Raw genomic sequence first — 107816 nt, forward strand, 5'->3', positions numbered from 1 at the left:
GCCATTAGCTCAGTTGGTAGAGCACCTGACTTTTAATCAGGGTGTCGAAGGTTCGAGTCCTTCATGGCTCACCATTTACACTATTCGTAATTTGCGCGTGTGGCGGAATTGGCAGACGCACTAGACTTAGGATCTAGCGTCTTACGACGTGGGGGTTCAAGTCCCTCCACGCGCATTATGAAGTAAGTTTTGCGGACGTGGCTCAGCGGTAGAGCATCGCCTTGCCAAGGCGAGGGTCGCGGGTTCGATTCCCGTCGTCCGCTCCATATTTTGCGCCCTTAGCTCAGCTGGATAGAGCGTTTGACTACGAATCAAAAGGCCGGGAGTTCGAATCTCTCAGGGCGCGCCATTTTTACAAATCAATAACGGGATGTAGCTCAGCTTGGTAGAGCACCTGGTTTGGGACCAGGGGGTCGCATGTTCAAATCGTGTCATCCCGATTGCTTTTGCGGGTGTAGTTCAATGGTAGAACTCCAGCCTTCCAAGCTGGTAGCGTGGGTTCGATTCCCATCACCCGCTCCATTTTCTAAAAATAGAGACCGGAAGCGGTCTTTTTTGTTATATTCCCGGCGTTCTATGTGGACGCCATTTTGTTGTATATATTCGCTTTGTCTCTGCGCAGTTTTAAAGCGGGAATTCTTTATATCATACATAAATCCCTTCCGCTTTCATTCATAAATAAGTTCCTTGATCAGCTGGTTGTCTCCCGAAATACCGAGTCGCTTTTTCGCTATAAAGTGAAGATTTATCAAATGAATTGTTGTATGATGTGATGAAGATGTCATATCAGCAGCAAGCATGCGATGCAGACAGATAGGAGGAGTAAAATGACTGAACTGACGGTAACCGCGGGCAAAGGCAGTTCCAACAACCTGCTCAGACGCGATGTGCGGTTCCTGGGAAATATTCTTGGTGAAGTGCTTGTTCATCACAGCGGACAGGAGCTCCTGGACAAGGTGGAAAAGATTCGCGAACTGAGCAAGTCTCTTCGTGCCATCTACCTGCCGGACCTGCACGAAGAGTTTAAACGGGAAATTTATTCGCTTGATCCGGATATCCGGCATCAGGTGATTCGAGCTTTCGCCATTTATTTTCAACTCGTCAATATTGCGGAACAGAATCACCGGATTCGCAGAAAAAGAGATTATGAGCGTTCTGCCGGTGAAGCCGCGCAGCCGGGCTCGATCGAAACCTCTGTTCAGCAGTTGAAAGAACAAAACTTCTCCCCGGAAGACGTAAAAGCTTTTTTGGAAACTTTATCGCTTGAACTTGTTATGACCGCGCACCCGACCGAAGCGGTACGCCGAGTCATTTTGGATATTCATAAACGTATCGCCGCCGACGTGATGCAGCTTGACGATCCGTCTCTGACTTTCCGCGAACGCGAACAGCTGCGCGAGAAACTTCTGAATGAAGTCATTACGCTGTGGCAGACCGACGAGCTGCGGGACCGCAAGCCGACCGTACTCGACGAAGTAAGAAACGGAATGTATTACTTCCACGAGACGCTGTTCCATGTACTCCCCGATGTGTACGGAGAACTGGAACGCTGCCTTGAGAAGTATTATCCGGGCCAGGACTGGCATGTTCCGAACTATCTGCGTTTCGGTTCCTGGATCGGCGGCGACCGGGATGGCAATCCTTCGGTTACCGCGAACGTAACCTGGCAGACCCTTCAAATGCAGCGCAAGCTGGCAATCCGCGAATACCATGCCATTTTGGTCGAACTTATCCATATGCTCAGCTTCAGCAGCAGTATCGTCCATGTGACGGACGAGCTCCTGGAGTCGATCGAACGCGACCGCGAGTCGGTTACGGTGGACGCGAAATCGAACTGGCACAACGACAACGAACCTTACCGTGTCAAGCTTACCTATATGATTCGCAAGCTGGACAATATCTTGGATGAAGACAAAAAAGGCAAGCCGGAACGCTATGCGCATCCTTCCGAGCTGATCGAAGATCTCAAGATGATCGATCGAAGCCTGCGTTATCACCATGCCGATTATGTGGCTGATAGCGCAATCAAAAAGCTCGTTCGGCAGGTCGAATTGTTCGGTTTCCATACGGCAACCCTGGATATCCGTCAGCACAGCCAGGAACATGAGAAAGCCATGAGCGAGATTCTAAGCAGCATGAACATTGTTTCGAACTACGGCGAGCTTTCGGAAGATGAGAAGATCGACCTGCTGGTCGGACTTCTTGAAGATCCAAGACCTCTGACTACGCCCTACCAGACTTACAGCGATGGAACGGAAGAGTGTCTGCAGGTTTACCGAACCGTTTTTGAAGCCCAAAACGAATTCGGTCCAAACTGTATCGGCAGCTATCTGATCAGTATGGCGGAAGCATCCAGCGATATTCTCGAAGTTATGGTATTCGCCAAAGAAGTCGGGCTGTTCCGCAAACATGCCGACGGTCAAGTCGTTTGTACCCTGCAGGCGGTACCGCTGTTCGAAACGATCGGAGATCTCCAGGCCGCGAGCGGCATCATGAAAAGATTGTTCGAAATTCCGGTATACCGCGAAGCGGTGGACGCGATGAACAATCAGCAGGAAATCATGCTTGGCTATTCCGACAGCAGCAAAGACGGAGGAACCGTTGCTGCCAACTGGGAACTGCGTGTCGCGTTGAACGAGATCACGGCCATGGCCAACGAGTACGGAGTCAAACTGAAATTCTTCCACGGACGCGGAGGAGCACTTGGGCGCGGAGGAATGCCGCTTAACCGCAGCATCCTTGCCCAACCGCCTCATACGGTCGGAGCGGGAATCAAGATTACCGAACAAGGCGAAGTGCTGTCTTCCCGCTACTCGCTCAAAGGTATTGCCTATCGAAGCCTCGAACAAGCGACTTCGGCGCTGCTGACTTCTGTCGTAGCCGCTACGGATACTTCTTATATGGAAGAAGAACGCCAGTGGGAAGATATTGCGAGAAGTATTTCCGAGGCTTCGCTGAATAAGTATCAGGATCTGATCTTCCGGGATCCGGATTTCCTGTCTTTCTTCAAGGAAGCGACGCCGCTGTCGGAAATCGGAGAATTGAATATCGGTTCCCGTCCTTCCAAGCGCAAAAACAGCGACCGTTTCGAAGATCTTCGTGCGATTCCCTGGGTATTTGCCTGGACGCAGGGTCGCTACCTTGTACCCGCCTGGTATGCAGCCGGCACGGGGATCCAGAGCTTCTATCAAGGAAAGCCGGAGAATCTGGAGACGTTGAAGCAGATGTACGAAAGTTTCCCGTTCTTCACTTCTCTGATCAACTCGCTGCAGATGGCGATTGCCAAAGCTGACCTTGTCATTGCCAAGGAATATGCGTCGATGTACGGAGACGAAGAAAGCCGCAATCGGATCTTTGGTTTGATCGAAGAAGAATTCCGACTGACCAAACAGCTGATTCTCGATATTACCGGGCAGCAGGAGATTCTGGATAATGTTCCGGTGATCCAGGAATCGATCCGGCTGCGCAATCCTTATGTCGATCCGCTGAGCTATCTGCAGGTTCAACTGCTGAAAGAACTGCGCGATCTGCGGGATTCGGAAGATCCGGATGACCAGGAGCTGCTTCGCGAAGTTCTGCTGACCATCAACGGCATTGCCGCAGGACTTCGCAACACCGGCTGATCTTTTGTTTTCCAAGTGCTAAGAGTTTTGCTTAAACGCGTCTTTTCCATGGAAAAGACGCGTTTTTGTTTTGCGGAAATTGAGGAAGGCTCGAGGGATTTTTTCGCCGAGGATGTAAAGGGTTGGAAGAAGTTACAACAGCAGTGTTGCTTTTTGACGCTCCATGAATTACGATTTGAACATACGCATAAAACGGCGGTTTTACGTTGTTTGCGCAGTTATTCGGCAGGTCCGACGATGCGGGGCATACGTTTGGAGACGCCGGAAGGAATGCTTGCCTTAAAGTTGTTAAGGGGACTCCGGAAAAGAAGCGGCAGGGCGCTTCAGGTTCCCGATTCAGCGGGCTTAGTCTGGGGGAGACACGGTGGACAATCTGGAAACGAGATTGGTGAAACTTGCGCTCAAAGGGGACCAGAGAGCTTTCGCCGAAATCGTTGATCTCTATAAAGATCGAATTTTTCATCTCGCCTATCGAATGTTAAGCAACCGTCACGAAGCGGAAGATGTGGTTCAGGAAACGTTTTTGCGCGTTTACCGCAATCTCGATCGCTATGATCCCGGCCAAAAGTTCTCGACATGGATCTACCGGATCGGAACCAACCTGAGTATCGACCGCCTTCGCAAAAGAAAACCTACATATTCGCTGGACGCTGAAATAGGCGATCAGGATGGAGCGGACGGTTACGCGCTCATTCCGGGCGATAACCGAACGCCGGAGAGCGAATATATGATCTCCGAGACAAGAACGACGATTCACGAAGCGATCGACGGACTGCCTCCAAAGTACAAAACCGTGATGATTCTGCGGTATCTGCAGGAACTTTCCCTACAGGAAATCAGCGAAGTTCTCGATATGCCGGTGACTACAATCAAGACGCGCGTACACCGGGGACGCGAATTTTTACGAAAAAAACTGGAATCGCCGCAGTACTGAGCGATTTCGGTTTTTTTATGCCGCAATGATAAAAAATTACGAATTCATGAACGTGTCTAAATAAATTTGAATTAAAGTGTAATTTTGTGCTTAACTGTTGAAACTATCGCCTGCACATGGCGTATTAAGTAGAGCATAATAAGGTCAACATGAGATTTTACCGAGTTTTCACGAAAGGATATGGCCCATATGGAATGCAAACAAGCCGTCTCGTTTATGCACGATTATCTGGATGGAGACCTGCCTACGGAGCAGGCGCGCGAATTAAAAAGTCACCTAGATGCCTGTCCGGAATGCCGAGCGGCCTTTCGAAGTCTCGAAGAGACGGAGATGATGCTGTTTGCTGCAAACCGCAAGATGGATACCGCAACCGTATCCGACGATGTAACCGATCGCATCATGAGCTTTCTTCCTCAGCCCAAAAAGCACAGTCCCGCATGGAATTGGGTGCGCAGGCACCCCGCTTTGACCGCCGCGGCTGCGTTTATCCTTATTATGCTGGGCACATCGATCGGATTCTGGAACGCGGATACACAGCTTGTCGTCAAAGGCAGCGATCTCAATCGCGTTCAGGTTGAAGGGAATACCGTAATTGTTCCGGAAGGAACGGTTGTGACCGGAGACCTCACCGTAGAACGCGGCGAATTGAAGATCTACGGCGAAGTGGAAGGAAATGTAACGGTGATCGACGGATCCGCTTATCAGGCTTCTACGGCTCATGTCGCAGGCCAGGTAAAAGATATCGATCAGGCTTTCGACTGGGTCTGGTACAAACTGGGCAATATTTTTTCGGAAGTCGCCTATCGATAATCCGATCAGGCGAGATCCGGGAGCCTGTTTGGTCGGCCTGTAACTCTTGCAAAGCCTACATGTCCTTTCTGATCGCAGTAGAAACGCGGCGTCATCGTCCTATGGGCGGCGGCGCCTTTTTTGTCGAACAGGCAGTCGGCGGCTTGCAACAAAAGCATGAACGTTATAACCTATAGATATCAATCCGAATTATAATCCGGGCCGGCAGTCGGTTCCGAAGCTTGGACGGCCGGCGGATATACATAAATGCCAGCAGCCTGAGAGAGACGGAGATAACGGGGGCTTGGGCCATGATGGATTACTTTACCAACCTGAGTTGGACAGATACGGTCAAGGACGTCGTCGACGTCTTGATCGTTACTTATATTGTGTATCAATTGATTCTGCTGGTGCGCGGAACCCGGGCCGTACAGCTGCTGAAAGGTATTCTGGTGCTCGTCATTATTTGGGCAATCAGCAGTTGGCTCGATCTGTATACGTTGAAGTGGCTGATGGATCGGATGTTTACTTTTGGCGTCGTCGCGATCTTTATTATTTTCCAGCCTGAACTGCGCCGCGGACTCGAACAGCTTGGACGGGGCAAATTTGTAGGCAGGAGCAGCGTCGATGAAGAAGAAGTGGGCCAGATGATCGGCGAGCTGATGAAATCCGTCGCTTATTTGTCCCGGCGGAAGATCGGCGCCCTGATTGTTTTTGAACGGAATACCGGACTGAACGAGTATACGGAGTCGGGGATTCCGATGAAGTCCGTGGTGACATCGGAACTGCTGATCAACATTTTCACACCCAATACGCCTCTGCACGATGGAGCGGTCATTATTCAGGAACGCACGCTTTCGGCGGCGGCCTGTTATTTGCCGCTTTCCGAAAATCCTTTTATCAGCAAAGAACTCGGAACAAGGCACCGTGCGGCGATCGGGATCAGCGAAGTTGCGGATTCCGTTTCCGTCATCGTCTCGGAAGAGACGGGGCAGGTCTCGCTTGCTCTCGACGGGAAGGTAGTGCGCGATATCAGCGAGGAAGCCTTGGTATCGAAACTGTACGAGCTGCTGAAACCGAACCCGTCCGTAAGAGATAAGAAGGGCTTGTTCTGGAGAAAGAAAGGGGACGAGCCGAATGGATAAGTGGCTGGGAAACAATACCGCCGCCAAGATCATCGCGTTGGCCGTAGCCTTGATTTTGTGGGCGATGGTTCATGTGGATACCGATACCCCAACCATTACGCGCAATACGCAGGGAAATCAGACGATCGCGAACCTGGCCATCGAACCTTACGGGCTCGACGATGAAAAATATGTGATGCAGTCCGTCGTACCCCAGCGGATCAGCGTCGAAGTGGCCGGCCAGCGATCACAGATCACTTCCCTGCTTCCAAGCACCGAATACCAGGTCAAAATGGATTTGAGCCGCGTAACGGAACCGGGTCAGTATACCGTGCCGCTTCAATTTGATCCTCCGGCGGGGGTGGAACTGCTGTCGATCGAACCTTCCCGGGTAACCGTAACGATCGAAGAGAAGGTCACCCAGGAATTTAATGCGGTGATTCTGACCACAGGTGTGCCTGCAGACGGGTTTACGGAGCTTGATCCCGTATTTGAAGAAGGAAATGCCGTAAAGGTCACCCTTCCCGAGAGCGAAATGAAACAAGTGCAAAAGATTCAGGGCGAGATGAGTGTGGATGGAGCGAACGAAAGCATCTCGGGACGGGTTAAGCTGGTCGCGTATGCGAATAACGGCGAGGTGCTGGACGATGCGGTAATCGCGCCTGCGGCTATCAAAGTCCAGATACCGATCTCTTCCAACGTTTCGTCCGTCTCGTCGAAAACACTGCCTCTTAATGTGAGCTACAGCGGAGATTTGCCGGACGGGTTGGTGCTGGCGGGCGTAGAGGCCGGTGCCAACCAGGTGACGCTGTACGGACCCAAGGGAGCCCTGGAAAGGATAGATAGCTATCCTCCCGTTACTCTCGACTTGAGCGAAGTCAAAGCGGAAGGGGCTACCCGTTATAAAGAAGCTTTGGCTGCGCCCGACGGCATAGAGCGTATCGAACCTTCTTCGGTTGGATTCACGGTCAATGTCGTACCGTTCGAAGAAAAAACGATTGAGGATGTACCGGTTGCCTTAACCGGACAAACCGCCGGTACCGATGCGAAAATCACCGATCCGGCGTCGGGGAAAATGAATGTAACGGTAAAAGGGGCTCCTGGCCGTCTTGCGGGGATCACGGCCGCCGATATCGGTTTGACAGCCGATCTTAGCGGTTTGAATGCCGGCGCGCACAATGTGCGCTTGAAAGTGGAGCTTCCCGACTATATTCGAATGGACGAGGCTTCGGCTCCTTCTGTCACCGTAGAGATTGCGGCAGCTGCCGAAGAACCCAAAAAACCGGACACGCCGGTAACGACCGAGCCGGATAACGAACCTGTGCCGCCTGCCCAAGGAACCGATGAACCGGTTATCGAACCCGAACCGGCTCAGCCCGAACCCGAAGGAACGACCGAGCCGAACGGGGAAGATCCCAACAAACCCGAGCAGCCGGGGCAGGTTGAAGAGACGCCTCCGGCAGAAGGAGACGAACCGACGGTGCCCGAACAAACGGAGCCGACGGAAGAAGATCCGCAGGGCGGAGGAACAACCGTACCGGAAACCGATCCGGAACCCGGCGGCGGAACAACCGCACCCTAAAGAAGAAATTTAAGCGGCATGAATGATTATCATATTCGAATACGTCATAGAAGGACCTTGAACGGATTGTCTTTGCGGAATCGGAAGACACGGCTGAGGCAGTCAGGGCGTTTTTGAAATAAAAGGAGAACGAGATCGATATGGGAAAGTATTTCGGAACAGATGGCGTACGCGGAGTAGCAAATAAGGAACTGACAGCCGAGTTGGCTTATAAGATCGGCCGTTGTGGAGGTTACGTGTTGGCGGGGGAAGTCGAAAAGCCGACTGTGCTGATCGGGATGGACACGCGGATTTCGGGCCTCATGCTGGAATCTGCCCTGATCGCGGGTCTGCTGTCGATCGGTGCGAACGTGGTCCGGCTTGGAGTCGTCTCGACGCCGGCGGTGGCTTACCTCACCCGTACGATGAAGGCGGACGCGGGCGTTATGATCTCGGCTTCGCACAACCCGGTTGAAGATAACGGCATCAAGTTCTTCGGCGGAGACGGTTTCAAGCTGTCGGACGAAACGGAACTGCGTATCGAAGCCCTGATGGATGCCGAGACCGACGAACTGCCGCGTCCGGTAGGATCCGGACTCGGAACCGTGACCAACGACGACGCTTCGAAGTTCGTCTACCTGGATTACCTGAAAACGACGGTACAGCAGTCGTTCAAGGGCCTTAAGGTGGTTTTGGACTGCGCGCACGGTTCCGCTTACGAACTGGCACCGCGTCTGTTCCGCGAACTGGGAGCGGAAGTTATTGCTATCGGCGCCGAACCGAACGGTCTGAATATCAATGATCATGTCGGTTCCACCCATCCGGAAACGCTGCGCGAAGAAGTGCTGAAACACGGAGCGCAGATCGGTCTGGCTTTTGACGGCGATGCCGATCGCCTGATTGCCATCGACGACAAAGGCGACGTTGTGGACGGCGACTTTATTCTGTGTATCTGCGGCGATGCGATGAACCGTGCGGGCAAACTGAACGGCAGTACAATCGTGACAACCGTCATGAGCAATATCGGCTTCTACAAAGCGACGGAAAAGCTGGGTCTTAACACGCTGAAAACGGCCGTAGGCGACCGTTACGTGATGGAAGAGATGCGCAAAGGCGGTTACAACCTGGGCGGAGAACAGTCGGGACATGTGATCTTCCTGGATCACAATACGACAGGCGACGGCATGCTGACCGCTATCCAGCTGGTCGATACGCTTGCGGCGTCCGGCAAGCCGCTGAGCGAAGTAAAAACAATGATGCGCCAGTATCCGCAGCTGCTCGTCAATGTGCGTGTACAGGACAAGCGCAATTACGAAGGCAATGAAGCGATTCTGGCGGCCGTTGAAGCTGTGGAACGCGAATTGGGCAGCGAAGGCCGCGTCTTGGTTCGTCCTTCCGGGACGGAAGCGCTGATCCGCGTGATGGCGGAAGGACCGGATGAGAACCAGCTGGACCGGGTAGTGGGCCAAATCGCCGATGTGGTGCGCAGCGAACTCGTTTAACCCTCTGCCGAAAAACCGGAAAACGCCCGAGTTGTAAACCGACTCGGTATGTCATATAATGTGGAGGTGCCCGCTTGCGTTCAGGCGGGCACCTTTTATTATTGCAAGATGGACTGCATAAGTCCGACTCCTGTACAGAAAGCGAGGATTGTGAGGTAGGGATTCAACAAGCGCCAGAGCTTGGGCGCCGGACCGGAACGCCGAAGGACGAAAGTCCGACGGGGATGAGCGGCTCAAGCTGACGAGGTGGAGGTGTTCGAAATATTCGGCGGGGACCTCCCGGTACTGCATCAAACCGTAAGCGAATCTCGAAAAACGGACAGGCGACTGGCCGCACAAACGAATTCGCGGGTGCTTAATCAACGGGCTTTTCGTGTGGCAGGTCCAAACGCGAAAGCTTACATGGCGGATAAAAGCGAGAAGCCGAGGCTTCGAAGCGTCCGTTTTTTGAAAAATCAAACGATCGGCGGGAGTAGTCTGCCTTCCAGAGAGCCGTCCGTCCAAATGGGACGGACGGCTCCCCAAGATGTTTTCTTTTCGAACCGTAAGCTTTTTTGCTTTGGCCTACCGCTCAAGCCCGAAGATTTCAACCCAAATCATGAGCGGAGGAAATATATATTATGTGTGGAATCGTAGGGTACATTGGAGCAAGAAATACGCAGGACGTCCTGATCGAAGGTCTCTCTAAGCTTGAATACCGCGGGTATGACTCGGCGGGAATCGCCGTATATACAAACGAAGGTCTGCGTGTTACAAAAGCGTTGGGCCGTCTGGTTAACCTGGAAAACAAGCTGGAAACGGCTCCTTTGGTCGGTTCGGTCGGTATCGGACATACCCGTTGGGCAACGCACGGCAAGCCTTCGGATGTGAACTCCCACCCGCATACGGATGTCACGCAGAAATTCTCGGTTGTACACAACGGCATTATCGAGAACTATCTGGAGCTCAAGGACGAGCTGATCGCAAGCGGCGTCGAATTCGTTTCCGAAACGGATACGGAAGTCATTTCCCACCTGGTGGCGCGCGAGTACAACGGCGACATCGTGGAAGCTGTCCAAAAAACGATCAAGCATCTGCGCGGCGCATTTGCGCTCGGCGTGCTGACCGAATATGAACCGGACCGCATCGTAGCGGTTCGCCATGCAAGCCCTCTGATCATTGGAATCGGCGAAAACGAAAACTTCATCGGTTCGGACATTCCGGCCATCTTGAAGTATACCCGCAACGTCTTCATCCTGAACGACGGCGAAATGGCACTTCTGACCCGCGACAGCGTCAAACTGATGACGATCGAAGGCAATACGATTACCCGGGAAATGACGTACATCGAATGGGATGCGGTAACTGCGGAAAAAGGCGGCTACGAGCATTTCATGCACAAGGAAATTCATGAGCAGCCTAGAGCTTATCAGGATACGATGCGCGGACGCGTAGACGAAACCGGCAAAAGAGTCGTGCTGCCGGACTTCCATATGACGGACGAGCAGATCAAAAACATCCGCAACGTGCAGATCATCGCCTGCGGTACGGCTTACCATGCAGGTCTCGTAGGACGTACGGTACTCGAGCGTCTGGTACGCATTCCGGTTGAAACGGATGTCGCTTCCGAATACCGTTACCGTTCGCCGATCATCACTCCGGAAACGCTGGTTATCGTGGTCAGCCAATCGGGCGAAACGGCGGATACGCTGGCAGCTCTGCGCGAAGCGCATGCCAACGGCGCACACGTTCTGGCGATTACGAATGTAGTCGGCAGTTCGATCGCACGCGACGCGGATGACGTAATTGCCACGCTGGCCGGACCGGAAATCGCCGTGGCTTCGACCAAGGCGTATACGTCCCAGCTGATCGCATTCTACCTGCTGGGTCTGTACTTCGCACAGGTACGCGGTACACAGACGGAAGCTCAGGTAGCCGAGACGCTGGCGGCCATGCAGGCTCTGCCGGAACAAGTCGAGTCGATTCTGGCCCGCGAAGGCGAAGCGAAAGAGCATGCGGAGAACTTCTCTTCCCAGAAGCACCTGTTCTTCATCGGACGCGGTCTGGACTATGCGGCTGCTCAAGAAGGTTCGCTGAAGCTCAAAGAGATCTCGTACATCCATTCCGAAGCTTATGCAGCCGGCGAACTGAAGCACGGTACGCTTGCCCTGATCGAAGAAGGCGTACCGGTTATCGCGCTGGCGACCGAACAGGCCCTGATCGAGAAAACGGTCAGCAACATCAAGGAAGTCAAAGCCCGCGGCGGCGTCGTTCTGACGATCTGCTACGAAGAAGATGCGAAGGAACTGATGAAGTCGGTCGATTCCGTATTCACGATTCCGAAGACACTGCCGCTTCTGACGGCTTCGCTGTCCGTGGTCGCTCTTCAACTGCTGTCGTACTATGCTTCCCTGGCTCTCGGCCTGGATGTCGACAAGCCGCGTAACCTGGCGAAAAGCGTAACGGTCGAGTAAGAAATCGGCTTTAGCGGACTTTCTCCAAGCCAATAAATCAATAGGCAAAAGGACGCTCCGGTGGATAACCGGGGCGTCCTTTTTTTGTTCCAAACTGTGCTTTATCGCGGTTGGGCGGCCCAATTATCTTTGTGCACGGCTTCCGTGCCGGCCTCCAACGCTTCCTCGTAATAGGCACATTTGTGTTCGATCACTTTCATCGTTTCGACCAGAGCGGCCATATGGGCTTCCACCACCGCTTTGCGTTCCTGGAACATGTTATGGCGCTGCTGCAGCGTCGAGTCGCCTTCGGAACACCAGTCGATGAATGTCTTGATTTCCTTGATCGGCATACCGGTCGATTTGAGGCAGTCCACAATTTTGAGAGAGGCGATATCGGATTCTTTGAAAAAGCGCGTGCCGCTGGCGTTGCGTTCCAGGAAAGGCATCAGGCCTTCTTTGTCATAATAGCGCAGGGCGTAGGGAGTCAGGTTCAGGACTTTTGCAGCCTGGCCGATCGAGTAGGTTTTCATGGGATTCTCCTGTCTGTACAAGCTCGACTTCGAGTTAACTCTAGCATGGGATCTGGTTGAAATCTTATCATCGGGTCGGAAAGATGTCAAAGCAAACGCTATTCGCGAAAATTGCCGCTTGACTTAGAGTTAACTGTAAGGTTTAGCATGGAGTCAGAACCAATTCCATTACCCACATCACAGGAGGTTTTTTATGATAACCGCGAATGCAAAAGCTGTCCATGGAGCGGACCAGCCGTTCACAAGCACCGAAATTGAACGTCGGGATCTGAAAGCCCAAGATGTACTGATCGAAATCAAATATGCAGGGATCTGTCATTCCGATATTCACAGCGCACGCGGCGAATGGGGACCTGTTCAATATCCGTTTGTACCGGGACACGAAATTGCCGGAATCGTATCGCAGGTCGGACCGGAAGTCACCAAATACGCGGTCGGCGATCGGGTCGGCGTTGGCTGTATGGTCGATTCCTGCGGCAAATGTGCGCATTGCCACGATGGCGAAGAGCAGTACTGCGAAGAAGGCATGACCGGTACGTACGGATCGGTCGATCGCTACGGCCAATACACACAGGGCGGCTACGCGACGCATATCGTAGTTACGCAGGACTTTGTCGTGCGGATTCCGGACGCGCTGGAACTTGACGCGGCAGCTCCGCTGCTGTGCGCCGGTATCACGACGTACTCGCCTCTGCGCCACTGGGGAGCGGCTCCCGGCAAAAAGATCGCCGTCGTGGGTCTTGGCGGTCTCGGACATATGGCGGTCAAATTGGCACATGCCATGGGCGCCGAAGTGACGGTTCTGTCCCAATCCCTCAAAAAGAAAGAAGACGGCTTGAAGCTTGGAGCCAGCCATTATTATGCGACAAGCGACGAAGAAACGTTCAAGACGCTGGCGAACTCGTTCGATCTGATCATCAATACGGTAAGCGCCAAGATCGATATCAACGCTTATCTGTCGCTGCTTGCGGTAGACGGTACGCTGGTGAATGTCGGCGCTCCTTCGGAGCCGCTGCCGGTTCAAGTGTTCTCGCTGATTCCGAAGCGCCGTTCGTTCGCGGGCTCCTCGATCGGCGGTATTCGCGAAACGCAGGAAATGCTGGACTTCTGCGCCGAGCACGGCATTAAGCCTGAGATCGAAGTCATTTCCGCCGACCGGATCGACGAAGCCTGGGAGCGCGTCATGGCTTCCGACGTCAAATACAGATTCGTGATCGATATTTCCACCCTGTAAAAAGTTCGAAAACCCCGACAACCTTAGGCGTTGTCGGGGTTTTTTGGTATTAAAAATTCTTTGTCCGAAAATTATCCATAGAGATGAAAAAGCTGAAACGCCAACAAAAAACAAGTATAATGGAAGCGGGATTAAACTTACAAAATAAACCAGCCAAGTGCTTTATACCGTTAAAAAAGGAGAGAAACGATTGAATATGTGCAAGTCCGATTCCGGCTATGGCGAACCCACAGCCCAATTCCGTTGGTTCAGGCGGTCCGGACGATTCTGGCTGGTGCTGCTCTGGATAACGGCGACGGTCCTGCTGGCTGCGCCTTCGCACGGGCTTATGGATGTCGGACGGGTGTCTGTCGGCCCGAATGATCCGAATATCCGTTATACGGGACGCTGGGAGGCCTCGGGAACGGACACGTACCGGGGATATTGGTCCGGAACGTCGCTGACGACGGCTTTTACGGGCACAAGCGTAAGACTCAAACTCGGTTATGCAGCTCCTCCCGCCGGATCCGATCTGTTCGTATCGATTGACGGAGGTCCTTACAATTTGTACAAAAACGCTTCGGGCACAGTCAATCTAACGCCTTCTCCATTGGGAAAAGGCGAGCATACGCTGACGTTGGTTACCCGAAATATCCGGGATGTGGCCGTTTTCAAAGGGCTGCTGCTCGATAAAGACGCCTACACGGTCGCTCCTCCGGAACGGGGACGCCTGATCGAATTCATTGGCGATTCGATTACCGTCGGGTACAAGACGCCGAACGTTTCGATCGAATCCTATGCCTGGCTCACCGGCGAGCGCCTGAACGCGGACCATACGCAGATTGCTTATACGGGGATGTGCCTCACGGACGGCGTTTCCTGCAACGGGCTGCCTCCTTCCGGAATGAGCGAGCAGTATTTCCGGCTTCAGCCGCTCGATTATGCGGACTCGCCGCCGTGGAAGGTTGACGCGGCTCGGCAGCCCGATGCGGTTGTGATCAATCTGGGAACGAACGATGAACGCGCCCGGGTTGCCGGTTCTACGTTCCAAAGCGCCTATACCGGTTTCCTAAAGCGGCTGCGCAGCATTTATCCGCAGACGGAGCTGATCGTCATCCGTCCTTTGAACGGCTATATGGACAAAGAGACACAGGAAGCGGCGCTTCTTCGCCAGAAAGCCGGCGACCAGCGGGTGCATCTCATTTCGACGGAAAGCTGGTTGGCTCCGGATACGGGCGATTATACGGATGCGCTGCATCCTTCCGTACAGGGAAACGTCAAAATGGCCGATAAGCTTGTGCCCGAACTGCAGCGAATACTCGGCTGGTGAACGTGGTATAATAGCGGATAACGGCATGGAGGGGAAGACATGATATTGGTCAGTTCCTGCCTGGCAGGGTTTGCGGTCCGCTACAATGGTACGGACAGTCTGAAAGAGAGTGTGCGGAAGCTGCTTGAGTCAGGCGAAGCGATGGCGGTCTGCCCGGAATTGATGGGCGGATTTGCGATACCTCGCGAACCGGCGGAGATTGTGGGCGGCAGCGGAGACGATGTGCTGGACGGACGCGCACGCGTCGTCGAACGTTCCGGAACGGATGTTACGGAGCTGTATCTGCGCGGAGCGCAGCTGACGCTCGACAAAGCGCGGGAAGTCGGGGCGCATACCGTGATTCTCAAAGAAAACAGCCCGTCGTGCGGCAGTGCCGCCATCTATAACGGGGAATTTGCAGGCGTCAGGATCGCCGGACACGGCGTGACGTCGGCGCTGCTGCGGCGGCATGGAGTACAAGTGCAGTCGGAACGCGATTACCGGCAGGCATCCTATTTTACATTCAAAGGAGAACAAGCATGATAGCCAAAACGGAACAGGAAATCGAAGGACTAAAAAAAATCGGACGGATCGTAGCGCTTATCCGGGACGAACTGAAAGAAATGACCAAACCCGGCGTACGCACGATCGATCTGGATCGCCGCGCCGCCGAATTGTTTGAAGAACACGGCGCTATCTCGGCCCCGAAATCGACTTATGATTTCCCGGGCTATACCTGCATCAGCGTCAATGAAGAAGTGGCTCACGGCATCCCGGGAGAACGCGTCATTCAGGAAGGCGATCTTGTAAACGTGGACGTGTCCGCTTCCTGCGACGGTTACTTTGCCGATACGGGAGTCTCGTTTGTTGTCGGACAGGGCGATCCGCGTCTGGTTACGCTGTGCGAAGCGTCCGTGCTGGCATTCGAAGCGGGAGCCGCGAAGATCAAAGCCGGTTCCAAGCGCAACAACGCAGGCAAAGCGGCTTACAATGTGGCACGCCAACACGGGTTCAATATTATCGAGACGCTGACGGGGCATGGGATCGGCACTTCGCTGCACGACGAGCCGGAATATATCCTGAGCTACTACGACCCGACCGATACCGATCTGTGGAAAGACGGTTCGGTAATCGCGTTCGAGCCGTTCGTGTCGACGAATGCGCGCGAAGTGTTCGAAGACGCGAACGACGGCTGGACGCTCCGCGCGGACGACGGCAGTTTCGTCGCCCAATACGAACACACGATGATCGTCACCAAGGGCGCGCCGATCATCCTGACGAAGTAGGGCGATATGGGAAAATGGACGGCAACCCGCCTGTTTAACGAAGCGCTTCGTCTGCGCGAAGCTTCCGGGGCGGAAGAAGCCTATCTGTTCGTGCGCGAATACACCGAAGCAGACAGGCTGTCGGGGCAGGCCGATGCCCGGCAGATGAATCTGCTGTATGCGCTGGCCGCCGCTGCCGGCCGCGAAGACGAAGCGTTTGCGCTGCTGCGCGAAGCCGTTCAGGAACGCGGTTTCTGGTATCCGGCGGACTATCTGCTGGAAGACGACGATCTGGACACGCTGCGCGGGCGCGAAGGATTTGCGGAACTCGCGGATCTGAGCGGGCGGGGCGAAGAAGCGGCGCTGGCAGGCGAAGCTCCGGCGCTGACGGTATTGTATCCGGAAGCTCCGGCTTCCTCGGTTGATCCGAAGCCGGAAGCCGATGCGATCGCGGCAGCGGACCGGCGCGAAGAGGCCTCCGGTCCGCTGCTGCTCGTGCTGCACGGCGATCAGGAGAACGAGAGCGACGCGGAGCCTTTTTGGAGAGCCGCTCTCGCGGCCGGCTGGACGGTCGGACTGGTGCGTTCTTCGCAGATCCGGTTTTCGGATACTTTCGGATGGGACGATATCGACCTGGGCGCGGCGGAGCTGCGCGAACATCTGCTGGATCTTCGGGGAGAGACTCCCGGAGAAGGGGCCGCTCCCGTGGTGCTGGGCGCTTTTTCGGCCGGAGCGGAAGTAGCGCTGAACGCGCTGCTGCACGACGAGTTTCCGGCGGACGGTCTGGTGCTGGTTTCTCCATGGCTGGATGAACCCGGCGAGTGGATCGGCGCGCTGGACCGGCTGGAAGAGCGGACGCCTCGCAGCGTGCTGATCGCGGGCGAAGCGGACGAAGAAGGCCGCGAATCCGCCGAAGCGATGTCACAGGCGATGCAGGAAGCCGGTCTGGAATGCCGGTTGGAGATCGTGCCCGGCATGGAGCACGATTACCCGGAAGACTTTGCCAAGCGGCTGCTTGACGCTCTGGCCTGGATCATCCGGGCGTAGGAGAGTCTTGACGCCGTCCGGAAAGTGGCTGCGATGCTTGCGAATGTCGGCCGAACAGGCGATACTGCCGATCGACAGGGCAGCGTCTATAAGCGGTTAGAAAGTTCGGATTATTCGAATTAACGGTTTACCGCAGTGAAGCAACAGAAATAATCGTTGACAGCGCTGTTCAAGCCCGGTATATTGGTTGGAAAATCGTTGGACCCGGCAGGAACAGAAAAAGTGTTTCCGAGGCGTCTTCCATGCGAAGACGCCTTTTTTGCATGCGGACCGAAATGGGGAGAATACGGATGGAACAAGAAAACGGAGGGAATTTTCAGCGGAAAATGGAGGTGCGGCACGTCGTCATGCTCTCGCTCGGCGGTGTTATCGGTACGGGACTGTTCTTGAGCTCCGGCTATACGATCCAGCAGGCCGGACCGATCGGAACCATTCTGTCTTATGCGGTTGGCGCGATTGCCGTTTATCTGGTCATGCTGTGTCTCGGCGAGCTGTCGGTGCAGATGCCGGAAACCGGAGCTTTCCACAGCTATGCCGCCAAATATATCGGACCCGCTACCGGCTACACGGTCGCCTGGCTGTACTGGCTGACCTGGACCGTGGCGCTCGGTTCGGAGTTTACGGCGGCAGGGCTGCTGATGCAGCGCTGGTTCCCCGATATCAACGTCTGGATCTGGAGCGCGTTGTTCGCGGCTCTGATCTTCTTCCTGAACGCCCTGACCGTGCGGCTGTTCGCGGAATCGGAATTCTGGTTCTCGCTGGTCAAAGTGCTGACGATCGTCGCCTTCATCCTGATCGGGGCGGCGGCCGTGTTCGGCATCGTGCCGATGGAAGGCCGCGAGACCGCGCCGCTGCTGTCGAATCTGACGGTTGACGGCTGGTTCCCGAACGGGGCGAGCGCGATTCTGCTGACCATGCTGGCTGTCAATTTCGCTTTTTCCGGCACGGAACTGATTGGGATTGCGGCGGGGGAGACGGTCGATCCGGCCCGCACCATTCCCAAAGCGATCAAGACGACGCTGGTACGATTGATTCTGTTCTTTATCGGTACGATCGTCATCTTGTCGGCGCTGCTGCCGATGCACGAAGCCGGAGTGCTGGAAAGCCCGTTTGTGGCCGTGCTCGACCGGGTCGGTATTCCTTACGCGGCGGATGTCATGAACTTCGTTATTTTGACGGCCATCCTGTCCGCGGCCAATTCCGGCCTGTACGCGTCTTCCCGTATGCTCTGGTCGCTGGCGGACAAAGGGACGATTCCGCGTTCGCTCTCGCGCCTCAACAAGCGCGGCGTACCGTTTAACGCACTGGTACTCAGTATGGCCGGCGGCGCATTGGCGCTGCTGTCGAGCATCATTGCGCCGGGAACGGTCTATATCGCGCTGGTCTCGATCTCGGGTCTTGCCGTCGTTGTGGTCTGGATGAGCATCAGCGCTTCGCAGCTGATGTTCCGCCGGGCCTATCTCAAAGCGGGGCATTCGGTCGAAGACCTGGGCTTCCGGACTCCGCTCTACCCGTTCGTGCCGATCGCTTCGTTCCTGCTGTGCCTGCTGTCGTGTATCGGCATCGCGTTCGATCCGACGCAGCGTATCGCGCTGTACTGCGGGATTCCGTTCATCCTGCTGTGCTACGCGGCTTATTATCTGACTGCCCGCACCGGGCAGCGCAAAGGAGGAAACCGGGCATGATCCGACATCAAAAAGAAAATCCGATCGCGGCAATCTTGAACCAATATCCGGTTCTGATCCTGGACGGCGCGATGGCGACCGAGCTGGAGCGGCACGGCTGCAATCTGGACGACCCGCTGTGGTCGGCCCGCGTGCTGCTGGAGCAGCCGGAACTTATTCGACGGGTTCACGAAGATTATTTCCGCGCCGGGGCGGACTGCGCGATTACGGCCAGCTACCAGGCGACGGTCGAAGGTTTCGCGGCAAAAGGAATCGATGAAACGAAAGCCCTGGCGCTGATTCGGCAGACGGTGGAACTCGCCGCGCAGGCGCGCGACGCCTTCTGGTCAGGCGGCGAACACGGGCAGCGTCCCAAGCCGATCGTGGCGGCTTCCGTCGGCCCGTACGGCGCTTACCTGGCGGACGGTTCGGAGTATGTCGGCCATTACGGGGTGAGCGACGAACGCTTGACCGAATTTCATCGGCCGCGCATCCGCGCATTGATCGAAGCGGGAGCGGACCTGCTTGCATTCGAGACGATTCCGTCGCTGCAGGAAGCGCTCGTACTTGCGAATCTGCTGGATGAATGTCCGGGGACGTTCGCCTGGATGTCGTTTTCGCTTCGAAACGGACAGGAGATCAGCGAAGGTACGCCGCTTGAAGAATGCGCCCGGGTGCTGGAAGACCGGCTTAACGTCGCGGCGATCGGCGTCAACTGCGCGCCGTCTTCGGCAGCGGCCGAAGCGGTGGCGGTGCTGGCCGCGCATACGTCCAAGCCGGTGCTTCTCTATCCGAACTCCGGCGAATCGTACGAGGCGTCCACCAAGACCTGGCACGGCGGCGGCTCCGCGGCATGCGGCGGTTTTGCCGACTCCGCCCGCGTCTGGTACGATGCGGGCGCCAGGCTGATCGGCGGCTGCTGCCGGACCACGCCGGAGCAGATCGCGCAAATAGCGGCCGTATGGCGGGGCTAAAAAGTTTTGAAAAAATTCAAAAAAAGTGATCCAACCTGAAATCTTTTGCGTTTTATCCCGTGAGAGCACCCCAGATCCACATCCGGTACGGCCTCATCGCCCGCTTGGTTATTGCACAGCAGCGGGTGCTCTCGCTTTATGCCGGTCGGCGCAAGCCGATAGGTTTCCGCGGCGCGCATCCGCAGTACTTCTACAACCATGAATCCCTTTACACCAGGAAACGACTCCGCTTGCGACTTTTTTGCCTATGGCGACCCGCAATGAACGCACGCTATCCGCAGCTTTTGATCCCGCGCGCCGGCCGCCGCGGAAACGGCGAAAAGCCCCGATTCGGATCGGGGCTTTTTTTGTGCCGAGACTTCGAGACGCCTCCGGGCACGGCCGGATTTATAAAAAAAGACGGAGCCTAGGCTCCGCCTCCCGTTGTGCTTGCCAGCAGGGTATCGACGTTCAGCACGAGCACCAACCGGTCGCCGTGTTCGAATACGGACGGCAGGAACCGGCGGCTTGCCGCTTCTTCGTTGTCGGCCAATGCCGAATCCGGAACGGACGCCGTATCGTCGAGCGAATCGACGAGCAGAGCGACCTTCTCGCGGCGAAGCAGGATAAATTTATCGGTGTCCTGCTGATCTTCATGCGATACGTTCAGTTTTTTGCGCAGGTTGAGAATGGTATAAATTTCTTCGCGGATCTTCACGACGCCCTCATGCCAGTTCGAGGAGAACGGAATCGAGGTGCCGGGTTTGGAGTTCTGGATCTCATCGATCTCATGGAACGGAATACCGTAGGTTTTGTCGGCCAATTTAAATAGGATAAAATCGCTCATGGTATGCGCCGGTCTCCTTCGTTTACGGATAGAATCCTTTTCGCCCGGTCGAGACTGCGGTACAAAAAGGATGGGCTTACCGTCATTATAGGCGATATCCCGGCGCCTTGCTACCGCTTTCCCGAAAACCGGCGCGCTTTTTCCAGGCATACGGCTGTTCAGGAACAAAAGCGCATGGTACACTAAACACGTGCCGGCTGCTTTCGCATGGATCGTATGCCGTTGTTCAAATTTAGGACCAGATACTAAAGTCATTAAGAAACGGAATGCGGAAGGAGCAGTCGACGTGTTGTATCAACCCCTCGCGAAATTGGCCAGACTTGTACTGCGTGGATTCGGGAAGTTCGAGGTTATCGGAGCGGACAGGCTGCCGAAGGAAGGCGGCTACGTAATCACCTGTACGCACCGGGGCTGGATCGACGTCATCGCGCTCGGAAGCTCGCTGCTGCCGACCGAAGTTCATTTCATGGCCAAGAAGGAATTGTTCCGAAAAAAGATTGCCGATAAATTTCTGCGCGATATCAATGCTTTTCCGGTCGACCGCGAAAATCCGGGACCGAGCAGTCTGAAAGTTCCGATCCAGCTGCTCAAGCAGGGCAAGACGATCGGGATCTTCCCGTCCGGCACCCGCTCTTCGGAAGACGTGCCGCTCAAGCGGGGCGCGGTTACGATCGCCAAAATGGCCAAAGTGCCGGTCGTGCCTGCGGCTTTCTCCGGTCCCACCACCTTTAAGGGGTTGCTGCGCGGCACGAAGACCCGGCTCGTGATCGGAGATCCGATCGCGACCGTATCCGACGAACCGGGCGAAGGCAAGAAAGATCTCGGCGAGTTGGTCGACCGTCTGGCGCTGGCGATGAATACGCTGGAAACCGGACTGGAACGGCTGGACAAAAGCAAGGAGAACGTATAATTTCATAGCACCGACAACGGGAAAAGCGAACGAAGCGCCTGAGCGGCGCAGTCGGCGCTTTTCCCGTTTTTGCCGGCAATCTTACACAACGAGGAGTTTTTCATCAATGAAAACATTAACCGGACCGCAGCGTTTCGGCATGACCGTCGCGCTGGTCCTGATCTGGGGCGTTTCCTGGTCCATCTATAAAGTCGCACTGGATTACACGCCGCCGCTGCTGTTTGCGGGCCTGCGCACGCTCATCGGAGGGCTTCTGCTCATGCTGTTCCTGCTGCCCAAGCGCAGCCGGATCCGCTGGAAACAAAATTGGAACGTCTACCTGGTCTCCGCGCTGCTCAATGTGGTGCTGTTCTACGGTCTGCAGACGATCGGCCTGCTCTATATGCCGTCGGGTCTGTTTACCGTGCTCGTCTATTTGCAGCCGGTGCTGGTGGGCCTGCTCGCGTGGGTCTGGCTGAACGAACGGATGAATCCGCTCAAAGCCATCGGTCTGCTGCTCGGATTCCTTGGCGTCATCTCGGTCAGTCTGGGCGGATTCTCCGGCCATGTCGCCGTGATCGGCGTGGTGCTGGCGATTGCGACGGCAGTCAGTTGGGCGCTCGGAACCGTCTTTATCAAAAAGTCGGGTTCGTCCGTCGATTCGCTGTGGCTGGTCGCGTTCCAGTGTACGCTCGGCGGCTTCGTGCTGACGTTCGCGGGCTCCCTGACCGAGAATTGGACCGATATTGTATGGAACGGCGCTTATTGGACCGGCCTGCTGTTCGGCATATTCTTCGGCATCGCGCTGTCCTGGATTCTCTATATCACCTTGACCCAGGCCGGAGAAGCCAGCCAGGTGGCTTCGTATACGTTTATCGTGCCGCTGCTGTCGGTGCTGATCGGAACGCTCGCTCTGCACGAACCGTTCAGCCGCTTCCTGCTGCTGGGCCTGGTGCTGATCGGAACCGGCATCTATCTGGTCAACCGCAGGGTCAAGCCCAAAGGGTCCGTTATGGCAGGCTAGGTTCGGACACCGCGCGGAGCCAGAACAAATAAAGCTTCAAGTAAAGCCGCAGAACAGCGACGCCGGAAGGTTCCCAACAGGAAACGCCGGCTGCCGCTTTCCGAGGCTTTTTTGCATTTTGGATCCATATCAGGTATAGGACATCATCCCCGCCGAATCAAAAGCCTGCGGATGAAGAGAGGACCGCGCGGCATGATAGGTAAAAAAGGGTATATAGATACCACAACGACGCGGTTCGCCAAGGACCGACGAATGCCGTGAAGGAAGTGTTCTCTGCGTGGAAATCCTAAACATCATCATCGTCATTTTGCTTATTGTACTGACGGCCTTTTTTGTCGCCTCCGAGTACTCGATCATCCGGGTGCGCGTCTCGCGTATCAATCAACTGGCCGAACAGGGAAACAGGAATGCGCAGGCCGTCAAACGCATCCTGTCGCGGCTCGACGAATTTCTGTCCGCCAGCCAGCTCGGCACGACGCTGACATCGCTTGCGCTCGGCTGGCTGGGCGAATCGACGGTGGAAGAACTGCTGGCGCCGGTATTCGTCTGGCTGCATGTGCCGGAAACGGCGACAGGGGTGCTGTCGTTTCTGCTGGCCTTCCTGATCCTGACGTATTTCGAAGTGCTGATCGGGGAACTGGTGCCGAAGACGATCGCGATTCAGGTCGCCGAGCCGCTCGCGCTTGCGCTGGCCCGTCCGCTGATCATTTTTTACCGCATCACTTATCCGTTCAACTGGATTCTCAGCCGTTCGTCGCGCGTGATCAGCGGATTGTTCGGACTGAAGCCGCTGACCGAAGGCGAAGCCGCCCAGAGCGAAGCCGAACTGCGCCTGGCGCTGTCGGAAGGCTTCAAGAGCGGAGAGATCACGCCGACCGAATACCGTTATCTCAACAACGTATTCGATTTCGACGAGCGCGACGCGCAGGAGATCATGGTACCGCGTACCGAGATTCGGCATATTCCGCAGCAGGCGGACGTCCGGGATCTGGTGAAGCTGATCGAACCGAAAGCGTACAGTCTGGTTCCGGTATCGCTGGACGGGGACAAAGACCATATCGTCGGGATGGTCAACGTCAAGCAGGTGCTGAGCGAGTATGTCCGAAGCAATGCCGGGCAGCCGCAGCCGATCGCTCCGTATATCCGTCCGGTTATCCAGGTGATCGAGACGGTGCGGGCGCGCGACCTGCTCGGGCGCATGCAAAAAGAAGGCATTCATATGGCGGTGCTGATAGACGAATACGGCGGGACCTCGGGTCTTGTGACCTTGGAAGATCTGCTGGAAGAGATTGTCGGCGATATTCCGTCCAGTTCTTCGCCGGACGGCGAAGCGGCTCCGACGCCGCTGATTCGCGAAGACGGCGAAGGACGCTTCCTGCTCGGTTCGAATGCGCTGCTGCATGACGTGAACCGCAGTCTCGGCACGGATATCGATTCGGAAGAAGTCTATACGATCGGCGGGTGGCTGCTCTCCGAGAAGTTCGATCTCAAGCAGGGCGACACGATCGGCGAATCGGGTTGGGACTGGACGGTCCGCGAGATGCAGGATGGACGGATCCGTCAGATCGAAGCGGTACGGGCGAACCGTCGGGAACGGGAAGAACGGCCGGACTGACTCGAACAAGGGAGAGGAATAAGATGGACAAACAATGGAAAAAGACGGTAACGGCTGGTGCGGCCGCGGTGATGCTGACCGGAGCATTCGGGTACGGCCTGCAGGAACAGAAGGTGTCTGCTGCCGAGCAGCTTACAGCCCAGAGCCCGGGAACTAAACCTGCATCCGCCGTATCCGTCCAAAAAGAAGTTCTGCGTCAAGCCAACAGGGCGCTGCGCGCTTTGGCAGACCGTGATTTTGACAAGCTGGCCGATCTGGCTTCTCCGTCGGGTGTCCGTTTTTCCCCATATGCGTATGTGCTTCCGAAAAGCGACCGGATACTGACTCCCCGACAGCTGCGGCAGGTCTGGACGGACAAGAAAACTTATGTCTGGGGCAGCTACGACGGAAGCGGAGAGCCGATCCGGCTTGATTTTCGCGGCTATTACGGACGTTTTCTGAACAATCTTCCCTACACGGCTCCGGACGGGATCGGCTACAACCGGATCGTGCGCAGCGGAAGTATGCCGAGCAACCTGCGCAAAGTCTATCCCGAAGCCGAATTCGTCGAATTTTATGTCAAAGGCGGCCGCGGCGGATCTCCAAATACCGGGGGCATGGACTGGGGCAGTCTGCGTTTTGTGTGGGAACAAATCGAGGGCGAATGGAAGCTGGTCGGGATCGTCGGGGACCGGTGGACGATATAGACTCGAATGGACGAATGTGGATAAATAAAGCGCTTTTTGTGAGAAAGAGTGAAGGATTTCAACAGATCGGGGATAAAAACCCTATTTTTGTGGATAAATCTGTGGATAGGGGTAGAACAATCTGTGTGTAACCATCTATTTATACACAGGGCTGCGAATTGTATATGGGTTCCTTTCCCGGAACAAGCGCCGTATAATAAAATAAAGAGGTTCCTGCAAGAGGAACCGCGACACAAGGGAGGAACACGCAATGGCCGCCAAGAAAAAACAGCCTGCCGCCCGCCCGTCCGCTTCGGACAAACCGGCGACGCTGAAAGATATGTTGAATCCCGAAGTTCTCGCCAAATTGCAGGCCCAGGCGAACGAACTCAAAGCAAGCGAAGAAGAACGCCGCCAGGAAGAGCAGCGCCTCGCGCTGGAAGCCAAACAGGTGGAACGCAAACGGTTGGAGAACGACTTTGAATATCTGCTGGGCCAAAGCGAGAGCAAGAAGATCGACAAGTACGATTGATGCCCGCAACTCGTACAACCGCAAATTCCCAAAGAATCGACAGCAGAACCCGGCCGATGCCGGGTTTTTTGCCGTGCCGCGGCTTGTTTTCGGGGAAATGGCGTTGACAGTTTTACCCGAAGAAGAGTATAGTACATTTTGTTAATCGTAATAATTACTATTTTGATAAGGAGCGGTAAAATGAACAACCCCAAGATTCCCGTTACCGTCCTGTGCGGATATTTGGGATCCGGCAAAACGACGCTGCTTAACCATATCCTTCACAATCGTCAGGGCTTGAAAGTAGCGGTAATCGTGAACGATATGAGCGAAATCAACGTGGATGCGGGCCGGGTGGCCGGCGAAGCAAGCTTGTCGCGCACCGAGGAAAAGCTGGTCGAGATGTCGAACGGCTGCATCTGCTGCACGCTGCGGGACGATCTGCTGCGCGAAGTGGAGAAGCTCGCGTCCGAAGGGCGTTTTGACTACATCCTGATCGAATCGACAGGCATCAGCGAGCCGGTGCCGATCGCGCAGACGTTTACGTATGCGGACGAAACGACCGGTGTCGATCTGACGAACTTGGCACGACTGGACTGTATGGTGACTGTGGTCGACGCTTACCGCTTCTGGCACGATTTCGAATCGGGCGAGAGTCTGCTGGCGCGGGGACAAGCGAACGATGAGCATGATCTGCGCGACGTCACGGATCTGCTGATCGATCAGGTCGAGATGTGCGACGTGCTGCTGCTGAACAAGTGCGACCTCGTCGCGGAAGAAGATCTGCAGCGTCTGGAAGGTGTCCTGCGGAAGCTTCAGCCGTCGGCTAAGATTATTCGCAGCGTACGCGGCGAAGTCGATCTGTCCGAAGTGCTGAATACGAACCGGTTCGATTTTGAAAAAGCCAGCCTGTCGCCGGGTTGGATCCGCGAGCTGCAGAAGGAAGAACATACGCCGGAGACCGAAGAGTACGGCATCGGTTCGTTCGTCTACCGCCGCCGTCGGCCTTTTCATCCGGAGAGACTGGCGAACGTTCTGGCCGAATGGCCGGCGGAAGTCGTCCGGGCCAAAGGATTGATGTGGATTGCGGTCGAGCAGGACTGGGCGGCCAATTTCAGCCAGGCGGGACCTTCCATTCAGTTCGGGCCGGCCGGAAGCTGGATCGCGGGACTGCCGGAAGAAGAACGGGCGGAACTGCTGGAGCAGCAGCCGGAACTTCGGGAAGGCTGGGACGAGGCGGCGGGCGACCGCATGACGGAATTCGTCCTGATCGGGATCGAGATGGACCGCGAACAATTGGAAGCGGAACTGGATACGTGTCTGTTGGACGAGAACGAGATGAACGCCGACTGGTCGGGATTCGTCAATCCGCTTCCGTGGGCGACGGCCGAAGCGCTGCCCGTTTGATTCGGCGGAGAAGCGGGTCCGGATTTTATTTTTGAACTAAAAGGAGAGATCGAGATGGCCAAAAAGTCCAAAGTGGTACGTCAGCAGCAGCGTCAGGCAATGGTGGAGAAATATGCGGAGCTGCGCCGCGAATTGAAGGAAAAAGGCGACTATGCCGCTCTGCAAAAACTTCCGCGGGATTCGTCGCCGACCCGGCTCAAGAACCGCTGCGAGATCACGGGACGTCCCCGCGCTTATCTGCGCAAATTCAAAGTATCCCGGATCATGTTCCGCGAGCTGGCTCACAAAGGACAGATTCCCGGCGTGAAGAAAGCCAGCTGGTAAACCGGACGATCTTGCAACGGCAGGAGACTCCTATCGAATCCGGCATCCGGATTGACAGGGATTCGCAACTTCGATATACTATGATTTATTCGTAATGTTTACGGAAATATTGAAACTGAGCGGCAGCTTCAGACCGGGCTGCGGCTTCAAACCATTACAGGAGGGTGCAATCATGAGAGTCATCATTACATTGGCCTGCACGGAATGCGGAGATCGCAATTACACGACTACGAAGAACAAAAGAAACCATCCCGAACGCCTGGAATTGAAAAAATATTCCCCGCGCCTGAAAAAATATACGATCCACCGGGAAACGCGATAAGAAGCCAGGAAGAAGAGGCAAATTTTTTTGCCTCTTTTTAAATCGTAATGATTACGTAAGGGGTGGCCGATATGATCTTATCTTCCATGCAAAACGTCGTATTCGGTTACGACGACAAGCCTGTCGTAAACGGAGTATCGCTGGATGTGCATAAAGGCGAGTTTTTGGGAATCGTCGGGCCCAATGGCACGGCCAAGACGACGGTGCTGAAAATTCTGCTGGGGCTGCTGAAGCCCTGGAGCGGAACCGTCGAATTGAATCACGAAGCGTTTGGCGGGGAAAAACCGGTGATCGGCTATGTCTCGCAAAACGCTTCGGCATTCAATTCCGGATTTCCCAGCCGCGTGATCGAGCTGGTACGCTCGGGATGCCATTCGAGGCTGGGTTTGTTTCGCCGACTGGGTGCCGAAGAAGAACGGCGGGTTCGCCACAGTCTGGAACAGGTGGGCATGTGGGAACTCAGACGCCGCCGGATCGGCGAGCTGTCGGGCGGACAGAAGCAGCGCGTATGCATTGCCAGAGCGCTTGTTCAATGTCCCAACATGATGATCCTGGACGAGCCGACGACAGGCATGGATGTGAAGAGTCGTACGGCCCTGTACCGCTTGATGCGGCATCAGGCGCAGCATCACGGCGTAACGGTAGTCATGGTCACGCACAGCCTGGAAGAAGCGGGCCGCTTTCTCGACCGCGTGGTCACGCTCGAACGCTTCGAGACCGAATCGGTCCAAACGTCGGAGCACAGAAGCGAAGCGGCGCACGGAGATCGCTGGGAAATGGGGTAACGGTTATGCTGGCTTACGAATTTATGCAGCGCGCGTTTCTGGCGGGGGCGCTGATCGGACTGATTGCACCAGTGCTGGGTGTCTACCTGATGCTTCGCCGACAGGTCCTGATGGCCGACACGCTGTCGCATGTGTCGCTGGCGGGGGTTGCGGCAGGATCGCTGCTGGGCGTAAACCCTTCGCTCGGAGGTTTCGCGGCAGCCGTCATTGCGGCGCTGCTGATCGAACGCCTCCGCAGCGTCTACCGTACCTATGCGGAAGTGCCGGTTGCCATTATGATGACGGGCGGTCTTGCGCTGGCCGTCGTGCTGATGAGCTTCGGCCGTACGCTTTCGCAAAGTTTCAATGCCTATTTGTTCGGTTCGATCGTAGCCGTAAGCGAGACACAGCTGTGGCTGATCGGCGGCGCAGCTGCGGCGGGACTGCTGTTCTTTATTGTATTCCGCCGGCCGCTGTACGATTTGACGTTCGATGGGGAAGCGGCCGGCATCAGCGGCGTTCCCGTGCGGGCGCTGTCGATTGCTTTTTCGGTACTGACCGGTATGACGGTAGCCGCGGCCATGCCGATCGTAGGCGTCCTGCTGGTATCGGCGCTGCTGGTACTTCCGGCGGCGCTGGCCCTGCGGATTGCGGGGGGGTTCTTCTCGGCGATCGTGATTGCGGTCCTTGTCGGCCTTACGGGCATATTCAGCGGTCTGGCCCTTTCTTATACGGAAAATACGCCGCCGGGAGGCACGATCGCGCTGATTCTGCTGGCGTTCCTGCTGCTCGGCATGGCCCTGCGCAAAGCGGGACTCTGGATAAGCAGGCGCCGGCATGGAAAATCCGGCACCCGCAGGAAGAAAGAGCGGCGCGGCGAAATCAAACAAGCGATATGAAGGAGAGACAAAGATGAAAAGAAAATACGGAACGATGACCTATACGACCGGAGCTTTCCTGCTCAGCCTCATGCTGATCCTGGGAGGCTGCGCATCGAACGCGGCCGATCCGGGAACGGCCGGAACGGCCGCCGGAGGTTCGTCCGCTGCCGGTACCGAGGCGGAACAAACGCCGGCTTCGGCGGACAAATTGAAAGTCGAAGCAAGTTTCTATCCGATGTACGAGTTCGCGCGCCAGGTAGGCGGCGATCTGGCGGATGTGAAACTGCTCGTGCCGTCGGGAACGGAGCCGCACGACTGGGAGCCTACCCCGCAGGATATCGCGAGAATCGAAGAATCCGACATGCTCGTCTATAACGGCGCAGGTATGGAAAGCTGGATCGAACAGGTGCTGGACGCTTCTTCGAATACCGAACTGCTGGCGGTCGAAGCAAGCGATAATATCGGCGTGATGAAAGCTTCGGAAGAAGAAGGACACGACCACGCCCATGAAGAAGCCGCGGCGGAAGAAGCGCACGACCACGCCCATGAGGGCGAATCGGAAGCCGCCCACGATCATGACCACGAAGAAGCTTCCGGGCACGACCACGGAGGGCTTGATCCCCATGTCTGGTTGTCTCCGCGCCTGGCCGTACAGGAAGTCCGCAATATTCAGGCGGCCTTTGCAAAAGCCGATCCGGATCATGCCGATCAATATAAGAGCAATGCGGACGCTTACGCGGCCAAGCTGGAAGCGCTGGACAGCGAATTCAAGGAAGGTCTGTCCGGCACCAAGCGGACGGATTTCATTACACAGCATGCCGCATTCGGCTATTTGGCACGGGATTACGGGCTGACGCAGGTTCCGATTGCGGGCTTGTCGCCCGATCAGGAACCGGCGGCCAAAGAAATGTCGGAAGTGGTCGAATTCGCCAAAAAGCATGACGTCAAGACGATCTTCTTCGAGACTTTGGTTTCGTCGAAAGTTGCCGAGACGATCGCTTCGGAAGTCGGCGCGGAAACTTCCGTACTGAATCCGCTCGAAGGATTGACCGAAGAAGAAATGGCCGCCGGCGACGATTACTTGTCGGTCATGCGTGCGAATCTAGAAGCGCTTCGGACCGCGTTGAATCAATAAGTTCGCAGGCGGGGTTCCTTCCCGGGAAAAAGTAGGCGAATCGCTTACTTCCTGCCGCCGCGCCTATTCGCCGCCGCTCGCCCGCTCGATGGGCGGCGGCTTTTTTCGTTTTTCCCGCCAAGGAGGCCTCTATGTTATGATAAGGGAAGCCAACCCAGAAGGAGAGAATGTCATGAACGGAAAAAACCGCTCCAATATTCGGCCGGGTATTACGGTCGACATCGTACTCAAAAAAGACCAGCGGACCGGTACGCTGACCCGCGGAGTCGTCAAGGATCTCCTCACCAATTCGGCCACGCATCCCCACGGAATCAAGGTTCGCCTGCAGGACGGCCAGGTAGGCCGGGTTCAGCAGATCGTCGAGTGATCGGCCGATTCGGGCGAACGGCGATTAGAGAAGGAATATTCGCGTTTATATAGTAGAGTAACGACGTCATCTTCATACGACTTCCGACGCAGCGGTGGTCGGGAGGGAAGACAGGAGGAACGCAGGATGAGCAGTACGCCCCAGGGAACAGAACCCAAGGTGGAGCTGAAGTTTTTCCGTCCGGAATATGAAAAAGCTCTGTTCGAAGACTATCAGGTATCCGCGGAGCAGGAGAAACATACGGCACTGCCGGTTAGGGCTATCCAGTTGTGCAGGGAAGACCGGGACCGCCACCCCATCGTGATTCTGGCGGATAAGAAACCTGTCGGTTTTTTCGTGCTTCACCGGGGAGACCGAATCCGGAGCGTCACGGAATCGCCGCGGGCCATGCTTGTGCGTTCGCTGTCGGTCAATCTTCCCGATCAAGGCAAAGGGTATGCGAAGCAGGCGATGGGCATGCTGCCCAAGTTCGTCAGCGATTACTTCCCCGACATGAACGAAATCGTATTGGTTCTCAATCAGCACAACCAGGCGGCTATGCGCGTTTATGAGCAGGCCGGATTCGAGGACCGCGGCCACCGCAAGGAAGGTCCCGTGGGACCGCAGGTGCTTCTTCATTACCGGATGAACCGGAAGTGAATCCTGGCCGGTGTACGGCTTCCGAACCAGATGATGCCGCAAAAAGACCCCCGTACCGATTCTACAAATCGGGTACGGGGGTCTTTTTGCGCGCGACAGACGAGAAGCTTCCGTTCAAAACGGCAGCAGAATCAGAATGATCGAAGACAAACTGAGACAGACACTGACCAGGCAGAGCACGAACAGCACCTGCTTCGGATTCATGCCGCTCGACAGCAGCCGGTAATGGATCTGCGAGGCATCGGCTTCGTAGATTTTCTGACCGTTCTTGAGTCTCTTCAGCACGACAAAGATATTGTCGAAGATCGGTACGCCAAGCGCGAGAATCGGTACGAGCAGCGACAGCAGCGTCGCCTGTTTGAAGGCGCCGTCCAAAGCGATGATCGCCAGAATGAAACCGAGGAACGTCGCTCCGGAATCGCCCATATAGACTTTGGCAGGCGGTTTGTTGTATTTCAGATACGCGAGCCCCACACCGACCAGGCTGATCGCCATGATCGCCGAGTTGCTCTGCTGCTGGGCAATCGCGACCACAAACAGCGTGCCTGCGGAGATGGTCGCGAGACTTCCGGCGAGCCCGTCCAGGCCGTCGGTAAAGTTGATGACGGTCGTGACGCCGAAGATCCAGAGCAGGGTCAATACGAGCTGCAGCCATTCCGGCAGCACCACGTAGCTGTCCGTAAACGGATTGGAGAATCCCGAGAAGCGGATGCCCGCCAGGTAAACGATCAGGGCGGCCAACAGCTGCACGATCAGCTTCGGCAGGGCCGGGAATTCGCGCCGGCTGACCTTGTACCAGTCATCGACGAGGCCGATCAGCAGGATCAGCAGCGAACCGCCGAGTACGGCGGCCGATTCGAGGCCGCTCATGTCGCTGAACAGTATGTAGGTGACGGCGAAACCGACGAACAGCGCAATACCCGCCATAAGCGGAATCGGTTCGCGGTGAAGTTTGCGTTCATTGTCCGGACGCGGCTTGTCGACGAAATCAAGTTGCACGGCCCATTTTCGAAGCACCGGAATCAAGATCAGGGCCACGGCCAGCGACAGCAAAAAAGCGGCTAAATAATGCATATACCCTCCTTAGAACAAACGGCGCGTGCCTTCGGCTTACCGGGCTTCAACAGCTCCTCAAACGGTCGGTAAACGGGACGCGCCGCAGCTTTGCACTGTTGTCAGTATAGTCTGCTTTCTCCGAATTCGCAACGGAGGAAAATGGGGCCGTAAGCGCGGATGAACAGCGGCTTCTTTCTGTGGTATGATGAAGAAAGGCCGCAGCGCGGCCGGCAAGGAGAAAGACATGACGAATCGCGGGATGCACGGGGGATGAAATACGTGATGAGAAGATTGACCCAACCTTTTGTCCGATGGCTGAACGATATGAAAATACGCAACAAGTTGATCTTTTTTTATGTAATCGTTGTCATGATCCCGGTGCTGATCGTCGGGTTTATCGTGATTCAATATTTCAGGCAGGACGCCCTGGAGAAGGCCACGGAGCAGACCGAAAACAACGTGCAGCGGATCAAGACGCAGATCGAGAACCAGCTCAACGTTCCGATCAGCGTCTCCAACCAGCTGCTGCTGGACCGGGACATGGAGCGCGTGGCGACTACGCTCTATTCGGAAGAAGATCCGATCGAACTGGTCAACGCCTACCGCGGGTATACCGATTTCACCGATTACGTGCGCGCTTACAGCGAAATTCGGGGCATCCAGCTGTTTACCGATAATCCGACGCTGCTGGACAACCTGCAGTTCATGAACGCCAACAGCGAGATCCGCGCCGCCGGCTGGTATGAACGGGCCATGAAGGAACGGACGATATATTGGATGTATATGGACGATATGAACGATCCGACGGCTCCCGTCGTAAAGCAGCTGAGCCTGGTCCGGCAGATCTTTTTCCCGACTACGGGCAAGCGAAGCGTACTGGTGATCCAGGTCGATACGAACTATTTGAACTCCCTGCTCAGTCAGGAACCGTTCGATACGATGGTCGCCGACGAAGACGGTTATATCGTCGCGGCCAAAGACCGTTCATCGGTTGGACGCACGCTTGGCGATATGGGCTTTGAAGTGGCTGTCGGCGACAAAGAGCAGGAGCGGACGTTCGAGCGGGCGATCGACGGGATCGACTACCGCGTTTCGATCAATACTCTTATTCCCGACTCCAGCAAAAGCGGCCTGACGATCGTCTCCGCTTTTTCGTCCGCCAGCATCGTGCACGACGCCAACCGGATCGGCCTGATCGGAGCGGGTCTGATCGTCTTTATTTTGCTGCTTGCCCTGCTCGCCGTTTATTTCAATTCAAGGCTGATCAGCTCGCGTCTGCTCAAGCTCAACCGCAATCTCAACCGCGTAGCGGAAGGCGACCTCGATACGGTATCCCGGATAGACGGACAGGACGAGATCGGCCAGCTGTCGCAGCAGTTCAATTATATGGTGACCAATATCAAGGAATTGATGAGCCAGGTCTACGAGGCGAGCGAAGCGAACAACCGGCTCGAAGTCATGCAGCGGGAGATCAAGCTCAAAATGCTTGCCAGCCAGATCAATCCCCATTTCCTGTTCAATGCGCTCGAATCGATTCGGATGCGCGCCCATATCCAAGGGGAGAAGGATATCGCGCGCGCCGTCCAGCTGCTCGGCAAATTGATCCGGCGCAATCTGGAACTGGGGAATCGCCATACTTCGCTCAAGAACGAGCTGGATATGGTTCGTTCCTATCTCGATATCCAGAAGTTCCGGCACGGGGACAGACTGCATTACGAACTGCTGGCCGAACCGGATACGCTTGAAGTGCTGCTGCCTCCGCTGATCGTACAACCGTTGATCGAAAACGCTATCGTCCACGGATTGGAGAACAAGGAAGCCGAAGGCGCCGTTTCGTTTCATGCCGTGAAGATCGGCGACGAAGTGCTGATCGACGTAATCGACAACGGGGCGGGCATGACTCCGGAGCGATTGAGGCAGGTCGAAGAATCGATTCGCGAAAAAGAAGAAAGCGAAGAGAGCCGGATCGGACTGCGCAACGTGCATCAGCGGCTGATTATGACCTATGGGGAAGAATGCGGGCTGCGCATTTCGAGCGAGCTGGGCAAAGGAACACAAATTTATTTCAAGATACCCGCCGGGAGGGACAAATGATGTATAAAGTGCTGATTGTGGACGATGAACCGATGATTCGCGAAGGCCTGCGCACGATCGTCGATTGGGAAGCCGAAGGGTTCGAGATCGTCGACACGGCGTCGAACGGCAAAGAGGGACTGGAAAAGTTCGGCCAGATCGAACCGGACCTGACAATCGTGGATATCCGGATGCCGGGAATGACGGGACTCGATCTGATCGAAAAAGTACGCAAAGAGAATTCCGTGGCCCATTTCCTTATTCTGAGCGGGTATGCGGAATTCGATTATGCCAAACGCGCGATTGTCAGCGGAGTCAGCGGTTATCTGCTGAAGCCGGTCGACGAAGAGGAACTGCTCGACGAGCTGCGCCGGGTGCGCGATCTGCTGCAGCGCGAGCAGGATGCCCAGGCCGCGCGCAGCGAGCAGGAAGCGTCACTACCCAAAGCCCAGCTGGTCGAAGAGCTGCTGTTCGAAGACGAGCCGCAAGGCGGGGAGCAGCGAACGAAGCTGGCCGAAGCACTGGGGATTTCGGCGCCCGCTTACCGGATCGCGCTGTTGGATGCGCATGGCGGAGTCGAAACGGAGTCGCGCCAGCATGCGGCATTCCGTCAGCGGTTAAAAGAATCGTTCGAAGAGCGGGGCGGCAGTATTCTGTTCTCGGCCGCTTCCCATATCGGGCTGCTGCTTGTCCGCCAGAACCATGTCGAATGCGGCGAGACGCTGCGGGCCCAACTGGCCGAAGCGGCGGGCGAATTGGAGTTTCATGCGTCCTGCGGCCCTCTCGTCGAGGATCTGACGGAACTTCCCGCCTCTTTCCGGGAAGCCGAACATCTGCTGCATGCGCGGTTCTTTTTTGAAAACGGTTCGGTCATCGACCGTTCCGCTTACGAGCAGCTGTTCAGCGCCGCGGAATCGGCCGAAGGCGCCGTTGAAGCCGAAGACGGACCGCAGTTGGGCGACAAGCTCTACTATGCGCTGGATATCCGCAGCCGCGACGCCGTGGACAAGGTTCTGGCCGAGCTGGAGCAGGCGGCCGTGAGCCGGCGCATGGATGAAGCGGCGGTGCGCGGAGAATACTCCAGGACGCTGTCGCTTGCGATGGGCAAACTGTCTTCCGCCGGTTCTTCGGCAGGAGAACAGGCGCAGCTCTATCACAGCCTGCTTCTCTCGGATGTGAACCAGGCCCAGAGCTACGGCGGATTGAAGCGTCAGGTCCATGCGCGTCTCAGCGAACTGGTCGACCGTTTCGGCGGAGCGAACAAAGACACGGTGCTGAAGCAGATGATCGACTTTATCCGCCGCAATTACAGCGAGAACTTAAAGCTTGAACTGCTGGCGGAGATGTTCGGCTACAACAGCGGGTATCTGGGCAAGCTGTTCAAGAATTACACGGGCGAATATTTCAATGCGTTTGTCGATAAAGTCCGGGTCGAAAAAGCGAAAGAACTGCTGGCCCAGGGACTGAAAGTGCATCAGGTGGCGGCGAGAGTCGGTTATTCCAACGCGGATTACTTCCATTCGAAGTTCCGCAAATACGTCGGGATGTCGCCGTCGGCTTACCGCAGCGAATCGCACGGCGAGCAGCAGAGCGGCGAACAAAGCGGCGAGCAATAAACGGTTTCGCGATCTTTTTCGTGAAGATCCGACATTTTCCATAGAACAAAAGGGTGAAGAATTAGGGGACCAACTCTAATTTTTAGCCTAGACGGGTGAAGAATTAGAGGAACAACTCTAATTTTTAGCCTAGACGGGTGAAGAATTGGAGGAACAACTCTAATTTTCACCCTATTTTTTTGCGGATTTTCGGAGGAGGTATTTTTGATGTCTAATTTTCGCATGATTTTGTCTAAAATTCATAGGGTATGCGCTTTCAAAGAAAACGCTTATCATTAAAACATAAAGAAATCAGGAGGGGTTATAGAAATGGGAACGCTCACAAAAGGCGGTACTTCCAAAAACCCGGGTACTCCTGCTGCCGATTCAAACGCTGGTAAGCGCTTCAAAAAGCAAGGTTTCTGGCGTACTGCTCTGCAGCAAAGGTATCTGTATTTAATGTCGTTACCGTTCATTATTTGGGCTTTTGTGTTCAGTTACTTGCCGTTATGGGGCTGGACGATGGCCTTCCAAGACTTCAAACCGGCAAAAGGATTCTTTGAACAAAAGTGGGTCGGATTGAAGCATTTCCAAGACCTCTTCATGGACGACCGCTTCTACCTCGCTCTGCGCAATACGCTGGCGATGAGCGTAATGGGTCTGGTTGTCGGATTCATTATCCCGATTATCTTCGCCATCCTGCTTAACGAGCTGCGCGGGATCCTGTTCAAACGTTTCGTGCAAACGGTCTCTTACCTTCCCCACTTTGTATCATGGGTCGTCGTAGCGGGTCTCGTGACCAAGATGCTGTCGACGCAGGGCGGAGCGATCAACGATTTGCTGGTCGGACTTCATATCATTAACGAACCTATCCAGTTCATGGCCAAAGGCGAGTGGTTCTGGTACATTGTAACCGCTTCCGACGTTTGGAAAGAAATGGGTTGGAACACAATCATCTATCTGGCGGCCATTACGGGGATCGACCCCGAGCTGTATGAAGCTTCCCGCGTCGACGGAGCAAGCCGGTACAGACAAATGTGGCACATTACGCTTCCGGGTATCCGGACGACGATCTCGGTACTTTTCATCATGCAGATCGGTCACCTGCTGCAGATTGGCTTCGAGAAACAATTCCTCCTCGGCAACAACCTGGTGTTGGAATACTCGCAGGTGCTTGAACTGTATGCGCTGCAGTACGGATTGCAGATGGGACGCTTCTCGTACGGTACCGCAATCAGTATCTTCAACTCCGTTGTCAGCGTGATCCTGCTGTTCACGGTAAACGGCATCTTCAAAAAAGTATCCAAAGAAAGCATCATGTAAGGGGGGAAACGTCATGGCAGCACCTAAAGCTTTTAATGCCACACGCGGCGATAAAATATTCGACGTCGCCAACATCGTATTAATGTCGGTGGTTCTGATCGTTACACTGTATCCGTTCCTGAACGTACTGGCGATTTCGCTCAACGAATCCTCCGATACGGTAAAAGGCGGCGTCACGATCATTCCTCGGGCTTTGACTTTCGAGAACTATCAGCAGATCTTCCAATACGAAGGTCTGATCCGCGGCCTTTGGAACTCGATTCTTCGTACGGTAATCGGTACGGTGTTCGGTCTGGCCAGTGCGTCGATGTTGGCCTACACGCTCAGCCGTCCCGATTTCCAGGCCCGCAAGTTCACGTCGACATTCCTGGTTGTCACCATGTATGTCAGCGGCGGTATGATCCCGGTCTACATCCTGTTCCGCGACTTAGGGCTGCTCGGTTCGTTCTGGGTGTACGTTCTGCCGGGTATCGTCAGTGCCTTCAACGTTATCGTTATCCGTTCCTTCATGGACGGCCTGCCGTATGCGCTGCAGGAATCGGCCAAACTTGACGGAGCGAACGATCTGACCATCTTCTTCCGGATTATTCTTCCTCTGTGTAAGCCGGTACTCGCAACAATCGCGCTGTTCCTGGCGGTCGGACAATGGAACTCCTGGTTCGATACGTATCTGTACAACGGCAGTCACGAGGAACTCACTACCCTGCAGTTCGAACTGATGAAGGTGCTTCAGAGCACCCAGCAGGGCGGCAGCGGACAGCAAGTAAATACAGCCAACATGGCGGAGCAGATGAAGCAGATCTCGCCGGAGTCGATCAAAATGGCGATCACCATCGTGGTTACGGTACCGATCCTGATCGTGTATCCGTTCCTGCAAAGATACTTCGTCAGCGGTATGACGCTCGGCGCGGTAAAATCGTAATCGATTTTGGTCCATCAAAAGTTCCTCGGGTATTTACGGGAGGCTCAAGCCTCCCGATATACAAAGGGCGCTTTGCGAAATTCGCCTGAAGCACATTTTCGGACTATTTTGACAAAGAGCTCCATACAGATAAAGAGACAAATTCTCAGGGTGAATGAAAAGGGAGGTTTTTTGAAGTGGCAAGTAAAAAAGCAAAATGGGTAGCGCCGGTTGCCTTGGCATCCATCGTAGGTCTGACAGCATGCGGCGGCGGCGACGCAGGTAAGAGCGGTGCCGCAAGCGACGTTGAAAGCGGACCGATCGAATTCACCATGTTCAGCGCGGATTCGAACAGCAACTGGGTAGGGATGCAGGACGCGGTAGGCAAAAAGATTACGGAAAAAACGGGAGTCACGCTCAATGCGGAATACGCAGTCGGCGGCGATACGCAAAAAGTCTCGCTGATGGTCGCTTCGGGCGAATATCCGGACTTGATCATGCCGAAAGGCGACACAAGCAAACTGGTTGATGCCGGCGCGCTGGTGGATCTGACGGAACTTATCGACAAACATGCTCCGAACATCAAGAAAATGTATGCGGAAGACATGAACCGTCTGAAGTTCAGCAAAAGCGATCAATCGATCTACATCATTCCGACTTACAGCGGCGTAGGCCAAACTTCGTTTGATGCGGGCGGCGGTTTCGAACTGCAGCTTGAAGTGCTGAAAGAACTGGGTTACCCGGAAATTCGCACACTGGAAGATTACGAAAAAGCCATCAAGGAATACTATGCGAAAAACCCGACGATCAACGGACAGCCGACGATTCCGATGACTTTGAACGCGGACGATTGGAAGATCATGATCGGCGTAACGAACCCGGCCTTCCAGGCCACAGGTCTGCCGGATAACGGCGAATTCTACATCAATCCGGAAACGTACGAAGCGCAAATGCACTACAAGCGTCCGGAAGAGAAAGAATACTTCCGCTGGTTGAACAAAATGTATAACGAAGGCCTGCTGGACAAAGAAACCTTCACGCAAAAAAGCGACCAATACCTGTCCAAAATCTCCAGCGGACGCGTGCTGGGCACGATTAACCAAGAGTGGGATTACGCCGAAGCGGAGAACGCTCTCAAAGGTTCGAGCGACGCAACGACCCAGAACCGGATCTTCGGTCACTTCCCGGTTACGCTTAGCGAAGAATACAAAGACCATTCGTTCATGGACGCCGGTTTCCCGGGCGGCTACGGAATCGGTCTGACTACAAACCTGAGCGAAGAAGAACAAGTTCGCGCCATCAAATTCCTCGACTGGCTGGCTTCCGACGAAGGTCAAGTCCTGGTACAGTGGGGCGTTGAAGGCGAACATTACAAAGTGGAAGACGGCAAACGCGTAATTCCGCAGGACATTCAAGAGCGCAAAACGAACGACAACGTCGCGTTCACCAAAGAAACGGGAATCGGCATGTACACGACGATGTCCCCGCATTACGGCGACGGCGTAAAAGACGCAACAGGCAACTATTACACGACGAACTTCCCGGAACAAATCCAAAATGCGTATACGCAGCCTGAAAAAGACGCGCTGAAAGAATACGGCGCGACAACCTGGAAAGACCTGTTCCCGAAAGCCGAAGAACTGGGAACAAGCGATTGGGGCGCAGCCTACAACCTGCCGGCTCCGAACGACCCGGCCTACACGGTAGCGTTCCAAAAGTCGCAGGATATCGTACGCAAACGGATCCCGGAAGCCATCTTGTCCACACCGGACAAATTCGATGCCGTCTACGATCAAATGCTTGAAGAATTGAATTCTTCCGACATTATCGAGATGGAAAAAATCTTCTCGCAGCAGATCAAAGACACGGTTGAACTGTGGGGCACAGGCAAATAAAGAATAGGAACAATCAGTGATTTTAAGAAAAAAGGCCCTCAAAAGGGCCTTTTTTCTTTTTCAAACAAAAATAAACATTTCCGTTGACAAAACGTTTTCGGAGCGTTATATTCTTAACTGTAAGCACTTACATTATTAAATGAAGAAATTATTCAGGCTTTATTCGAAAACGCTTCTACCCGATCAGGAGGTACCGCGAGCAGACGGAATAAAGTCTAATTATTTATTAATAATGTAAACGCTTAATATGACAACTATCGCAAAAATTACAGGTTCACGAAGCGAAGTCGGACAGGATCGGTATGATCGGGCAAAGCCCGTTGTACACATATAAATTCCATCCAAAGGGGGATGTAGATTTATGAAGGGGAAAACAAAGAAAATTGCGGCTTTGCTCATGACAAGCACACTGGTTGTAGCAGCGGGGTGCGGCGGTGGCGGCGATACAGCAACCAAAACGCCGGCCAGTACGGACACGGGCAAGAAAACAGACGCGGCTGCAGCCGACAAGACGCCAAGCACCGAGCCGGTAACATTCACGTTCTTCGGCGGAGATGCCAGCCCGAACTGGACCGGTATGAAAGACGCGGTAGGCAAGGTCATTACGGAAAAAACAGGAGTCACGCTGAATGCCGAATTCGCGGTCAGCGGTACCGACCAACAAAAAGTCGCCCTGATGATCGCTTCCGGCGAGTACCCGCAAATTATCTTCCCTAAAGGCGAAACCAGCAAATTGGTCGACGCCGGCGCCATGGTCGATCTGACCGAGCTGATCGATCAATACGCACCGAACATCAAGCGGATCTATGGCCCGTACATGAACCGTCTGAAGTTCAGCAAGGAAGACCCTTCCATCTACACCATCCCTACAAACGCCATGGTCGATCAAACGTCTTTCGATGCCGGCGGCGGATTTGAACTGCAGCTTGCGGTTCTGGAAGAACTGGGCTATCCCGAAATCCGTACCGTGGAGGATTTTGAGAAAGCACTCAAAGAATACTATGCGAAACACCCGACAATCGACGGTCAGCCTACCATTCCGCTTACGCTGAACGCGGACGATTGGAAGATCATGATTACCGTAACGAACCCGGCCGTATACGCAACCGGCGGACCGGATGACGGCGAATACTATATCGATCCGGAAACGTACGAAGCGAAACTGCACTACAAACGTCCGGAAGAAAAAGAATACTTCCGCTGGCTGAACCACATGTACAACACCGGCCTGCTGGACAAAGAATCCTTCACGCAAAAGAACGACCAATATTTGGCAAAGATCGCCAGCGGCCGCGTTCTCGGTCTGATCGATCAGAACTGGGACTATCAGGAAGCCGAAAACTCCCTCAAAGGCGCTGGCAAGCATGAGCGCACTTACGGCCACTTCCCGGTTACGCTGACGGAAGAATATGAAGATCATTCCTTCGTCGATATCGGCAACGGTTCCGGCTACGGCGTAGGCCTGACAACCGCATTGAGCGAAGAAGAGCAAATCCGCGCGATCCAGTTCCTGGACTGGATGGCTTCCGACGAAGCCCAAATCCTCAACAACTGGGGGATCGAAGGCGAACACTACAAAGTCGAAAACGGCAAACGCGTAATCCCGGCTGACGTGCAGGACCGCAAAACGAACGATAATGCGGCTTTCACAAAAGAATCCGGTGTAGGCCTGTACGCTCCGCTCTCCGTTCGTTTCGGCGACGGCGTAAAAGATTCGACAGACAACTACTACACAACGAACTATCCGGAACAAATCACGGCGAACTACAGCGAACCGATGAAAAAAGCACTGGCCGCTTACAAAGCGACAACTTGGAAAGATCTGTTCCCTGGCAAAGACGCATTCCCGGTTAAAGCATGGGGTGCTGCTTATAACCTGCCGGCTCCAAGCGGTGCAGACTACACGGTTGCTTTCCAAAAATCGCAGGATATCGTCCGCAAAGCGATTCCGGCTGCAATCGTAGCGACTCCGGAAGAATTCGATGCCATCTACGATCAAATGCTTGAAGAGCTGAACGGTTCCGGTATTCCGGAAATGGAAGCCACTTACACGCAGCTGATCAAAGACACAGTCGAAGCTTGGTCGGCCAAGTAACCTAGCCTTTCGTATCGGCAAACAGCCTTCATCTCCCGGGATGGAGGCTGTTTGTTTGAATGGGATGTCCAGACAAAAAGGCAGACGGAAAATGTGGGAATCGTCGATTAAATTTTAACTAATGAATTGACGCTATTTGGAGCCTGTCTTATACTGAACACATATGTGTAAGCCGTTTCAACAAGAAAGTCCGGCAAAAATCTAAAACGTTTTCCGAAAACGGGGGCTGGTCGAAATGAAGCAAAACCGAACGCATAAATTATGGTACAAGCAGCCTGCGGAACGTTGGGAAGAAGCTCTTCCCGCAGGCAACGGCCGATTGGGTGCGATGGTCTTCGGCGGAGACCGCCGCGAACGCTTGCAGCTGAACGAAGACACCCTCTGGTCGGGCTTTCCGCGGGACAAGGTCAACTACGATGCGCAGCGGTATCTGAAGCAGGCCAGAGAGTTGATTTTTGACGAAAAATACGGGGAAGCCGAGCAGCTGATCAATCAGCGGATGCTGGGATGGAATACGGAAGCCTACCAGCCGCTGGGCGATCTGTATATCGAACGGATCGGCGGCGGAGAAGCTTCGGATTATGAACGGGATCTGGATCTGGAGAACGGGATACTGACTACGGTATTTACGGCGGACAAGGTCCGGTACAAGCGCGAAGTATGGATCAGCGAACCGGATCAGGTCCTTGCGGTCGAGTTGACTGCCGATCTTGCGGGAGCCATCGATATCGATGTATCGCTGGAAAGTCTGCTTCCTTATGAGGCAGCGGCGGCAGCGGATGGAAGGCTAACGATGAGAGGCATGGCGCCGAGCCATGTGGAATCGAACTATTTCCGGGATCATCCGCAGGGCGTGCTGTTCGAAGAAGGACTCGGCATGCGGTTTGAAGCGCAGCTGAAACCTATGGTCTTCGGCGGGGAAGTTCGCGCGGTGTCCGGACGGATCGAGATTCGCGGAGCCGACCGGGTCGTTCTGCTGCTGGCGGCGGCGACCAACTTCGAAGCCTACGACAAGCTGCCCGAGAGCGGGAACCGCCGCCCCGGGCGTTTGTGCGAAGCCTGGCTCAACGCAGCGTCGGCTGTGGAGGCTTCGGTGCTGCGGGAGCGCCATATCCGCGATCATGCGGCGCTGTTCGGTCGGGTAGAGCTGAACCTGGGCGGTGCGGAACGGGCGGAGCTGCCGACGGACGAACGTCTCGAGGCCTACAGGCAGGGGGCGGCCGATCCGGCTTTGGAAGCTTTGTATTTCCATTATGGCCGCTATCTGCTGATGGGAAGCTCGCGTCCGGGAACGCAGCCTGCCAATCTGCAGGGCATCTGGAACCATCAGATCGAACCGCCCTGGAACAGCAACTATACGTCGAACATCAATGTCCAGATGAACTACTGGCCGGTCGAGTCGGTCAATCTCGGCGAATGCCATGCACCGATGCTGAAGATGATCGGAGAACTGGCCCAAACGGGCAAACGAACGGCGAATATCCATTACGGCGCACGGGGTTGGACGGCGCATCACAACGTCGATCTCTGGCGGATGACCACGCCTTCCGGCGGAGAAGCCAGCTGGGCGTTCTGGCCGATGGGCGGTCTGTGGCTGACTTCGCATCTGTGGGAACATTATTTGTTCACGGGCGATGACAAGTTCCTGCGGGAAGAAGCCTATCCGATTCTGCGCGAAGCGGCGTTCTTCGCCGTGGATTGGCTCGTGGAAGGACCCGAAGGCACACTGACGACCGCGCCCTCGACTTCGCCGGAGAACAAGTTCCGTACGGCGGACGGAGAGCCGTGCAGCACCGCGTTCGGCTCGGCCATGGACTTGACCCTGATTCGCGACGTACTGGAGCATGCCGTGGAGTCCGCCGGAATTCTGGGGTTTGCGGAATCCGAAGTGTCGGAATTCGCCGCGGCCTTGAAGCGTCTGCAGCCGCTGCGGATAGGCTCCGATGGACGTCTGCTGGAATGGGGAACCGAATTGGAAGAACATGAGCCGGGCCATCGTCATGTCTCGCATCTGTATGGCGTCTATCCGGGGCGTTCGATCAACCGGGAAGAATCGCCGGAACTGCTTGAAGCGGCCCGGTCGTCGCTTGCGGCCCGTATCGAAAGCGGAGGCGGCCACACGGGCTGGAGCTGCGCGTGGCTGATCAATTTGTATGCCCGCCTGCTGGACGGGGAAAGTGCCTATCGCTTCGTACACACGCTCCTGGCCCGCTCTACGCATCCCAATCTGTTCGACGACCACCCGCCGTTCCAGATCGACGGCAACTTTGGCGGAACGGCCGGCATCGCGGAGCTGCTGCTGCAGAGCCATCTGGGCGAGCTTCATCTGCTGCCGGCGCTGCCCGAAGCCTGGCCGGACGGCTCCGTACGCGGGCTGCGCGCACGCGGGGGCTTTACCGTCGCGCTGGAATGGCGCGGCGGCCGGATCCGGTCGGCCGAGATTGCGGCCGACCGCTCCACCGCGGTCCGACTGCGTACGGACCGCGCTTTCGAGGGCGCCCTGCCGGCTGCCGCGGGCGAGGCGGGGGCATTCGCCGGCGCTTTGACCTTTGCCGCCGGGCAGACCGTTCGCCTCGCCTTCGAGTAGGCGAAGCGCCTTTGTCTGCGCGCTGAACGCCGCAGACCTCTTTTCTTATCGCCTGACCGAGCCTAGCGGGTCAGGGTCAAGACCACTTACATTCAACTTATGGAGGAACGACAACGATGACGATTTTTCAATTTCCGAACGGCTTCAAATGGGGAACGGCCACGGCCGCTTATCAAATCGAAGGAGCCGCACAAGAAGGCGGACGCGGTCCGTCTATCTGGGATACGTTCTCCCATACGCCTGGCCGGGTCTACAACGGCGATAACGGCGACGTCGCCTGCGACAGCTACCACCGCTACGAGGAAGATGTCGAGCTCATGAAAGAACTCGGTATCAATACCTACCGTTTCTCGATCTCCTGGTCGCGGATTATTCCGGACGGCGACGGCGAGATCAACCGGGAAGGCCTGGACTATTACCACCGTTTCGTCGACAAGCTGCTGGAAGCGGGCATCGAGCCGTTCTGCACCCTTTACCATTGGGATCTGCCGCAGACGCTGCAGGACGTGGGAGGCTGGGAGAACCGGCGCACGATCGACGCTTTCGTCAAATACTCGGAAGTGATGTACCGCGAATTTTCCGGCAAGATCAAATCCTGGCTGACCTTCAACGAGCCTTGGTGCATCGCGTTCCTGTCCAACCTGATCGGCGTTCACGCGCCGGGCAAGCAGGATCTCCAGGTTGCTCTCAACGTGGCGCACAATCTGCTGGTGGCACACGGCAAATCCGTGTCCAAGTTCCGCGAGCTGGGTTCGGACGGCAAGATCGGGATCGCGCCGAACGTGGCCTGGGCCGTGCCGTATTCCAAAAGCGCGGAAGACCAGGGAGCCGCGGACCGAAATATCCAGGTGTTCTCCGACTGGTTCCTCGACCCGATCTACAAAGGCAGCTATCCGAAGCCGCTGTACGATTGGTTCGAGCAGTCCGGCCATGTGCCGCCGATCGAAGAAGGCGACATGGAAGCCATTGCGCAGCCTATCGACCATATCGGGATCAACTATTATGCGATGAGCGTCAACCGGTTCAAACCGGACGGCGGCTACTTGCAGATGGAAGAGGTAGACATGGGCTTGATCAAGACCGATATCGGCTGGCCGGTCGAGTCGAGAGGCCTGTACGAAGTCATTCATTATCTGCAAAAATACGGCAACATCGATATCTACATCACGGAGAACGGGGCCTGCATCAACGACGATATCGTCAACGGCAAAATCAACGATACGCGCCGGATCTCCTATCTGCAGCAGCATATTGCCCAGGTACACCGCGTCATTACGGACGGCATCAACCTCAAAGGATATATGGCCTGGTCGCTGATGGACAATTTCGAGTGGGCGGAAGGCTACCGGATGCGTTTCGGACTCGTGCACGTGGATTACCGTTCGCTGAAGCGGACACCGAAAGAAAGCTTCTACTGGTATCAAAACGTCGTGAAAAACAACTGGCTTGAGACTCGCAGAGACTAGGAGAGCAGCCCAAAAGACGCGGATTCCCGCGTCTTTTTTGTGTTTTTCGGGAGCATGAAAGGTTTAACACGCTGGACAAGAGTCCGGCGGAATCCGATATTTCTATACGGATCCAAGAAAGCGAAGCAGCCAACCGAATATAAAAAGCAAAATAAGTGTGAGAAATGTCACAGAAATGTCGAAGAGAACGCTATCATCTTGATGCATTCGCAGCGCGGGAGGTCGATAATAGGAGAAAGACGCAAAGGAGGCGGCATCCAGATCAGACAAAATGCGCAGATGAAGCACAGGAGGCTTACGGCGGGCAAGAAAGATGTTTAGGATGAGTGCCGAAGATGTTATAAGGCTATAGAAGCCTATATAAAGGAAGAGAAAATTTAAATTTGAAATAAAGTGAGGTGGGAGAAGAACAATAGCCGGTTATGGAAGGGAAGCGGATAGGAAAAGAGCCTATTGAGATCTTTTTTAGGGCCTCCAAAAGGGGTTGACCTTGAATTAAGTGTTTTTCAAGACCCTACATCACGGTTTCTCGCCAATAGTTTGACATCTTTGTTAACAAAGTCAAAACTTTTCGAAAAAGCTGTTCATTTCTGGTATCTTTAAGTGTAGAATCAAAGTTGCGTTTTAATGTATGAAATGCTTGTCGAATTTATTGAGCGTTCAGCAAAGAGAGGGGATCCACATGGGCAAAAAACGAAGATCGCTCGTTCGCGCAGCTTTCTCGGCCGTCATGCTCGTTATGACGATGCTGCTGCTCTCGGGATGCGCGGACTATATGGTCCTCGATCCGAAGGGACCGATCGCCGCAAAGCAGTTGGACCTGATGATTATCACCGTTATTTTGTGCGCGATTATTATCGTGCCGGTGCTTGTCATTACGTTCGTCATTGTTTGGCGCTATCGGGCCAGCAACAAGAAAGCCGACTACAAGCCGGAATGGGCACACAGCAACCTGCTGGAGACGATCTGGTGGGGAATTCCGATTGTCATCATTATCGTCCTCGCTATCATCACCGTGCGTTATACGCATGAACTCGAACCGGCCAAAGCCCTTGCAAGCGACAAGGAAGAAGTGACGATTCAGGTCGTGTCGCTGAACTGGAAATGGCTCTTCCTGTATCCGGAAGAAGGGATTGCGACGCTTAACACGATCACGATTCCGGAAGATCGTCCGGTACGTTTCGAACTGACGGCCGATTCGCCGATGAACTCGTTCTGGATTCCGGAATTGGGCGGACAGATCTATGCGATGTCCGGTATGTCCATGGCGCTGCATCTGCAGGCCGACGAGCCGGGAACCTACTTCGGTACGGCCGCGAACTTCACCGGCGAACACTTCGAGAACATGACATTCGACGTTCATGCCACGAGTGATGCCGACTACGAAAAGTGGATCGCCGAAGCGAAAGCGTCGCCGAACACGATCACGAAAGAATCGTACGAAGAAATGTCCAAGCCTACGGAATCGGAAGAACCGACCTTGTACTCTTCGTTCCCTGAAGGCATTTACGAAAGTATCGTGACCAAGTACATGCACGAAGGTGCCGAGCTTCATCAGCACGGAAGCGCAGCTGAAGGCGAAGCGGAAGGTACGGCATCGGCGGATTCACAAGCGAACTCGGAAGAACACGATTCTTCTTCGCACAAAGGCCACTAAGATCCGGTTCTAGACCGGATCGGCTGATCCGAACAATCAATGCAACGAAAGGAGCTCCCTAATGCTCGAGAAAATCAAAGAGTTCGCATCCGAGTTTTTTGTAACGGGCGACCCGCTCATCTACGGCGCGGACGCATCTATCGTTCTGGCGACGCTCGGGATCGTATTCGTACTGACGTACTTCAAAAAATGGGGCTGGCTCTGGAAAGACTGGCTTACGACCGTCGACCATAAAAAGATCGGGATTATGTATATCCTGGCCGCGATCGTCATGCTGTTCCGCGGCGGCGTCGATGCCGTTATGATGCGAACCCAGTTGGCTTTCCCGGATCTGAACTTCCTGGAAGCCGACCACTATAACCAAATCTTTACGACGCACGGCGTTGTCATGATCTTCTTCATGGCCATGCCGCTGATGTTCGGTCTGTTTAATATCGTGGTGCCGCTGCAGATCGGCGCGCGCGACGTCGCTTTTCCTTTCCTGAACTCGCTAAGCTTCTGGCTGTTCTTCGCCGGCGCGATGCTGTTCAACCTGTCGTTCGTTATCGGCGGTTCGCCCGATTCCGGCTGGCTCGCCTATCCGCCGCTCTCCGGTGCGCAGTTTAACCCGGGCGTCGGACAGAACTTCTATATCTGGGGGATTCAGATCTCCGGTATCGGCTCGCTCGCGTCCGGTATCAACTTTATCGTTACGATTCTCAAGATGCGCGCTCCGGGCATGACGATGATGAAAATGCCGATGTTCACCTGGTCGGTATTCGCCGCTTCGACGACGATCATCTTCGCTTTCCCGATCCTCACCATCACCATGCTGCTGCTGTTTATGGACCGCTTCTTCGGCGCCCATTTCTTCACGCTTGACGGCGGCGGCAACCCGATGATGTATATCAACCTCATCTGGATGTGGGGTCACCCGGAAGTGTATATCGTCGTTCTGCCGGCTTTCGGCGTCTTCTCCGAAACGGTTGCGACCTTCGCGAGAAAGCGGCTGTTCGGTTACGTGTCGATGGTATTCGCCATGGTGATCATCAGTATCATTTCGTTCTTCACCTGGGCCCACCACTTCTTCACCATGGGCTCCGGCGCAAACGTCAATTCCTTCTTCGCGGTTTCGACGATGATTATCGCGATTCCTACCGGGGTCAAGATATTCAACTGGCTGTTTACCATGTACAAGGGCAGGATCAGCTTCCCGACTCCGATGATGTGGACGATCGCGTTCATACCGGCATTCGTTGTCGGCGGGATGACGGGGGTTATGCTGTCGGTTGCACCGGCGGACTTCCAGTTCCACAACAGTTACTTCCTGATTGCCCACTTCCACCAAGTACTGATCGGCGGCGTGGTATTCGGTTACTTCGCGGGCCTGTACTACTGGTGGCCGAAGATGTTCGGCTTCAAGCTGAACGAGTACCTCGGCAAATGGGCATTCTGGTTCTGGAACATCGGTTTCTACGTCTGCTTTATGCCGCAGTACCTCGTCGGTCTCGACGGGATGACCCGGCGGATCAGCGTATTCAAAGACCCGGACTGGCAGGGGCTCAACGTTCTTTCGACGATGGGCGCTTACCTGATGGGTATCGCTTTCCTGTTCCAGGTCGCTCAGATCGTCTACAGCATCTTCCGTCACGAGAAAGACACGACGGGCGATATCTGGGATGCTCGTACGCTTGAGTTTTCGATTCCTTCCCCGGCGCCGGAATACAACTTCGCGGTCATTCCGCAGGTTCACAGCCGCGACGAGTGGTGGGAAGAGAAAGAACGCCGTGCGAGAGGCGAGAAGCCTTGGGATCTCGGACCGATCGAACCGATTCATATGCCGAAGAATTCGGCAATCGGGCCGATCATGGGAGCCTTCTGGTTTGTTGCCGGTTTCGGTCTCGTCTTCCACTGGCTGTGGATGGCCATTCCTGGCCTGCTGGGCGTATTCATCTGTATGTACGCTCGTTCCTTCAGCGCCCACAAAGCGGAATACTATATTCCGGTTGACGAAATTGAACGAACTGAAGCTAAGTTAAGAGGGGGCGCGGTATAATGGCACAGTCTCCGGCACACGGCACGGATCATCACCATCACGCTGCGGGTCATCATGATCCGCAGGATATCAAACTGCTCGGTTTCTGGATATTCCTCGTAACCGACGTTATCTTGTTCGCAACGCTGTTTGCGACATTCATCGTTCTTCGCGGCGGTACGGACGGCGGTCCGACCGGCGCGGAACTGCTGGAGATTAACGGGATCATCATTTCGACATTCCTGCTCCTGACCAGTAGTTTTACAAGCGGCGTGGCCGTATTGGCCATGCATCAGCACAAAATCAAGCAGATGATTATCTGGCTTGTGATTACCGGATTACTCGGGGCAGGCTTCCTGTACCTCGAAGTCAACGAGTTCCTGCATTTGATCCATGAAGGCGCGACGCTGCAAACCAGCGCGTTCTGGTCGGCATTCTTCACGCTCGTCGGCACGCACGGTGTGCACGTTACCGTGGGTATCGGTTGGATGATCGCGATCATCATTCAGATCGTTCGCCGCGGTCTGACCGACGATACCAAAGGCAAAGTTACGGTATTCAGCTTGTACTGGCACTTCTTGGACGCGGTCTGGATCTTCCTGCTCTCGATCGTGTACCTGATGGAGGTGATGTAAGATGGCGGATCACAACAACACGCATAACAGCCACGGTGGGGATCGTCACGAGCACGGTTCGCTCAAATCCTACATCATCGGTTATATCATTTCGATCGTTCTGACGATCATTCCGCTCGTTGTCGTCCTGAACGACATGATGGGCCGTACGGCGACCCTCGCGGTTATCATGGTAACGGCAACCCTGCAGTTTCTGGTTCAGCTGATCTTCTTCATGCACATTCGCGACGGAGAGCAGCCTCGTTGGAACCTGATCACGTTGATTTTCGGGGTTCTGATTCTGCTGACGATCGTAGTCGGCTCGATCTGGATCATGGGCAACAACTCGATCGGCATGAAAATGTAGACAGGAAATTTGAAAAAGAGTCCGCTTCGGCGGACTCTTTTTTTGTTTATACATATTCGCATATAAATTGGGTAAATTCCGCCGATACGTCTTGGCCTACCGCATACAAGCCGATCAGGACTCCGGTGAAACCGCCCGCGACCTCCGACGAGAGATAGCGGGTCTGAGCCGTGCCCAGCGGGATTTCCCGGCCGTCTTCGACAAGGAAGAAATGATAGCGTTCGTGCCCGGAGCGGATCAGCAGCCGAACGGCTCCTTCGCGGCCCAGCTTGATCTCTTGTTCGACGGACTTGACGTCGCCGATATTCAGGCGCTTGATGACGGATCTGCTGCCGTCGGCGCCGCTGCGGATAGCCAGGTCGTAGTGATGGTTCTCGTCCATATAGAGGGTGATCCCGGCTTCGCCTTCCTCACGGGCGGACAGAAGAACTTCGCAGGCGATCGTCGCATCGAAGTCTTTTTGCCGCAAAGCGATAAAGGTCGGCGAAGCCGGCTCATCCAAAGCGACGTCCGTGCCGTGCAGCAGCAGCCGATCGTTTTGCAACTTATAATTAGACTTTTCCGGATGCCTCAGATAACACCAGTCCAGCGCCCAATCCGTATTTTCGAACGTATCGAGCTTCTTCCCCCGCTGGCGTACCGTTTCGGGGATCCGGTCGGTCGTGAACAGGGTCAGCGTCAATCCGTCGTGTCCCGCGGTAAACCAGCCGTCTTCGCCGAACGTAACCGGAGTGAGAAAGACCTCGCGTCCCAGATGATGATAAGTCAGCCAGCGGCCGATCTGCCGGAAACCCAGGTGCAGCATCCACCAATGGCCGTTCCCGTCCTGCACCAAATCGCCGTGTCCGACGCCCTGAAGTTCGTAGCCGCCCAAATTGCGATTGGTGAGCACGGGATTGTGCGGGTACGCTTCGAACGGGCCGGACAGCCGATCGCCCCGGGCGTACACGACCATATGTCCGTATTCCGTTCCGCCTTCGGCGGCCATCAGATAATAGCGTCCGTCGATTTTGTACAGATGCGGGCTTTCCAGGTAACGTCCGCCCGTTCCCTGCCAGATCGAACGGCTCGGCGAACGTTTGGCTCCCGTGGAGATATTGATCTCGCACTGTACCACGCCGCCGATTCCGTCGTCGCCCGTTCCGTTGCTCATAAAAAATGCTTTTCCATCTTCAAAGTACAGGTCCGGATCGATGCCGCCCTGGTCGACGTAGACGGGTTCGGACCATTCGCTGTAAATATCGTCGGTCCAGACATAGAAGTTCTGACGCGTCGTATCATTGGTGGTGGTCATGTAGAATCGTCCCGCATGATACCGGATCGTCGGAGCGAATACGCCGCCGGAACTGTTGACGCCGCCGAGCTGCACCTGGCTCTCCCGGGTGAGACAGTGACCGATCTGCGTCCAGTTGATCAAATCTTGGCTCTCGAACAGCGGAACGCCGGGGAAATACTGAAACGAACTGCATACGAGATAATAGGTATCTTCGACCTTGCATACGCTGGGATCGGGGTAAAAGCCTTTGATGACCGGATTGCTGTATTTCATAGGAGGCTCCTTTGCTGAATTCGCTTTTTTGTGAATCGGCTAACTTATTGAATCTAAGCAAATTAAACATGATCCGCACGATCTTTACAATATGATAAAGTGAAAAAGAGAATCGAAATCCGTTGAATGAATATGAAGGTGATTTCAAGTTCCGATGGAGGGAGACGGCGTATGGTCAAAGCAAACGGGAATAAGGCATTCATGCCGCTTTACGAAGCGCTGGCGAGCGAAGTCAGGTGGAAGATCATGAGCCTGCTGGCGGAAGGCGAGCTCAATGTCAAAGACTTGGCGGCGAAGCTGAAGCTGAGCCCGTCTATCGTCACCCTGCATATCCGCAAGCTTGAAGAAGCCGATCTGATCGGCAGCCGACGGACGAGAAGGAATGGAGGCACCCACAAACTGTGTTTTCTCAAGCAGCGGAAAATCGAGATCGAGCTGCCATCCAGGCGGGAAGAACCGAAGATCCGGGAACAGTCGATTGCGATCGGCCATTATACGGCTTTCGATATCTATCCGACCTGCGGCCTCGGCACCCCGGAGAAAGAGATCGGCGTATGGGACGATCCCCGCTACTTTCTCGATCCGGAACGGGTACAGGCCGCCATTTTGTGGTTTGGACACGGTTTTGTAGAGTACAAGACGCCCAATTATCTGCTTCCGGAGCAGCAGGCGGCCGCTATCGAAATTTCCGTGGAATTGGCTTCCGAAGCGCCGGGACTGCGGGACGACTGGCCTTCGGATATCGGATTTGTTTTTAACGGTATCGATCTCGGCACCTGGACCAGTCCGGCCGATTTCGGGCGAGCCGCACGCGGCAAATATACGCCTTCGTGGTGGCATCGCAACGTCAATCAGTACGGGCTGCTCAAAACGATCCGGATCGATGCCCAAGGGACGTTTATCGACGGAGAACGGATATCGGCTTCGACGATCGGAGAGCTGCGGCTGGACGAACCTTTTTGGACGCTTCGGTTCCGGGTCGACGAGCGGTCGGAGAACGTAGGCGGTCTGACTCTGTACGGAGCGGGCTTTGGCAATCATGACCAGGATATCGTGATTCGGGTGCATATCGACGACAGTCAAACGGAAGGGGGAAAACGAAACGAATAAGAATCTTTCGGGCAGCGGGAGCACCGGTCAAAAAAATCGGCCGGACTCACGCGCATAACGGTGCATTGTGGCTCGCTTTGTCGGGCAGCGGCGCTGCATTTGCGTTTTACGGCAAAAAAGCGGAGGTCACGTTAAAAGGCGACAGCACCGCGCAGGGCACCGGGAATTTTGCCCGCTTCGGTATCGACGTCAACGGCGTACGGGTCATCGATGACCGAATGGACCAAAGCCGCAAAACCTATACCGTATTCGACAGCCGCACCGACGAACAAGTGACGGTCCGGATCGTCAAACTGTCGGAAGCGGCCAGGTGGACGGTAGGGATCGAAGCGATCGGTGTCGAAGCCGAGGAAGGTATCCGGCCGACTCCGGATAAACGGCGCAAAATCGAGTTTATCGGCGATTCCATTACGTGCGGATAGGGGATCGTTTCCGGGTATACGGAGAACGTTGCCAAGCTGCTCACCCATTTGATTCCGGATTATTACGGAAAATGGGCCAAATCCGAAGGCAGACCGGAAGGGGAATTGGAACCTTTGACGATCGATTGGGATTTTGCGCAGTTTGTTCCCGATCTCATCGTCGTGAACCTGGGAACGAATGACGATTCGTACACCGGGGACGAGGCCGACAGACAAGCGGAGTTTGGCCGGCAGTATGTACGGTTTCTGGAGCAGGTGCGAAGCCGAAGCGCCCAATCCGACATCCTCTGCACGCTCGGCATTAGGGGTGACCGGTTGTATCCCCATATCGAACAGGCAGTTCACCGCTACAAGGAACAAACCGGCGATGCCCGCGTATTCCTGATGAAACTCGATGTGCAGCAGGCCCAAGACGGATCGGCTTCCGGCGGTCATCCTTCCCGGAAGACCCATGCGCGGGCCGCAGAGACCTTGATTCGGACATCGAAAGATTATGGAGTTGAAAAAAAGAGCGCCCCTTCTTGGCGCAAGACCCGGGACGGTTACCAGCGCTTTGACGGCCCGCAGGGGTATGGCACGATCCAGCAAAGCCAGCAGGGCGGAAGTCAGAAAGGCGACGGTCGGGTTCACGATAATGAACCTGACCGTCGCCTTTTTGCCGTGTCCGATCGCGTAATCCCCTCCTTTGAATCCCTCCAGGCAAGCACCGGCTCGCCGGTCTGGATGATAAGCGATCGGCGCCGAGGGGGGACGAAGGCATGGCGGCCGCCTGCTGAGCCAAAACGTTCTTTTTGCAAAAATGGCTATACAAAAAGAACTTAATGAACTAATATGAACCTATATAAACGTTTGTTTATGCCCGAATCTTACAGAACTTCAACCCGAAAGGATGAATATCGTGGAAAATCGCTATGCTTCCCACCCGAATGAAGTCAAGACTTTCGATACGACCCGTCTGCGGGAAGAATTCCTGATCGAAACCCTGTTTGCGCCGGACCGCCTTGTAACCGTTTACTCCCATGTGGACCGTTACATCGTCGGCTCCGCCGTACCCGTATCCGGAGAAATCAAGCTGGAAGCGGATTTCAAGCAGATCGGCGCGGATTATTTCCTGGAACGCCGCGAAGTCGGCATCATTAACGTCGGAGGCGGGGGTTCCGTAACGGCGGACGGCGAGACATTCGAAGTCGGCAAAAACGAATGTTTGTACATCGGCCTCGGAGTCAAGGATGTCATCTTCCGCAGCGCGGACGGCGGCAGCCCTGCCAAGTTCTACCTGGTGTCCACGCCGGCCCACCAAGCCTATCCGACCCGCAAAGCCGGCCAGGGTGAAGCGATTCAGGCGCATCTGGGCAGTATCGACAGCTCGAACGAGCGGACGATCAACAAATACATTCTGCCGGGCGGAATCGAGAGCTGCCAGCTTGTCATGGGTATCACGGAGCTTGAGCCGGGCAACATGTGGAATACGATGCCGTGCCATACGCACAACCGCCGCTCCGAAGTATACCTGTATTTCAATATGCCGGAAGACGCCGCGGTATTCCACTTGATGGGAGAACCGGAAGAGACCCGTCACCTGGTCGTGCGCAACGAACAGGCGGTCATTTCTCCAAGCTGGTCGATTCACAGCGGCGTCGGCACGAACAATTATACGTTCTGCTGGGCCATGGGCGGCGAGAACCAGCTGTTCGACGATATGGACGCGGTGAATATGAAAGACTTAAAATAGATCCTAACCACTTTTTACGGAATAGGAGCTATGCCAGACATGAACGCACTCAAACGGCACGAGAAGATTATGGAAATTCTGATTGAGCGGCAGGAGGTCGGAGTGGGCGAACTGAGTTCGCTGCTGGATGTGACCGGCAAGACGATTCGGGAAGATCTGGCGCGGCTTGAGGAAAAAGGACTGCTTATGCGTGTGCACGGCGGTGCGATGCTGGCCCAGAACGATCAGTTCGGCATTTTGTCGTCCAAAGGAACAGGGGATAAACATGCCGCGGAAAAAGCGGAAATCGCCGCGCGTGCGCTGCTTTATATCGAACCCGGCGATATCATCGCCCTGGACGGAGGCGGCACGACGCTCGAAATGGCCCGTCAACTCGACAATGTTCCGCTGACCGTGATTACGAATGACCTGTTTATACTCAGCGAACTGGCGCGCAAGGATAAGATCCGTTTGGTCGTACCGGGCGGGGAGCGCGTGCGCAACGTGCTGATCGGTCCGGGCAGCGCGGAGTTCGTCGAAGGACTGAATATCAGCAAAGCGTTCCTATCGGCAACGGCTCTGCATGCGGAACTCGGCGCTTCGATCTACACGGGCGATCTGGTGCCGTACAAGAAAGCTCTCGTCCGGACGGCCCGCCGGGTATACGGAGTGGTTGAACACCAGAAATTCGGACAGTTCGCGCTCTGGACGTTCGCGGAATGCCGGGAGCTGGACGTGATTATTACCGACAGCAAGCTGGACGAGGCACAAAAAGCTATATTTGCGCAAAAGAATATCACGCTGGACGACGGAAGCGGCGAACGGAAGATTTAGGCCGGATGGCTTCGGACGGCCCGGCGACATTTTGGGAGGAAAAAAGATGGGCGTATTCGATCTGAACGGTAAAGTGGCATTGGTAACGGGAGCAAGCGGAGGACTCGGTCAGGGGATGGCGCTTGCGCTGGCGGAAGCGGGAGCGGATATTCTGGCGGTCTCCTACTCCTCGTCTTCCGACACGGTAGACAAGGTGAAAGCGCTCGGACGCCAGGCTTACGAGATCCAGGCCGATCTGAGCAAAAAGGAAGAGCTGGAAGGCGTAGTCGCACGCTGCCTGGAACTTGCGGGCCATATCGATATTCTGATCAACAATGCGGGCATTATCCGGCGTACGCCGATCTCCCGGCACAGCTGGGAAGATTTCGACGATGTGCTGGATATCAACCTGAAGACGGTCTTTTACCTGACGCAGTTGGTCGGCAACCACATGGTCGAACGCGGCAGCGGCAAAGTGATCAACATTGCTTCCATGCTGTCTTTCCAGGGCGGAATCAATGTTCCCGGGTACACGGCGAGCAAACACGGCGTCGCGGGTCTGACCAAAGCGTTCGCGAACGAATGGGCATCCAAAGGCGTGCAGGTCAACGCGATCGCGCCGGGCTACATGTCGACCGACAATACGGCACCGATCCGCGAAGACAAAGATCGGACAGATTCGATCACGGTACGTATTCCGGCTGCGCGCTGGGGAACGGGCGAAGATGTAGGCGGTCCGGCCGTGTTCCTGGCTTCGGCGGCGGCCAATTACGTGAACGGCCACGTCCTCTGCGTAGACGGAGGCTGGATGATCCGTTAGGCCGGCGTACCCAACCGGAGGGAAGACTTCGTCAGACGTTGGCAGAACAGGCAGAGCGGTTTCCGAAGCGGGCGGCAGAGGAGCAAGGCGGGAAAAGAACCTGTCGGCCCCCTGCCGTTTTTTACTTCTCGGGCCGTACAACAAAGGAGGAACTGCAGATGAAACTCGGTATTCTGGCACATACCTACGGCAAACTTCCGGCAGCGGAACTGGCCCGCAAAGTGGCGGAGGAAGGCTTCGCTTCCGTCCAGCTGGCCCTCCTCAAAGCGATCGGGGATATCGACTGCTCGCCCGGCCGGCTGAGCCCGGGACTGGCCAACCATATTGCCGAAACGTTCGACCGGGAAGGCGTGCGTATCGCGGTGCTCGGCTGTTATATCGATCCCGTCCATCCCGATCCGGATGTCCGTCGATCCGAAATCGTCCGCTTCAAGGAACATTTGCGCCTGGCCCGGGATTTCGGCTGCGGAATGGTCGCGACGGAGACGGGTTCTATCCGGACTTACGCCGAATCGCATCCGTCGAATTTTGAAGAACAAGGTTGGAGCGTACTGCGGCAGACCGTGTCCGAACTGGCCGAAGAAGCGGAGAAGTGGGGCGCGAAGCTGGCGATGGAGCCGGTTGCCGGGCATACGCTGCATTCGCTCGGCCATTTCCGGCGGCTGCTTGAAGAAGTGCCGTCTTCGACGATCGGTCTGCTGTTCGATGCCTGCAATCTGCTGAACGAAGAAAGACTGTCCAAGCAGGACGAGTTGATCCGCGAAGCTTTCGATACGCTGGCCGACCGTATGGTGCTGATTCATGCCAAGGATCTGGACTTTGGCGAAGGCGGACATTTTGCGGGCAGCGGACGCCCGAGACTGGACCGGCCGATCGGCGGAGGACTGCTGAACAAGGAGCTGCTCTACCGTCTCCTCAAGGCACACAAGCCGCATATCGATATCTCGCTTGAAGGCGTTACGGCTTCGGAAGCGAAGCCGGCGGCCGATACGCTTCGGCGCCTGTACGCGGAAGCTTGAACAAACGGGAAGCAGGGCGATCAATGAGCAGAAGAGCGCTTATTTGCGATGTAGTCCGGGTAATGGGGCGTGAGACACAAACCCCATACTGCGGCAAAAGGAGCGAATGCAAATGAGCCATCTCAAGCAGGAGTCGGAACAACTTCCAGTGGCATTGGTAACGGGCGGAGCCAAAGGCATCGGCAGAGGGATCTGCCATGTGCTGGCCCAGAAAGGCTACCGACTTGCGCTGACTTATCATTCGGATTCGGATGATGCGGAAGGAATTGCGAAAGAACTCAAGCATATCTACGGGGCCGAACCTTTTGCGCTGCAAAGCGATTTGACGCAGCCGGGCGAAGCAAAGAAAGTGATCGACGCCGTATTGGGACATTTCGCCCGGATCGACCTGCTGGTCAACAATGCGGGCCAGAGCACCATGAAGCCGCTGACGGAGCTGGAAGAAGAAGATATCGGCTGGATGATCGCTCTCGATTATACGGCGCCTATCGTGCTGTCCAAATATGCCGCAAGATCGATGATCGAGCGCGGTATTAGGGGCAGTATCCATTTCATTACTTCGTCCCGCGGCGAGCGCGCTTATCCCGGCGACAGTATCTACGGCGGGATGAAGGCTGCGCTGATCCGCTCCTGCGGTTCGCTTGCACTCGAATGGGCCCCGCACGGGATTCGGACGAACTGCGTCGCTCCCGGAGCTACCGTCAACGACCTGGATCAGGATGCCCGGACGGAGCCGCTGGGACGGAAGATTCCGCTGGGACGCATGGGAACGCCATCGGATATCGGCGAAGCGATTGCCTGGCTGGCATCCGACAAAGCGGCTTATATTACAGGCATCAATCTGCGGATCGACGGCGGATTGATCCTGCCGGGGATGCCGGAAGATACGTCGGAAGAAGCCGGTTACGGTTGGGGCTTTGTACATCCCGGAAAAGATTGAACAAACGATTATCCGGTCGGAGCAGGATCAAGCGGTCTGTGAGCAAACAGGCCGTTTTTTGTATTAAACTCACTAATCCAATCGGGATTTATTTTAGGGCCTTTTCATTCCTCTCCATCTGTGTCAGAATAGGATCCAAGCACCGCGTTCAAGAGCTAAAGAGCAGGGAGTCCTCCAGCAGCTTGACCTCAGCCAGAGCTTGATGTGTTCGCGGTCTGTGCGGAACAGATGAAACCTTTTACTGTTCGAACACGGCCGGCGGACCGGGAACATGGGGATATTCCGTTTATTATCCGGCGCATGCGCCGGCATTTCGGGAGGAATCGGACATGACTGAAGAAAGAAAGCTTGCTTTTGAGACACTCGCCGTACACGGCGGACAGGAAATCGATCCGGTAACGGGAGCCCGCGCCGTACCGCTGTACCAGACCACTTCGTACGGATTCCGCGATACGGAACATGCGGCCAATCTGTTCGGGCTCAAGGAATTCGGCAATATTTATACGCGTTTGATGAATCCGACCAGCGATGTGTTCGAGCAGCGGATCGCCGCTCTGGAAGGCGGAGCGGGCGCGCTTGCAACCGCGTCCGGCCAGGCGGCCATTACCTTCTCGCTGCTCAATATCGCGGGAGCGGGAGACGAGATCGTCTCGTCGGCCAGCCTGTACGGCGGTACCTATAATCTGTTCGCCGTTACGCTGCCGAAGCTCGGCATCAAAGTCCATTTCGTCGATTCCAGCGATCCCGAGAACTTCCGCAAGGTGATCAACGAGAAGACCAAAGCCGTCTACGCGGAAACGATCGGCAATCCTCGCGGCGACGTACTCGATATTCAAGCCGTCGCGGATATCGCCCATGAGAACGGGGTTCCGTTGATCGTGGACAATACGTTCCCGAGTCCGTACCTGCTGCGTCCGATCGAGCACGGAGCGGATATCGTTGTCCATTCCGCGACCAAGTTCATCGGCGGCCACGGCACGTCGATCGGCGGCGTGATCGTGGACGGAGGCAAGTTCGACTGGGCGGCAAGCGGCCGCTTCCCGGGTCTGACCGAACCGGACCCGAGCTATCACGGCCTCGTCTATACCGACGCGGTCGGTCCGATCGCCTATATCATCAAAGCCCGCGTACAGCTCATGCGCGATCTGGGAGCGGCAATCTCGCCGTTCAACTCCTGGCTGCTTCTTCAGGGATTGGAAACGCTGCATCTGCGGATGGAGCGCCACAGCCAGAATGCGGCGGCGGTTGCCAAGTTCCTCGAAGGCCACGAGCAGGTAGAGTGGGTCAACTACTCGGGCCTGCCCAGCCATCCGTCTTACGAATTGGCCCAGAAGTATCTGCCCAAGGGACAGGGCGCGATTCTCACCTTCGGCATCAAAGGCGGAATCGAAGCCGGCAAAAAGCTGATCGAAAGCGTCAAACTGTTCTCGCATCTGGCGAATGTCGGCGATTCCAAGAGCCTGATCATTCACCCGGCGAGCACGACGCACCAGCAGCTCGGCGAAACGGAGCAGATCGCTTCCGGCGTACTGCCGGGGATGGTCCGCCTGTCGATCGGCACCGAATCGATCGACGACATCCTTCAGGATCTCGAGCAGGCGATCGCCGCTTCGGGTACGAACTGAAGCCGCCGCGCAGGCAGCAGCATCCGATAAACAGCCTTCAAGCCGCAGATTCCGCTTACACGGGGTCTGCGGCTTTTTGTTGGGAATATTCGGCTGTCACGGCGGGCCGGATCATCAAGCAGGATCTGGCGTTTGCGGTCGGGGTCATTTTGCTGCTTATGGCGGGCGGCCTGTGGCTCGACCTTGCGCTGCCGCTTGGGGAAGCACACATTTATTCATTAAATCTTCATTTTCATGGTGACAAATTCAACTTGACACAATTGATTTAAGACGCCATAATGAGAACTACATTGTAATCATTATAAAATAGGAACGACTGAGAAAGAGGAGGATCTTCGTATGTATAAATCGATCATTGTCGGTACCGGACCCGCCGGACTGACCGCCGCTATCTATCTGGCCCGTGCCAACATGAGCCCCCTGATCATCGAAGGACCGCAGCCGGGCGGACAGCTTACGACGACAACCGAAGTCGAGAACTTCCCGGGCTTCCCGGACGGTATCATGGGCCCCGAGCTGATGGACAACATGCGCAAGCAGGCGGAGCGTTTCGGCGCCGAATTCCGTACGGGCTGGGTCGAAAATGTCGATTTGTCGCAGCGTCCTTTCAAGCTTAACGTGGAAGGCCTGGGGGAACTGGTTACGGAGACGCTTATCATCTCGACCGGCGCAACCGCCAAATATCTCGGCATCCCCGGAGAAGAAGAGAATGTCGGAATGGGCGTCAGCACCTGCGCCACCTGCGACGGCTTCTTTTTCCGCGGCAAAGAAATCATCGTGGTCGGCGGCGGCGATTCGGCGATCGAAGAAGCGAACTTCCTGACCCGCTTCGCGACAAAAGTAACGCTGGTTCACCGCAGAGGCGAACTGCGCGCGTCGAAGATCATGCAGGATCGCGCCCGCCAGAATCCGAAGATCGAATGGGCGCTGGACCGGACACCGCTTGAAGTCGTCAAAGGCGATACCGAATTGAAAGGCCTCCGCGTCCGCAACAACCAAACGGGCGAGGAAGAGCTGATCGAAGCGAGCGGCGTATTCGTGGCAATCGGTCACCATCCGAACACCGGCTTCCTGGACGGACAGGTCACGACGGACGAGAACGGCTATATCGTCGTGACTCCGGGAACGAGCGAAACGAATATTCCGGGTGTATTTGCCTGCGGCGACGTACAGGATACCCGTTACCGTCAAGCGATCACGGCAGCCGGAAGCGGCTGTGCGGCGGCGATGGACTGCGAACGTTACATCGAAAGCCTGGAGTTTGCCGAAGCTGCGGCCGAAGCGGTACGTTAAGTCCCGAGTAAAGCGAAGCGCCGCTTTTTCCGAGCCGGGGTATGAAGCCGAGCTTGGTATTGCGGAGCGATCGCGTTACAATAAAACAGACGGATAGTTAAACAAGAACCAATCCAAATCGAGCGAAAAGGTGGAGAATCCCATGGCAACCGCAATCGTATATACCAAAACAACCTGCCCGCACTGCACACAGGTCAAGACTTATCTGAACGCAAAAGGTGTCGCTTACGAAGAGCGCAACATCGAACACAGCGACGAGTTTGCCCAGCAGGTATGGGACATGGGTCTGCGCGCCGTGCCCGTTACCGTGATCGGCGACGCCAAGATCGTGGGTATGAACAAGCTTCAACTGGAAAAAGCGCTGAACGCGTAAGCTTATGCTTCCGAATGATCGTTTCTTCTGCAAAAAAATGAGCAAAAAGACAAAAAGGCGAAACCTCCAAAGGTTTCGCCTTTTTGCCGTACGGAAATTGGAGCCGGCTATGCGCCGATCCGACAAGAACGCCGAAGGGAGCTGCCGGCCGCCGAGAAAGGCCGCTACAGCGAGACGCGTACGCGTCCGAGAAACTGTGAGACCGCCAGATGCGCCGCTCCGAGCACCGCCGAACGGCTGCCGAGCCCGGAGAACGAAATAGCCAGCTCGCGCCGGTGATACGGCAGCGCCCGTTCCGCGATCGCTTCGAGCATGGCGGGTTCGATCCATTCTTTGGCTTCGGTCAAAGGACCGCCTACGACAATCTTCTCGGGATTGAAGCCGTTGACGAGATTGGTGATCCCGATTCCCAATCGCCGGCCGATCTCCGTATACATCGCAATCGTCTCTTCATGGCCATCGCGTGCCCGCGTCGTCAGCTCCCGCGTCGTCAGAGACGGAAGGGAGGAAGCTTGATCCGCGGCAGCCGCATTTTTGTCGTCGGCAGCCGTATTCTTTTCCGAAGCTTCGGCATAGGCGTAAGCCCGCTCCGATGCATACAGCTCCCAACATCCCCGGCTGCCGCAGCTGCACAGCCGGCCGTCGCTTTCGATCGACATATGGCCGGTTTCGCCGGCGTAGCCCCGCGCGCCTTTGTACAGTTGGCCGTCGATGATCATGCCCGAGCCGATCCCCATGCCCGCGCTGACATATACCAGATGGCGCACATGCCGCCCGGCGCCGTATTCGCGTTCGCCCGCCGCACCCGCATTGGCTTCGTTGTCGATAACGACAGGGACGCCGAACTCGGCTTCGAGCCTTGTTTTGAGACCGATGCCTTCCCAACCCAGGTTGGGCGCATACAAGATGATGCCCGCTTCGTCGACCATGCCGGGAACCCCGACGCCGATACCGATCAGACCGTACGGCGTATCCGGAGCCGCTTCGAGCAGGGGGACGGTCACTTCCCGGATCGCGGCAAAAGCCGACTCCGGATCGTGCCGGCCGAGAGGGGTGCTCCGTTCGAGCAGAATGCCTCCTTTGAGATCGGTCAGCGCCGCCTTGACGAGCGTGACGCCGAGCTCGATTCCGATCGCGCAGCCCGCGGCTTCATTGAACAGCAGCATGAGCGGCTTGCGGCCTCCGCTGGATTCTCCCGGGCCGGTTTCTTCGACGAGCTTCTGCTCGAGCAGCTCCGCCGTCAGATTGGACACCGTCGCTTTATTGAGTCCTGTCCGTTCGGACACATCCGTCCTCGACAGCGGTCCTTTTCTGCGAATCGTGTCCAGCACGATCGATTTATTCAGTTTTTTTACAAGCGCCTGATCTCCGGTCACCCTCATCGCATTTCCTCCATCCGTGCCTGGAACATCCTTTTATCTTAAGCCAACTTGGCCGGAACCGTCGAGCTCTACCTGCTTGGTACCGCTACCATCTTTTGATTTTAACCCACCCCAACTTTTTTCGAAAGACTTAGTTTATCCAATAGACAAAGTATTTGCGATGTGCTAGGATAGCGATGTAAACGATTTCTGCGAAATAACGAGGAGGCATTTCTTACATGGCTTATTTTGAAAACGTCGGTAAAGTGGCTTACGAAGGCAGTCAGTCGCAAAACCCATTCGCTTTTAAATTCTACAATGCGGACGAAGTGGTAGCAGGCAAAAAGATGTCCGAGCACCTGAAATTCTCGATGGCTTACTGGCATACGCTGACGGCGGAAGGCAACGACCCGTTCGGCGCGACAACGGCGATCCGTCCTTGGCATTCGTATTCCGGCATGGACCTGGCCAAAGCCCGCGTCGAAGCCGGATTCGAGTTCATGGACAAAATGGGACTGGATTACTTCTGTTTCCACGATATCGACGTAACGCCTGAAGGATCGACGCTCAAAGAGTTTTTCGCGAACATCGACACGATCGTTGACCTGATTGAATCGAACATGAAATCCAGCGGCAAAAAACTGCTCTGGAACACGGCCAACATGTTCACGAACCCGCGCTTCGTACACGGTGCCGCATCGACCAACAACGCGGACGTGTACGCTCATGCAGCGGCTCAAATCAAGAAAGGTCTCGAAGTCGGCAAACGTCTCGGCGGCGAGAACTACGTCTTCTGGGGCGGCCGCGAAGGCTACATGTCCCTGCTAAACACGGACATGAAGCTCGAGCAGGACAATATCGCCCGCATGTTCCACATGGCGGTCGACTATGCCAAAGAAATCGGCTTCGATGCCCAATTCCTGATCGAACCGAAACCGAAAGAGCCGACGAAGCACCAATACGACTTCGACGCGGCGACTTCGATCGCATTCCTGCAAAAATACAATCTCGACAAAGACTTCAAGCTCAACCTGGAAGCCAACCATGCGACGCTGGCCGGCCACACGTTCGAGCACGAACTGCGCGTAGCCCGCATCAACGGTATGCTGGGTTCGCTCGACGCCAACCAGGGCGACATGCTGCTGGGCTGGGATACCGACGAATTCCCGGTTAACGTCTACGACGCGACACTGACCATGTACGAAGTGCTGAAGAACGACGGCCTGGGCAAAGGCGGCATCAACTTCGACGCCAAAGTCCGCCGCGACTCTTTTGAAGCCGACGACCTGTTCCTGGCTCATATCGCCGGTATGGACACGTATGCCAAAGGCCTCAAAGTCGCTGCCAAGCTGATCGAAGACGGCGCGTTCGACAAAGTGATCGAAGAACGCTACAGCAGCTTCTCCGAAGGCATCGGCGCCGACATCGTAGCCGGCAAAACGACTCTGGCTTCCCTGTCCGAGTATGCGATGAACAACGAGAACCCGCGCCCGAACAAGTCCGGACGCCAGGAACTTCTTCAATCCGTTCTTAACCAGTATATTTATGGTTAAAGGAACGAGATTTGCATACCCCTGCGGGCTTAGCAAATCGTAGTTCCCGCGCCGAGCGACGATCTTTTATAAGGAACGAGATTTGCATACCCCTGCGGGCTTAGCAAATCGTAGTTCCCGCGCCGAGCGACGATCTTTTATAAGGAACGAGATTTGCATACCCCTGCGGGCTTAGCAAATCGTAGTTCCCGCGCCGAACGACAGTTTTTCAGAGTCCGATTCTTCCTGCCTTCGGTCAGAAGGATCGGCTCAAGCTTTTTAAAATTTTTCATCAAGATCATTTGAGCTTTCCTAAATCGGCTCACCGTATCCCACACAAATAAAAGCCGGCAATTCGACCGGCTCAGCCGCGTCTTCCGTCCACCCCCGGGTTTCACCCATCCAGGGTTCTCCCGGCGGTTCGGCCCGCGGCGTCAGGGTTCCACACATACAGAATCGCACAAGCGATCATTGCTTCATAATCGGACGGCTTCCCGCAAGCTCCCTTCGGGGAGGGGAGCCGTCCTTTTACGTTTGCTTTTATAAGCTCTCTACATTCAAAGGAGGAACACAATGACTTACGTAATCGGAATCGACCTCGGCACCAGCGCCGTCAAATCGGTACTCGTAGACCGCAAGGGCACCGTCGTCCGCGAAGAGTCGGAAGAATATCCGCTGTATCAGCCGCAGCCGGGCTACAGCGAGCAGGAAGCGGAAGACTGGGTCGAGAAGACCGTCCTGTCGCTGAACAAACTGCTTGAAGCGAGCGGCGTCAAGCCGGAAGAGATCGAAGGCATCAGCTTCTCGGGCCAGATGCACGGTCTGGTGCTCGTCGGCGCAGACGGCCGCGCGCTGCGCCGCGCGATCCTCTGGAACGATACGCGCACGACGCCGCAGTGCCGCAGAATCGAACAGGTCCTCGGTGACAAGCTGCTGAAGATCGCGCGCAACCGCGCGCTGGAAGGCTTCACCCTGCCGAAGATTCTGTGGGTGCAGGAACACGAGCCGGAAATTCTGGAACAAGCGGAGCTGTTTCTGCTGCCGAAAGATTACGTCCGTCTGCGCTTGACCGGCAATGCCGCCATGGATTATTCGGACGCGGCCGGTACCCTGCTGTTGGACGTGGGCGGCAAACGCTGGAGCGAAGAAATCGGCGAAGCGTTCGGTCTCAAGCCGTCGCTGTTCCCGGCACTCGTCGAATCGTTCGACGACACGGGAGCTCTGCTGCCGGAGATGCAGGCAAGTACCGGCCTAACAGGCGCTACGCGCGTCTATGCGGGCGGAGCGGACAATGCCTGCGGCGCGATCGGCGCGGGCATCCTGAGCGAAGGACAGACGATGTGCAGTATCGGCACGTCGGGCGTGGTGCTCTCGTACGAGACGCGCCGCGATCTGGATTTCGAAGGCAAAGTCCATTTCTTCAACCACAGCGAAAAAGACGCGTTCTACATCATGGGCGTGACGCTTGCGGCCGGCTACAGCATGCAGTGGTTCCGCGAAACGTTCGGCGGAGGCGCTTCGTTCGAGGAGCTGCTCGGCGGTATCGGCGAAGTCTCGCCGGGCGCGAACGGCCTGCTGTTCACACCGTACATCGTCGGCGAACGCACGCCGCATCCGGATGCGGATATCCGGGGCAGCTTTATCGGCATCGACGCGAGCCACAAGCTGCCGCATTTCGCCCGTGCCGTGATGGAAGGCATCACGTTCTCGCTGCGCGAATCGATCGATATCCTGCGTGCGGCCGGCAAGACGGTCGACAAAGTGGTCTCGATCGGCGGCGGCGCGAAAAACAAGGAATGGCTGCAGATGCAGGCGGACGTGTTCGGCGCGGACGTCGTGAAGCTTGAAAGCGAACAAGGGCCGGCGATGGGCGCTGCGATGCTGGCGGCTTACGGCAGCGGTTGGTTCGAGACGCTGCAGGACTGCGCGAACGAGTTCATCCGCGAATCGGTGACCTACACGCCTGATACGCAGCGCATGCAGACGTATGACAAACTGTTCGCGGTGTATCAGGACGTCTACGGACAGACAGCGGAACTCAATCGCAAGCTGGCCGCTTTCCGCGGCACTCACTAAGACCGGCGGCTTTCTTTTTTTGAATACGATCCGGAAGGCCGTTTTCCCGGTAAGGGAAGACGGCTTTTTTTCGTGCGAATAAGCGGAAGATCCGGGAGAACGGAAGTTGCTTTTTGGCGGAGGACGATCATAATAAAGGAAAGGGACGTTACAAAAAACCAGTCCTCCTACCGATATAGGAAAAGAGACTTTCGTCAGTAAAGGGGAGAATGCAGGCACATGAAGGGACATGCAAAAAGACAACTGTTGAAAATGGGCACGGCGCTCGCACTGGTGACGGCAGGCACGTTCGGAGGCTTCCAGCCGCTGTCGGTACTTCCTTCCGCAACTGCGGCTTCCCTATCGCCGACGCAGGCGCGAACGCAGCTGCAGGAGCGGCTGTTCCGAGCTTTGTCGGCGCACAAAGAAAATGTGAAACTGTCCTATTCCGGAAGTATAAGCGAATTGAAAAAAGCGATCGAACCGGCACTGGATGCGGCGATCGCCCGTGATCCTTATATTCATTACACGATGAAAGGCTATGCGTACTCGCTGAGCGGAACGTCCGCTTCGTCTTCCGCCGAGATCAAGCTGTCTTACCGGGAAACGGCGGAGCAGAGCGCTTATGTGAAGAGCCAAGTCGCCGCCGCACTCAAAAAGAACGTGAAACCGGGCATGAATGACCATATGAAAGTGAAAGCGATCCATGACTGGGTGGTACGCACCTTGAAATACGATACGACCTTGTCGAAGTTTACGGCGTACGAAGGCTTGAAGACCGGCAGCACGGTCTGCCAGGGTTATGCGCTGCTTACCTACGAGATGCTCAAACAGGCGGGATTCCAAACGCATATCGTCGAAGGTTACGTGAAGAGCGAAGCGCATGCCTGGAATATGGTCAATCTGGACGGCAAGTGGTACCAGATCGATACGACCTGGGACGATCCCGTGCCCGACCGGGGCGATCGGGTTTCGACTTCGTATTACCTCGTCACCGACCAGCAGCTCCGGCAGGACCATACCTGGAAATCGGCCAATTATCCCAAAGCCGTGACGGCGTACAGCGAGACGCTTGAGCATCTGATCGCCAAAGGCATCCAGGGTTCCAAAGAACTCCGGGCTTCCCTCGGCTATTCGGCGTCTTCGAACACGATCGTATCGACGGCGGCCCTGCTGCAGCAGGTGGTCCACGCGGCGAATACCGAAGGTCAGAACAGTCTGACTTTCCGCTATCGGGGAACCAAAACAAAGTTGAAAAACGATCTGCAGACGCTGTACCGTTCGGGGATTTCGCCGATCGGATATACGAGCAAATCGCTGGGCAGTCTCAGCAGTTGGAAGATTACGCTGTATTGGAACTGACCGGCCTTACCGTAACGTCGGTTGAAAAGGCAGTGGATCTGTATAAAAAAAGAGCTTCGATCCCCGGTATTCCGGCGGACGAAGCTTTTTTTGGATAATGCAAAAGATAAAGGGTGAGTCGGGTTTCGGCCGCTGCGCTTACTCGTCGCCGCGTCCGCTCAAGTCGCATTCTTCCAAAGGGATGACTTTGGTGCTTTTGGCCAGTTTATAACCGAACCAGAGTACCAGGAACAGCGGCACGCTCAGATAAGTCGCGGTAAAGCCCATCCAGTCGACGTTGCCGTTCTCGATCGTCGAGAGACTTTGGCCGACGATTACGACCAAACAGAGCGCGAAAGCGAACAGGGGTCCGAACGGGAACCAGCGTGCGCGGTAAGGCAGTTCGTCCAGGCTTCGCCCCTGTTTGACAAAAGCGCGGCGGAAGCGGTAATGGCTGACCGCGATTCCGACCCAGGTGATAAATCCGCACATGCCGGAAGCGTTCAGGAGCCAGCTGTAGACGACGCCGTCGCCGAAGAACGAAGCGAGGAAAGCCAGCATGCCGACAGCGGCGGTCATAATCAGCGCGTTGATCGGCACGCCGCCGCGGGTCAGCTTCGCCAGGAACTTCGGCGCTTTGCCTTCGATTGCCAGCGCGTACAGCATCCGGGTCGAAGCGTACATGCCGGAGTTGCCGGCCGAGAGCACGGACGTCAAGATAATCGCGTTCATGACGGCCGCCGCAAAAGCGAAGCCGGCACGCTCGAATACCAGCGTAAACGGACTGACGCCGATCTGGTCCAGCCCGCCGTTCAGCAGGTTGGGATCGGTATAAGGGATCAGCAGGCCGATGACGAAAATGGCCAGGATATAGAAAATGAGGATACGCCAGAACACCTGACGGATCGCGCGCGGTACATTGCGGCGGGGATTTTCGCTTTCGCCGGCCGCAACGCCGATCAGCTCCGTACCCTGGAACGAGAAGCCGGCGGCCATGAAGACACCCAGGAAAGCAAGGAATCCGCCGTTAAACGGGGCATCTCCGGCCGTGAAGTTGCTGAAGCCGACCGCTTCTCCGCCCATGACTCCGAAGATCATGGCGACCCCGATCACGAGGAACAAAATAACGGTCACGATCTTGATCAGCGCAAACCAGTATTCCGCTTCTCCGTAAGCGCGGACGGACAAAGCATTCAAGAGAAACAAAATAGCCAGGAACAATACGCTCCACAGGAACGAAGAGCTGTCCGGGAACCAGTATTTGATAATCAGCGTTGCGGCGGCCAGCTCCGCGGCAATCGTAACGGCCCAGTTGTACCAGTAGTTCCAGCCCATCGCGAAGCCAAGTGCGGGATCGACGAAGCGGCCGGCGTACGAACTGAACGAACCGGGTTCCGGCGAGTAGGTGGCAAGTTCGCCGAGACTGGTCATCAGGAAGTAGACCATGATGCCGACGGCACCGTAGGCGAGCAGGGCGCCGCCCGGTCCCGCGCCCGCGATCGCTCCTCCGCTTGCGAGAAACAGTCCGGTTCCGATCGCTCCGCCAAGGGCGATCATGGTCATATGACGGGCCTGAAGGCCTTTTTTCAGTTGGGACGCCTGGGGCGTCTTTTCTTGGGATGTTTTCATGTGTCGGTCAACTCTCCTCGTGTGGGTTTGAAAATTCACGAAAAGAAGCGTACGGCAAAAACCGGCAGACACGGGTCCGCCGGTTGGGGCAAAATCCGCATCGCAAACTCGCTTCGTTTCGTGAAGATAGCTCAACACCCGCCCTGCGGCGGATGACAGTTCCGTTCCTTTCGGAGACGGCCCCAGCACGAATTCAGGTCAGAGAAATCCGCGCTTCGGCGGGTGCGCCTTTCCAAACCGGCATCTCGGGCGTTCTGCTGCGCCTCCGCCGGTGTACTGATCGCCACCGCAACCTCTACCTCATCAGCGTTTCGAACTCGGCTGCGATGAGGACATAACGTATTCGGTTGAACTCGTTCAAATCAAAAAGCCGTGTATTCGCAGGGCGAACAACTTTCACAGTATACGGGATTGCTTTTCTTGAGGCAACCCTGTTTCGCACAATCTTTTCCGGACGGATCGACAAACGAATAGGACCGGCTTGGGCAGCCTCGTCGGGAGCTGCGCCAGGCCGGTCCGAATTTCGGGGTCAGACGGTTTCTTCCGGCTTCTGGCGGCTCTTGGCCATCTGCTGCCAGACGGTACCGGCCGCCTCTTCGCCGGAATCGATCCGCTCCAGCGCCATCCGCGCCTGCAGGCCTACTTCGAATTCGGGATCGTTCGAAGCTTGTTCGAGCGCTTCGCGAGCCTCGGCGGTGCCGACTTCGTACAGGAAGCGGGCCGCGCGCCAGCGGACGATCTTGCTGGTGTCGGTCAGCGATTCCAGCATGACCTGCGTTGCCGCGGGGTCGCCGATATCCGACAGCGTATCGCCTGCCGTACGGCGAACCGCCGGGGAAGAGTCTTTCATCGCTTTGAAAAGCAGCTGCATCGCTTCCGGCGTCTTCAGATCGCCCAAGTAGACAACGGCAAGCCGTCGGGTCTGCATCTTCTCGTCGCCGAGCGCGCGTTCGATCAGCGGCAGTGTCTCTTCGCTGGCCTCCATCGCTTCAAGCGCGGAGTAGCGGCGGCGCCAGTCTGCGCTTTGCAGGCCTTCTTCGATTTCGGCCTGCGACCATTCGCGGCGCTGCTCGACAAACTCCTCGGCTTTTGCGCCATGGGCGATCGCCTGCTTGATGACGCGTTCCAGACGCTCCTGCGGAAACGCCGCTTCGAGCTCCTGCTCGACTTCACGCGCGATATCCGGCAGATCGCCGTAGCGGACGCCGTAATCGGTAAGCTTGCGTTCCTTGATCATCGTGGCGCTCGCTACTTCCGTGACCGCATCGACAAAGCGCTGCGACAAGCCGATCCGTTCTTCCGTCAGGCCGGATTTGACCCGGATCTGCATCGGAATACCGCGGAAAAACTGGACGAAAACCTGGGCTTCGCCGAAATGGCCCGCCGCGTCTTCGATATCCGAATCGACCGGTTGATCCGAACGGCTGCCGAACACTTCCTGTACACTGGACAGAATAGCGGGCCAGTCCGCGCCGGGTTTGCGGTCGATCGCCATAAAGTCCGCCGTGTGGAATACGCTTTTGACCCCTTCGATATGCAGCAGGCGCGCAATGATCGGCGGAGCGGAGCGTTCGTTATCCAGCGTATATGTTTTGCGAATTCCCGCTTCCAGCGTCTCGTTCAGATGAAGTTTCATCGTATTCGGGCTGGGCGTGGGTTCGATCAATTTGATTTCCATAGGTGATCAGACCTCCTTCATTCCTTATTTTACACGCCGCCATAATAATTGTCACAACCCGCGGGCCGTCAAATTGCAAAAATATTAAGCTTTCTTAGTCGATATAAGCAGAGAGAGGGTAATGAGAGAGTGAGGCAGTCTAGCGAAGGAGGAACGGATATGCCCAAGGTGAAGTACCTTAACGCAAACAATACCCCGATGGGGAAAACGCTCAAGGAACATCGCGACCGCCATCTGCACCGCAGACGCAAAAAACGCGATTATTCGTATATCATCCCGAGTCAGCCGGCCAAACTGGATTATTTGACGGACAACCGCGACGACGTAACGATTACCTGGGTGGGACATTCCACATTTTTGATTCAGTATGCGGGCTTGAACATTTTGACCGATCCGATCTGGGCCAAGCGAATGGGAATCGGCAAGCGGCTTACGGAACCGGGAATTCCGATCGAGAAAGTGCCGCCTATCGATTTGATTCTGATTTCGCATTCCCATTACGATCATATGCATATCGCTTCGATCCGCAAACTGCAGAGTCCCAAGACGCAGATCGTCGTACCGGTCGGTTTGAAAAAGAAACTGGCGCGTAAACAGGTCGGACGCTGCATCGAATTGGCCTGGTGGGAAGAATTGGTGTTCGAAGGCGTTCGAATCACGTTTGTACCGACCCAGCACTGGACCCGTCGGACGCTGTTCGATGCGAATACGTCGCACTGGGGAGGATTTGTGCTGGAACCTGCGGAAGCCGTCAAGGTGACGCCGGGGACCGTCGTAGGTTCGGAACAAAAGTCCTACGCCCGCCATGCCGACCCGTCGTCGATGGATTCCGCGGACAAAGCCAAATGCGGACGCTGGAGCGAGACGTTGAACGCCAACGTCTCCGCTGAAGGCAATCCTCTTCCGCCGACCGTTTATTTCGCGGGAGACAGCGGCTATTTTGCGGGTTTTCGCGAGATTGGAGACCGGTTCCGCGTGCACATTACGCTGATGCCGATCGGCGCTTATGAACCGGAATGGTTTATGGGGCCGCAGCATATGAATCCCGAGCAGGCGCTGCAGGCTTTCCGGGACGTAGGAGCCGAGATCATGATCCCGATGCACTTCGGCACGTTCAAACTGTCCGACGACACCGCCGAGGAAGCTTTGGCGCGTCTGGAAGCCGAACGGAAAAGGACCGGCACCTCGCAGGACTGCATCAAGCTGATGGCGCACGGCGAGACCATGATCGTACACGCGCAGCAGAAGATGATCGAATAGCAGGCAGGCCGCTTCGGTCCAACCGGAGCGGCTTTGATTCGTTTTCTGCGATTGATGAAATTTTACGGAAAAGAGTCGCATAATGTCTTACGCAGCGTCGTTTTATGCTATAATAAGCTTTTGAAAAGTACACTAGACTTTCAGGGTCGCCGCATGAAATAAGCGTTTAACGAAAAGTTTATAATAAAGGATGGGAATGCACATGATCAGTACAAGCGGCATTACGCTTCGCTACGGCAAGCGGCCACTTTTTGAAGACGTCAACATTCAATTCAATCCGGGCAACTGTTACGGCCTGATCGGCGCCAACGGCGCCGGCAAATCGACGTTCCTGAAGATCCTCTCCGGAGAGATCGAAGCGAACCAGGGCGAAGTCTCCATCACGCCGGGCGAACGCCTGGCCGTGCTGAAACAGAACCATTTCGAATACGACGAGTATCCGGTGCTGGAAACGGTCATCATGGGACACAGCCGTCTGTATTCGATCATGAAAGAAAAAGACGAACTGTACGCCAAAAGCGACTTCTCCGAAGCGGACGGCATTCGTGCCGGCGAACTGGAAGGCGATTTTGCCGAGCTGAACGGCTGGGATGCCGAATCCGACGCGGCCGCGCTTCTGATCGGCCTGGGCATTTCGCGTGACCTGCACGAGAAAAAGATGGACGAGCTGAGCGGCAACGAGAAAGTCCGCGTCCTGCTGGCCCAAGCCCTGTTCGGCAGTCCTCAGATCCTGCTGCTGGATGAGCCTACCAACCACTTGGACATCGAATCGATCAACTGGCTGGAGAACTTCCTGATGAGCTACGAAGGCACCGTCATCGTCGTCTCTCACGACCGGCACTTCCTGAACAAAGTCTGCACGCATATCGCGGATATCGACTTCGGCAAGATCCAGCTTTACGTCGGCAACTACGATTTCTGGTATGAGTCGAGCCAGTTGGCTCTGCGCCTCGTACGCGACCAGAACAAGAAAAAAGAAGAAAAAATTAAAGAACTTCAAGCGTTCGTACAGCGCTTCTCGGCGAATGCCTCGAAATCCAAACAGGCCACTTCGCGGAAGAAACAGCTGGAGAAAATTTCGCTGGACGATATTCGTCCTTCCAACCGCAAATACCCGTTTATCAATTTCAAGCCGGAACGCGAAGCGGGCAAGCAGCTGCTGACGGTTGAGAATTTGAGCAAGTCCATCGAAGGCGAGAAAGTGCTCGATAACTTCAACTTGGTCGTCAACAAAGGCGACAAGATCGCTTTCGTCGGCCCTTACGGTCTGCCGAAGTCGACTTTGTTCGATATCGTGATGGGCGAAACGGAAGCGGATGGCGGCGAATATACATGGGGCGTTACGACGACCCAGGCTTATTTCCCGAAAGACAACTCCGCGTTCTTCGAAGGGGTCGATCTGAATCTCGTCGAATGGCTGCGCCAGTACTCCAATGAGCAGGATGAGACTTTCCTGCGCGGATTCCTCGGCCGTATGCTGTTTGCGGGCGAAGAAGGCCTCAAGAAAGCCAGCGTCCTGTCCGGGGGAGAGAAAGTTCGCTGCATGCTCGCGAAGATGATGCTCAACGGCGCCAACGCGCTGATCATGGACGAGCCGACCAACCACTTGGATCTGGAATCCATCACGGCGCTCAACAACGGCCTGATCGACTTCGACGGCACGCTGCTGTTCGTTTCCCATGACCATCAGTTTATCCAGACGATCGCCAACCGGATCGTAGAGATCACGCCAAACGGCGTAATCGATCGCGCTATGACCTATGACGAATATCTCGAGAACGATGAAGTGAAAGAACTGCGCAACCGCATGTACACCGTCCAGGTCTAAGACCTGGACGGGAATACGGTTCAAGCCGCTTCCGCACGGACGACAGTCTGCCGCGGAAGCGGCTTTTTTGCGGCTAATATCGCATAGGAAGAGCATGAAAAAGCCCCTTTTCCGGTTTGATCCGGGAAAGGGGCTTTTTCTGCTGCGCAGCCGGACAGATCGATTTACGATCCTCCGGTACGGCGGCGCTGGTTATTTGCTTTTTTGTTGTTTTGGGTCGTCAGCTTTTTGGTGTCGTTCCCGTGAAAACCGTTTTTGTTCGAGCCGGTTTGCTGTTTCTTCTGCTCCAGCTTGCTGCGGATCGCTTCGGCCAGGTCGACTTTGCGGGGTCCTTTTTCTTCGGTCATACGAAATTCCTCCTCGCTGCGCAGGGCAACGTCTTTGACGGACGGATGTGGGCTGCGGATTTCTTCTTTATCTTATCCGCTTTCAAGCGTCGGAACAAGCGGCAAATTTCCGGGAATCCCGAAGGGCTGCGAAGCCGCGCGCAAGTCCGGGAACGAAAAAAGCACCGGCGGCTGCCGGTGCTTTTGACTGATCGGGAGAAGAACGAATCGACTATTCGATTACGATCCAAGCCAGACCCATCCAAGTGTAGATTTCAACCCATTGGCCGCTGGCCGGATCAGTCGTACCGTTGCCCGTTGTATCGAGCTTTTGGGGTCCGAGGTAGCCGATCATTGTGCCGCCCGGGGATTTGTAGAACGGTGTCATCGTAGTCAGATCGATCGTCGGAGTCGGAGTATCCGAATACTTCGACGGATCGTTTGTTGGAACGAGCGGTGCATTCGGATCTACCGGCACTTCAGTTCCAGGCGTAGCAGGAGTTGTTGGAGTTCCCGGTACTGTAGGAACAACGACTGTAGTGAAGTTGGAAGAAACTCCGCTTCTTACTCCCTGAAGCAGGTTGCTGAAACGCTCCATATCGGAAGCGTTCGAGAATGGGTTAGCCGTAACCGATTCCAGAACGTAAACTACGTTTCCAGTTGTGTTCAGTACTTTTCCAAGTACGTCTTTGTTGGAGATTGCATCCCAAGCCGTGCGGTCATAACCACGGATCGATGCGAATTTAACCGGTTCAACCGAACCATTTGGTGCTGCCATTTCCGGGGTGTATGTAAAGTTAACGAGATAGACGCCGCTTTCCCCTTTGGCTTTCAGTTGGTCCGCAGTGAATTCAGTGTGTTTCACGCGAGCATCCCAGTAAGAAGGAATCGGGAAGCTGAACCCGTTTTGGTTGCCGACAAAGTTAGCTGTTGCACTTGTAGTCGTGGTGGGTACGTAAGTTGCGTTCGTAACCGAACCTGTTGTAGTTTCAGCTGCGGAAACTGCAGTCGCCATAGACGCCATCAGCAATGCCGAAGCTGTAAGAGTTACTAATTTTTTCATAAAATGAACCTCCTTGTGTTTTGGGAGCTTGTTTGCTCCATCCTGTTATAAGAATAAACTAGACCTTAGTCGGTTGAACCAACCTTCTTCAAAAAAAATAACGAAATAGTAACTTCTTTGGGTGAATCCTTGCAGTTTAGGCGAATGCTCGCAAAGTTGCTATAATGATAACGGAAGGTCGAAAGGGCTTTTTTGAAGTGGGAAAAGGGCCCTTAAAATAAAAATTAAAAAAAGAAAGGGGAAAATTGAAAAACCGCCCCGGAAGGGCGGTTTCACGATTGCGTAAGGACTACTGAACGGTTTCGGCCTTACGCGGTTGCGGCAATCGATCGAATCGGGTTAACGCGTTGAGCGCCCCCGGCCGAAGAACAGCGAGATTACGAACAAAGCCAGGAAGACCCAGAACAGAACCTTGAAAATTGCCGCTGCCGCTTCGATGATTCCGACGAATCCGAAAATGCCCAGCACCACGGCGACTACCAACAGGATCAAAGACCATTTCATCATGAGATTCACTCCTTTCTTTTATGTAAAATAGACAAGATGAGCTGCATCGGGGAAGCGTTATAAATAATAGAAGGAATCGGAAATCCGTCCGCTCCGCCGAAGCCGGCCAAGTACATTTGCCTGGCTTCGGGATATCGCGCAAAAGCGTAATAAAGGAAAGGGAATTTCGGGAGACCTGCAAGCTTCCTGCGTCTCGTAGACACAAATTAACCAAGCATTTTCACATTGAAACAAAGGCCGTCGAGGCAGGTCAGGGGCCGTTTTTGCTTTTGTTTCGGCGGAAAAACCTCAGGGTAACTATGGAGTAACGCAGGAGAGAATTAGCGCGATTATCGAAAAAAATGGATGAGAAGAAAGCGAGGTTTTGGATTTGGAACTTTGGCAGTGGGCTTTACTTATTGTAGCTGTGGCGTTTGCGGTGCTGGTGATCTTCCTGATCAAGGTCCTGCAAGCGGGGACCAAGACGCTGGAGAATACGGCACAGACTCTGAAAGAAGTGCAGAAAACGATGGACGAGCTTACCTACGAGGTCAAGCAGGTCGTTCGGCATACCAACGATATCGCATTGGATGCGAATCACAAGCTCAAACAGCTTGACCCGGTTATGGAATCGGTAAAAAACCTGGGGCAGCTTTTGAACGAAGTGACGCTGGTGAGCCAACAGTATTCGCACCGTATGATCGAGAAAGCCAAGCATCACCGCGAAAACAAAGAAAAACAAAAGAGCGAGGGAGCAGCGCTGCTGCCGACATCGAACGACAGTGCGACGGTTCGGAGCTACAAAGCCACCTACGGTTCCGACGGCCGGACGGCGGACGCATCCGGCGCCGGTGTCCAGAAAATCGTGAAATGGGTCGATACGGGCGTATCGTTCTGGCAGAAAATCCGCCGATAAACACGGTTTCGGCTGCATAAGCCGAATTTGGACCGTCCGGTGCTGTCGATTCGAACGGCGGCATACAGCGTTTTGTCCATGACGGGCAAGATCTTCGAAGTTCCTGCAGCGCACGAAAGGATGAGAACGATGTTTACAATCATGATGCTTCTTACCGGAGTGTTGTCTTCTCTTTCGACTCAGGACCAGGCCCCTTCTTCCGTTTCGTCCGCAGCGGCGGTACCCGCGATTTATCAGTCGGTTCATTTGGCCAGTGCCCAGGATTCCGTGTCCGCTTCCCTGTATCCCGCTTCATCGGGTTACGAAAGCCTTAACGGGCTTACTCTTCAGGATCGCATCGAGAAGGCGAACCGTCTGCACGGCGAGCCTTCCGAGCGTGTTCCTGCCTATATGGCCGGCGAAGAATACCGTTACGCAGCAGTCCATGTAGGGGTGTACGAAGAATGGATTTATTATGTGTCCGTTCCGGCAAGCGAAGGCAGTTTCACACTGAACGGGCATGTGCTTCCCATGGACGCCGCGGACATCCGCGAACGTCTGGGAGAACCCGATTTCAGCGCGGACGACGGATTTGGGTATGAGCACGACGGTCAAGCCATCAAGGTCTTTGTCGATCCCGTCAGCGGTCTTGTACGCAGTATCGATCTGTTCGACACCTCTTCCGTTTAACGTCTTCAATAGGCATTTTGCTGCTTGCAGCGTTTTTGAAACATTTTTTCGAGAAAATGTTTCAAACCGTTTAAAAGAGGGTAAAATATGGTTTGGGCTTAACTAACAAGCCTTTAGCAAAGGAGCGTATGCAGCAATGGATGCCGCCGATGCCAAAGCTTATGCAAAAATTGTGGAGAACGGCGTTCAAGCCGTCGAAACGATCAGGGAACTCCGAACGACCGGTTATACGGGGAATCAGCTGTTTGTACTGGCTTACAATCTGCAGCATACCGATCATGTGGCCAAGGCGGCAGGGGCGCGGCCCGTTATGTCCGACACCGATCAACCCGTGATGGAAGGCATACAAATCCTGGCCTCCAACGCCCAAGAGCTTCGCGAGCGGATTGCCGGTATGGGATTTTCCGAACGGGAGTCAGCTTATTACGAAGAACAGCTTGAGCTTGGCAAAGTCCTGGTTATCGCTTTGACCCCGGAACTTTAAGGGGTATTCGACATTACAGTTTCTTCGCCGCCCGAGGGCGGATTCGAAGTATAGATAAGGAATGGGACTCAGGTTCCCATTCCTTATCTATGTTTATGGAATCTTTTACAAGAAGTAGTTAAAGAGGTTAAAGAAGGTTGCTGAGATGGATATTAACTAAAATAGCAGAGTTTTAATGCGGCAGCGCATAAACAGAGGGAGAGGATTATGAAGATTCTAGTTGTCGACGACAATCCTACCAATGTCATTATCATTCGCGAAATTTTGAAAAAAGAAGATTACCGGAATATTGAAATCGCGGCTTCCGCAAGAGAGATGTTCGCGGTCTTGGGTATTCCCGATCTGGATCCGCGGGTCAAAACGAAAAATTCGGATATCGATCTTATTCTGCTGGATATGATGATGCCCGAAATGGACGGAATTGAAGCCTGCCGGATCGTACAGACGTATGAACATCTGCGCGATATTCCGATCATTATGGTCACGGCCGTAGGCGACTCCAAAAAGCTGGCCGAAGCGCTGGATGCGGGAGCAGGCGATTATGTCACGAAACCGATTAACAAAGTCGAACTGATGGCACGGATTCGGCTGGCGCTTCGCCTGAAGCAGGAGAAAGATTGGCATACGGAACGCGACCAGCGTATCCAGGACGAACTCAAACTGGCCGCTCTGGTACAGAACGCCGTGCTCAGTCTGCCGGTTAACGACCGCAATATCGAGATCGATGCTTTGTACAAACCTTCTTTCGAACTGGCCGGCGATCTGTACGCCTGGTATCCGCTCGGAGACGGACGCTACGGAATCATTCTGCTGGACATGATGGGCCATGGCATTTCTTCCTCGCTGTTCTGTATGTTCATCGCTTCCGTGCTCAAAGATACGGTCGTCACCTATGTCGATCCGGAGAAAGTCATTCAGGAGCTGAATCGCCGCTTTAACCAGCTGCATATCGAAAACCAGCTGATCCAGTATTACTTTACCGCGATCTACATGGTGGTGGATACGCGCTTCAAACGGATCGATTACGTCAATGCCGGGCACCCGCCGGGGCTGCTGTTCCGCGGAGACGAAGTGGTCAAGCTGGAGCGTTCCTCGCACCCGGTCGGTCTGTTCGACCGGATCGAAGCCGAACCGCAGACCGTTTCTTACAATTCGGACAGCCACCTGGTTCTGTACACCGACGGTCTGCTGGAAGCGGTTGACGGCGAGCAGGAAGACCAGCTGAACTTCTTGATCGATCATCTTCGGGAGGGACATACGTTTGACAAAGAACGCATGCAGGAAGTGTTTTTCGAAGGGGAAGCTGCCGACGACAAATGTTTGGTCTGGATTTCTTTGAAAGAAGGAGCGGCTGAATAAATGAAAATAAAGACCAAGTTGATCGTGGGCTTTTCGGCCCTGCTGCTCATTATCTTGTCGCTGTCGCTGGTAAGCTACGAGCGGATGAGTTATATGAACGATCAAATCGACCGGGTTTATCAAGACCGCTATATGAAAGTCCGTTACAGCAGCGGGATGCGGGGCGAAGTGAACGGAATCGCGACCGAGCTGGCCAATCAGCTGCTCAACAAACGGCAGTCGAATCTGTCCGAGAGCCGCCTTTTTATCGAAAATGCGAAAGAGCGGACCGAACGTTTCTGGGATTCGATCAACTCGGAAAAAGGATCGGCGGAAGAGCGGCGTCTGGTGCAGAACGTCGGAACCAGTTGGGATGATTTTTCGGCTTACGAGACCAATCTGATGCAGCTGCTCGAGAACGGCGGCCTGGATCAGGCCCAAGCCTACCGGGATTCCACCGGGATCGAGCTGCAGCGTACCGCGTTGGATGCATTGAACGAGTTGGCGAGTTATCAGGATCTGCAGGTCGAAGCCGAAGTCGCGAACGTCAAAGCGGCCTACGAACGTTCCACGCAGATCACCGCGATCTTCCTGCTTGTAGGGCTGCTGCTCGGTCTGGGAATCATGATGTGGGTCATTCCGAGCGTCACGCGCGGGTTGAACACGGTATCCATGATGATTTCGAGTTTCGGCAAAGGCAAACTCAAAGCCATTCGACGGATCAAGGTCAAGTCGACGGACGAGATCGGCAGCGTAGCCAAAGTTTTTCAAGCGATGGCCGAAGATATCGAAGAGAAACAGCAGCTTGAGCGCGAGTACCTGGAAGCTCAGAACGACCGGGCCTGGATCAACTCCAATATGGCACGGATTACCGATGTGCTCAAAGGCATCATGTCGCTGAACAAAGTTTCTCAGACGTTCGTGAGCGAATTCACGCCGATTCTGGGAGCGGAATACGGAGCTTTATATCTGGTCGATTTGAAGAATCCGAACCAACTGAATCTGAGCGGTTCGTACGCGTTCTCCGGTGCCCCCGAAACCAAACCCTCGTTCCGGATCGGCGAAGGGCTGCTTGGGCAGAGCGCGGCTGACCGCCGGACAATTCTGCTGGAAGACGTGCCTCAGCAGTATATCGAGATCGGTTCGGCTTTGGGAGAAAGTCCTTCGGCCCAAATCATGATTCACCCGGTAGTGGCGGAAGATGAATTGATCGGCGTGTTCGAGATCGCTTCGCTGACGCCGTTCAGCAGCCTGCAGCGTCAGCTGTTGGATCAGCTGCTGTCGAATCTGGGTATCATCTTCAACAACATCAACGGCCGTCTGCGCGTGGAAGAGCTTCTTCGCGAATCGCAGGCGCTCACCGAAGAGCTGCAGTGCCAATCCGAAGAACTGCAGACGCAGCAGGAAGAGCTCAAGCGCTCCAACGAGAACCTGGAATCGCAGGCCGAAGCGCTGCGGCGTTCCGAAGATCTGCTGCAGCGTCAGCAGGAGGAACTTGAACATTTCAATACGGAACTGATTGCCAAGACGCGGGCCCTGGAAGAACAGGTGCACGAGACGGAAGAGAAGAACCGCGAAGTCGAGCTGGCCCGTGTGCAGTTGGAACGTCAAACGATGCAGCTCGCCGTATCCAGCAAATACAAATCCGAGTTTCTGGCCAATATGTCGCATGAACTTCGGACGCCGCTCAACAGCCTGCTTATTCTCTCCCAGCTTCTTGCGGAGAACAAAGAAGGCAATCTGGCGCCGAAGCAGGTGGAATACGCACAGACGATTTATATGTCCGGCGGTGACCTGCTGAAGATGATCGACGAAATTCTCGATCTTTCCAAAGTCGATGCGGGCAAAATGGAGCTGAACCGGGAGCCTGTGCCGATCGACGAAATCACAACGTTTGTGACCAGCAACTTTGGAGCGGTAGCCGAGAAAAAGGGAATCGCACTGAACGTTGAAGTCAACGAAGACGAGCTGCCGAGCGCGCTTTTGACCGACGGACACCGACTCAAACAGGTCCTGCGCAATCTGCTCTCCAATGCTTTCAAATTCACGTCGGACGGATCGGTCACGTTCCGCGTTTGCGAAGCGCAGCCCGAAGAGCTGCCGGATTATCTTGAGAAGAAACGCAAATTCATCGAGTTCTCCGTCATCGATACGGGAATCGGGATTCCGCAGGACAAGACGGATATCGTATTCGAAGCTTTCCAACAGGTCGACGGGACGACAAGCCGCAAATACGGCGGAACCGGACTTGGTCTTTCGATCAGCCGCGAGCTTGCCAAGCTGCTCGGCGGAGCGATCGAACTGGAGAGCGAGGAAGGCAGCGGCAGCCGCTTCAGCTTGTATATTCCGAAGCTGACGGCCTACGCCTCCGGCGAAGAAACGGCCGCTCCGCAGCCTCGCAGCGAGGAGCGCGTCTTTTCCCGCAAAAGCAAACCCGCTTCGGTCGAACCGATCGCGCCCAAGCCGCAGCTTACGGAGATCGAAGACGACCGGGACGCGCTCGCTCCCGAAGACAAGGTACTGCTGATTATCGAGGATGATCCGAAATTCGCGGTCATTCTGCGCGATATGGCCCGCAGTTACGGATACAAAGCCATGGTGGAGGTCCAGGGCGATACGGGCCTCGAGACGGCCCGCAGCCGGATGCCCGATGCCATTATTCTCGATATCCAACTGCCGGTCATTGATGGATGGACCATTTTGAGCGAACTCAAAAGCAGTTCCGAAACCCGGCATATTCCGGTGCACGTGGTGTCCGTCGTGGATGATGTCAAACAGGGCCTGATGATGGGAGCTATCGCATACCTGAAAAAGCCGGCCAACAAAGAAGGGCTGGAACGCGCCTTTTCCTACATCGGCTCCTATGCGGACAAGAGTCTCAAACATCTGCTGATCGTCGAAGACGACGAAGTGCAGCGCGGGGCGATCATCGAGCTGATCGGACATGACGACGTTGCGATCAAAGCGGTCGGCACGGGCAGCCAGGCACTTGAAGAGCTTCAGCGCCACCATTACGACTGCATGGTGCTCGATCTGATGCTCTCGGATATGACGGGCTTCGAGATGCTCGACCGTATTCGCGAAGACGAGCGGCTGCGCGATCTGCCGATCATTATTTATACGGGCAAAGACCTGGACTCCAAGGAAGAGACCAAGCTTCGCCAGTACGCCGAGTCGATCATCGTCAAAGACGTGAAGTCTCCCGAGCGCCTGCTTGACGAGACGACCTTGTTCTTGCATCGGGTCGAAGCGGACCTTCCGGAAGACAAGCGCAAGATTCTGCAAAAGCTGCACAACAAAGAAACGCTGTTCGAAGGCAAAAAGATTCTGCTTGTCGACGATGACGTTCGCAACGTATTCGCGCTCTCCAGCGTGCTTGAAAGTTACAGAATGGATGTGACTTTTGCGGAGAACGGACGCGAAGCGGTCGATATCCTGGAGCAGCAGCGCGACGAGTTCGATCTGATCCTGATGGACATGATGATGCCGGAGATGGACGGTTACGAAGCGATGCGGCTGATCCGGCAGATGCCGGGACTGGAGCGGATTCCGATTATTGCGCTGACCGCCAAAGCGATGAAGGAAGATCGGGGCAAGTGTATCGAAGCGGGAGCTTCCGATTATGTCAAAAAACCGATTCAAACCGAGCAGCTTCTTTCGCTTATGCGTGTCTGGTTGTATTCGTAACCCGCAGATTTGGGTAATAGACAAGGATTAAGGACGATTTTGCACATATCGGGGCTGAATGTAATGAAATTCAACGGTTTTGAGGATACGGCTTTAACGGATAAAACGGCTGACTTGACGGAGCGCGAGGCGATCGAAGCGGATCTCCTGCTAGAAGGTGTCCACCGGATGTACGGATACGATTTCCGGAACTACGCCAGGCCTTCTCTGCTTCGCCGAATTTGGCATTATGCCCATTCGGAGAACCTTTCGACCATTTCCCAGCTTCAGGACAAGGTCCTGCACGATCGCGCGAGCTTTGAGCGGATGGTGCAGAACCTTTCTATTCCGGTAACGGAAATGTTTCGCGATCCCGAGCTTTTTCGAACGTTTCGCCGGGAGGTCGTTCCGATTCTGCGGACTTACCCGTATATCCGCATCTGGCATGCCGGCTGCTCCACGGGAGAAGAAGTCTATTCGATGGCCATTTTGCTGCATGAAGAAGGACTGTACGATAAAGCCCGGATTTATGCCACGGACATGAACGACCGCTCCCTGCAGCAGGCAAAAGAAGGCATTTACGGAATCGATAAAATGAAATTGTATACGAAAAACTATTTGGAAGCGGGAGGGACCCAGTCTTTCTCCGACTATTACACCGCCAAATACAATTCGGCGATGCTTCAGCCTTATCTTCGCAAGAATATTATCTTTGCCGAGCACAACCTGGCAACGGATCGTTCTTTTAACGAATTCAACGTTATTTTTTGCCGCAATGTAATGATTTATTTCAACGATACGCTCCGGGATCAAGTGCACGGACTTTTCTACGAGAGCTTGAGCCGTTTCGGTCTTCTGGTTCTGGGAGCCAAAGAGTCCATCCATTTCACCCAATTCAGTGACTGCTACGAACCTCTGGATCGGGTGGAGAAGATCTATCGGAAGATTAAATAGAAAGTGTAGGAGGATTCCATGGGGGTTCAAGAGCCGATTCATATCCTGCTGGTCGACGACCGTCCGGAGAACTTGCTCGCTTTGGAAGCCGTTTTGGGCAGCGAGCGTTATACGCTCATAAAGGCGACTTCGGGCGAAGAAGCGCTGCGCTGTCTATTAAAAGACGAATTTGCGGTCATTGTACTCGATGTCCAGATGCCGGGCATGGATGGGATCGAGACGGCAAAGCTTGTTAAAGCCAGAGAGAAGACCAAGGATATTCCGATTATCTTTATCTCCGCGAACAGCAAGGAATCCGAGCATTTGTTTGCCGGATATTCCGCGGGCGCAATCGATTATATGGTTAAACCGTTTATCCCCCAGATTTTGAAATCCAAAATCGAGGGGTTCGTTAGCATGTATTTGGCGAACAAGCGTCTGAAAGATCAGAGCACGCTGCTGCATCAGAAAACGCAGGAGCTGGAAAAGATCAACGAAGAGCTGGTCAAAGCCAAAGAGGCAGCCGAGATTGCCGTCAAAGCGAAAACGGAGTTTCTGGCCATGATGAGTCACGAAATCCGTACGCCCATGAACGGAGTGATCGGCATGATCGATCTGCTGATGGAAACGGAACTGAAGCCGGAGCAGAAAGAATACACGGAGATTATCCGGGGCAGCGCGGATGCGCTTGTCACGGTAATCAACGACATCTTGGACTTTACCAAAATGGAATCGGGCAAAATGGAGCTTGAAGAGCATCCTTTTGAACTGAAAACTTGTATCGGCGAAGTTTTTAATCTGTTTACGATGGAAACAGCACGAAAGAATCTAGAGATGGTATACTTTATGGAGGAGTCGGTACCGGAGCTGCTGTACGGGGATATGGCCCGTCTGCGGCAGGTGCTGATCAACCTGGTAGCCAATGCCGTCAAGTTCACGGAGCGCGGCGGTATTTACTTGGTCGTATCGATTCGCGGAGAAGAGAACGGGAAACTCACGCTGGAATTTGCGGTAAAAGATACCGGCATCGGCATTTCGCCGGACAAGGCCAACCGGCTGTTCCAGCCGTTTTCCCAGCTTGATTCTTCGATGACCCGAAAATACGGCGGTACCGGTCTTGGCTTGGCAATCTGCAAGACGCTTGTGGAAATGATGGGCGGAGAGATCCGGACCGAACCCATGGACGAGGGCGGAGCCATGTTCGTCTTTACGATTCAGGTCCAAAGCTTTCAACCGGAAAAACCGCCTCCTTTTCGGGGAGAGCCTTTGACGGCACTCCGGGAAGAAACAAGAAGCGGAGCTTCGGTACTGATCGTGGACGACCATCCGATCAATCGCAAGCTGATCACGAGTATGCTGCAGAAGATGGACATCGCGTCAGATGCGGCGGAAGACGGCGAGCAGGCCCTACGGATGCTGGAGCAGCGTTACTACGACTACGTGTTTATGGACCTGCAGATGCCCGTTATGGACGGACTCGAAGCTACGAGAAAGATCCGCAAGCTGTTTGCCGGAGAACACAGTCCTATAGTGGTAGCCATGACGGCGAATGTAATGAACGACATCCGGCAGCGCTGCAGCGAAGCGGGGATGGACGATTACATCAGCAAGCCGGTCAAAATGGCAGGCCTCAAACAAGTGCTTGCGCGTTACCAGCTCGAACTTGGCGATCGGACCGAAACTAAGGCCGCACGTTAGGTTGGAGCGGGAAGAACATGGTCGGGTGCAAAGTCGGATAGCGGTAAGTCGGTAATGAAAGTTAAGTTTCAAGAACCCCGTTTGTGTTTAATAAGCTTAGAAAACATTTTTTTAGGGAGAATGTCTATGACCACAAATAAGAATGATAAGTTCAATGCAAAAACGGTTTCCGAAGAAGGCAAAAACGTCGTCTATTTGAGTGGGGAACTCGACTTGTCTGTAGCGCCGGATTTTCGCCTTGTTATGGAACCGCTCGTAGGGGATTCCGATGCCGATTTGACTATCAATTTAAAAGAATTGAAGTATATCGACAGTACGGGAATTGGGATTCTGCTTTCCATTTTGAAAGCACGTCATTCCATGAATGCTTCGTTCAGCGTGGAAGAAGTGCCGCCGCAAATTCAAAAGTTGTTTGATATGACAGGTATCGCCAAATTTTTTGAACCCCAAGAGAATTCCCAATAGGAAAGGATCGAACAACGCATGAAAGCAGATCAAACCGTTACCCTCAACTTACCGGCTACGGCCGACTACGTGGATATTGTACGGCTGAACCTGTACGGCATCGCGTCCAAGATGGGCTTTTCCTATGAGGACATCGAAGATATGAAGGTTGCCGTATCCGAAGCTTGCAATAACTCGGTTCTATACGCTTACGGACAGGAAGGAGGATTGGTGGAGGTTATCTTCGGCGTCAACGGAGAAGAACTCACAATCACCGTCAAGGACGAAGGCGTAAGTTTCGCGCTTCCGCAGGATACTTCGGATGCCACGACCCTTCACGATAAAGAACTGCACGATGTAGAAATCGGCGGTCTCGGTTTCTATCTCATGCAGGCTCTGATGGACGAAGTCAGTGTCTCCAGCGAGAGCGGAAAAGGAACGCAGGTCATTCTGACCAAGCGTCTCACCAGGAGTGAGGAGAAAGTATGAATGATAAAGTGACGCCGCCTGAATCCATGTCGGAAGCGGTATCCTTGATTTGGGAATATCAACAGACCAAGGATAACGAAATCGCCACGGTGCTCATCAAAAAGTACGAGCCGATGGTCAAGATGGCCGCAGGCAAGATTGCCAGAAACCGGCCCGATCTTTATGAAGACTTGTATCAGGTGGGTCAAATGGCTTTGATTCGCCTGCTTCAACAATACGACATCCAGTTGGGGATTCCTTTTGAGCCCTACGCGATGAAAAGTATGATCGGGCATATGAAAAACTTTCTGCGGGACAAATCTTGGTACATACAGGTGCCTAGACGAATCAAGGAAAAAGGTGCGCTGGTTCAGCAGGCAATCGACGAACTTACCATTCGTTTGGAACGTTCGCCGGATGTCAAAGAAATCGCACAGTATTTGGATTTGAGCGTGGAAGAAACGGTTGAAGTCCTGGCCGGCCGCGAATGCTATCATTACGTGTCCTTGGACTCTCCTCTTTCCCAAGAGGAAAGTGCCGCCACGCTTGGCGAGCTGATCAGTTCCGACGTGAACGACTACGATACGGTCGAACGGCGTATGGACCTTCAACAGGCACTCAGCCAGTTGAAGGAACAGGAGCAGAAAGTGCTGCTGCTTGCTTTTCAGGAGGGACAGTCACAGCGCGCGATCGCACAGAAACTTGGCGTTTCTCAAATGAGCGTATCCCGGATTCAAAAACGCGCCACCGAAAAACTTAAACAGATCATGTCCAATTCATCTTCTTCCTTATGATCATGACCGTTTATAAAAATAGCCAAGCTTCCTCCTAATGTGCGTTGGGACAGCTTGGCTATTTTATTTGGCTGCAAATCTGTTAGAAGCCATAGGAAAAACGCGATGTTTCGGACAGAGCCGGAGTCTGTCCGAAATATCGCGCTTTTTTGACCTTTTACAACTCAATCAGGTCCCGCCATTACGGCCTTGTTGAATCAAGCTGCCCATATAGTCGAAGAAGTCGCTGACATAAGGAACACCAAGGCTTGCCATAACGGAGGCAATCCAGGTGAGCAGGGCGATCACGACAACAGTGCCGACCGACAATCCCAAACCGCGGGCAACTCCTGCGGTAAAGTTGGAAATAATCCGCCTTTTCCAATCAGTGTAGTTCTCGACCAGATCTTTGAAATCGCCTTTTCTCAAGGCGACCGAGATGTCTTCCAGCTGTTTGTTCAACCGGCTTACTTCATGACGAAGCTCAAACGGATGATCTTTGGACAAGTCTTGGGGACGGAGCGTTCCGTCTTGGGTGCGCTCATTCTGTTCAATGGTTGCGCTTGCGAAGCGGTCGCCCGGATTCGGTCGCGTCTCGGTGTGTGCCATGGCAAATCCCCCCGCTTTCGGTAAAGTAGATTATACATAGTCGGCTGTTTGCAAAAGTCCATTCAAGGATGTTCGATAAAAAAAGCCGGCTGATTCCAGCCGGCTTTTTGAAGATGCAGAAATCTTTACAGGACAGGTTTTTGACTTGTTGGTGTTGTTGGTGTTGTCGAAGATGCTGGCGCGTTGGAGTTCGCCGGTTTGATTTCATTTTTGGTTTCTTCGGCTTTTTTAGCCGTTTCTTGCATGATTTCTTTGTCCGCTTTTGCAGCTTCGTTGGCTACGTCGGCCGAAGCCGATTTTACCGTTTCGCCTACGTCAGCCGAAGCGTCTTTTACCGATTCAGTTACGTCGGAGCCGTTTTTGCGTACCGATTGTACAACATTCGATGTTTTTTCGGAAACGGATTGAGCCAGCGTTGTCGCTTTTTCGCTGACAACCGTAGCTGCCGTTTTTGCTTTTTCGCTGACAACCGAAGCGGTATCTTTGGCTTTGAGGCCAATTGTGCTTGCCGCACCTTTGGTCTTGTCGGTGGCTACGCCTACCTTGTCGGAAATGTCGCTGCGCAGATCGCGTCCCGGTTTTGGAGCAAACAGCAGAGCCGCTGCGGCTCCGAGCAGGCTGCCGATCAGAAGGCCTTTGGTGAAAGTCGTACCACTTTGCATCGGATATTCTTTTTCTGCTTCATTCATTGATAATCACTCCTCAAGTGTAGTCATGGACTCTGCGGCCATGGTCGGTTATTAGGGCTCTTTTGAAATACGTGGCTTCGATCGAATGTCTAAGCTGCGCGTCTGAACAACTTGGCAATGGATCCAAGGACCAAGACGAAAATCGCGGTACCGAGTACGGCGGGGATAATGGCAAAGCCCGCAATGTTCGGACCAAAGCTGCCAAGCAGCATATTGCCTACCCAAGCACCGGCCAACCCGGCTACAGCGGCTCCGATGATTCCGCCAGGCATGGCGTTATCCGCCAGGGCGTCTCCGATGAACCCGATCACAATCGCCATAATCAGGCTGATGACCAGTCCCCACATTCGGCTTACCTCCGTTCCCGGCATTCCGCTTACGCAATGTTCGGTATGCTGCGCCGCCGCTCTTAATTGCTATATAAACGCCGCTTTTCCCGCTGAAACAGGCAAGGTACTGCCGGACGAGGCAAACCGGAGACATTCCGGCAGCCGATGAAAAGCAAAAAACCCGACTTGAGCTCAAGAAGGAGCACGAAAGGCCGGGTTTGGCGCGAGATGTGAATTCTAGGGTGAAAAGCGGCAGGCTGCGCTTATTTCCGGCGTAAACGGCCCAATTCGGAGGCGACCGCTTCCACTTCGGAAATGCTGAGTGAAGGCTTGCTGACCACAAGTTCGTAAATGTCGAGGATGTCTTCATAACGCTCCACCGAGAACGAGGAAGCCTGCATCGCAGCTCCGGAAGCCATGCGGAGCTTATTTTTAATCGACTCAATCATATACTCTACGTTTTCCTGGGTTTTGCTGGACAAATCCATGTATAATCTCCTTCCGGCAGACGATGCCATCGATAAACACGGAGGCCGCCGGTCAAATCGGAATTCGACAAAAGGCTCCGCATCGACGGTTTATGTTTCCTCATTGTAGCATGATCGGGAAGGAGACTCATCCTTTTTTGCAGAATACCCGTCAAGTGCGTTAAAATCGAGAGGACATCGGTCGAAGACCGGAAGCCGGATGAAAAAGGTGGATATGAATATTGAGTATGAGCGAATCGGTATGGGCACAGACGGACAGTCCGGTCAGGCGGAAGAACCGATTTGACGGTCTGCACGAGTTGTTCGCCGAATTGGCAGCGTCGTATCGTCCGGATCAGCTGATCTTTTTGTGCATCGGTACGGATCGGTCCAGCGGGGATGCCTATGGTCCTCTTGTCGGCAGCCGTCTGAAAGAAGCGGGCTTTCCCTATGTGAGAGGAACGCTTGAAGAACCCTGCGATGCCGCCAATTTGGAACGGATTACCCATGCACTGCCCACGGAACTTACCGTTGTCGCTTTGGATGCCTGTCTGGGCAAGCCCGGATCGGTCGGCAGGTTCCTGCCGCTGCGGGGACCGCTCACTCCTGCAGGTTCGATGAAGGGGACCTTTTCCCCTATCGGCGACTACAGTGTTGCGGCTGTGGTCAACGTGTACGGGCCGAGGCCCTACCAGGCACTTCAGAGCGCATCGCTGCGGCTTGTGCTGCAGATGGCAGAGCAGACGGCGGAAGCCGCGCGGGAAGCCTTTGGCATGCTGGCGTTTTCCGAACCGCTGACGGAAACGGACAAACCTTAAGAAAGGAAGTCGTGGACATGGAGAGACGGAAACAAGAAGGCGTGCCGATTCGTTACGCGGATCGGGGAGAAGGAACGGTTCTGGTGCTGCTGCACGGATTTATGGGGAGCGCGGACTACTGGGAACGGCTCGTGCCGCTGCTGGAAGGACATTTTCGGTGTATAGTGCCGGATTTGCTCGGTCATGGACAATCGGAGGCGCCGCCGGGACCTTATACGATCGAACAAATGGCGGACGGCGTTCTTCAATTATTGGATGCTCTTGAGATCAAGCAGGCCGTCGTGTTGGGACATTCGATGGGCGGCTACACGGCACTGTCGTTCGCGGAGCGTTATCCGGAGCGGCTGCTGGCGTTCGGGCTGGTACATTCCACTCCGCTGCCGGACGATGCGGCAGGCAAAGAGAAACGGACGGCCGTGGCCGAACGGTTTGCCCAAGAAGGCGTCCGGCCTTTTGTCGAACAATCGGCGCCCAATTGGTTCGCTCCCGAGAATGCACGGCGGATGACAGCGGAAGTGGACCGTGTAATCGGGATCGGTACGGCGATGCGTCCGGAAGGTGCAGCCGGCGCGGCACTGGCTATGAGAGAACGTCCGGATCGCGGCAACGTGATCCGCTCTTTCGAACGCCCGGTGCTGCTGATTGCAGGCAGTGAAGACGGTATTGCTCCGCCGGAGAAAGCTTTTGCCGCCGAGAATGCTTTTACGACCCGCCGCATTATCGAAGGCGCCGGGCATATGAGTCTATTCGAAGCGCCGCAGGAGCTGGCCCGTCAGATCGCTTCATTTGTTGAGCGGCTCTAAAAGCGGGACAGTCAAAGAAGAGGAGAACTATCATGCTAAGAAAAGATTACTTGATGCGCATGATCGAAGAGATGAGCGAAGCGGTAGGCTCCATGCTGGGTCTTCGCAGGGAACAAAAAAATGAGCAGGCGCTCGAAAAATTAGACGGTCTGCTCAAACGCCATTTTCGCATGAGCGAGCAGATGCTGCGATCGCTTCCCGCCGAAGAACTGATCCGTCTGTTCCGGCAGCGGGACGGCGTCGATGCGGAAAGTCTGCAGTTGGTCGCGCGTATGCTGCAGGAGAACGGAGAAATCCGCGACAATATGGGCGAAGAACAGGTGGCGGCCGCTGTGCGGATCAAGGCGCTCCATGTGTATCTGTATGCCGCTTTGAACGGAGGGAGCCGTGAACTGGTCGATTATCCCCTTCGGATCGAAGAGCTTGCCGCCCAGCTTGAGCGATACCGTCTGCCTGCGGCGGAAGAACGGCTGCTCATGCTCTATGAAGAACAGGAAGGCCGGTATGCGTCTGCGGAAGATGCCATGTATCGGATGCTGAATGCCAGTCCGGACGGCGACGCGGATGCGCTTGAAGAAGGACGGATGTTCTATGCCCGTTTGTCGGCGCTCGGCGAACAGCAGCTTCAAGCCGGCGGTCTGTCGCGCGGCGAGCTGGAAGAAGGCATCGAAGCGCTTCGGGACGAATAGCCGTCGACCCGGCAGGCGAGATAACCCAGACACCCGGAGATCACACCCGAGAGGATGAGAGTCACCCCATGCAAAGCATAAATCAACTGCTGGACGAAGTGCTGCCCGAAGGCAGGCTCGTCTCGGCAACCTTGAGCCAGCCCCGACGCAAAGACGGCGAATCCTGCGGGAAAGTCGTCGTCAAGCCGGTGCTGCTCAAAAACGAACTGCACTATCAGCTGGCTTACCATTACGATAAAAAAGTGACGCACGCTAACGCAACCCTGGAAGAAGCCCGCACGAAAATTTCGGCACTGCTGGAGAACGATATGCGCCAAGGCTTGTTTGCCACGCTTGAATCGGACTACCAGGTTCTGATCAGCAAAAAAGGCAAGACGGCCATTCTGAAAAAGCCGCCGACCAAAAAGAAGGCACCCGACCTGTCGCATAACCGAAAAAAAACGTACGTGCTGGAAGAAGGCGAGCCGGTTTCGTTTCTGGTGGAACTGGGCGTCATGAACGATAAAGGTCGGGTACTGGCCGCCAAATACGACAAGTTCCGTCAGATCAACCGTTTTCTCGAGATGGTGCGCGATATTCTGCCTTCACTGCCGAAAGACCGCAAACTGACGATTGTCGATTTCGGCTGCGGCAAGTCTTACCTGACTTTTGCGCTGTATCATTATCTCGCCGTTCAGGAAGGTTTCGAACTCAATGTGGTCGGGCTCGATCTCAAAGCGGATGTGATCGAGCACTGCGAGTCGCTGGCCCGGACGCTTAATTACGAAGGTCTTCATTTCCGGATCGGAGATATCGCGGATTACGACGAATTCGATGCGGTCGATATGGTGATTACGCTGCACGCCTGCGATACGGCAACCGATGCGGCGCTTGAAAAAGCGGTACGTTGGGGCGCTTCGGCGATCCTGTCGGTGCCCTGCTGCCAGCATGAACTGTTTGCACAGGTTCAAAGCGATATACTGGAACCGCTGCTGTCGCACGGCATTCTGAAAGAACGTTTCTCGGCGTTGGCTACGGACGCGATTCGGGCGAAACTGCTTGACCTTGTCGGTTACAAGACCCAACTGCTCGAATTTATCGATATGGAGCATACGCCCAAAAATATTCTGATCCGCGCGGTTAAGACGGATACTCCGTCTGCGGCGAACGTCTGGCGCGAATACGAAGCGTTCCGGAATTTCCTGGGCGCTTCCCCTTATTTGGAACAGGCGCTTCAGGATAGACTGCCTGCTCCATCGAAAAATTGAATCGAACGAAAAGCCTGTCAGGGAAAGAGGGAAAACAGTGAGTGTTATATCGGATATCGTTTCGCAGTTATTTGCATGGATTCAGGGTTTGGGGTACTTCGGTATTATGTTCGGTTTGATGGTCGAGGTCATCCCGAGTGAAATCGTCTTGGCGTACGGAGGGTTTCTCGTGTATTCCGGAGATATCAATTTCTGGGGAGCGGTACTGTTCGGTACGATCGGCGGCGTCCTCGCGCAGCTCTTCATCTATTGGATCAGCCGGTACGGAGGACGCCCGGTGTTGAAGCGCTTCGGCAAATACATTTTTATCAAAGAATCGCATATCGATCATGCCGAGCAGTGGTTTAATAAGTACGGAGCCGGCATCATTTTCAGCGGCCGGTTTATTCCGGTCGTTCGCCATGCCATATCGATTCCGGCAGGACTGGCCAAAATGCCGACCTGGCGCTTTACGGCTTTGACGACGCTTGCGGTCATTCCGTGGTCGATCCTGTTCGTATTCCTCGGTTACCAATTGGGCGGGCAGTGGCAGCAGATCGACGAGAAAGCTTCCCCTTACATTATCCCGATCGTGGTGGGCGCCGTGTTTGTCATGCTGGTTTACCTGATCGTGAAGGTCGTATTGACCCGCCGCAAGAAAACGCAGATTTAAACGGCATCCCTTTCCAAAATCCAACTGAGAAAAGAGGAAATACATTGAGCCTTACTTCTTTGAAATCGCGTTTCGGAACCGGATTGAGTCCGCAGGAATTTATCGACTCCATGCAAAAAAATAAAGAAACATTCGAAACGGGCTACCGTGACTTTTCCTGGAAAAACGAAGAAGACCGCCTGTTTTTTGAAGAGCTGCGCTCGCGTAGCGATCTGAGAGTCGTTCTTCTGGCGGCCGACTGGTGCGGCGACGTGGCGCGCAATGTCCCTGTGGTATTCCGCGTATTGGAAACGGCGGAGATTCCGGTGGATGTGATGATTCTGGAAGAGAATTTCGATTTGATGGACGAATATCTCACGATGGGCGGACGTTCCGTTCCGATCGTCCTTTTCGCGGATGCGCAGGAAGGCGAAGTTCTGGCCCAATGGGGCCCCCGGCCGGAGAAAGTGCAGGAACTCATGCGCAAATTCAAAGCCGAGAACCCGGATCGCGAAGCGGCCGACTATGCGGAAAACATGAAAGTTGTCCGGGAACAAATGATGGAGCGCTACGGAGAAGGCACCTCTATCCATGAAGTGATCGTGCACGAACTGCGTACGCTTCTGTCGGGGGTGTAACATGCTGAGAGTCGAGACGTTCAATCTCGGTCCGCTGCAGACCAACGCTTACCTGCTGAGAGGCGAAGACGATCTCAAAGCCGTCGTGATCGATCCCGGGATGAATCCGGCCGCGTTGATGCGCCGGGTCGAGTCTCTTCACGTCGAAGCGATCCTGCTGACCCATGCGCATTTCGATCATATCGGCGGCGTCGAAGAACTGCGTAAAGCCAAAGGATGCCCCGTCTACCTGCATGATCTGGAAGCCGGTTGGCTGACCGATCCCAAACATAACGGCTCCGCGATGTGGTCCGACCTGGGCGGTCCGATCCGTACGGATCCGGCGGACTTTTCGCTGGCGGCCGGCCAGACGCTCAATCTGATCGGCAACGAATTCAAAGTGCTGCATACACCGGGGCATTCGCCGGGCAGCGTGAGCTTTCTCTGCGGCAAAGACCTGTTTGCCGGCGATGTCCTGTTCCGCGAAGGCGTAGGGCGCACGGATTTGTACGGCGGACGCCAGGGCGATCTTGTCGATTCGATCCGGCTGAAACTGTACAAGCTTCCGGACGATACGGTCGTATACCCGGGACATGGTCCCCGCACCAAGATCGGTTACGAGAAAGCCAACAATCCGTTTGTGCCGGCTCCGTAAACACGCAGTCCTGATTCATGGAGTGCCTCGGCTTTCCCGCACGTAATGCTGGACAAGGCCGTTTTCCGGTAGTAAGATACAGCTATTGCAAACCTGCCGCCGGAAACATTCCGGATGCTGCACGGCAGGGGTCGAACAAGAACTGAATCATGCCGACGATCCCGCGGTACGCAGCCGCAAAGGATCGTCATGCATATATGCCTGCGAAGCACGCAAGCTGAGGATCTATTCCCGGTTTGCGTGCTTTTTTTTGTTGGGACGATTTTTGATCAAATTGGCAATCCGATTGCGGGTTGTCAAACTATTCAATAAGGACGTGAAGGAATTGGACAGAGTAGAACCTTTTGATACGGAAAAAAGCGGTCGGCCCTCAGTCGTACTGCCGCAGCCTGTAGAAACGGAGCAGACAGAAGTGCGAAAGAAATTCGGCAGCCATCCGGTTTCCGTGCGGTCCTGGGAGTCGGTCAAGCTGGAAGACGGACGGGTCGCACAGCCCTGGCATGAGCGGCTCACCCGGATTCGGGAAGGGAAAGACCCTCGTTTTTAGAAAATTTTCGGCTTTCGGGATTTTTCGGCAGGCGATCGGGGCGGCGAAAGACCGATTTTTACATAAAACGTGTATTTAACGGACCGGCGGCGTGGACAGCAAAACTTTTTTTTAGTACGATATAAGCTAAGCTTTTGCATTTACATTCATTTTCATGAAAAGTGGACCATGAATCCGATAATGTCCGGCTTGACCGGATTTTGTACATGATAACCAAGGGGGAGAAACCATGCTTCATTTGGGAGAAAAGATCGTGATTGTCGCGGATGTCTTCGAGCAGCACCTCCCTGTGGGAGAGCACGGTTATTTGATTGCTTACGACCGTAATCCGGATAATGCTTTCGATTATATCGTTCGAATCCCGCAGGCCAACCGAAACTTTTTTGTGACGGAAAAAGATATCGAGCCGGAAGAAAACGTGATGCGTTTCGAAGCCGAACAGGTTGAACGCGCCGCTTTGATCGATTACGCGCTGGCGACGCACAATGAGAAACTGTTTTATCAAGTCATGAACGGCGGCGAAGACGAAGAAAGACTTGAAACGGAAGCCGAAGCTTCCGCCGAGCCGTTGTCGGAAGCGGAATTTATCAAACGGATCAATCTGCGGGCGTGGATCTAGCACCGGAGAAGCCGTTTTTTGAGAATCGGGAATCCGCCGGGACTTCATCGTCGCAGGCTTTTGCTTGCTCGCTTTTTTTAACCAAACGATCTGTACATGTCGAGCCGGCGAATGCCGGCTTTTTTCTGTACGGGAACGATGCGGGCCTCACGGCCTGCCTTCGGAAAGACGGACAGGGCGCACTCCGAACGTTTGCGATCCTCTGGATTTTTGCGGGTTGCTAACCTATAATGGGGACGTTGAGGAGTTTCGGCACTTTAACCCTTTAAACGACAGGAGAACCTACAATGAAAATTACGGTGGAGCAAGTCGAACACGTGGCCAAATTGGCCCGATTGAACGTGAATGACCATGAAAAAGAAATGTTTGCCGAACAGCTCAGCGCCATTTTGCAGTATGCGGAGAAGCTGGACGAGCTGGATACGGAAGGCGTGGAACCGACCACCCACGTACTGCCGCTGCACAGTGTCATGCGTGAAGACAACGTGCACGAGAGTCTGCCGATCGAACGGGTTCTGCACAACGCGCCCGAAGACGAAGACGGTCAATTCCTTGTACCGGCAGTGCTGGACTGATCCGGCAGTCATTTGAATAGTTAACGATCAACGCGGAGGTGCAATAGTGACATTGTTCGATTTGGGACTTCGGGAAATTCATAACCGGCTGCATGCCGGTGAACTGTCCGTGACCGAACTGGTCAAGGATTCCCTGCAAAAAGTAGAAGAGCGCGACGGAAAAGTGAAAGCCTTTTTGACGGTGGACGAAGAAGGGGCCTTGGCTTCGGCAGCCAGACTCGACGGCAAGTTGGCGGCGGGCGAAGAACGCGGCCTGCTGTTCGGCCTGCCTGCGGGGATCAAGGACAATATCGTGACGGAAGGTCTCCGCACGACATGTGCCAGTCAGTTTCTGCGCAATTTCGATCCGGTCTACGACGCGACGGTGGTTCGGAAACTGCGTGCGGCGGACAGCGTGACAATCGGCAAGCTGAACATGGACGAATTTGCGATGGGAGGTTCGAACGAGAATTCGAGCTTCTATCCGGTACGCAACCCATGGAACCCGGATCGGGTTCCCGGCGGTTCGAGCGGCGGTTCCGCCGCAGCGGTTGCGGCGGGCGAAGTGTATTTCACGCTCGGTTCCGATACCGGCGGTTCGATCCGCCAGCCGGCTTCGTACTGCGGCGTGGTGGGACTGAAGCCTACATACGGCCTGGTCTCGCGCTTCGGCCTTGTGGCGTTCGCGTCCTCTCTTGACCAGATCGGTCCGGTTACCCGGACCGTGGAAGATTCGGCTTACGTCCTGCAGGCGATCGCCGGTCACGACGACCGCGATTCGACTTCGGCGAACGTCGACGTGCCGGACTACATCTCCGCATTGACCGGCGATATCAAGGGACTGCGTATCGCCGTACCTAAGGAGTATATGGGCGAAGGCGTCGATCCGAAAGTCAAAGAATCGGTTATGGCGGCGATCCGTCAGCTGGAATCGCTTGGCGCAACCTGGGAAGAAGTCTCGCTGCCGCATACGGAATACGCACTGGCCGCTTACTACCTGCTGTCGTCTTCCGAAGCGTCTTCGAACCTGGCCCGTTTTGACGGGGTGCGCTACGGCGTTCGCGCGGAGAATCCGGAGAACCTGCTGGATCTGTACCTCAAATCCAGAAGCGAAGGCTTCGGCGACGAAGTCAAACGCCGGATCATGCTCGGAACATACGCCCTCAGCTCCGGTTATTACGATGCCTACTATTTGAAAGCCCAGAAGGTCCGGACGTTGATCAAACAGGATTTCGACCAAGTGTTCGAGAAATTCGACGTCATTGTCGGTCCTACGGCACCGACGACGGCTTTTGCGATCGGTTCCCAGACGGACGATCCTTTGACGATGTATCTGAACGATATCCTGACGATTCCCGTTAGCCTTGCGGGCGTGCCGGCAATCAGCATTCCCTGCGGATTCGAAGACGACATGCCCGTCGGCCTGCAGATTATCGGCAAGCCGTTCGACGAACAGACCGTGCTGCGCGTCTCTCATGCGTTCGAGCAGCATACCGATCATCATAAACGCCGCCCGCAGATTTAATCCGCGCGCGTAAGAGGAGGAACCGCCTGTCATGTCCACGGTACAATACGAAACGGTCATCGGACTCGAAGTGCACGTCGAACTGCACACGAAGACCAAAATCTTTTGCGGCTGCTCCACCGAATTCGGGGCGCCGCCCAACACCCATACCTGCCCGGTCTGTCTCGGACATCCCGGCGTTCTGCCGGTTCTGAACCGTCAGGCCGTCGAATATGCGATCAAAGCCGCAACGGCGTTGAACTGCCAAATCGCGGATATCAGCCATTTCGATCGCAAAAACTACTTTTATCCCGATTCGCCGAAAGCTTACCAGATTTCGCAGGCGGCCCGCCCGATCGGCGAGCACGGCTGGATCGATATCGAAGTCGGCGGCAGAACCAAACGGATCGGCATTACCCGTCTGCATCTGGAAGAAGATGCAGGCAAATTGACGCACACCGGCGCTTTTGGCTCGCTGGTCGACTTCAACCGCGTCGGTACGCCGCTGGTCGAGATCGTATCCGAGCCCGAGATCTCTTCGCCGGAAGAAGCCCGCGCTTATCTGGAAAAGATGCGTGCCATCATGCAGTACTGCGAAGTGTCGGACGTGAAGATGGAAGAAGGCTCGCTGCGGTGCGATGCCAACATCAGTATTCGTCCGCAGGGCCAGCAGGAACTCGGCACGCGTGCCGAACTGAAGAACATGAACTCGTTCCGCGGTGTGCAGCGCGGTTTGGAATACGAAGAAATCCGTCAGGCCGAGATTCTGGACGAAGGCGGCAAAGTAGTTCAGGAAACGCGCCGCTGGGACGAAGCCAAAGGCCTGACCCTCTCGATGCGCGGCAAAGAAGAAGCACACGATTACCGCTACTTCCCGGATCCGGACCTTGTGGCGGTCGAGATCGGCGAAGATTGGAAAGCGGCGATCCTGAGCAGTATTCCGGAACTTCCGGATGCGCGCCGTGCACGTTACAGTGCCGATTACGGACTGCCGGCGTACGATGCGCAGGTCATCACTTCTTCGAAGCCGCTGGCCGATTTGTTTGAAGAAAGCCTGAAATTTACCGACGATGCCAAATCCGTATCCAACTGGATCATGGGCGATCTGCTCGGCCACCTCAATACAAGCGGCCTGGAGCTGAATGCGGTGCCGATTACCGGACAAGGACTCGGCGAATTGGTCGGCTTGATCGGCAAAGGCACGGTCAGCAACAAGATTGCCAAGACCGTGTTCAAAGAAATGCTGCAAAGCGGCAAGCTGCCGCAGCAGATCGTCGAAGAACAGGGCCTGGTGCAGATCAGCGACGAAGGCGCGATCAAAGCGATCGTGCTCGAAGTCGTCGCCGCCAATCCGCAGTCGGTCGAAGATTTCAAAGCCGGCAAGGATAAAGCGATCGGCTTCCTGGTCGGTCAGGTCATGAAGCAGAGCAAAGGCAAAGCCAATCCGGGGCTTGTCAACAAGCTGCTTATGGAACTGCTGAAAAACTGACCGAAAGGCGGCCAAACGGCTGCGCAGAAGGCGCGTTCGCTTGCGGACGCGCCTTTCGTTATGCATGCCCTGCAAAGCGGAGCACGAATCCGGTTAATGATAGGAAGAAGCGGGAGGGATACCATGATTGAGAGAATCGATATGCAGGATGATCGGAAAGCGGAAGAGCTGCTGCGTTTGCAAAAGACAGCGTACCGCTTGGAAGCCAAGCTGATCGGGTTCGACGAAATTCCGCCTTTGGCGGATACTTTGGATACTCTGAAGCGCAGCAGCGACATTTTTTACGGATATACGGCGGATAGCGGCGAGCTTGCCGGCGCCATCGCGGTTGAAGAAGAAACGCCCGGCATACTGACGCTGACCCGTATGATGGTGAGCCCCGTCTTTTTTAGACAGGGAATCGCCAGCCGCCTCATCGAACACATCTTCGCCGTCTATCCGGGTTTTAAGACCTATCTCGTATCGACCGGTTCGCGGAACGAACCGGCCATGCGGCTCTATGCAGGATTCGGCTTCATTCCGTTCAAGAGCGAAGCGATTGCGCCGGGCGTGGAACTGACGACCATGAAGCGGGAGAAAGGAGCTGGAAACTCCGGCTGAACGTTACGATTTTGGAACATGAAAAGGAGCAAGAACGACTATGACGGATCCTTGGATTATCGATAACACCCATATTTTTCTGCGTCTGGTCTGCGCGGTGCTGCTTGGCGGTCTGATCGGCTGGGAACGCGAACGTTCCAGCCATGCGGCGGGACTGCGTACGCATATTCTGGTTTCGGTCGGCTCCGCCCTGATCATGCTGCTGTCCATGTACGGCTTCGTCGCTTTTGTCGATCAGCCGAGCGTGCGGGTCGATCCGGCTCGTCTGGCAACCGCCGTGATTTCGGGCATCGGTTTTCTCGGGGCCGGGACGATCCTGTTCACAGGCAAATCCATCACCGGATTGACGACGGCGGCGTCGCTGTGGGTAGTGGCCGCTATCGGTCTTGCCGTAGGCGCAGGCTTCTATTTTGCAGCCATCCTGACGACCCTGTTCGTTTTTGTCACGCTGCTTCTGCTCAATATTGTCGAACAGCGCTACATTCGGGGGCATCATACCCATGTCGTAACGGTCAGGGGCAGGACAGGCAGCGGATTGATGGAGAATGTATCGGGATTTATGAAGGAGCGGGAAGTGCGGATCCGCAAAATGGAAGTGCATGTCAAAGACGGAAGTATGTCATCCGAACCGGGAGACCGGTCTTCCGTTGTGGACATTACGATGAACCTCACGTCCGAGAAGAGAATGGACCCGGCCGAAATGACGCATCAGCTGTTAAGGATGGAAGGCGTCTATTCCGTAGCGATCGAGTAGGTTCCGTTCCTACTTCCGCCGCGTGCGCAAGAAAGGGGGAGCCGAACCATGGCGAAGAAAGGCAAGGCGAAACGACAGAAGCGCATGGCTATCGCCTGCCTGCTGTCCGCGATTGTTCCCGGAACCGGGCATCTTTATCTGGGACTGATTCAAAAAGGGCTTTCCTTTATGTTGACGATTCTGCTCGTGATCGAAGCCCTGTTATATTTTTCGGCCACGGGTATCCAAATAAACGTACCCCTGCTTATTCTGCTGGGCTTGACCCTTCCGATTATCTATTTTTATAGCGTGTACGATGTCCTTCAGGCGACGGATCGTGTCAACGAGCGCAGACGCGCCGTGGAGAACGAATTCTACAACTGGAGAAAAAGCATGACGTTTGCCTTGATCCTGTTCGGAGAAGGAGCGCTGCTGCTTATTCTGCACAGCCGTCCTCTCTGGTTTAGGCAGTTGATCGAACAATACGGCCGTGAAACGGCTGCTTTGGCGCTTGTCCTGCTCGGAGTGGTGTTGGCGGTACTTCAAAGCGCCAGTGTACGCAGGGCGGTACGACCTTGGCACGAGGCGGCTGCGGATCGTTCGGAAGCCGACGCGGAACGGAGGGAACGCCATGAGTCCTAAAATCCGGATCGGGCGCTGGACGGCTTCTCTCGTTCTTATCGCTGTCGGACTGCTGCTGCTCAGTGACGAACTGCGGGGCCGCGATGATATGCTGCAGCTGATTCGCTGGTGGCCGGCCGTCTTTATCTTATGGGGGATTGAATATATCGCGATGCTGCTGCTGTTTCGCAAACGGCGCCGGCGCTTCCGGATCGACATGACGGGAGTGCTGGTGGCCTGCCTGCTGAGCGCTTCCGTTTTTATCGTCACCCAGCAGAATCATTATTTGCACCTGTGGAATCGGGTCAGTCTCGATCTGACCAGTTCCGCAATCGAATTCAGCGAAGCCGAAGGCAATAAGTTCGCCAAGCCTTCGATCGACCTGAATGCCGCATTGGAAACGACCGGTCTATCGGTAGAAGGAATCAACGGCGATATTGTGGTCCGCCGCGGATTTTCCGATCGCATCCGTGTACGCAGCACCGTCTGGGTCGATCAAGCCGAGCCGGAAGAAGCGAAAGCCATCGCCGAGAAGACCGGTATCCGGGTCGAAGAAGGCAGAACCATTTCCGTAACGACCCAATCGGAGTCCTATGGAACATCCGGCCGCCGTCAGCCCCGGGTCGACCTTGAAATTCTGCTTCCCCAGGAGCGGAGCTTCGATATGGAGATCCGGACGAACGGAGGTTCCGTGACGATCAACGGCGTTCAGGCAATTCGCTCCATCTCCGTCCAGACCGGCGGAGGCAATCTCGACTTCACCAACGTAGGCGGTAACGTAACGGCATCCACCTCCAGAGGCGGGATCCGGATCGCTACGGCCGCCGGCAGCGTACAAGCCGAGACGCAGCAGGGAGATATCCAGAGTTCGAACGTTGCCGGATCGCTCAAGCTCACCACGATCCTCGGAAATATCAAAGCGGACGGGACGATCGGCGATATTGCCGTCGATACGCGAAACGGAAGCATTGAAGTGAACGGCGTCAACTTCGGCTTGTCGGCTCAGACGCTTAATGGGAATATCGATGTTCGCTCCCGGATCGTGCGCGGCGACTGGTCGGTATACAGCGCAGTCGGACAAATCGATCTGACGCTTCCGGCATTCGGGAGCTACCGTATGGAAGGCTCGAACGGTTACGGCGATATTCGGAGCGAACTGCCTTTTGCCATCGAAGATCGGACGTTGAACGGAACCTACGGCGAAGGCGAATTTACGGTCCGTGCGGACGGCAACGGCAATCTTAATGTGTTCCGGGCCGAATAATGCCGCTTGACGCCCGGTTCACACGTTGACAAAAAATATTCACAAACCTTACAATGGAGAGTAACCTAAGGAATAACGGCAAGGAGGAGAACGGGATGACGACACGCGTACAACATGCCTTGGAACAGCTCAAAGTTAACGGTGTGCGCATCACTCCCCAAAGACATGCCATTTTGACCTATCTCATGGAGAATATGGGCCATCCGACCGCAGACGAAATTTATCGCGCGTTGTGTCCGCAGTTTCCGAGCATGAGTGTTGCCACCGTTTATAACAATCTCAAGATGCTGATCGAAGCCGGGATGATCCACGAACTGACCTATGGAGACAATTCCAGCCGGTTCGATGCGAATGTCAGCGAGCATTATCATATTATCTGCGAGAAGTGCGGCAAGATCGAAGACTTCCATCATTCCTATCTGGGAGAAGTCGAACGGGCCGCTGCCAAATCGACGGGCTTCACGGTCAAAGGACACCGTCTGGAAGTGTATGGAGTATGCGAGAGTTGCAGCGAACATTGACGTTTGCTTACAATAAGGCGTGTGGAGCCGTTTAAGGCTCCCGCGCTTTTTTTTGTGGCGTATCTTGGCAGACATGCAGAAGGGTAGCTGTTGTGAAGTGAATGGAAGCAGAAGAGAACGCGGCAGAAAAAAGAAGCGGCCGGGAAGAACAATTCTCCTTGGCGTCGTCATTGCGGGAGTAGGCTGGGGAATTTGGAGTTTGCTGCCGGGGTTTTCCCATGAAGATCCGGAATGGCTCGGAATGGAAAAACCGATTTTTATAGAAGGAAAATGGAGCGGGTACCAGGCAGTCGGCGCAGGCGAATCGCTGAAGCTTCCGCTTCCGCTTATTCAGGAGCAGATCGACGCTTATGCCTACGCGGATCCTGACGGGGAAACAGCGATCCTGACTACGGCCAACGAACTGCTTGTGATGGCCAAAGACGGAAAAGCGGCCGAATCCAACGGAGCCTCGTACAAGCTGGCGTCGCCTCTGCAGGAATACGAAGGCACGCTTTATCTGCCGGTCGAGCCTTTGGAACGCATGTACGGTATTCGAATCGCGGAACAAAGTCCCGAAGGCAGTGTGACCGTGCTCAAAGCGGGCCGTACATTCCGTACGGCTGCTGCAGTCGACGGAGGACTCTTCGGTTCTCCCAAGCTGCGAAGCAAAGCGACGATCAAAGCTCCGATCACATCCGATTTAAAAAAAGGCGCGCCGCTTCGGGTCTGGAGCGGGCAGGACGGCTGGCTCTATGCCCAGACGGATGAAGGACGTGCCGGTTATATTCGCCAAGGCGACGTGAAATTGGGACAAGAAGAGCATATACCGGCTCCGGAAGCCGTACCGACGGCCGCTTCCCAAGAATGGGCCGACCAAAAGATCAATCTGGCCTGGGAAGCGGTATACGAAAGCCGGCCGAGTCCGGACGTGATCGAAGAAATGCAGGGAGTCAATGTCGTCAGTCCGACCTGGTTCGAGCTGAAAGACGGCAAAGGCAATATCCGCAGCAAAGCCGACAGTGCTTACGCTGCGCGTGCGCATAACAGAGGCAAACAGGTCTGGGGATTATTCAGCAACGCCTTCGAAGCGGATTGGACCCGCGAGATGCTGAGCGATTACGACAGTCGTTCCCAGGCGATCCGCCAGGTACTGAAAGAAGCGAAGACTTTCGACCTGGATGGAATCAATCTGGATTTCGAAAACGTGTACACCGAGGATAAAGCGCCCTATGTGGAATTCGTGCGCGAACTCACCGTAGCGGCGCGCGAAGCCGGGTTGACCGTCTCCGTGGATGTGACGCCCAAATCCAATACGGAGATGTGGTCGGCTTTTCTGGATCGCAGGGCGCTGGGCGAAACGGTCGATTTCATGATGCTGATGGCTTACGACGAGCATTGGGCAAGCAGCCCGGAAGCCGGATCGGTTGCGTCTTTGCCTTGGGTGGAGGCGTCCGTCAAGCGGATCCTGGAAGAAGACAAAGTGCCGGCATCCAAATTGGTGCTGGGCATTCCGCTGTACACCCGCGTATGGACGGAAACCGAAGAAAACGGGGAGACCAAAGTTTCTTCTTCCGCGGTCGGGATGGAGACCTCGCAGCGGTTGATCCAGGAAAACAAAGCGAAAAAGGAACTTCTCGAAGACGTGGGCCAGCATTATGCCGAGTACGAAGAAGACGGAGAGCTTAAGCGGATTTGGCTCGAAGATGCAGAATCGTTGAAGCGGCGTATTGCGCTGGCACGGAATTACAAGTTGGCCGGAGCAGCCAGCTGGACCCGCAGTTTCGCTTCCAAGGAAGCGTGGGAAGTGCTGCGGGCGCTTAATGGAAAATAGGGCAAGCAGAGACCGAGAACTCGGTCTCTTTTCTTTTATATGTGATGTTTTCCTTTTTTCGGGTGAGCCAATAGGGGAAGAAGGAATAGAAACATCCGGCGTAGAATACTACTTAACGGCAAAAAGGCAAAAGTCATGGAGCCGCCCAAACAAAAGAAACGGCCGACCGGCCGGGCGGGAGGAGGAACAGAGGTGGGCCCATTTACATTTAGCGATTGGCCAGAAAACGGGCCGGTTCCTCTGGGAGCCGTCGCCTGCTACCGACCGTCCGGTCATTTTCACGGAGCGCTGCTGCAGGACTTCGACGTACTGGTTTTTCTTATTTTCGAAACGTTAAGCGAAGAAATACAGCTGCATCACCGGGTGGACGACGGGATCCATTACCAACTGCTCAGTCTGCATGCGGAAGAGTTGAAGCGTTGGATCGTTACCGGCGAACACCGTTCTTTGGTCCATTATTTTTTGCAGGGAGAAGTGGTTAATGATATGACCGGACAAATTTTGCGTCTGAGACAGCAGGTGGAGCGCTTTGGACAGCCGTTTCAGGAACAGCGACTCTTTTTCGAGTTCTCCCGTTTTTTGCACAACTATGTGGAAGCCAAGCGTCACCTGACGGAAGGCCACGAGATGGATGCTTACTACAGTACGCTTAAGTCCCTGCATCATTGGGCGTGTATCGAACTTGTACAGAAATCGGTCTATCCCGAAAAAACGATCTGGAACCAGGTGCGCGTACACAGCGGCCAGGTCTATAAATTGTACGAGCAGTTGGCCTTCAGTCAGGAGACGCTTCGCGAAAGAGTCGAACTGGTGCTGCTGGCCTGCGAGTTTTCCGTGATGTCCAAAATGGCGGAGTGTTCCCAACTGCTGATCCGTGTCCTTCGCAGCCGCCGAATGGCCTGGACGATGGGGGAGTTGAGTCTTCATCCGGACCTGCAGTACGTCAAAACCGATCTGCCTATGGTGGTACGTAAACTTGTGTATCGTTCATTGATCAAACAGTGGCCTCGAGAAAGCAGGAAAGGTGCACCGGGGGTAGAACTGCGGTACAGTGCGGATTAAGCGCGAGTCTACCCGAGAAAAAGCCATGTAAACGGATGAAATTTCGAAAAAGGGTTGACTCGGTATATAAGTACATGATAAATTAAATCTCGGCCTTCAAAAGCCGTCGGCGCTAAATCGCTGGGCAATCCAATCGCATGAGAAGTTCGAAAAAAGACTTTAAAAAAAGTGCTTGACGAACTGCTTGCCACTGTGATAGGATATAAAAGTCGCCGCTGAGAAACACGGCGCCGAACGAAAGAAACCGAATAACCGAGTTTGTTCCTTGAAAACTGAACAGTAAGTGAGTCGCGGCGATGAAGATCGTCGTGAGAACGGATCTTCAAATGG

General features: G+C 54.9%; 98 protein-coding genes, 5 tRNA genes and 1 riboswitch. Of the genes, 89 read left to right on the plus strand and 14 right to left on the minus strand.

Annotation, left to right across the window (positions count from 1 at the left end; all coding sequences use genetic code 11):
* The first annotated feature begins 93 nt into the window (after positions 1 to 93).
* The 12 genes from HOP44_RS21225 to glmS all read left to right on the plus strand — a co-directional run bounded on the left by HOP44_RS21225 (position 94) and on the right by glmS (position 11986).
* A tRNA-Leu gene (locus tag HOP44_RS21225) sits at positions 94 to 175 on the plus strand.
* Between the two features lie 16 nt (positions 176 to 191).
* Positions 192 to 266, plus strand: a tRNA-Gly gene (locus HOP44_RS21230).
* 6 nt (positions 267 to 272) lie between these two features.
* Positions 273 to 349 (plus strand) — tRNA-Arg (locus HOP44_RS21235).
* A 17-nt stretch (positions 350 to 366) separates the two neighbouring features.
* Positions 367 to 440 (plus strand) — tRNA-Pro (locus HOP44_RS21240).
* An 8-nt stretch (positions 441 to 448) separates the two neighbouring features.
* Positions 449 to 522 (plus strand) — tRNA-Gly (locus HOP44_RS21245).
* 305 nt (positions 523 to 827) lie between these two features.
* Positions 828 to 3623, plus strand: a complete 2796-nt coding sequence (gene ppc, locus HOP44_RS21250; protein ID WP_172257192.1) for a phosphoenolpyruvate carboxylase — start codon at positions 828 to 830, stop codon at positions 3621 to 3623.
* Between the two features lie 364 nt (positions 3624 to 3987).
* Complete coding sequence (gene sigW, locus HOP44_RS21255) at positions 3988 to 4557, plus strand: RNA polymerase sigma factor SigW (RefSeq protein ID WP_172197163.1); 570 nt, start codon at positions 3988 to 3990, stop codon at positions 4555 to 4557.
* A 189-nt stretch (positions 4558 to 4746) separates the two neighbouring features.
* The gene (locus HOP44_RS21260; RefSeq protein WP_172197160.1) at positions 4747 to 5367 is read left to right on the plus strand and encodes a zf-HC2 domain-containing protein; all 621 of its coding nucleotides are present in this window, start codon (positions 4747 to 4749) and stop codon (positions 5365 to 5367) included.
* A gap of 290 nt (positions 5368 to 5657) precedes the next feature.
* Positions 5658 to 6491, plus strand: a complete 834-nt coding sequence (gene cdaA, locus HOP44_RS21265) for a diadenylate cyclase CdaA (protein ID WP_172257194.1) — start codon at positions 5658 to 5660, stop codon at positions 6489 to 6491.
* Positions 6484 to 8052, plus strand: coding sequence for a CdaR family protein (locus tag HOP44_RS21270; RefSeq protein WP_172257196.1), 1569 nt, complete (start codon positions 6484 to 6486; stop codon positions 8050 to 8052). The genes cdaA and HOP44_RS21270 overlap by 8 nt, the downstream gene beginning before the upstream one ends.
* 140 nt (positions 8053 to 8192) lie before the next feature.
* Entirely contained in the window at positions 8193 to 9533 is a 1341-nt protein-coding gene (glmM, locus tag HOP44_RS21275; protein ID WP_172257198.1) for a phosphoglucosamine mutase, read from the plus strand.
* A 620-nt stretch (positions 9534 to 10153) separates the two neighbouring features.
* The gene (gene glmS, locus HOP44_RS21280) at positions 10154 to 11986 is read left to right on the plus strand and encodes a glutamine--fructose-6-phosphate transaminase (isomerizing) (RefSeq protein WP_172257200.1); all 1833 of its coding nucleotides are present in this window, start codon (positions 10154 to 10156) and stop codon (positions 11984 to 11986) included.
* Between the two features lie 101 nt (positions 11987 to 12087).
* Here the strand turns inward: glmS and HOP44_RS21285 are convergent, their stop codons facing one another.
* A complete protein-coding gene (locus tag HOP44_RS21285) occupies positions 12088 to 12498 on the minus strand; it encodes a MerR family transcriptional regulator (protein WP_172257202.1) in 411 nt (136 codons plus the stop codon).
* A gap of 193 nt (positions 12499 to 12691) precedes the next feature.
* Here HOP44_RS21285 and HOP44_RS21290 point away from each other — a divergent pair, with 193 nt between their 5' ends.
* From HOP44_RS21290 to mmuM, 7 genes are all read left to right on the plus strand, one after another.
* Positions 12692 to 13732 carry an NAD(P)-dependent alcohol dehydrogenase gene (locus HOP44_RS21290; RefSeq protein WP_172197142.1) on the plus strand — a complete coding sequence of 347 codons (1041 nt, stop codon included), beginning with the start codon at positions 12692 to 12694 and terminating at the stop codon, positions 13730 to 13732.
* Between the two features lie 196 nt (positions 13733 to 13928).
* A complete protein-coding gene (locus tag HOP44_RS21295) occupies positions 13929 to 15041 on the plus strand; it encodes an SGNH/GDSL hydrolase family protein (RefSeq protein ID WP_246370010.1) in 1113 nt (370 codons plus the stop codon).
* 39 nt (positions 15042 to 15080) lie between these two features.
* Positions 15081 to 15563 (plus strand): 2-thiouracil desulfurase family protein, encoded by a 483-nt coding sequence (locus HOP44_RS21300; RefSeq protein ID WP_172257206.1) that lies wholly within the window; start codon positions 15081 to 15083, stop codon positions 15561 to 15563.
* Positions 15560 to 16306 carry a type I methionyl aminopeptidase gene (gene map / locus HOP44_RS21305; protein ID WP_172257208.1) on the plus strand — a complete coding sequence of 249 codons (747 nt, stop codon included), beginning with the start codon at positions 15560 to 15562 and terminating at the stop codon, positions 16304 to 16306. The genes HOP44_RS21300 and map overlap by 4 nt, the downstream gene beginning before the upstream one ends.
* Positions 16307 to 16312: 6 nt before the next feature.
* Positions 16313 to 17332 (plus strand): alpha/beta hydrolase, encoded by a 1020-nt coding sequence (locus HOP44_RS21310; RefSeq protein ID WP_172257210.1) that lies wholly within the window; start codon positions 16313 to 16315, stop codon positions 17330 to 17332.
* Positions 17333 to 17622: 290 nt separating this feature from the next.
* Positions 17623 to 19017, plus strand: coding sequence for an S-methylmethionine permease (gene mmuP / locus HOP44_RS21315; protein ID WP_172257212.1), 1395 nt, complete (start codon positions 17623 to 17625; stop codon positions 19015 to 19017).
* Positions 19014 to 19970: a homocysteine S-methyltransferase gene (gene mmuM / locus HOP44_RS21320; protein ID WP_172257214.1), complete on the plus strand. Its 957-nt coding sequence runs from the start codon at positions 19014 to 19016 to the stop codon at positions 19968 to 19970. The genes mmuP and mmuM overlap by 4 nt, the downstream gene beginning before the upstream one ends.
* 406 nt (positions 19971 to 20376) lie before the next feature.
* On the opposite strand, the gene HOP44_RS21325 is transcribed toward mmuM, so the two are convergent.
* Positions 20377 to 20796, minus strand: a complete 420-nt coding sequence (locus HOP44_RS21325) for a chemotaxis protein CheW (RefSeq protein WP_172257216.1) — start codon at positions 20794 to 20796, stop codon at positions 20377 to 20379.
* 289 nt (positions 20797 to 21085) lie between these two features.
* Here HOP44_RS21325 and HOP44_RS21330 point away from each other — a divergent pair, with 289 nt between their 5' ends.
* The 13 genes from HOP44_RS21330 to HOP44_RS21390 all read left to right on the plus strand — a co-directional run bounded on the left by HOP44_RS21330 (position 21086) and on the right by HOP44_RS21390 (position 31339).
* On the plus strand, positions 21086 to 21706 hold the full coding sequence (locus HOP44_RS21330; protein ID WP_172257362.1) for a lysophospholipid acyltransferase family protein: 621 nt from the start codon (positions 21086 to 21088) through the stop codon (positions 21704 to 21706).
* A gap of 106 nt (positions 21707 to 21812) precedes the next feature.
* Positions 21813 to 22709, plus strand: coding sequence for a DMT family transporter (locus HOP44_RS21335; RefSeq protein WP_172257218.1), 897 nt, complete (start codon positions 21813 to 21815; stop codon positions 22707 to 22709).
* A 277-nt stretch (positions 22710 to 22986) separates the two neighbouring features.
* Positions 22987 to 24324 carry a CNNM domain-containing protein gene (locus HOP44_RS21340; protein WP_172257220.1) on the plus strand — a complete coding sequence of 446 codons (1338 nt, stop codon included), beginning with the start codon at positions 22987 to 22989 and terminating at the stop codon, positions 24322 to 24324.
* Between the two features lie 23 nt (positions 24325 to 24347).
* Positions 24348 to 25010, plus strand: coding sequence for a hypothetical protein (locus HOP44_RS21345; RefSeq protein ID WP_172257222.1), 663 nt, complete (start codon positions 24348 to 24350; stop codon positions 25008 to 25010).
* Between the two features lie 250 nt (positions 25011 to 25260).
* Positions 25261 to 25521 carry a YqkE family protein gene (locus tag HOP44_RS21350; RefSeq protein ID WP_172257224.1) on the plus strand — a complete coding sequence of 87 codons (261 nt, stop codon included), beginning with the start codon at positions 25261 to 25263 and terminating at the stop codon, positions 25519 to 25521.
* 180 nt (positions 25522 to 25701) lie between these two features.
* Positions 25702 to 26907, plus strand: coding sequence for a GTP-binding protein (locus HOP44_RS21355; protein WP_172257226.1), 1206 nt, complete (start codon positions 25702 to 25704; stop codon positions 26905 to 26907).
* A 54-nt stretch (positions 26908 to 26961) separates the two neighbouring features.
* Entirely contained in the window at positions 26962 to 27231 is a 270-nt protein-coding gene (gene rpsN, locus HOP44_RS21360; RefSeq protein WP_172257237.1) for a 30S ribosomal protein S14, read from the plus strand.
* Between the two features lie 172 nt (positions 27232 to 27403).
* Complete coding sequence (gene rpmG, locus HOP44_RS21365) at positions 27404 to 27553, plus strand: 50S ribosomal protein L33 (protein ID WP_141447238.1); 150 nt, start codon at positions 27404 to 27406, stop codon at positions 27551 to 27553.
* A 71-nt stretch (positions 27554 to 27624) separates the two neighbouring features.
* A complete protein-coding gene (locus HOP44_RS21370) occupies positions 27625 to 28338 on the plus strand; it encodes a metal ABC transporter ATP-binding protein (RefSeq protein ID WP_172257239.1) in 714 nt (237 codons plus the stop codon).
* A gap of 5 nt (positions 28339 to 28343) precedes the next feature.
* Positions 28344 to 29216: a metal ABC transporter permease gene (locus HOP44_RS21375; RefSeq protein ID WP_172257241.1), complete on the plus strand. Its 873-nt coding sequence runs from the start codon at positions 28344 to 28346 to the stop codon at positions 29214 to 29216.
* A 13-nt stretch (positions 29217 to 29229) separates the two neighbouring features.
* Positions 29230 to 30333, plus strand: coding sequence for a metal ABC transporter substrate-binding protein (locus tag HOP44_RS21380; RefSeq protein WP_246369998.1), 1104 nt, complete (start codon positions 29230 to 29232; stop codon positions 30331 to 30333).
* A 172-nt stretch (positions 30334 to 30505) separates the two neighbouring features.
* On the plus strand, positions 30506 to 30700 hold the full coding sequence (locus HOP44_RS21385) for a YwbE family protein (protein WP_172257243.1): 195 nt from the start codon (positions 30506 to 30508) through the stop codon (positions 30698 to 30700).
* A 126-nt stretch (positions 30701 to 30826) separates the two neighbouring features.
* Positions 30827 to 31339, plus strand: a complete 513-nt coding sequence (locus tag HOP44_RS21390) for a GNAT family N-acetyltransferase (protein WP_172257245.1) — start codon at positions 30827 to 30829, stop codon at positions 31337 to 31339.
* Between the two features lie 114 nt (positions 31340 to 31453).
* Here HOP44_RS21390 and HOP44_RS21395 read toward each other — a convergent pair whose 3' ends face one another.
* Positions 31454 to 32413, minus strand: coding sequence for a glycosyltransferase family 4 protein (locus tag HOP44_RS21395; RefSeq protein ID WP_172197090.1), 960 nt, complete (start codon positions 32411 to 32413; stop codon positions 31454 to 31456).
* Between the two features lie 252 nt (positions 32414 to 32665).
* On the opposite strand from HOP44_RS21395, the gene HOP44_RS21400 reads away from it, so the two are divergent.
* From HOP44_RS21400 to cyoD, 12 genes are all read left to right on the plus strand, one after another.
* A complete protein-coding gene (locus tag HOP44_RS21400; protein WP_246370000.1) occupies positions 32666 to 34489 on the plus strand; it encodes a sensor histidine kinase in 1824 nt (607 codons plus the stop codon).
* Positions 34486 to 36084: a response regulator transcription factor gene (locus tag HOP44_RS21405; protein WP_172257247.1), complete on the plus strand. Its 1599-nt coding sequence runs from the start codon at positions 34486 to 34488 to the stop codon at positions 36082 to 36084. The genes HOP44_RS21400 and HOP44_RS21405 overlap by 4 nt, the downstream gene beginning before the upstream one ends.
* Positions 36085 to 36393: 309 nt before the next feature.
* Positions 36394 to 37386, plus strand: coding sequence for an ABC transporter permease (locus HOP44_RS21410; RefSeq protein ID WP_172257249.1), 993 nt, complete (start codon positions 36394 to 36396; stop codon positions 37384 to 37386).
* Between the two features lie 13 nt (positions 37387 to 37399).
* The gene (locus HOP44_RS21415) at positions 37400 to 38308 is read left to right on the plus strand and encodes a carbohydrate ABC transporter permease (protein ID WP_172257251.1); all 909 of its coding nucleotides are present in this window, start codon (positions 37400 to 37402) and stop codon (positions 38306 to 38308) included.
* Positions 38309 to 38484: 176 nt separating this feature from the next.
* Positions 38485 to 40182, plus strand: a complete 1698-nt coding sequence (locus HOP44_RS21420; protein ID WP_172257253.1) for an ABC transporter substrate-binding protein — start codon at positions 38485 to 38487, stop codon at positions 40180 to 40182.
* 361 nt (positions 40183 to 40543) lie between these two features.
* Positions 40544 to 42277 (plus strand): ABC transporter substrate-binding protein, encoded by a 1734-nt coding sequence (locus HOP44_RS21425; protein WP_172257255.1) that lies wholly within the window; start codon positions 40544 to 40546, stop codon positions 42275 to 42277.
* 235 nt (positions 42278 to 42512) lie between these two features.
* Entirely contained in the window at positions 42513 to 44864 is a 2352-nt protein-coding gene (locus tag HOP44_RS21430; protein ID WP_172257257.1) for a glycoside hydrolase family 95 protein, read from the plus strand.
* 116 nt (positions 44865 to 44980) lie between these two features.
* Complete coding sequence (locus tag HOP44_RS21435) at positions 44981 to 46330, plus strand: GH1 family beta-glucosidase (RefSeq protein WP_172257259.1); 1350 nt, start codon at positions 44981 to 44983, stop codon at positions 46328 to 46330.
* Between the two features lie 682 nt (positions 46331 to 47012).
* Positions 47013 to 47987 (plus strand): ubiquinol oxidase subunit II, encoded by a 975-nt coding sequence (gene cyoA / locus HOP44_RS21440; protein ID WP_172257261.1) that lies wholly within the window; start codon positions 47013 to 47015, stop codon positions 47985 to 47987.
* A gap of 61 nt (positions 47988 to 48048) precedes the next feature.
* Positions 48049 to 50022 (plus strand): cbb3-type cytochrome c oxidase subunit I, encoded by a 1974-nt coding sequence (locus HOP44_RS21445; protein ID WP_172257263.1) that lies wholly within the window; start codon positions 48049 to 48051, stop codon positions 50020 to 50022.
* Complete coding sequence (locus tag HOP44_RS21450) at positions 50022 to 50636, plus strand: cytochrome (ubi)quinol oxidase subunit III (protein WP_172257265.1); 615 nt, start codon at positions 50022 to 50024, stop codon at positions 50634 to 50636. The genes HOP44_RS21445 and HOP44_RS21450 overlap by 1 nt, the downstream gene beginning before the upstream one ends.
* Before the next feature lies 1 nt (position 50637).
* A complete protein-coding gene (cyoD, locus tag HOP44_RS21455; RefSeq protein ID WP_172257267.1) occupies positions 50638 to 50982 on the plus strand; it encodes a cytochrome o ubiquinol oxidase subunit IV in 345 nt (114 codons plus the stop codon).
* A gap of 46 nt (positions 50983 to 51028) precedes the next feature.
* Here cyoD and HOP44_RS21460 read toward each other — a convergent pair whose 3' ends face one another.
* Positions 51029 to 52531: a glycoside hydrolase family 43 protein gene (locus tag HOP44_RS21460; protein WP_172257269.1), complete on the minus strand. Its 1503-nt coding sequence runs from the start codon at positions 52529 to 52531 to the stop codon at positions 51029 to 51031.
* 171 nt (positions 52532 to 52702) lie between these two features.
* On the opposite strand from HOP44_RS21460, the gene HOP44_RS21465 reads away from it, so the two are divergent.
* The 11 genes from HOP44_RS21465 to HOP44_RS21510 all read left to right on the plus strand — a co-directional run bounded on the left by HOP44_RS21465 (position 52703) and on the right by HOP44_RS21510 (position 62657).
* Positions 52703 to 53641, plus strand: coding sequence for an ArsR/SmtB family transcription factor (locus tag HOP44_RS21465; RefSeq protein WP_172257271.1), 939 nt, complete (start codon positions 52703 to 52705; stop codon positions 53639 to 53641).
* A gap of 35 nt (positions 53642 to 53676) precedes the next feature.
* On the plus strand, positions 53677 to 54063 hold the full coding sequence (locus HOP44_RS22945) for a hypothetical protein (RefSeq protein ID WP_343060005.1): 387 nt from the start codon (positions 53677 to 53679) through the stop codon (positions 54061 to 54063).
* Between the two features lie 114 nt (positions 54064 to 54177).
* Entirely contained in the window at positions 54178 to 54885 is a 708-nt protein-coding gene (locus HOP44_RS22950) for an SGNH/GDSL hydrolase family protein (protein ID WP_246370004.1), read from the plus strand.
* A gap of 76 nt (positions 54886 to 54961) precedes the next feature.
* Positions 54962 to 55795: a 5-dehydro-4-deoxy-D-glucuronate isomerase gene (kduI, locus tag HOP44_RS21475; RefSeq protein WP_172257273.1), complete on the plus strand. Its 834-nt coding sequence runs from the start codon at positions 54962 to 54964 to the stop codon at positions 55793 to 55795.
* A 39-nt stretch (positions 55796 to 55834) separates the two neighbouring features.
* Positions 55835 to 56608, plus strand: a complete 774-nt coding sequence (locus tag HOP44_RS21480) for a DeoR/GlpR family DNA-binding transcription regulator (RefSeq protein ID WP_172257275.1) — start codon at positions 55835 to 55837, stop codon at positions 56606 to 56608.
* 46 nt (positions 56609 to 56654) lie between these two features.
* On the plus strand, positions 56655 to 57407 hold the full coding sequence (gene kduD, locus HOP44_RS21485; protein ID WP_172257277.1) for a 2-dehydro-3-deoxy-D-gluconate 5-dehydrogenase KduD: 753 nt from the start codon (positions 56655 to 56657) through the stop codon (positions 57405 to 57407).
* A gap of 158 nt (positions 57408 to 57565) precedes the next feature.
* On the plus strand, positions 57566 to 58426 hold the full coding sequence (locus HOP44_RS21490) for a sugar phosphate isomerase/epimerase family protein (RefSeq protein WP_172257279.1): 861 nt from the start codon (positions 57566 to 57568) through the stop codon (positions 58424 to 58426).
* Between the two features lie 112 nt (positions 58427 to 58538).
* Positions 58539 to 59366, plus strand: coding sequence for an SDR family NAD(P)-dependent oxidoreductase (locus HOP44_RS21495; protein WP_172257281.1), 828 nt, complete (start codon positions 58539 to 58541; stop codon positions 59364 to 59366).
* A gap of 329 nt (positions 59367 to 59695) precedes the next feature.
* A complete protein-coding gene (locus HOP44_RS21500) occupies positions 59696 to 60991 on the plus strand; it encodes a homocysteine synthase (RefSeq protein ID WP_172257283.1) in 1296 nt (431 codons plus the stop codon).
* A 339-nt stretch (positions 60992 to 61330) separates the two neighbouring features.
* Positions 61331 to 62284: a thioredoxin-disulfide reductase gene (gene trxB, locus HOP44_RS21505; protein ID WP_172197021.1), complete on the plus strand. Its 954-nt coding sequence runs from the start codon at positions 61331 to 61333 to the stop codon at positions 62282 to 62284.
* A 142-nt stretch (positions 62285 to 62426) separates the two neighbouring features.
* Positions 62427 to 62657, plus strand: a complete 231-nt coding sequence (locus tag HOP44_RS21510; RefSeq protein ID WP_172197019.1) for a glutaredoxin family protein — start codon at positions 62427 to 62429, stop codon at positions 62655 to 62657.
* A gap of 164 nt (positions 62658 to 62821) precedes the next feature.
* Here the strand turns inward: HOP44_RS21510 and HOP44_RS21515 are convergent, their stop codons facing one another.
* Positions 62822 to 64039 carry an ROK family transcriptional regulator gene (locus HOP44_RS21515; protein WP_172257285.1) on the minus strand — a complete coding sequence of 406 codons (1218 nt, stop codon included), beginning with the start codon at positions 64037 to 64039 and terminating at the stop codon, positions 62822 to 62824.
* A gap of 218 nt (positions 64040 to 64257) precedes the next feature.
* Here HOP44_RS21515 and xylA point away from each other — a divergent pair, with 218 nt between their 5' ends.
* The 3 genes from xylA to HOP44_RS21530 all read left to right on the plus strand — a co-directional run bounded on the left by xylA (position 64258) and on the right by HOP44_RS21530 (position 68967).
* A complete protein-coding gene (gene xylA / locus HOP44_RS21520) occupies positions 64258 to 65571 on the plus strand; it encodes a xylose isomerase (RefSeq protein ID WP_172197015.1) in 1314 nt (437 codons plus the stop codon).
* A 552-nt stretch (positions 65572 to 66123) separates the two neighbouring features.
* Positions 66124 to 67626 carry a xylulokinase gene (xylB, locus tag HOP44_RS21525; RefSeq protein WP_172257287.1) on the plus strand — a complete coding sequence of 501 codons (1503 nt, stop codon included), beginning with the start codon at positions 66124 to 66126 and terminating at the stop codon, positions 67624 to 67626.
* Between the two features lie 219 nt (positions 67627 to 67845).
* Positions 67846 to 68967 (plus strand): transglutaminase domain-containing protein, encoded by a 1122-nt coding sequence (locus tag HOP44_RS21530; RefSeq protein WP_172257289.1) that lies wholly within the window; start codon positions 67846 to 67848, stop codon positions 68965 to 68967.
* Positions 68968 to 69105: 138 nt separating this feature from the next.
* On the opposite strand, the gene HOP44_RS21535 is transcribed toward HOP44_RS21530, so the two are convergent.
* Positions 69106 to 70575: an amino acid permease gene (locus tag HOP44_RS21535; protein WP_172257291.1), complete on the minus strand. Its 1470-nt coding sequence runs from the start codon at positions 70573 to 70575 to the stop codon at positions 69106 to 69108.
* Positions 70576 to 70694: 119 nt separating this feature from the next.
* Positions 70695 to 70881, minus strand: a riboswitch (Lysine riboswitch).
* A gap of 223 nt (positions 70882 to 71104) precedes the next feature.
* The gene (locus tag HOP44_RS21540; protein WP_172257293.1) at positions 71105 to 72253 is read right to left on the minus strand and encodes a virulence factor; all 1149 of its coding nucleotides are present in this window, start codon (positions 72251 to 72253) and stop codon (positions 71105 to 71107) included.
* 159 nt (positions 72254 to 72412) lie between these two features.
* Here HOP44_RS21540 and HOP44_RS21545 point away from each other — a divergent pair, with 159 nt between their 5' ends.
* On the plus strand, positions 72413 to 73513 hold the full coding sequence (locus HOP44_RS21545) for an MBL fold metallo-hydrolase (RefSeq protein WP_172257295.1): 1101 nt from the start codon (positions 72413 to 72415) through the stop codon (positions 73511 to 73513).
* Between the two features lie 202 nt (positions 73514 to 73715).
* The gene (locus HOP44_RS21550) at positions 73716 to 75341 is read left to right on the plus strand and encodes an ABC-F family ATP-binding cassette domain-containing protein (RefSeq protein ID WP_172257305.1); all 1626 of its coding nucleotides are present in this window, start codon (positions 73716 to 73718) and stop codon (positions 75339 to 75341) included.
* Positions 75342 to 75505: 164 nt separating this feature from the next.
* Here the strand turns inward: HOP44_RS21550 and HOP44_RS21555 are convergent, their stop codons facing one another.
* The 3 genes from HOP44_RS21555 to HOP44_RS21565 form a co-directional block, all read right to left on the minus strand.
* The gene (locus tag HOP44_RS21555) at positions 75506 to 75688 is read right to left on the minus strand and encodes a hypothetical protein (protein WP_172257307.1); all 183 of its coding nucleotides are present in this window, start codon (positions 75686 to 75688) and stop codon (positions 75506 to 75508) included.
* 211 nt (positions 75689 to 75899) lie between these two features.
* Positions 75900 to 76730: a hypothetical protein gene (locus HOP44_RS21560; RefSeq protein ID WP_172257309.1), complete on the minus strand. Its 831-nt coding sequence runs from the start codon at positions 76728 to 76730 to the stop codon at positions 75900 to 75902.
* A 339-nt stretch (positions 76731 to 77069) separates the two neighbouring features.
* Positions 77070 to 77237 carry a DUF1328 domain-containing protein gene (locus HOP44_RS21565; protein WP_172257311.1) on the minus strand — a complete coding sequence of 56 codons (168 nt, stop codon included), beginning with the start codon at positions 77235 to 77237 and terminating at the stop codon, positions 77070 to 77072.
* Between the two features lie 364 nt (positions 77238 to 77601).
* Between HOP44_RS21565 and HOP44_RS21570 the strand changes: the two genes are divergently transcribed.
* From HOP44_RS21570 to HOP44_RS21615, 10 genes are all read left to right on the plus strand, one after another.
* Positions 77602 to 78132 carry a DUF948 domain-containing protein gene (locus HOP44_RS21570; protein ID WP_246370006.1) on the plus strand — a complete coding sequence of 177 codons (531 nt, stop codon included), beginning with the start codon at positions 77602 to 77604 and terminating at the stop codon, positions 78130 to 78132.
* A 129-nt stretch (positions 78133 to 78261) separates the two neighbouring features.
* Positions 78262 to 78801, plus strand: a complete 540-nt coding sequence (locus HOP44_RS21575; RefSeq protein ID WP_172257313.1) for a hypothetical protein — start codon at positions 78262 to 78264, stop codon at positions 78799 to 78801.
* A gap of 136 nt (positions 78802 to 78937) precedes the next feature.
* Positions 78938 to 79285 carry a YflT domain-containing protein gene (locus HOP44_RS21580; RefSeq protein WP_172257315.1) on the plus strand — a complete coding sequence of 116 codons (348 nt, stop codon included), beginning with the start codon at positions 78938 to 78940 and terminating at the stop codon, positions 79283 to 79285.
* 207 nt (positions 79286 to 79492) lie between these two features.
* Positions 79493 to 80644, plus strand: coding sequence for a SpoIIE family protein phosphatase (locus HOP44_RS21585; protein ID WP_172257317.1), 1152 nt, complete (start codon positions 79493 to 79495; stop codon positions 80642 to 80644).
* The gene (locus HOP44_RS21590) at positions 80645 to 84310 is read left to right on the plus strand and encodes a response regulator (protein ID WP_172257319.1); all 3666 of its coding nucleotides are present in this window, start codon (positions 80645 to 80647) and stop codon (positions 84308 to 84310) included. It begins immediately after the preceding gene.
* A gap of 63 nt (positions 84311 to 84373) precedes the next feature.
* A complete protein-coding gene (locus HOP44_RS21595; protein WP_172257320.1) occupies positions 84374 to 85243 on the plus strand; it encodes a CheR family methyltransferase in 870 nt (289 codons plus the stop codon).
* 18 nt (positions 85244 to 85261) lie between these two features.
* Positions 85262 to 86920: a response regulator gene (locus tag HOP44_RS21600; RefSeq protein WP_172257322.1), complete on the plus strand. Its 1659-nt coding sequence runs from the start codon at positions 85262 to 85264 to the stop codon at positions 86918 to 86920.
* Positions 86921 to 87046: 126 nt separating this feature from the next.
* Positions 87047 to 87385, plus strand: a complete 339-nt coding sequence (locus tag HOP44_RS21605; RefSeq protein ID WP_172257324.1) for an STAS domain-containing protein — start codon at positions 87047 to 87049, stop codon at positions 87383 to 87385.
* An 18-nt stretch (positions 87386 to 87403) separates the two neighbouring features.
* Positions 87404 to 87853 carry an anti-sigma B factor RsbW gene (gene rsbW / locus HOP44_RS21610; protein ID WP_172257326.1) on the plus strand — a complete coding sequence of 150 codons (450 nt, stop codon included), beginning with the start codon at positions 87404 to 87406 and terminating at the stop codon, positions 87851 to 87853.
* A complete protein-coding gene (locus HOP44_RS21615; protein ID WP_172196979.1) occupies positions 87850 to 88626 on the plus strand; it encodes a sigma-70 family RNA polymerase sigma factor in 777 nt (258 codons plus the stop codon). Before rsbW ends, HOP44_RS21615 begins: the two co-directional genes overlap by 4 nt.
* Positions 88627 to 88794: 168 nt before the next feature.
* Here HOP44_RS21615 and HOP44_RS21620 read toward each other — a convergent pair whose 3' ends face one another.
* From HOP44_RS21620 to HOP44_RS21635, 4 genes are all read right to left on the minus strand, one after another.
* Positions 88795 to 89214: a DUF5665 domain-containing protein gene (locus tag HOP44_RS21620; RefSeq protein ID WP_219915571.1), complete on the minus strand. Its 420-nt coding sequence runs from the start codon at positions 89212 to 89214 to the stop codon at positions 88795 to 88797.
* A gap of 125 nt (positions 89215 to 89339) precedes the next feature.
* Complete coding sequence (locus tag HOP44_RS21625) at positions 89340 to 89903, minus strand: YtxH domain-containing protein (protein WP_172257328.1); 564 nt, start codon at positions 89901 to 89903, stop codon at positions 89340 to 89342.
* 89 nt (positions 89904 to 89992) lie between these two features.
* Positions 89993 to 90250: a GlsB/YeaQ/YmgE family stress response membrane protein gene (locus HOP44_RS21630; RefSeq protein ID WP_172257330.1), complete on the minus strand. Its 258-nt coding sequence runs from the start codon at positions 90248 to 90250 to the stop codon at positions 89993 to 89995.
* A 245-nt stretch (positions 90251 to 90495) separates the two neighbouring features.
* Positions 90496 to 90720 carry a DUF1128 domain-containing protein gene (locus tag HOP44_RS21635; RefSeq protein WP_172196973.1) on the minus strand — a complete coding sequence of 75 codons (225 nt, stop codon included), beginning with the start codon at positions 90718 to 90720 and terminating at the stop codon, positions 90496 to 90498.
* A 227-nt stretch (positions 90721 to 90947) separates the two neighbouring features.
* On the opposite strand from HOP44_RS21635, the gene yyaC reads away from it, so the two are divergent.
* The 19 genes from yyaC (at position 90948) to HOP44_RS21725 (ending at position 107486) form a co-directional block, all read left to right on the plus strand.
* Positions 90948 to 91517, plus strand: coding sequence for a spore protease YyaC (gene yyaC / locus HOP44_RS21640; protein ID WP_172257372.1), 570 nt, complete (start codon positions 90948 to 90950; stop codon positions 91515 to 91517).
* 17 nt (positions 91518 to 91534) lie between these two features.
* Positions 91535 to 92320 carry an alpha/beta fold hydrolase gene (locus HOP44_RS21645; RefSeq protein WP_172257332.1) on the plus strand — a complete coding sequence of 262 codons (786 nt, stop codon included), beginning with the start codon at positions 91535 to 91537 and terminating at the stop codon, positions 92318 to 92320.
* A 32-nt stretch (positions 92321 to 92352) separates the two neighbouring features.
* Complete coding sequence (locus HOP44_RS21650; RefSeq protein WP_172257334.1) at positions 92353 to 93009, plus strand: DUF6483 family protein; 657 nt, start codon at positions 92353 to 92355, stop codon at positions 93007 to 93009.
* A gap of 68 nt (positions 93010 to 93077) precedes the next feature.
* Entirely contained in the window at positions 93078 to 94256 is a 1179-nt protein-coding gene (locus HOP44_RS21655; protein WP_172257336.1) for a class I SAM-dependent methyltransferase, read from the plus strand.
* 37 nt (positions 94257 to 94293) lie between these two features.
* Complete coding sequence (uptA, locus tag HOP44_RS21660; RefSeq protein ID WP_172257338.1) at positions 94294 to 94908, plus strand: undecaprenyl phosphate transporter UptA; 615 nt, start codon at positions 94294 to 94296, stop codon at positions 94906 to 94908.
* A gap of 44 nt (positions 94909 to 94952) precedes the next feature.
* Complete coding sequence (locus HOP44_RS21665) at positions 94953 to 95525, plus strand: thioredoxin family protein (protein ID WP_172257340.1); 573 nt, start codon at positions 94953 to 94955, stop codon at positions 95523 to 95525.
* 1 nt (position 95526) lies between these two features.
* Positions 95527 to 96159 (plus strand): MBL fold metallo-hydrolase, encoded by a 633-nt coding sequence (locus HOP44_RS21670; RefSeq protein WP_172257342.1) that lies wholly within the window; start codon positions 95527 to 95529, stop codon positions 96157 to 96159.
* Positions 96160 to 96571: 412 nt separating this feature from the next.
* Entirely contained in the window at positions 96572 to 96706 is a 135-nt protein-coding gene (locus HOP44_RS23080) for a hypothetical protein (protein WP_281367827.1), read from the plus strand.
* A 229-nt stretch (positions 96707 to 96935) separates the two neighbouring features.
* A complete protein-coding gene (locus tag HOP44_RS21675; protein ID WP_172257344.1) occupies positions 96936 to 97325 on the plus strand; it encodes an ATPase in 390 nt (129 codons plus the stop codon).
* A gap of 287 nt (positions 97326 to 97612) precedes the next feature.
* Positions 97613 to 97900 (plus strand): Asp-tRNA(Asn)/Glu-tRNA(Gln) amidotransferase subunit GatC, encoded by a 288-nt coding sequence (gene gatC, locus HOP44_RS21680; protein ID WP_172196953.1) that lies wholly within the window; start codon positions 97613 to 97615, stop codon positions 97898 to 97900.
* A 46-nt stretch (positions 97901 to 97946) separates the two neighbouring features.
* On the plus strand, positions 97947 to 99404 hold the full coding sequence (gatA, locus tag HOP44_RS21685; RefSeq protein WP_172257346.1) for an Asp-tRNA(Asn)/Glu-tRNA(Gln) amidotransferase subunit GatA: 1458 nt from the start codon (positions 97947 to 97949) through the stop codon (positions 99402 to 99404).
* Between the two features lie 31 nt (positions 99405 to 99435).
* Positions 99436 to 100872 carry an Asp-tRNA(Asn)/Glu-tRNA(Gln) amidotransferase subunit GatB gene (gatB, locus tag HOP44_RS21690; protein ID WP_172257348.1) on the plus strand — a complete coding sequence of 479 codons (1437 nt, stop codon included), beginning with the start codon at positions 99436 to 99438 and terminating at the stop codon, positions 100870 to 100872.
* 123 nt (positions 100873 to 100995) lie between these two features.
* Entirely contained in the window at positions 100996 to 101472 is a 477-nt protein-coding gene (locus tag HOP44_RS21695) for a GNAT family N-acetyltransferase (RefSeq protein ID WP_172257350.1), read from the plus strand.
* A gap of 40 nt (positions 101473 to 101512) precedes the next feature.
* On the plus strand, positions 101513 to 102226 hold the full coding sequence (locus tag HOP44_RS21700; protein ID WP_172257352.1) for an MgtC/SapB family protein: 714 nt from the start codon (positions 101513 to 101515) through the stop codon (positions 102224 to 102226).
* A 48-nt stretch (positions 102227 to 102274) separates the two neighbouring features.
* Positions 102275 to 102847: a hypothetical protein gene (locus tag HOP44_RS21705; RefSeq protein WP_172257354.1), complete on the plus strand. Its 573-nt coding sequence runs from the start codon at positions 102275 to 102277 to the stop codon at positions 102845 to 102847.
* Positions 102837 to 104090: a DUF4097 family beta strand repeat-containing protein gene (locus tag HOP44_RS21710; protein WP_172257356.1), complete on the plus strand. Its 1254-nt coding sequence runs from the start codon at positions 102837 to 102839 to the stop codon at positions 104088 to 104090. The genes HOP44_RS21705 and HOP44_RS21710 overlap by 11 nt, the downstream gene beginning before the upstream one ends.
* A 95-nt stretch (positions 104091 to 104185) precedes the next feature.
* Positions 104186 to 104611, plus strand: coding sequence for a Fur family transcriptional regulator (locus tag HOP44_RS21715; protein WP_172196939.1), 426 nt, complete (start codon positions 104186 to 104188; stop codon positions 104609 to 104611).
* 241 nt (positions 104612 to 104852) lie between these two features.
* A complete protein-coding gene (locus tag HOP44_RS21720) occupies positions 104853 to 106424 on the plus strand; it encodes a glycosyl hydrolase family 18 protein (protein ID WP_246370008.1) in 1572 nt (523 codons plus the stop codon).
* A 192-nt stretch (positions 106425 to 106616) separates the two neighbouring features.
* Positions 106617 to 107486: a nucleotidyltransferase-like protein gene (locus HOP44_RS21725; protein ID WP_343060004.1), complete on the plus strand. Its 870-nt coding sequence runs from the start codon at positions 106617 to 106619 to the stop codon at positions 107484 to 107486.
* Positions 107487 to 107816 lie beyond the last annotated feature (330 nt).

It is taken from the genome of Saccharibacillus deserti, assembly GCF_013618475.1.
GTDB classification, from domain to species: domain Bacteria; phylum Bacillota; class Bacilli; order Paenibacillales; family Paenibacillaceae; genus Saccharibacillus; species Saccharibacillus deserti.

Excerpts from the sequence above, each read along its gene's own strand:
- HOP44_RS21545 (WP_172257295.1), top strand. The coding sequence starts at position 72,413 with ATGCCCAAGGTGAAGTACCTTAACGCAAACAATACCCCGATGGGGAAA.
- HOP44_RS21390 (WP_172257245.1), top strand. The coding sequence starts at position 30,827 with ATGAGCAGTACGCCCCAGGGAACAGAACCCAAGGTGGAGCTGAAGTTT.
- HOP44_RS21370 (WP_172257239.1), top strand. The coding sequence starts at position 27,625 with ATGATCTTATCTTCCATGCAAAACGTCGTATTCGGTTACGACGACAAG.
- HOP44_RS21290 (WP_172197142.1), top strand. The coding sequence starts at position 12,692 with ATGATAACCGCGAATGCAAAAGCTGTCCATGGAGCGGACCAGCCGTTC.
- HOP44_RS21565 (WP_172257311.1), bottom strand. The coding sequence starts at position 77,237 with ATGATGAAATGGTCTTTGATCCTGTTGGTAGTCGCCGTGGTGCTGGGC.
- HOP44_RS21425 (WP_172257255.1), top strand. The coding sequence starts at position 40,544 with ATGAAGGGGAAAACAAAGAAAATTGCGGCTTTGCTCATGACAAGCACA.
- HOP44_RS21595 (WP_172257320.1), top strand. The coding sequence starts at position 84,374 with ATGAAATTCAACGGTTTTGAGGATACGGCTTTAACGGATAAAACGGCT.
- HOP44_RS21585 (WP_172257317.1), top strand. The coding sequence starts at position 79,493 with ATGAAGATTCTAGTTGTCGACGACAATCCTACCAATGTCATTATCATT.
- HOP44_RS21560 (WP_172257309.1), bottom strand. The coding sequence starts at position 76,730 with ATGAAAAAATTAGTAACTCTTACAGCTTCGGCATTGCTGATGGCGTCT.
- HOP44_RS21270 (WP_172257196.1), top strand. The coding sequence starts at position 6,484 with ATGGATAAGTGGCTGGGAAACAATACCGCCGCCAAGATCATCGCGTTG.
- cdaA (WP_172257194.1), top strand. The coding sequence starts at position 5,658 with ATGATGGATTACTTTACCAACCTGAGTTGGACAGATACGGTCAAGGAC.
- HOP44_RS21670 (WP_172257342.1), top strand. The coding sequence starts at position 95,527 with ATGCTGAGAGTCGAGACGTTCAATCTCGGTCCGCTGCAGACCAACGCT.
- HOP44_RS21655 (WP_172257336.1), top strand. The coding sequence starts at position 93,078 with ATGCAAAGCATAAATCAACTGCTGGACGAAGTGCTGCCCGAAGGCAGG.
- HOP44_RS21350 (WP_172257224.1), top strand. The coding sequence starts at position 25,261 with ATGGCCGCCAAGAAAAAACAGCCTGCCGCCCGCCCGTCCGCTTCGGAC.
- ppc (WP_172257192.1), top strand. The coding sequence starts at position 828 with ATGACTGAACTGACGGTAACCGCGGGCAAAGGCAGTTCCAACAACCTG.
- HOP44_RS21625 (WP_172257328.1), bottom strand. The coding sequence starts at position 89,903 with ATGAATGAAGCAGAAAAAGAATATCCGATGCAAAGTGGTACGACTTTC.
- HOP44_RS21345 (WP_172257222.1), top strand. The coding sequence starts at position 24,348 with ATGGACAAACAATGGAAAAAGACGGTAACGGCTGGTGCGGCCGCGGTG.
- HOP44_RS21575 (WP_172257313.1), top strand. The coding sequence starts at position 78,262 with ATGTTTACAATCATGATGCTTCTTACCGGAGTGTTGTCTTCTCTTTCG.
- HOP44_RS21555 (WP_172257307.1), bottom strand. The coding sequence starts at position 75,688 with ATGACCGAAGAAAAAGGACCCCGCAAAGTCGACCTGGCCGAAGCGATC.
- HOP44_RS21400 (WP_246370000.1), top strand. The coding sequence starts at position 32,666 with ATGAAATACGTGATGAGAAGATTGACCCAACCTTTTGTCCGATGGCTG.
- HOP44_RS21705 (WP_172257354.1), top strand. The coding sequence starts at position 102,275 with ATGGCGAAGAAAGGCAAGGCGAAACGACAGAAGCGCATGGCTATCGCC.
- HOP44_RS21355 (WP_172257226.1), top strand. The coding sequence starts at position 25,702 with ATGAACAACCCCAAGATTCCCGTTACCGTCCTGTGCGGATATTTGGGA.
- HOP44_RS21510 (WP_172197019.1), top strand. The coding sequence starts at position 62,427 with ATGGCAACCGCAATCGTATATACCAAAACAACCTGCCCGCACTGCACA.
- HOP44_RS21620 (WP_219915571.1), bottom strand. The coding sequence starts at position 89,214 with ATGGCACACACCGAGACGCGACCGAATCCGGGCGACCGCTTCGCAAGC.
- HOP44_RS21295 (WP_246370010.1), top strand. The coding sequence starts at position 13,929 with ATGTGCAAGTCCGATTCCGGCTATGGCGAACCCACAGCCCAATTCCGT.
- glmM (WP_172257198.1), top strand. The coding sequence starts at position 8,193 with ATGGGAAAGTATTTCGGAACAGATGGCGTACGCGGAGTAGCAAATAAG.
- HOP44_RS21395 (WP_172197090.1), bottom strand. The coding sequence starts at position 32,413 with ATGCATTATTTAGCCGCTTTTTTGCTGTCGCTGGCCGTGGCCCTGATC.
- HOP44_RS21385 (WP_172257243.1), top strand. The coding sequence starts at position 30,506 with ATGAACGGAAAAAACCGCTCCAATATTCGGCCGGGTATTACGGTCGAC.
- map (WP_172257208.1), top strand. The coding sequence starts at position 15,560 with ATGATAGCCAAAACGGAACAGGAAATCGAAGGACTAAAAAAAATCGGA.
- HOP44_RS21495 (WP_172257281.1), top strand. The coding sequence starts at position 58,539 with ATGAGCCATCTCAAGCAGGAGTCGGAACAACTTCCAGTGGCATTGGTA.
- HOP44_RS21635 (WP_172196973.1), bottom strand. The coding sequence starts at position 90,720 with ATGGATTTGTCCAGCAAAACCCAGGAAAACGTAGAGTATATGATTGAG.
- HOP44_RS21530 (WP_172257289.1), top strand. The coding sequence starts at position 67,846 with ATGAAGGGACATGCAAAAAGACAACTGTTGAAAATGGGCACGGCGCTC.
- HOP44_RS21450 (WP_172257265.1), top strand. The coding sequence starts at position 50,022 with ATGGCACAGTCTCCGGCACACGGCACGGATCATCACCATCACGCTGCG.
- HOP44_RS21645 (WP_172257332.1), top strand. The coding sequence starts at position 91,535 with ATGGAGAGACGGAAACAAGAAGGCGTGCCGATTCGTTACGCGGATCGG.
- HOP44_RS21415 (WP_172257251.1), top strand. The coding sequence starts at position 37,400 with ATGGCAGCACCTAAAGCTTTTAATGCCACACGCGGCGATAAAATATTC.
- HOP44_RS21410 (WP_172257249.1), top strand. The coding sequence starts at position 36,394 with ATGGGAACGCTCACAAAAGGCGGTACTTCCAAAAACCCGGGTACTCCT.
- HOP44_RS21605 (WP_172257324.1), top strand. The coding sequence starts at position 87,047 with ATGACCACAAATAAGAATGATAAGTTCAATGCAAAAACGGTTTCCGAA.
- HOP44_RS21405 (WP_172257247.1), top strand. The coding sequence starts at position 34,486 with ATGATGTATAAAGTGCTGATTGTGGACGATGAACCGATGATTCGCGAA.
- HOP44_RS21300 (WP_172257206.1), top strand. The coding sequence starts at position 15,081 with ATGATATTGGTCAGTTCCTGCCTGGCAGGGTTTGCGGTCCGCTACAAT.
- HOP44_RS21515 (WP_172257285.1), bottom strand. The coding sequence starts at position 64,039 with ATGAGGGTGACCGGAGATCAGGCGCTTGTAAAAAAACTGAATAAATCG.
- HOP44_RS21580 (WP_172257315.1), top strand. The coding sequence starts at position 78,938 with ATGGATGCCGCCGATGCCAAAGCTTATGCAAAAATTGTGGAGAACGGC.
- glmS (WP_172257200.1), top strand. The coding sequence starts at position 10,154 with ATGTGTGGAATCGTAGGGTACATTGGAGCAAGAAATACGCAGGACGTC.
- cyoD (WP_172257267.1), top strand. The coding sequence starts at position 50,638 with ATGGCGGATCACAACAACACGCATAACAGCCACGGTGGGGATCGTCAC.
- HOP44_RS21540 (WP_172257293.1), bottom strand. The coding sequence starts at position 72,253 with ATGGAAATCAAATTGATCGAACCCACGCCCAGCCCGAATACGATGAAA.
- mmuM (WP_172257214.1), top strand. The coding sequence starts at position 19,014 with ATGATCCGACATCAAAAAGAAAATCCGATCGCGGCAATCTTGAACCAA.
- xylB (WP_172257287.1), top strand. The coding sequence starts at position 66,124 with ATGACTTACGTAATCGGAATCGACCTCGGCACCAGCGCCGTCAAATCG.
- mmuP (WP_172257212.1), top strand. The coding sequence starts at position 17,623 with ATGGAACAAGAAAACGGAGGGAATTTTCAGCGGAAAATGGAGGTGCGG.
- HOP44_RS21720 (WP_246370008.1), top strand. The coding sequence starts at position 104,853 with ATGGAAAAACCGATTTTTATAGAAGGAAAATGGAGCGGGTACCAGGCA.
- xylA (WP_172197015.1), top strand. The coding sequence starts at position 64,258 with ATGGCTTATTTTGAAAACGTCGGTAAAGTGGCTTACGAAGGCAGTCAG.
- HOP44_RS21535 (WP_172257291.1), bottom strand. The coding sequence starts at position 70,575 with ATGAAAACATCCCAAGAAAAGACGCCCCAGGCGTCCCAACTGAAAAAA.
- HOP44_RS21630 (WP_172257330.1), bottom strand. The coding sequence starts at position 90,250 with ATGTGGGGACTGGTCATCAGCCTGATTATGGCGATTGTGATCGGGTTC.
- HOP44_RS21590 (WP_172257319.1), top strand. The coding sequence starts at position 80,645 with ATGAAAATAAAGACCAAGTTGATCGTGGGCTTTTCGGCCCTGCTGCTC.
- HOP44_RS21490 (WP_172257279.1), top strand. The coding sequence starts at position 57,566 with ATGAAACTCGGTATTCTGGCACATACCTACGGCAAACTTCCGGCAGCG.
- HOP44_RS21435 (WP_172257259.1), top strand. The coding sequence starts at position 44,981 with ATGACGATTTTTCAATTTCCGAACGGCTTCAAATGGGGAACGGCCACG.
- HOP44_RS21460 (WP_172257269.1), bottom strand. The coding sequence starts at position 52,531 with ATGAAATACAGCAATCCGGTCATCAAAGGCTTTTACCCCGATCCCAGC.
- HOP44_RS21480 (WP_172257275.1), top strand. The coding sequence starts at position 55,835 with ATGAACGCACTCAAACGGCACGAGAAGATTATGGAAATTCTGATTGAG.
- HOP44_RS21285 (WP_172257202.1), bottom strand. The coding sequence starts at position 12,498 with ATGAAAACCTACTCGATCGGCCAGGCTGCAAAAGTCCTGAACCTGACT.
- HOP44_RS21675 (WP_172257344.1), top strand. The coding sequence starts at position 96,936 with ATGCTTCATTTGGGAGAAAAGATCGTGATTGTCGCGGATGTCTTCGAG.
- kduD (WP_172257277.1), top strand. The coding sequence starts at position 56,655 with ATGGGCGTATTCGATCTGAACGGTAAAGTGGCATTGGTAACGGGAGCA.
- HOP44_RS21700 (WP_172257352.1), top strand. The coding sequence starts at position 101,513 with ATGACGGATCCTTGGATTATCGATAACACCCATATTTTTCTGCGTCTG.
- rsbW (WP_172257326.1), top strand. The coding sequence starts at position 87,404 with ATGAAAGCAGATCAAACCGTTACCCTCAACTTACCGGCTACGGCCGAC.
- HOP44_RS21445 (WP_172257263.1), top strand. The coding sequence starts at position 48,049 with ATGCTCGAGAAAATCAAAGAGTTCGCATCCGAGTTTTTTGTAACGGGC.
- gatB (WP_172257348.1), top strand. The coding sequence starts at position 99,436 with ATGTCCACGGTACAATACGAAACGGTCATCGGACTCGAAGTGCACGTC.
- HOP44_RS21310 (WP_172257210.1), top strand. The coding sequence starts at position 16,313 with ATGGGAAAATGGACGGCAACCCGCCTGTTTAACGAAGCGCTTCGTCTG.
- HOP44_RS21325 (WP_172257216.1), bottom strand. The coding sequence starts at position 20,796 with ATGAGCGATTTTATCCTATTTAAATTGGCCGACAAAACCTACGGTATT.
- HOP44_RS21335 (WP_172257218.1), top strand. The coding sequence starts at position 21,813 with ATGAAAACATTAACCGGACCGCAGCGTTTCGGCATGACCGTCGCGCTG.
- HOP44_RS21695 (WP_172257350.1), top strand. The coding sequence starts at position 100,996 with ATGATTGAGAGAATCGATATGCAGGATGATCGGAAAGCGGAAGAGCTG.
- HOP44_RS21600 (WP_172257322.1), top strand. The coding sequence starts at position 85,262 with ATGGGGGTTCAAGAGCCGATTCATATCCTGCTGGTCGACGACCGTCCG.
- trxB (WP_172197021.1), top strand. The coding sequence starts at position 61,331 with ATGTATAAATCGATCATTGTCGGTACCGGACCCGCCGGACTGACCGCC.
- HOP44_RS21550 (WP_172257305.1), top strand. The coding sequence starts at position 73,716 with ATGATCAGTACAAGCGGCATTACGCTTCGCTACGGCAAGCGGCCACTT.
- HOP44_RS21615 (WP_172196979.1), top strand. The coding sequence starts at position 87,850 with ATGAATGATAAAGTGACGCCGCCTGAATCCATGTCGGAAGCGGTATCC.
- HOP44_RS21375 (WP_172257241.1), top strand. The coding sequence starts at position 28,344 with ATGCTGGCTTACGAATTTATGCAGCGCGCGTTTCTGGCGGGGGCGCTG.
- HOP44_RS21650 (WP_172257334.1), top strand. The coding sequence starts at position 92,353 with ATGCTAAGAAAAGATTACTTGATGCGCATGATCGAAGAGATGAGCGAA.
- rpmG (WP_141447238.1), top strand. The coding sequence starts at position 27,404 with ATGAGAGTCATCATTACATTGGCCTGCACGGAATGCGGAGATCGCAAT.
- yyaC (WP_172257372.1), top strand. The coding sequence starts at position 90,948 with ATGAGCGAATCGGTATGGGCACAGACGGACAGTCCGGTCAGGCGGAAG.
- HOP44_RS21430 (WP_172257257.1), top strand. The coding sequence starts at position 42,513 with ATGAAGCAAAACCGAACGCATAAATTATGGTACAAGCAGCCTGCGGAA.
- HOP44_RS21500 (WP_172257283.1), top strand. The coding sequence starts at position 59,696 with ATGACTGAAGAAAGAAAGCTTGCTTTTGAGACACTCGCCGTACACGGC.
- rpsN (WP_172257237.1), top strand. The coding sequence starts at position 26,962 with ATGGCCAAAAAGTCCAAAGTGGTACGTCAGCAGCAGCGTCAGGCAATG.
- HOP44_RS21710 (WP_172257356.1), top strand. The coding sequence starts at position 102,837 with ATGAGTCCTAAAATCCGGATCGGGCGCTGGACGGCTTCTCTCGTTCTT.
- HOP44_RS21380 (WP_246369998.1), top strand. The coding sequence starts at position 29,230 with ATGAAAAGAAAATACGGAACGATGACCTATACGACCGGAGCTTTCCTG.
- gatC (WP_172196953.1), top strand. The coding sequence starts at position 97,613 with ATGAAAATTACGGTGGAGCAAGTCGAACACGTGGCCAAATTGGCCCGA.
- HOP44_RS21260 (WP_172197160.1), top strand. The coding sequence starts at position 4,747 with ATGGAATGCAAACAAGCCGTCTCGTTTATGCACGATTATCTGGATGGA.
- HOP44_RS21465 (WP_172257271.1), top strand. The coding sequence starts at position 52,703 with ATGGTCAAAGCAAACGGGAATAAGGCATTCATGCCGCTTTACGAAGCG.
- cyoA (WP_172257261.1), top strand. The coding sequence starts at position 47,013 with ATGGGCAAAAAACGAAGATCGCTCGTTCGCGCAGCTTTCTCGGCCGTC.
- HOP44_RS21715 (WP_172196939.1), top strand. The coding sequence starts at position 104,186 with ATGACGACACGCGTACAACATGCCTTGGAACAGCTCAAAGTTAACGGT.